The following is a 112,965-nucleotide window of genomic DNA, read 5'->3' on the forward strand; positions in this document are numbered from 1 at the left end:
AAAGTTGCACGCCGAAACACATGCGGAGGGCGTGGTCGCGCGCGAGCCTGAGGAAGTGGTTCACCGCCGCGATGACAGGCGTCATGCTATTTTGGGCCAGCCCTCGCTCGAAGCCGATCTCGCGAGCGTAATCGCCGAGGGTAGGCAGATCGGGCCAATCGGTGCGCGCCCCGTCGCGCAAGAACACGGGATAGGCGTCAATGGCTTCGGCGATGACTGAGGGTCTCGCCGGAACCCCGAACGCGCCGCATTCGATGAGGTAGTCCACGAAGCGGCCGGCGGCGGCGAGATAGCGGTCACGCGTCTCCGGGCCGTTGCCGCGGGTGTCCAAATGTCTGTCGAAGCGGACCAGGGCCTCGACCTCGTACCCATCGTCGCCGATGTAGACGACCGCCCCCTTGCCTTTGGGACGGGGCACCTTCAAACGGGTCAGGTGCTTCAACGCCATTGGCCGCGCCCCCTTTGAATATGCACCAACTTCGGATGCGCGCCTCCGCCTTCAAGAGCAGACTGCATCTCGTTGAGAAGACGTGTAGAATTACGGTTAACCGATGCGCTGCAGGGAGCCCATTGAATGCGCAGCGAAAAATGGTTGAGAGAAGCGGCCGGCGACGTCACGGACGACGTGTATCGTCAGGCGATCACGGCGGCGGGTATGGGCTGCATGGCTGCCCTAGAGGCCGAGAAGTTTCTGGCCAATCTGGAGATCGGCGAAAGCCCGGCCCGGGCAGCGGCCGAGTAACTACGCCGCCTACTTCTTCCGTTCCCCCGCTAATTATGCACCGGTCGTCGAGCCCCGAAGGCCCGCGCTCGGTGCATAGGTCTGTTCTCCACGCAGGAATGCGTATATCGCATGGCACTCAGGCGTCGATGTCGACCCTCCGACGTTGTCGGCGGAGGGTGCGCAGACAGCGGCCGTTCTGCCGGACACAATACGATCGTCCGACGGCACGGCCCGACCGGGAGTTCTCGCGTTGGACTGGGACAAGATTCGGATCTTCCTCAACGTTGCCGAGGCGGGAAGCTTCACGAAGGCCGGAGACGATATCGGCCTCAGCCAATCGGCGGTCAGCCGGCAGATCAGTGCCCTCGAGCGGGAGTTGAAGGCACCCCTGTTCCACCGCCATGCCCGCGGTCTCATCCTGACCGAGCAGGGAGACCTGCTGTTCCGGGCAGCAAAGGATATGAAGCTGCGCCTGGAGAACACCAAGGCGCGCCTCGTCGAGACATCCGAGCGGCCCACCGGCGACCTGAAGGTCACGACGACAGTCGGCCTCGGCGTGTCCTGGCTATCGCAACGGGTGGGCGAATTCCTCGACCTGTACCCCGACGTGCGCATCGAGATGATCCTCACCAACGAGGAACTCGATCTTGCCATGCGCGAGGCCGACGTGGCGATCCGCATGCGCCGCCCCGCCCAGCCGGACCTGATCCAGCGCCGCCTTTTCACGGTGCATTACCATGCCTTTGCCAGCAAGGATTACGTGAAGCGGTTCGGCGAACCCAAGACCGTCGAGGAACTGGACGAACACCGCATCGTCTCCTTCGGCGGCAATGAGCCGTCGTATCTCCTCGCCGCGCACTGGCTGGCCGATGCCGGCCGCGACGGCCGCGAACGGCGACCCGTTCATTTGACGGTCAACAATATCGGCGCGCTTCAGCGGGCGATGGAGGCCGGGGCGGGCATCGGCATCCTGCCGGATTACGCCGTCGATGGAGACGACAATCTCGTGCAGGTCCTGCGGGAGACCGACATGCCGACGCTGGAAAGCTACCTCGTCTACGCTGAGGAAATGCGCTCCGTCGCCCGCGTCCAGGCGTTCCGAGATTTCCTCGTCCAGAAGGCTCAGCGCTGGACCTACTAGAGCGTCACAAGGTCTGACGCGCCAAGAGTTTTGCGACCTCATAGTCGTATAGCAGTCACCCTACAATCTTCTGATTGTGGGGTGACTGCTATTGCGCGGACGGTTCCAAGTTAATTGCTCCAACGGTGGGGAATGTGGGGATGGGTGTATGAAGCCTCTATGCTTTCTCGAGCAAAGACAAGATCCTACCGGCGTAGCACGGGAAAAGGGATTGAATCTTAATGCAACTTATGGTTGTTTAACGAAGACCTAACAATCCTACGTTGTGCATTCCGGAAGCCATTCCCTTGACCTGCCTGAAACTCGCCTAAAACAACGCCACGTAGCATCAGCGCGAGGCACCCATGGGCATCATGTCGAAGGCGATCATCGTCGGCGCGGGCGGGGGTTTCGAGCGAGTGGGTATCACGGAGCGCCCTGTGCCCGATCCCGGCTTCGGAGAGATTACGGTTCGGTTGCGGGCGAGTTCACTGAACTACCACGATTACGCTGTCGTCAGCGGGATGTGGGGACCTTCCGAGGAACGCATTCCCATGTCGGACGGCGCGGGCGAGGTGACGGCTGTGGGACCGGGCGTCACGGAATTCGCCGTGGGCGATGCCGTGGTCAGCACCTTCTTCCCAACTTGGCTGGACGGGCAGCCGGAGGTTGTCGGCTTCGCGACCGTCCCTGGGGACGGCGTCGACGGCTACGCCCGCGAAGCGGTGACGAGACCGGCGACGGCGTTCACCCGCGCGCCGTCGGGGTGGGATCACGCCGAAGCAGCCACCCTGACTACCGCCGGCCTCACCGCATGGCGGGCCCTGTTTGACGACGGAAAGCTCAAATCCGGCGACACGGTGCTCGTTCAAGGATCGGGTGGTGTGTCAGTCTTCGCCCTGCAATTTGCCAAGATGGCGGGTGCGACGGTGATCGCGACCTCGTCGTCAGACGACAAGCTGGCGCGTCTCGAAGCGCTCGGCGCCGACCATCTCATCAATTACCGGCAAGACAAGGCATGGGGTGAGACCGCCCGGAAACTCAATGGTGGTCGCGGCGTCGATCACGTGATCGAGGTCGGCGGACCGGGGACGCTGGAGCAATCGATGGAAGCCACGAGGGTCGGCGGCCATATCTCCGTCATAGGAATATTGACTGGGGTCGCGGGGGCGCTGCAGGTGGTGCCTGCCCTTATCCGCCAACTACGCCTTCAGGGTGTCCTGGTCGGAAGCCGACGGCAGCAGATCGACATGATCCGCGCCATCGACGCCAACGGAATGAGGCCGGTCATCGATAATCGCTTCCCCTTGGATGCGATCGTCGATGCGTTCCGGCATCAGGAAAGCAACCGGCACTTCGGCAAGATCTGCCTCACGATGTGAGGCGCGGGCTGGCGGCGTTAGACGAAGAGCCTCTCGCCCTCCATGCCCTTGTAGAGCCCGGCGACCTGCTCGCTGTAGCCATTGTAGATCAGTGTGGGCACCCGTTGATCGCTACCAAGCACGCGCTCGCTCGCTTGACTCCAGCGCGGATGCGGCACGGCGGGGTTCACGTTCGCCCAGAAGCCGTATTCCGAGGATTGGAGACCCTCCCAGAACGTCTTTGGCCTGTCGGCGGTGAAGGAAACCTTCACGATCGATTTGGCCGACTTGAAGCCGTATTTCCACGGGACGGCGATGCGGATCGGCGCTCCGAACTGGTTCGGCAACGGCTTGCCGTAAACTCCTGTCACCACGAAGGCGAGATCGTTGCCCGCCTCGGGCATGGTGAGGCCTTCGACATAAGGCCAGGGGTAGTAGAAGACCCGTTGGCCAGGCGCAATCGCCTTATCCATGAAGGTCTCGAAGCGTATATATTTCGCGCCGGAGGCCGGCTTGGCCAAAGCCACCAGCTTCGACAGCGGAAAACCGGTCCACGGTACCGCCATCGACCATGCCTCCACGCAGCGATGGCGATAGAGCCGCTCCTCCAGGCCTACCTTTCGGATCAGATCGTCCACGCCGATCTCGAACGGCTTCTCAACCAGCCCGTCGATCTTGAGCGTCCAGGGTGACGTCTTGAGCGCGTTGGCGGCCGGCAGAACCGTCTTCGACATGCCGAATTCGTAGAAATTGTTGTAGTCGCCGCTGAAGCGCTCAGCCGTGACGGGACGGTCGAGCACGTAGCTGTCGTTGCGGGGCGCCGGATAAAGGGCGGCTTCGCTGGCCGCCCGGGCGCCGCCGCCGATCAGCGAGCCGGCTGCCAGGCCGGCAGCGCTTCCGATCAACGCACGCCGGTTAAGGAAAATCGTCTCAGGCGTGGCGTGGCTTTCGGGAATCTCCCATTCGCGGTGGCGCCTGATCAGCATGGTCGTCTCCCTGCCCTGCGGCTCTCGATCGAAAGAACAGATCGTTCCCGATCGTGGGCCGGGCAAGCCGGCCCCACTCACCATTCGGCGAGGGAACCCGCGAGGTTACGTCGCGGGATCGAGCCTTTTGGTTCAGGCCGGCGGCGTCTCGTCGCGCAGGACCCGGCGCAGCACCTTTCCGACATTGGTCTTGGGGAGCGCGTCGTGCAGCACCACCGCCCTGGGAACCTTGTAGCCGGTGAGCTGTGTGCGGGCGTAGGCCCGCAGGGCGTCGGCGCTGACGCCCAGGTCCTTCAGCACCACATGCGCGACGACCATCTCGCCGGTCTCGGCGCTCGGCGTACCAACCACGGCGCATTCCAAAACACCCGGATGGGACGCCATCACGTCCTCGACCTCGTTCGGATAGACGTTAAAACCCGACACGAGGATCATGTCCTTCAGGCGGTCGACGATGCGGACCTGTCCGTCCTCATCCATCACGGCGATGTCCCCCGTTCGGAAGTACCCGTCCGGCGTCATCACGCGCTCGGTCTCGTCAGGCCGGTTCCAGTAGCCCGGCATCACCTGAGGGCCCTTGGCGCACAGTTCCCCTCGCTCGCCGAACGGCACGGGGCGCCCGTCGGGGTCGCGGATCGAGACCAGGGTCGAAGGAAGCGGGTAACCGATCGTCCCGCTGAATGCCGGCAAGGTATGGGGGTTCGCGCAGAGGACGGGGGACGTCTCGGACAAGCCGTATCCTTCGATGATCGTACGGCCGGTCAGGGTTTTCCACTGCGCCGCGACGGTACTCTGTACGGCGGTGCCCCCGCCGATGACGAAGTCGAGGGCGGAAAAGTCCACCGTTCCGATCTTCGGATGGTTCACCAGCATGTTGAACAGGGTGTTGACCCCCGCGAGCCCGGTGAAGCGCGTGCGCGAGAGGATCTTCACGAAGCCGTCGCAGTCGCGCGGGTTCGGGATCAGCAGACAGCTTCCCCCGGTCCGCACGGAGAACAGGAAACAGGCCGTCAGGGCGAAGATGTGATAGAGCGGCAACGCCGTCACCGTCACGCGGCGCCGGCTCGTATCGAGCGACTCGAACCAGGTCGCGCATTGCTCGACATTCGCCGAGACGTTGCGGTGGGTGAGCATGGCGGCCTTGGCAACGCCCGTCGTGCCGCCGGTATATTGCAGGAAGGCGAGGTCGTCCGGGGAGACCGGTACGGAACGGGGCACCCCCCGCTTCTTCAGCACCGCGCCGAGGCGGACGGTCAAGCCGGCGGGTAGCCGATAGGGCGGCACGGCCTTGCGCACATGGCGGCTTGCGAGGTTGATTGCCCGGCCCTTCAGCCCCAGGCCATCGCCGGGTGCGGCGAGCACCACCCGGCGCAGGTCGATCTCGCCCAAGGCGCCCGCAACCGTATGGGCGAAATTCTCCAGAACGATCAGCACCCGGGCGCCGGAATCGGCGATCTGCGCCGCAACTTCTCGGCTCGTGTAGAGCGGGTTGATGTTGACCACGACTGCTCCGGCGAGGTGCACGCCGACGATCGCCACGGGATAGGAGGGTACGTTGGGCAGCATGATCGCCACCCGGTCACCCTTGCCGACCCCGTCCGCCTGCAGATGAGTCGCCAGGGCGCGGGCCTGCCGGCCGAGATCGGCGTAGGTCAGATCTGAGCCGAAGCAGGTAGCCGCCGGCCTGTCGGCGAAGGCGGCGATGCTGCGCGTGTAGAGGTCGTTGAGAGTTCCGAGCGCCTCCGTGTCGATGTCGGGACGCATGCCGGGCGGGTAGGCGGCTAGCCATGGCCGGGAGGCCGACACGTCTGACGCGACGGTCATGTCACGCTGCATCATTGCGCTGGCCTTCATGGCGTACCTCCCGCAGGTGCGGCTCTGACGGCCGCTCGTCCCGCTATCCCAGCCGGGATTTTGGGCGATGCGGGGAGACAGCACAAGGCGGCTTCAGGCGACAGACCGGCGTCCGCGTAACGCCGTGACGATCCCGTGGGGCGACGCAGCGAGGAGGAGGAGGCCGGCGGCAAGGGTGGCCTCGGCCAGGGTCATCGCCCGCGCCGGCCACGGGCCGACTCCGAACGCGTGGGCAAGGCCAAGCACAATGGCCCCGAACCAGAGGCACAGGAAGGAAAGGCCCGCCCATCTGGCCCGCCTGAGGGTCGGGCGCAGGGGTCGGTTGGCCGCGATACCCGCCCCGCCGACGATCGCGCCGAACATCGCAGCAGTGATCCCCGCCCCCAGGGCATAGGCGAGCCAGAGGGGCTGGCCCGTCAGGAAGGCCATGCTGCCGGTCGCATATCCGCCGCGCAGCATGAGCCCGCCAAAGGTCGGATAAAGTCCTGCTCCGGCAAGGAGAACGAGACCGGCACAGGCGATAATGAGGCGCCGGGACACCGTCGCCGCGCCGCCACTGGAGGCGACAGCGATGATCCTCGCCGCGCCGTAGACCAGGGCGAAGGCAAAGAGTGGGTAACGGTCGAGGAAGAAGCCGTAGGCGTAGGGCTCGACCGCCTCCGGGAGTGCCACCCGGCGGCTCAGCCCAGTGGCGGCCACCAGCAACAGCGCCGCCAGCATCGCCGCTATCGGAGCCAGAGCCTCAGTAAGGGCCGGGGCGGCCGGGGCCGTCGCCGGCCGGGGCCCGCCGGGCGATGCGCCCGCGCCGACAGTGTCGAGGAAAGCGTCGCCCGTCATAGGCCCGGCTCCTGCGCGGGTCAGCGCGCCTCGTAGTGATCGCGGATGAGCCGGTCGAGGAGACGGACGCCCCAACCCGCACCCCAGCTCTTGTTGATCTCGTTCGAGGTGGAGGACATGGCCACGCCTGCGATGTCGAGGTGAGCCCACGGCACGTCCTCGACGAAGCGCTTGATGAACGAAGCCGCCGTCGCCGCGCCGCCGTGGCGCCCGCCGGTGTTCTTCATGTCGGCGAACTTCGAGTCGATGGCCTTGTCGTAGGCGGGGATCAGCGGCATCCGCCACACGGCTTCGCCCGTCGCCTCGCCCGCCGCGCGGATCTTCTCGGCGAGCCCGTCGTCGTTGGAGAACATCCCGGCGATGTCCTGGCCCAGGGCGACGATGATGGCGCCGGTGAGGGTTGCGAGATCGACCATCGCCCGTGGCTTCGCCGAACGGACGACGTGGGTGATCACGTCCGCGAGGACGAGGCGCCCTTCGGCGTCCGTGTTGATCACCTCGATGGTCTGACCCGACATGGACGTCAGGATATCCGACGGCCTGTAGGCTCCGCCGTCGGGCATGTTTTCCACAAGGCCGATGGCGCCGATCACGTTGCAGCGGGCCTTGCGCGAAGCCAGGGCGTGCATCGCCCCCACCACGGCCGCCGCACCGCCCATGTCGCCCTTCATGTCCTCCATGCCGGCGCCGGGCTTGATGGACACGCCGCCGGAATCGAACACCACGCCCTTTCCGATGAGGGCGACGGGCGCCTCCCCGGCGGAACCGCCGTTCCACCGCATGACCACCACGCGGGGCTCCCGCACGGAGCCCTGCGCCACGGCCAAGAGCGCGCCCATGCCGAGGTCGCGCATCCGGGCCGGGTCGAGAGTCTCGACCTCCACGCCAAGTTTGGCCAACTCGCCGGCCCGGCGGGCGAACTCCTCGGGGAAGAGGACGTTCGGCGGCTCGTTGACGAGGTCGCGGGCGAGGATGACGCTCTCCGCGAGGGTGCGGGCGTTCTCGGCCTCGCGGCTCGCGGCCGCGTGGTCAGCCGTCAGGACCGTCAGGCTCGTGCCGGCCTTGTCCTCGCTGTCGGGCTTCTTCTTCGTCTTGTAGCGGTCGAAGGTGTAGGCCCGCAGCCGCGCCCCGAGGGCGAAGGCGGCGGCCTGCTCCGGTCCGGTCGCAACACCGGGAAGGTCGAGGACAATCCGCGCATTCCGTCCGGAGACCTTCGCCGCGGTGAAGCCGCCCAGCGCCGGCCAGTCGATTTTGGCCCGGTCCGCATCGCTGCCGAGACCGACGACGACGAGCCTGTCGACGGAGAGGCCGGCCGGGGCCGGCAGGACCATCGCCGAGAGGGAGCGGCCCTTGAACTTTTCGGACGCGGCGGCCTTCGCCACGAGGTCGGTCCCGGCGCCGCCGAGGGCGTCCTTCGCCGGGCCGCCGAGCGCCAGATCGTCGCCCAGGAACACCACGAGGTCGCCCTGGCCGCCCTGGCCGCCCTGGCCGAGGGGCCCGAAAGCGATATCGATCTTGTCCGTCATGCTTGAGCCGCCATCCCGCCGCCTCGGCCGTGGGAAACGTCGGCCGCGTTGCGCAATCCGACCTGTGTAGCCTTTGACACGAAGAACGCAACGCGGCGCGAAGGCCCTGGAATCGCCCTACTTGTCACGTCATGCGAGCTTGGGGGCGCCGTGACGGAGCAGGCCGCTGGGACGATGAGGCAGGTCGGACGCTACATCTTCCGGATCGCGGCAGGCGGCACGCTCGCCTGCCTCCTCGGTCTGACGGGGACGATCTGGGTCACCCAGGCGCTGCGCGAACTCGACCTCGTGACCGCCAAGGGTCAGACGCTGCTCGTCTTCCTGTTCGTCACCGCCCTGTCGCTCCCGACGCTGATCGTGGTGATCGCCCCCGTGGCCCTCTTCATCGGGTCGATCTACGCCCTCAACAAGCTCAACGGCGACTCCGAGCTGATCGTGATGTCGGCGGCGGGCATGCCGCCCCGGTCGCTTCTGCGACCCTTCGTGACGCTGGCCATCAGCGTCAGCTTCCTCGTGGGCGTGGTCGTCATCGTTGTGATGCCGGCGAGCTTTCAGGAACTCCGGGACGTGATCACCCGGGTCCGGGGCGACTTCATCGCCAACGTGGTCAAGGAAGGGCAATTCACCCAGCTCGACAACGGCATCACCTTCCATTTCCGCCAGCGCGGACCGGGGGGCGTCCTACTGGGTCTGTTCATCCAGGACCGGCGTGAGGCCGGGAAGACGAAGGTCTATCTCGCCGACCGCGGCAATGCCGTCGATATCGACGGGCAGAGCTACCTGATCCTTGAACACGGGACCGTGCTGCAGCAGCAGAAGGACAGCCGGGATTCCTCGATCCTGAAGTTCGACCGCTACACCATCGACCTCGCCGCCTTCGCGCCGCCGGACTCCGATACGATCTACAAGCCGCGCGAGCGCTCCACCTCGCAACTTCTCTTCCCCGACCGAAGCGAAGCCTACTACCAGCTTCAGAAGGGCCGGTTCCGGGCCGAACTGCACGACCGCCTCTCGGCTGCCCTCTATCCCCTCGCGTTGGTCTTCATCGCCTTCGCCGCTTTGGGCGACCCGCGCACCACCCGCCAGGGTCGCGGCTTGGCCATTGCCGGGGCGATCATCGCCGTGGTCGCACTGCGCATCGCAGGCTTCGCCGCCGTGAGCGCGGCCGCCCGCAGTGCCAGCGCGGTGACGGCGATCTACGGCGCCCCGCTCGTGGCGATCCTGTTGTCGAGCCTGCTCATTTTTCAGGGCAACCGCGTGCGGGCCTTCAACGCGGGTCTCGTCCGGTTCGTCCGGGGGCGGCTCCGCCCGACCCGCCTCGCCCCGGCGCAGTGACGGCACGCGATGCTGATCGGACCCACCCTCGGCCGGTATTTCGCCGCGCGGTTCGCGCGCACGGTGCTCGGCGTCTTCGTCACCGTCTTCGCCCTGGTCTACACCCTCGACTTCGTGGAGCTCCTGCGCCGGGCGGGCGAGTCGCAGGGGGCCTCGACGGGGCTGATGGCGCAGCTTTCGCTCTACCGCACGCCCACCGTCGCAGAAGGCGTGCTGCCCTTTGCCGTGCTGTTCGGCTCCATGGCCGCGATGCTCCAGCTGTCCCGCAAGCTGGAGCTCGTCGTCGCCCGCGCCGCCGGCATCTCGGCGTGGCAGTTCCTGCAGCCCGGCCTGTTCGTCGCCCTGGCCTTGGGCGCGGTCGCGGTCGGCGTCTACAACCCCGTTTCGGCGATGCTGAAGCAGCGATCCACGGAAATCGAGGCGAAGATTTTCGCCCGGTCGACCAAAGCTGCGTCGGGCAAGGACCTGTGGTTGCGCCAGAAAAGTGTGGATGGCGAGGCGATCATTCGGGCTGAAACGGCCATCGAAGGCACCACGACGCTGGCGGGGGTGGGGATCTTCACCTTCGATGACAGCGGGAATTTCACGGCGCAGATCGTCGCCGGTCGGGCCATCCTCCACGACGGTTTCTGGGAGCTGACCGACGCCCGCGTCATGCAGCCGGACGAGCCGCCGGAGAGCTACAACACCTACCTCATCGCCTCGAACCTGGAGCCGGAACGGGTCCGTCAGCGCTTCACCAGCCCTGAATCTGTGCCCTTCTGGCAACTGCCCGCCACCATTGCACAGACCGAACGGGCCGGACTGGATGCGACCCGGTACCGACTGCAATACGATGTGCTTTGGGCGAGGCCGATTCTGTTCGTGGCCATGGTGCTGGTGGCTGCAACCGTTTCGTTACGGTTCTTCCGCTTTGGTGGTGTTGGAAAACTCGTCCTTGGTGGCGTCGCGGCGGGCTTCACGCTCTACGTGGTCCGCCAGATCATGGAGGGGCTCGGCGCCTCGGGCATGCTTGCAACACCTGTGGCTGCATGGTTCCCGGCGATCGTAGGAAGTCTTCTCGGTACGCTCGCGCTTCTGTACCAAGAGGACGGCTGAAGCCTGCGGCCCGCGCGGGTCGGGAGACGAGTGTGAAGGTCGTGGCGGAAGTCGTCACCGGGGTTGGGACAGGCGTTGCGTAAGGTCGCCGACATCCTGCGGAATACCTGGCTTGCGGCTGCTCTGACGGTCGCCGTGCTGCCTGTGTCCATCGGGCACGCGCAGGGCATTCCCGCGCCCAAGGTGAAGGCGGACGCGAAGCTCCTCGTCGAGGCCGACGAGCTCATCTACGACAACGATCACAACACCGTCACCGCCAAGGGCAATGCGGAGCTGCATTACGGCCCGCGGACCCTTCAGGCGGACCGGGTGCGCTACGACCGGGGAACCGGCCGCGTCTTCGCCGAGGGCAACGTCCGCCTGACGGAGGCCGATGGCGGCGTCGTGACCGGCGAGAAGATGGAGCTGACGGACGACTTCAAGACCGGCTTCGTCGACTCGCTGCGTGTCCAGCAATCGGTCGAGCGCAAGAACGAGACAGTCCGGGTTCGCTTCTCCGCGCCCCGCGGCGAACGGGTGGACGGCGAGCAGACCTCGTTCGACTACGGCAGCTACACCGCCTGCGAGCCGTGCAAGGACGCCCCGGAGAAGCCGCCCCTGTGGCAGATCCGGGCGCAGAAGATCATCCACAACAACGAGACCCATACGATCTATTTCGAGGAGTCCACCCTCGAGCTCGCCGGCATTCCGGTGCTGTATCTGCCCTATTTCGAGGCGCCGGACCCGACCGAGAAACGCAAGACCGGCTTCCTGACGCCGCGGTTCATCTCGACCACGGCGCTCGGCAAGGGCGTGTCCCTGCCGTACTTCATCAACTTCGCGCCGAATTACGACCTGACCCTGACGCCGACCATCCTGAGCCGTCAGGGCGTCCTGGGGCAGGCCGAGTTCCGGCATCGGCTGGATAACGGCTTCTACAGTCTGCGGCTGTCGGGGATCTCTCAGACGACGCCGTCCGCCTTCCTGCCGAGCCCCCTGGGCGCCGGCGAGCGTGACTTCCGCGGGTCTGTGGAGAGCCAGGGGCGGTTCTACATCAACGAACGCTGGCGGACGGGCTGGGACGTGGTCGGTGTCACCGACAAGTGGTTCCTGGATAATTACCGGATCCGAAATCAATCGATCACCACCGACTTCTTCCGTGAAGCCGTCTCCACGGCCTATCTGACCGGCCAGGGCGACCGCTCGTGGTTCGATGCGCGGGCCTACTACTTCAAGGGCCTGTCGAGCTTCGACTGGCAGAAGCAGCAGCCGATCGTCGCCCCGGTGATCGACTACGACAAGCGCGTCAACGCCCCGCCGGAGATCGGCGGCGAGCTGCGCTTCCAGGCCAACATCACGAGCCTGAACCGCGAGGTGACCCAGTACCAGGGCCTGCCGCGGACGACGACGTACCTGTTCTCGCCGAGCGTGAACGGCGTGAGCTTCCCGCTCTACCAGACCTGCGCAGTCTTCGCCCGCGGCGCCTGTCTCATCCAGGGCCTCGCCGGGCAGGACACGCGCGCCTCGGCGCAGCTGACGTGGCGGCGGAGCTTCATCGACGATTACGGGCAGAAATTCACGCCCTTCGCGTCCCTGCGGGCGGACACGTTCTTCGTGAACCCCAACCTGTCCGGCTACCAGAACGACCTCGCCCCCTCGGTGGCGCGGATCGACGACGGCGTGTCCGGGCGGGTCATGCCGACGGTTGGCCTAGACTATCGCTATCCCTTCGTCGCGAATTTTGGCGGCCTCGGCGTCCACACGATCGAGCCGATCGGCCAGCTGCTCCTACGCCCGTCGGAGACGAAGATCGGCCGCCTGCCCAACGAAGATGCCCAAAGCCTCGTCTTCGACGACACGTCGCTGTTCGAATGGGACAAGTTTTCCGGTTACGACCGGGTCGAGGGTGGTGTGCGCACCAATCTCGGCGGGCAGTACTCCGTGGTCACTCCCTCGGGGTGGTACGCGAACGTGCTGTTCGGCGAGTCGATCCAGCTTGCCGGCGTGAACTCGTTCCGCCGGGGCGACCTTGCCAATACCGGCCTAGAATCCGGCCTGGACAAGACGTTGTCCGACTATGTCGGGCGATTCCAGGTGTCTCCGAACCAGAACATCACCTTCATCACGCGGGCGCGGTTCAATCAGGCCGACTTCCACGTCGCGCGGTTCGAGACCGGCGTGACCGCCCGCTTCGCGCCGTTCGTGCCCCTGACGACCTCGCTGTTCTACTCCTACTACGAGGCGCAGCCGCTCCTCGGTTACAGCCATTACCGCGAGGGCCTGACCGCCTCGGCGACCTACAACATCACGCCGAACTGGTTCGTCTCCGGATCCCTCCTCCTCGACCTCACGCACTACCTCGACGTGCGCAACACCTATTCGGATGCGCTAGCGAACTACTTCGTAAACCCCATCGGTGCCGCGCCGATCTATGAGAATCCGGGTCGGTTCTACGCTGCGGGCGCAAGCTTCGGCGGCGGTTACCAGGACGAGTGCACCACCGTCACGCTCAACTACATCAACTCGCCCATCGCGACGGCGACCGGTGTCCGCGAGCGCAACCAGACCGTGCTGCTGCGCGTCGAGCTCAAGACCCTCGGCGAAGCCGACCTTCGCCAGAACGTGGGCGTCGCCACCACGGCGGACGGCATCGCCTCGCCGCACTGACGACGTTCCCGATCGGACTGCGTGATGACGGGTGGGATGGGCCCCACTCGATCCATCCCACCCCCTCCCTCATCCTGAGGTGCCGCTAAGCGGCCTCGAAGGAGGGCTCCAGTAAGCGCGCGGGACCTAGAGTCCTCCTTCGAGGCCCTCGCTCCGCGACGGCACCTTAGGATGAGGTCGCGGGTGGGAATGACAGGCGGTCCGCCCAACGCAAATCGGTCGGGTGCCGCGGCGAACCCGGTATCTGCCAGAGCGAGAGCAGGGTATGAGAGGGCCATGCTGCCACTGGCCCTGACCCTCGGTGATCCGGCCGGCATCGGCCCGGAGCTGGCGCTTTCCGCCTGGCTCGAACGGGGCGGTCCCGATCCGCTGCCGCCGTTCTTCGTAATTGGCGACCCGGCTTTCCTCGAACGCCTCGCCCTTCGCCTCGACCGCCTCGTGCCGGTTGCCGAGGTCGATCCCGAGACGGCGTCCGATGTGTTCCCCCGGGCGCTCCCTGTGGTCGCCCTGCCGAGCGGCACGCCGGTCTCGGCCGAACCCGGCATGCCCGATCCGGCCTATGCCGGGGCGGTGATCGAATCGATCAGCGCCGCCGTCGGTCTGGTCAGGGCCGGACGCGCGGCTGCCGTCGTCACCAACCCGATCGCCAAGCACGTCCTGACCAGGGCCGGGTTCGCCCATCCGGGCCATACGGAGTTCCTGGCCGCCCTCGCCGTCCCGCCCGGTACGGAGCCGCCACGGCCCGTCATGATGATCTGGAGCCAGACCCTGGCGGTGGTGCCGGTGACCATCCACGTGCCCCTCAAGGACGTGCCGGGGCTGCTGACCCAGAGCCTCGTCGAGGAAACCGGACGCATCGTCGCCCGCGATCTGCGTGAACGGTTCGGCCTCCCCGAGCCGCGGCTCGTCCTGGCCGGTCTCAACCCCCATGCCGGGGAGTCGGGGACGATGGGGCACGAGGACCGGGACGTGCTCGCCCCCGCCGTGGCGCGCCTGCGGTCCGAGGGGATCGACATCCGGGGTCCCCTCCCCGCCGACACCCTGTTCCACGCCCGCGCCAGGGCGACCTACGACGTCGCCCTCGCCCCAACCCACGATCAGGCGCTGATCCCCATCAAGACCATCGCCTTCGACGATGGCGTGAACGTTACCCTCGGCCTGCCGTTCGTGAGGACGTCGCCGGACCACGGCACCGCCTTCGACATCGCCGGCAAGGGCATCGCCCGGCCAGACAGCCTGCTGGCGGCCCTTCGCCTCGCCAAGCGGCTCGCGGGCGCCACGCCGCGCCCGTGGGACGGGCAGCGGGAGCCGCCGAGCGTCTATGCCGGGCGGCCGCGATCGGCGGGCGCCCATCATTTCGACCCCGAGGATGAATTGTGAGCGCACTCGACGGGCTGCCGCCCCTGCGGGAGGTGGTGGCACGCCACGGCCTGGAACCGAAGAAGGCGCTTGGCCAGAACTTCCTCTACGACCTCAATCTCACGGGTCGGATCGCAAGGGCCGCCGGCCCCCTCGAGGGGGTGACCATCGTGGAAGTCGGGCCCGGTCCCGGCGGGCTCACGCGGGCGCTTCTGGCCGCGGGAGCGGCAAAGGTGGTGGCCATCGAGCGCGACCCGCGGGCGCTCCCGGCCCTGGCCGAGGTGGCGGCCCATTATCCCGGTCGCCTCCACGTCGTCGATGCCGACGCCCTGGAGTTCGACCCCCGGCCCCTCATCGGGGACGGAAGCGCGCGGATCGTGGCCAACCTTCCCTACAATGTCGGCACCGCCCTGCTTACCGGGTGGATCGCGGGGGAAACGTGGCCGCCCTGGTGGGACAGCGCCGTCCTGATGTTCCAGCGGGAGGTGGCCGAGCGGATCGTCGCCACCCCGGACGAGAGGGCCGATTACGGCCGGCTCGGGGTGCTGTGTGGCTGGCGGACGGACGCCTCGATCCTGTTCGACGTAGCGCCCTCGGCCTTCGTGCCGCCGCCGAAGGTGACGTCGAGCGTGGTGCGGCTGGTCCCCCGTGCCGTGCCGATGCCATGCCGGGCGGGAGCCCTGGAAGCGGTCACGCGGGCAGCGTTCGGCCAGCGGCGCAAGATGCTGCGCCAGAGCCTTAAGGCGCTCGTGCCGGACCCGGCCTCGCTGCTTGCGGCTACCGGCATCGCCGAGACGGCCCGCGCCGAGGAAATCCCGGTGGAGGGCTTCGTGGCCCTCGCCAACGCCTGGGATGCGGAACGAAAAAAGGCCGGCGCTGGGTAGCGCCGGCCTATTCAATCCAACGTCTGGTTTTACCGGGTCTGCTGGATGGCCGAGAGCACCCAGCCGCGGCCCGGCTGGCGCTGGAAGGTCCAGAGCTCGGTCGCCTCGGGATCGCCGTTGGCGACGACCCGGCCGCTGCCGCGTTCCATCGTGACGTCCCGCAGGGCGTACCGCATGGCGACGGTGGCGTAATCGGTCCGGTCCTCACCCCAGGCTTCCGCGAGGTCGCCCTGGAGAAGCTTGACGTCCGAGATCCGATTCACAACCCCCCGCGAGGCATTTCCTTGCAATTCCTCATCGAAGTAGCCGACCATTTCCGGCGTGGCGAGGTTCGACAGCGACACCCGATCCTCGCGGGAATAGGCATCCTGGATCTCGCCGAGCAGCTTCTCGAACGCCTGAAAGTCGTTCGGGCCGATCTGCACCTGTCGCATCTGCGGCGAGCGGGGCGCAGCCCCGGCCGCGCCGCCGCCGAAACCGCCCATCGGGCCGCCCATTCCGGGGGCGGGTCCGCCGGGCCCGGTGCGCGCATAGGAAGCCGCTCCCGGCTCGTTGCGGCGCCGGAAGAAGCGCAGCGCCAGCATGACGACGACGATGACGAGGCCGACCTGGAACAGCATGCCGATCATGGACGCCAATCCGCCGAGGCCGCCAAAGAAGCCGCTGCCGAAGAGGGCTCCGAGAAGCCCAGCGCCGAGTAGGCCCGCGAAGAAGCCGCCGCCGAACCGCCTGCCGGAGGGCTGCATTCCAGGGTTCGCCATCCCAGGATTGTTCATTCCCGGCGACGGGGCCGTCTGGCTGCGCTGCATCGTCATGCCGCCGCCCGGCGCCGTGGGTGTCGCCGAGGGGGCCGTGTAGGTGCGCGATCCGCGCGAACCCATGGATCCGCCGCCGCCGGGCCGGGCCTCGGCGATGGGGGCCGCGACGGTCAGCGCCGCGGCGAGCGCCAGGAGGGCCGCCCTGCGCCGGCCGCGCGTACGTAAAGTGGACATGAAACGCCTCAGAAGACGAACCGGCGACGACGCCGCCGGGGACGATATGGGAACGGCTGTGCGTCGGTTTTAGTCCGTGTGCCAGCGTATCGGCCTAAGCCGGCCTGCTTTTCAGTGCAGAACACGCTCGGATGCGGCTGGAAGGACGAGGCGCACGCGGGTGCCGCCGCCGGGCTCGCTGTCGAGGGAAATGGTGCCGTTCTGGCGCTTCATCAGGCCGTGGACGATGGCGAGGCCTGCGCCGCGTCCCGCCTCGCGGCTGGTCTGGAACGGCGCAAGGGCCCGCGCCAGCATCTCCGGCGACATGCCGTGGCCGGTATCCCCGACGATGATCCCCACCGCGCCGTGGCCGGGATTCTGAAGGGTGCGGTCGCCCGGTTCGATGTGAAAGGTCGCGAGCGTCAGCAGACCCCCGTCCGGCATCGCCTCGCAGGCGTTGGAGACTAGGTGCCGGAGGGCGAACTCGATTTGCGTCGGGTTTGTCATGGCGCGGGGCAGCCCCGGCGTCGATGCGACGGACAACCGGATGCCGGGTGGAAGGTCGGCGCGCAGGCGTTCGCTCAATTCGGCCAGGAGCGCATCGAGATCCACCGGCCTGACGTCGGGCGCGATGCGGCGGGAATAGGCCAGCAAATGCCGGGTCAGAATCGCGGCGCGCTCCGTGGCGTCGGCGGAGCGGGAGATCGCCCGCTGGATGAACGGCTCGGGCCGGTCGCCGAGGCGGCGCTTGAGCCCGTCGATGTAGCCGATCAGAATCTGCAGGAAGTTGTTGAACTCGTGGGCGACACTGTTGGTCAGCAGCCCTAGCGCCTCCCGCTGGCGGGAGAGGGCCAGTGCCGCCTCGGCCTCGTGCCGAACCGTCACGTCCAGGACCTGACCGATCCGGTATGGGCCGTCGCCGATGGGGGCGAGGGTCAGGTTCGCCCAGAACGTCGCACCATCGGCCTTTCTGGCGAGGAACTCCTTTGCGCCCGAGGCTGACGGATCGAAGTCGTGCTCCCCGGGAAATGCCAGGGCATCGAGGCCCCTCCCTTTGAGCGTGGCTTCGTCGAACCCGGTGAGGGCATGGAGCGCTGGATTGGCCCACAGGATCGCGCCGGTCGTATCAACGGCAAGGCTCGGCGTCGGCAGGGCGGCGAGCACCGCACGGACGGCAGGACCGAAGGGAGCCGCGTCGGAATCCGAATCAGGCTGCGCCATCCCCGCCTTCGCAAAAACCGTTTGCGGCCGGGCCTCCGGGGCCGGGCCATGACGTCGGGTAGCCTCGAAAGCTTGCGCCGATGCCGGAACCAAGATCGCGTCCGCGGCGCCGGTGTCCAGGCCCCGGCGCGCGATCTCTCCCTGGTCGCTATTGGCGAACCCACATGACGCGGGCCATCCAGGCGATCTCGCCGACGTTCAGGATACGGTCGGCGTGCTCCGGGTTCAGGGAGGCCAGTTCCACCGTGCGCGCCGTACGGCGGCGCAGTTCCTTCGCCAGCACCTCACCCCCATGAAGCCGGGCGACGACGCGGTCGCCCTTGCGCACGCTCGCCGTTGGCGAAACGATCAGCACGTCCCCATCACGGAAGAGGGGCATCATCGAATCGCCCTGCACTTCCAGGGCGAAGGCTCTCTCCTCACCGAGATCGGGAAACTCGATCTCTTCCCAGCCCGGTCCGCCGGTCGGCATGCCCTCGTCGGTAAAGACCCGGCCGGAACCCGCCTGCGTGAGGCCGATCAGCGGCACCATCGTCTGTGCGGGGACGGCCCGGGCTTCGATCAGGCGCAGGAACTCGTCGAGGCTGGACCCGGTCGCCGCCAGGACCTTCGAGATCGATTCTGTGGAGGGCCACCGCTTGCGCCCGTCGGCGCCGACGCGCTTGGACCGGTTGAAGCTCGTGGCGTCGAGGCCAGCCCGCCGGGCAAGGCCCGAGGCCGAATAGCCGTGGCGCTCGGCCAGGCGATCTATGGCGTTCCAGATCTGTTCGTGCGACAGCATGCGACCCGCCGAGTCTGGTCTGACTGGTCCGGCGACCCCGGCCCGCATGATGCCGGCGAAGGTCAGCCCTATGCGCCGGCCCGGCTGAGACGCTCAGCCTAGTGCTAGGAAACTAGAACTACAACCCGCGAATTGCAATCAAAACCAGAAGTGTTGGTTCCGGATCGGTGGCCAACCGGGCCGTGCCAGTTGCCGGAGGGCGCCGGCCCCTCTATCGCACCTGCCGCAGGAACATCGCCATGTCGCTCATCTACAAGATCTGCCCGCGGTCCCTCTGGCAGGAGGCGACCGCCCAGGGCCGTTTCACCGGGGCGCCGGTGGACCATGCGGATGGCTTCATCCATTTCTCCACGGCGGCCCAGGTCGCGGAGACCGCCGCCCGGCATTTCGCCGGACAAGGCGAACTCGTGCTGATCGTTGTCGAGGCCGATCGGCTGGGCCCCGCCCTCCGCTACGAGGCATCCCGGGGCGGAGACCTGTTTCCGCACCTGTACGGCGACCTCGCCCTCACGGCGGTGATCGACGTCGAGGATTTGCCCATCGGCCCCGATGGGCGCCACAGCTTCCCCGAGGGAATCGTTCCGCAATGATCGCCGCGGCCTTCCCGCTGGTTCGCCCGCTGCTGCACCGCCTCGACGCGGAACGCGCCCACGACCTGACGATCCGCGCCCTGGCGATGCTGCCGCGGCCTTCTCCGGCCGCCGACGATCCCTGCCTTGCGGTGGAGGTGCTGGGGCGGCGCTTTCCGAACCCGGTGGGCTTAGCCGCCGGTTTCGACAAGGGCGCCCGCGCTGCCGATGCCCTGCTCGGTCTCGGCTTTGGATTCGTGGAAGTAGGCGGGGTCGTCCCGCGACCGCAGCCCGGCAATCCGAAACCGCGGGTCTTCAGGCTGCCCGGCGACCGGGCCGTGATCAACCGCTTCGGCTTGAACAGCGAGGGGCTGGCGGTGGTGGTCGAGCGGCTGCGGGACCGGTCTGGCCGTCCGGGCATCGTCGGCGTCAACATCGGCGCCAACAAGGAGTCCACCGACCGGCTGGCCGACTACGTCGCCTGCACCGCCGCCCTCGTCCCGTACGTGTCCTTCGTGACCGTCAACGTGTCCTCCCCCAACACGCCCGGCCTGCGGGATCTGCAGGGCGAAGCCTTCCTCGATGAGCTTCTGGCCCGGGTCGTCGCGGCGAGGGACGAGGGCGGAAGCCGGGCGGCCATCCTGCTGAAGATAGCCCCGGACATGGCCCTCGATGCCCTCGACGCCATCTGCGAGACCGCCCGGCGCAGGGGGGTGGAAGCCCTCGTGGTCTCGAATACGACCGTCGACCGGCCGGCGAACCTGCGGGAGACGACCCTGGCCCGGGAGACAGGCGGCCTTTCCGGGCGACCGCTCTTCGCTCCGGCGACGCGGATGCTGGCTCAGACCTGGCTGAGGGTCGGTGATGCGATCCCCCTCGTCGGGGTCGGCGGCGTGGATTCGGCCGAAGCCGCCTGGACGAAGATCCGCGCGGGGGCGAGCCTCGTTCAGCTCTACTCCGCCCTCGTCTACGAGGGCCCTGGTCTCGTCGGCCGGATCAAGCGTGGCCTCGCCGAGCGCGTCCGCGCCGAGGGCGGCGCCGGCATCGGTGCCTTCATCGGCCACGATGCCCGGGCATTGGCGGAGGGATGAGTTTTCGGAAGGGCATCGCGCCCTCCTGACGGTTCGGGCCGGAATTCGGATCCCCCGATCAGAATCCCTTGGCCTGGATGGCTTCCGCCCAGGTGACGGCCCGGCGGTTCATGGCGAGGTGCTGGCGCTCGTAGAGACGGCCCTCCAGCTTGATCGCGCCGCGCTTGGCGTATTCTGGCCGCTCAAAGGCTTCGAGCACCATCTTGGCACGGCGAACCTCCTCCTCCGTCGGCGCGAAGGAGGTGTTGGCCGGCTCCAGCTGACTGGGGTGGATCAGCGTCTTGCCGTCGAAGCCGAGATCCCGGGCCTGGAGGCATTCGATCCGGCAGCCCTCCACGTCCGAAATGTCGTTGAACACGCCGTCGAGGATGTTGAGGCCCTCCGAACGGGCGGCGGCCAGGGCGGTCATCATCCAGGGCAGCATCGGCGCCCGGCCGGGCACGATCTTGGCCCAGGTGTCCTTGGCGAGGTCGTTGGTGCCGAGGACGAGGCAGGTCAGGCGGTTGCGCCGGTCCCGGCGGGCCTTGGCGATCTCGTGAATGTTGAGGATCGAAGCCGGCGTTTCGATCATCGCCCAGACACGGATCTCCTCCGGCGCATCGAGGGATTCGAGGCGGTCGGCGATGCTCTCTAGCACCGCCGGGGACGACACCTTCGGCATCAGGATCGCATCGGGCTTGGCTTCGATGGCGGCGTGGAGGTCGGCCTCGCCCCAGGGCGTTTGCGGTGCGTTGACGCGAATGATGAGTTCGCGCTCGCCGTATCCCCCGTTCTTCACGGCCGCGCAGACCTGCTCCCGCGCCGCTTCCTTCTCCTCCGGCCCGACGGCGTCCTCAAGGTCGAGGATGATGCAATCGCAGGGGAGCGTCTTGGCCTTCTCGAGGGCGCGCTGGTTCGAACCGGGCATGTAGAGGACGCTGCGGCGCAGGCGAAGATCGGTCAGCGTGGCCATGGCTTGGTCCTTCCCTCGCGGCGCTCCGGCCGCTCGTTGTGTCCGCCGCGATCTTGGCGGAGGCGGGCATGAGCCCCGGTGATCGCGTTGCGCTGCACACTAAACCAGGGAGCGACGCACGCCATCAGCGTTTCGCACCCTGGATTGAGGACGCGGGCCGTTTGACACCTGCCCATTTCAGCGTTGATGGGCCGTGGTTTCGTCACGGTCGCGGGATTCAAGGCCCGCTGAACACGCTGAGATTGTGGACTTTTCGATGAACCGGACTTTCGTGATCCTGGCCCTCGCCGGGTCTCTGGCCCTGCCGCAGGCGGCGCTGGCCCAGAGCCGGACGACGATCGGCGTGGGCTCGGGCGCCGTGGCGGGTGCGCTGGTGGGAGGGCCGATCGGCGCCGTGGCGGGCGCGGTGATCGGTGGAGTGATCGGCAATTCCAGCGAGCGGAGCGGGCGCCGCCATGTTCGCCGGAGACGCCGTGTCGCCGTCGCGCGACTTGTGCTGCAGCGCCGGGCCGAGGCGGCGCTTCCCCGTGCGACCCCCGTCGCCACGCCCGTCGCCTCGGCGACGACGTGGAAGGATCCGCACTGAGGTCTGGTTCAGACGGAGGGAAAGGTTCTGCGGGCAAGGCCGGGATAGGCGATGGCCTGCCCGGTTCCCCGGGCCGCGAGGAAGATCACGAAGGCGATCCAGAGGCCCGCGTTGCCGAGGCCCAGACCGTGCACCACAGCCAGGGCGATGCCGAAGGCGATGAGGGCAAGCAGCATGAGGTTGCGCATCGCCCGCGTCCACGTCGCGCCGATATATATGCCGTCGTAGGCGAAGGCCGTCGCCGCCGCGAGGGGTGCCAGGGCCGCCAGGGGGAGGAAAGCCCGCGCCGCGTCGCGCACGGAGCCGTTCGTCGTCACGAAGTCGATGAAGGATGTACCCCCCGCAAGCGCGAGCAGGCTCACCGCCAGCCCGAAGCCGAGGCACCAGCGAAGGCTCAGGGACGCTGCCGCACGAAAGCCCGCGGCGTCCCGGGCGCCCACCGACTGGCCGCACAGGGTCTCCGCCGCGGTGGCGAAACCATCGAGGAAGAAGCCGCCGATCAGGAAGAGATTCCAGAGCACCGCGTTGGCGGCCAGGATCACGTCGCCCTGCCTCGCACCGAGCGCAGAGAACACGACGATGGCCGCGATGATGGCCAGGGTCCGCAGGATGACGTCGATGTTGACGCTCAGGGTCCGCCGCAGAGCCGCCGCGTCGCGGATCTCCGCCAGCGGTATGCGGAACGGGTGGGAGCCGAGGCGCGTCACGACGAAGAGGCCAAGCGCCAAGCCTGCCGCTTCCGCCCCCAAGGCGGCGAGGGCTGCACCGGCGATCCCGAAATCGGCGCCGAGCACCAGGGCGAGCGTCAGGGCGATGTTGATGAGGTTGATGGCGACCTGCAGCATGAGCCCCAGATCCGTCCGCCCCCGGCCGAGGACGGAACCCAGCACCGCGTAGTTGGCCAGCGCGAAGGGGGCGGACAGGATCCGGATGTGGAAGTAGCTCGCGAGCGCCACGACCACCGCCGGGCTCGCTCCGCTCAAGGACATTGCCGCCTGGCCGATCGGCCACTGCAGCAGCACCATGATGAGGCCCGCCAGCCCCCCGGCGGCGAGAGCCCGGGCGAGGCTCCGGTCAACCTCGGACTTGTTTCCAGCCCCCACGGCCTGGGCCGTCAGCCCCGCCGTCGCCATTCGCAGGGACCCGAAGGACCAGAAGATCGCATCGAAGATGACGGCGCCCAGCGAGATTGCGCCCAGCAGGGCCGCATCGCCGAGACGGCCGATCACCGCGGCACCGACGAAGCCGAGGAGCGGCGTCGTTACGTTGGCCAACGTCATCGGCAACGCGAGCGTCAGGACGCGCCGATGGCTGGTGGGGATCGGCGTCGAGAGTGTCACGGCGGAGCCTCGCAGCCTATGCGCGGCTTAAGCCCGTCCGGCCTCCGACCATGCAGCGTCCGTGCGCCCGCGCACAAGACGCCGCGTCATCCTCAGCGGGAAACGGCGAAGAGCCGGGCGATCAGCCAGAGTGGCACCACCACGATGGCGCCGGCGACGATCCACCCGGTCAGATCGTGAAGCTGCGTCGCGGCGAGATGGACGAGGTCCTGCACCGAATCGACCACACGCCAGAACAACAGCCCCGGCGTGACCCCGAGCATCGACATGAAGGCGCCGACGAGGACGGAGAGGAACAGGAGGCGCAGGAAGACGCCCGCGGGCGAGCCGCCGAGGAACCGGCGCAGGGCCGAGGGCTGTCCGGCGGGGTATGCCCCGTGGGGCGGCGCATCGGCGGGGTGTCTGTCGTGATCGAGCAGCATGGATTCTCTCACTCGGGCACGTTCCCATCGTCCCGGAAGCGGGCATAACCGTGGCCGGTTCACCACACCGTCCCGAAAGTCGATGTGATCCGCGATGGTGGCGGATTTCGCCGCCGACCCCCAGATGGCAAGCATGGCGAGGCGCGCCAAGATGTCGGACATGCTACCCGCATCCTGCCGGCCGATAGAGACGAGAGAATGATCGACCACGCCCTCTTCGACCCGGCGACGATCGATCCCGAGACGAAGCGGCTCAACGCCGAGATCGTCGCCGCCCACGCTGCCCTGGACGATCCCTGGTCGCTCCCGCTCGCGGAAGTGCGCGCCCGTCGCCGGGCCGGAACCCAGGCCTCCCCGGCCATGCCCCGCAGTGCCAGGGCCGAATGGCTGACCATCGAGGGGCCGGACGGCCCTCTGCGCCTGCGGTGCATCCGCCCGAAACCCGGCATCAAGCTCCGGGGTGCCTATCTGCACATCCATCGGGGTGGCTGGATCTGGGGCTCGGCCGACGAGCAGGATCCCTGGCTGGAGCGGGTCGCGGATACTTGCGGCTTCATCACCCTCTCGGTGGAATATCGCCTCGCCCCCGAGCATCCCTACCCGGCCGCCCTCCTCGATTGCGAAGCCGCCGCCCTGTGGCTCGCCGGTCCCGGCCGGGCGGAGCTGGGCGTCCACGCCCTGACCATCGGCGGCGAATCGGTGGGTGCCCACCTTGCCGTGATGGTGATGCTGCGCCTGCGCGACAAGGAGGGGCTCGGCCGGGCCTTCCGGGGGGCCAACCTGAATGCCGGCTTCTTCGATCTCGGTCTCACCCCGTCCGTTCGCAACTGGGGCGCGGAACGCCTCGTCGTGAACACCGAGGACCTGACCCGCTTCGCCGACGGCTATGTCCGGGAGGGCATCGACCGGCGCCGGCCGGACGTGTCGCCGATCTATGCCGACCTGAAGGGCCTACCACCGGCCTTGTTCACGGTGGGCACCTGTGATCCGCTGTTGGATGACACGCTCTACATGTCCGCCCGCTGGGCGGCGGCCGGCAACGGCGGGCATACGGCGATCTATCCCGGAGGATGCCACGTCTTCGTGCGGTATCCCGGCACGATGAGCGAGCGCGCCCTCGAACTGATCGACCGTTTCCTCATGGCCCTCGCCTGAACGGGCCGGCGGACGGCCTTCCCCCCGCCTTCCAGGCGTGGTTCGCATCGCGGGGCTGGACGCCCCGCAGCCACCAGCTCGACCTCGTGCGTCTCGTCCGCGGCGAACGGTCGGCGCTCCTCGTGGCGCCGACCGGGGCCGGCAAGACGCTGGCGGGCTTCCTGCCGAGCCTCGTCTTCCTCGCGGAGCGCAACGGCCCCCGGTCCAAGAAGCCGGTTCTCCATACCCTCTACATCTCGCCCCTGAAGGCGCTGGCCGTCGACATCGCCCGAAACCTCGAGGCGCCCATCGCCGGGATCGGCCTCGACGTCCGCGTCGAGACCCGGACCGGTGACACCCCGTCCCACAAGCGGACCCGGCAAGTCAGCCGTCCGCCGGACATCCTGCTGACGACGCCGGAGCAGCTCTCCCTGCTCATCGCCCACCGGGAGGCGGCTGATCTGTTTGCGGGCCTGCGCTGCGTCATCCTCGACGAACTGCACGCCCTCGTCACGTCGAAGCGGGGCGATCTGCTGTCCCTGGCGATGGCGCGTCTGCACAAGCTCAGCCCCGGCCTGACCGCGATCGGGCTCTCGGCGACGGTGCGCGAGCCGGACGAGTTGCGGCGGTATCTCGTGCCGCAGACGCCGTCCCCCCTCCCTCCCCTCGCCGACCTCGTGGTCGTGGCCGGGGGCGCCAGGGCGGACCTGCGGATGCTCGATCTCGGGCGGCCCCTGCCGATCTCCGGCCACACGGCCTGGCACTCGATGGAGGCCATCTACGACCTCATCAAGCAGCACCGGACGACACTCGTCTTCGTCAACACGCGGCTTCAGGCGGAGTACACCTTCCAGGAACTGTGGCGCCTCAACGAGGACACCCTGCCCATCGCCATCCATCACGGCTCCCTCGATGCGGGTCAGCGGCGGCGGGTGGAGGCGGCGATGGCGGCGGGGGCGCTGAGGGCCATCGTCTGCACGGCGACGCTCGACCTCGGCATCGATTGGGGCGACGTCGATCTCGTGGTCAATGTCGGTGCTCCGAAGGGGGCGAGCCGGATCATGCAGCGGATCGGCAGGGCCAACCACCGGATGGACGAGCCTTCGAAGGCCTATCTCGTCCCCGGCAACCGGTTTGAGATGCTGGAATGCCAAGCGGCCCTCGACGCCGTCGAGGAGGCCGCCCAGGACACCCCCGATGCCCGTGAGGGCGCCCTCGACGTGCTGGCACAGCACGTCCTCGGCATGGCCTGCGCCGACGCCTTCGACGCGAGCGACCTCTACGACGAGATAGTCTCGGCCGCGCCTTATGCCGGCCTGACCTGGGAGCGGTTCGAGCAGGTCGTGGACTACGTGGCCACCGGCGGCTACGCCCTGCGGGCCTATGAGCGCTTCGCCAAGATCCTGCGGGGGCCGGATGGGCTGTGGCGGGTTCGCGACGCCCGCACCGCGCAAGCCTACCGGATGAATGTCGGCACCATCGTCGAGGCGGCCCGGGTCAAGGTGAGGCTCGGCCGGAGCCTGCGTGGCAAGCCCGGCGCGGTGCTGCCGAAGACCGGGCGAGTGCTCGGGGAGATCGAGGACGAGTTCGCCGAGACCCTGACCCCGGGCGATACCTTCCTCTTCGCGGGGGAAACCCTGAAATTCGAGGGGCTCGCCGAGGACGAAGCCCTCGTCACCCGTGCCCCACCGGGGACGGACCCTGCCATCCCCTCCTATGCCGGCTCGAAGTTCCCCCTCTCGACCTTACTCGCGGCCCGGGTGCGGGCGATCATCGCCGATCCGTTCGCGTGGGACCGGCTGCCGCGGCCCATCGGCGAGTATTTGCTGCAGCAACGCCGCCGCTCCGTCCTACCAGGAGAGCGAGATCTCCTTGTCGAGACCTTCCCCCGGGGCAAGCGCCACTACCTCACGGCTTTTCCGTTCGAGGGGCGCCTCGCGCACCAGACGCTGGGCATGCTGCTCACCCGGCGCCTGGAGCGGGCGGGGCTGCGGCCCCTCGGTTTCGCTGCCAACGATTACGGCATCGCCATCTGGATGACCCGGGACGTGTCCGAGCGTGCCGCCATCGACCCAGGTTTCATGGGCGAGCTGTTCGGCGAGGACATGCTCGGTGACGACCTCGAAGCGTGGCTCGACGAGTCGGCGATGATGAAGCGGACCTTCCGGCAATGTGCGGTGATCGCGGGGCTGATCGAGCGCCACCATCCCGGCCAGAAGAAGACGGGGCGTCAGGTCACGATCTCCACCGACCTGATCTTCGACGTGCTGCGCAAGCACGAGCCCGGACACCTCCTCCTCGCCGCCGCGCGGCAGGATGCGGCAACCGGACTCCTCGACGTGCGGCGTCTCGGTGTGATGCTAGAGCGCATCCAGGGGCGAATCATCCATCGCTCCCTCGACCGGGTATCGCCGCTGTCCGTCTCCGTGATGCTGGAGATCGGCCGCGAGCGGGTCTACGGCGAGGGGGCGGACGAGATTCTGGCCGAGGCGGAGGCGGAGCTTCTTCAAGAGGCCCTGGCTTGAGCCGCGGCCCGCACGACGGTTCGCCCTCCCCCGACACGTTAGAGGATGCCCTGGTGGCGGCCGGACTCCGACTCGAGAAGACTCAGAAGCACCCGACGATCACCCTGGCGGGCGAGGTGCTGACCCTCGACCTCTGCGGTGGGTTATGGCTCGAAGCCCACCGCACCCTGATCGTCTCCGATCTGCATCTTGAGAAGGGGTCGTCCTTCGCCGTCCGGTCGGGCCAGTTCCTGCCCCCCTACGACACCAGGGAGACGCTGGCCTGCCTGCACGAGGCGATCGTCCGCCACGATCCGGCCCGGGTGATCGCCCTGGGCGACTCCTTCCATGATGCCCGCGGCCCCGAGCGGATGGAGCCCGGTGACCGGGCCATGATCGCCGCGCTTCAAGAGGGCCGCGACTGGGTCTGGATCGCCGGCAACCACGATGCCGAGGTGGAGGAGGGCGTCGGCGGGCGCTACGCCGAGGCAATGACCCTCGGCGGGCTCGTACTGCGTCACGAGCCCGGCCCGGCTCCGGCTGTGGGCGAGATCGCCGGCCACCTCCATCCCTGTGGGAAGGTGGCGGCCCGCGGCCGGGCCGTGCGCCGCCGCTGCTTCGTCACCGACTGCCAGCGGCTGATCATGCCGGCGCTCGGCGCTTATGCCGGCGGCCTCAACGTCCGCGACAAGGCGTTCGACGCGGCCTTCCCGAAGGGCTTCACCGCCCACCTTCTCGGCGACGGACGGGTGTTCGCGATCGGCCGGGCCCAACTCGCCCGTGATTGATCGGTGCAGTGTGAGGGTCGGACCGTCGCGGCATCCGCGGCACCCTCACCGTTTCTGCCGACCCTCGCCGGGGTTCATTGCGACACCCGTCCCCTCCACACACCTCATCCTGAGGTGCGGCGATAGCCGCCTCGAAGGAGGGCTCCAGCCTGCCGCGCGATCCCCGGAAGGCTCCTTCGAGGCCCGCTGACGCGGGCACCACAGGATAGGAAGGAGGGTGGGACAGCCTCGACATGCGCGGCAGCCCCGCTAGAACCAGCCGCGGATCCGGAAATACACGATCGGAATGATTGCGCTCAGGAAGATCAACGTCAGGGCGTAGGGATAGCCGTAGGCCCAGTCCAGTTCCGGCATGTGCTTGAAGTTCATGCCGTACATCGATGCGATCAACGTCGGTGGAACTCCGACCACCGACACGACGGTGAGAACTCGAAAAACGTTGTTCTGCTCGATGTTGATGAGGCCGAGGGCCGCGTCGAGGAGGAACTGCACGTTCTCGGCAAGGCGGGTCTCGAACTCATCGAGGGATTCGATATCCCGGCGGATCGTCTCGAAACGCCCGTCGTCGGTCAATTCCAATCCTTCGCAGGCGCTGGACACGAAGGGCATGATCCGCTCCAAACCGAGCAGGCTGGCGCGGATCTTCCCAAGGACTTTCCCCCTCCGGCTGATCGCCCGCAGGATCCGGCGCAGGGCCAAGTCCCGGCGGCGGGGCGGCGGCTCTTCCAGGCGCTTGGCCGATGGTCCCCGGACGTCAAAATCGAAGATGCGGCTCGATAACGAATCCAGATCGACCGCCATCTCTTCCAAAGAGTCCGCGAGGCTGTCGACCAGTTCCTCGAGCAGGATGGTGAAGATCACGGCCGGATCGCCGCCTTCGTCCTCGGTGAGCCGCTTCGCGGCGGACCCGAAGGCACGCAGGTCGTGGAACCGGACGGTGACGAGGTGATCCTTCGTCAGCAGGAACCCCAAGGGCTTCAGCTGGGAATCGGCCTGTTCGAAGGTGATCATTGGCGTCGAGAGTGACAGCCCACCCTTCAGCCGACGGAGGCGGCTGGACGTTTCGACTTCCGAGAGGGCGGCCCGGGTCGGGATCCGCAGACCCGTCTCGGCTTCCACCTGGGCGACCTCTTCGGGCGACGGGTCGTACAAGTCGATCCACACGGTGCCACCGGGCACGCCATCTCCTCCGCCGGACGAGCCTGACCCAGCCCCGTGCCCGGCCCCATGAAAGTTCAGCATGTCCGGCAGCAATCCTGATGAAGGCGGCACGGCGCGGCCCGGCGGGGTGCGACCATCTTGACTCGGAACCGAGCGATGACTATCTCGCCAACGCGTTAGCACTCGTCATCTGAGAGTGCTAACAAGGGTGCTAATCGTGGGGTCGATGCGACCCGTCCGGGCCGCATCAACGCCATCTCCAGACCTGAAGCAAGAGGGCAGCTCATGAAGTTCCGTCCGCTGCACGACCGAGTGGTCGTCCGCCGCATCGAGAGCGAAGAGAGGACGAAGGGCGGGATCATCATCCCGGATTCCGCCAAGGAGAAGCCGCAAGAGGGCGAGATCATCGCCGTCGGGCCGGGCGCCCGCGACGAAAACGGCCGGGTGAATCCCCTCGACGTCAAGGCCGGCGACCGCGTGCTGTTCGGCAAGTGGTCCGGCACCGAGGTGAAGATCGACGGCGAAGACCTCCTCATCATGAAGGAGTCGGACATCATGGGCGTGGTCAACCTCTGACCTCCCTTCCGACCCTGACAGGCTTGAAGCCCCTTCTGAGGCCGCACCGGCCTCGGGGCGTATCCTCGAACCGAAAGAGCTAGGACATGGCAGCGAAAGACGTTCGTTTCTCCGCCGACGCCCGCGACAAGATGCTTCGCGGCGTCGACATCCTCGCGGACGCCGTCAAGGTGACCCTCGGCCCGAAGGGCCGTAACGTCGTGATCGAGAAGAGCTTCGGCGCCCCGCGCATCACCAAGGACGGTGTGACGGTCGCCAAGGAGATCGAGCTCGCCGACCGCTTCGAGAACATGGGCGCCCAGATGGTGCGCGAAGTGGCCTCGAAGACCAACGACATCGCCGGTGACGGCACCACCACCGCGACTGTGCTGGCCCAGGCCATCGTTCGCGAGGGCGCCAAGTACGTGGCCGCCGGCATCAACCCGATGGACCTGAAGCGCGGCATCGACCTCGCCACGGCCGCCGCGGTGAAGGACATCATCGCCCGCGCCAAGAAGGTCTCGACCTCCGACGAGGTCGCCCAGGTCGGCACGATCTCCGCCAACGGCGACAAGGAGATCGGCGAGATGATCGCCCACGCCATGCAGAAGGTGGGCAACGAGGGCGTCATCACCGTCGAGGAGGCCAAGACCGCCGAGACCGAGCTCGACGTCGTCGAGGGCATGCAGTTCGACCGCGGCTACCTCTCCCCGTACTTCATCACGAACGCGGAGAAGATGGTCGCCGAGCTCGAGGATCCCTACATCCTCATCCACGAGAAGAAGCTCTCGTCGCTCCAGGCCATGCTGCCGGTGCTCGAGGCGGTCGTTCAGACGGGCAAGCCCCTGCTGATCATCGCCGAGGACATCGAGGGCGAGGCGCTCGCCACCCTGGTGGTCAACAAGCTGCGCGGCGGCCTGAAGGTCGCGGCCGTCAAGGCTCCGGGCTTCGGTGATCGCCGCAAGGCGATGCTCGAGGACATCGCGATCCTGACCAAGGGCCAGATGATCGCCGAGGACCTCGGCATCAAGCTCGAGAACGTCTCCCTGCCGATGCTCGGCCGTGCCAAGCGCGTCCGCATCGAGAAGGAGAACACCACGATCATCGACGGCGTCGGCGAGAAGGCCGACATCGAGGGCCGTATCTCGCAGATCAAGGCGCAGATCGAGGAGACCACCTCGGACTACGACCGTGAGAAGCTGCAGGAGCGTCTGGCCAAGCTCGCGGGCGGCGTCGCGGTGATCCGCGTCGGCGGCGCGACCGAGGTCGAGGTGAAGGAGAAGAAGGACCGCGTCGACGACGCCCTGAACGCCACCCGCGCTGCGGTGGAAGAGGGTATCGTTCCCGGCGGCGGCACTGCCCTGCTCCGTGCCAAGAAGGCGGTTGCCGAGCTGAAGTCCGACATCCCGGACGTCCAGGCCGGCATCAAGATCGTCCTCAAGGCCCTTGAGGCCCCGATCCGCCAGATCGCTCAGAACGCGGGCGTCGAGGGCTCGATCGTGGTCGGCAAGATCACCGACAAGACCGACTCCGAGACCTGGGGCTTCAACGCCCAGACCGAAGAGTACGTCGACATGATCCAGGCCGGCATCGTCGACCCGGCCAAGGTCGTCCGCACCGCCCTTCAGGACGCGGCCTCGGTCGCCGGCCTGCTGGTTACGACGGAGGCGATGGTCGCCGACGCGCCGAAGAAGGACAGCGGCGCCCCCGCGATGCCGGGCGGCGGCGGCATGGGCGGCATGGACTTCTAAGTCCACGCCACCTGCTGAACCGGGAAGGGGGTCGCCGAAAGGCGGCCCCTTTTCTTTTGCGTGAGGTCCACTCCACCATCGTCATTGCGAACGCAGTGAAGCAACCCAGGGACGCGCAACTTTCTGAGATGTCCCGCTGCCCTGGGTCGCTTCGCGATGCTTGCGATGACGCAGCGGGGCGTCCGACTTATTGTCATCGTCGCGTACGCTGTGAAGAAATCCCGGGACGCGTCACTGCTTCGATCGTCCGGGCGCACTCGGTCGCTTCGCGTTGCTGGCGATATCGGAGTGGGTCGGCTCAGGCCGTGTCCCGCTGCTCGCTCGGCACCGGTAGCGGCACCGATGTCGCCGACAGCGGCGTGATCTTCAGCGTCGTGATCCGGTTCTTGGCCTTGCGCAGGACCTGGAACCGGAAGCCGTGGAAGTTGAAGGCGGTGCCCTGGTCGGGGATGGTCCTCGCCTCGTGGATCACGAGGCCTGCGATGGTCGTGGCCTCGTCGTCAGGCAGATTCCAGTCCATGGCGCGGTTGAGGTCGCGGATTGGCACGCCGCCATCGACATTGACCGACCCATCGCCCTGCAGGCGCACGCCGGACACCGTCACGTCGTGCTCGTCGGCGATGTCGCCGACGATTTCCTCCAGAATATCCTCAAGGGTCACGAGGCCCATCACCTCGCCGTACTCGTCGACGACGAGGGCGAAGTGGGTCTTCTTGGACAGGAACGCCTTGAGCTGAGCCCGCAGGCTCGTGGTACCGGGGACGAACCACGTCTCCAGGGCCAACTCCTCGACCTTCAGGCCGGACGCGTCGCCGCCCGCGGCATCGAGGGCGCGGAGCAGATCCTTGGCATGAAGCACGCCGACGATGTTCTCGGGCGTCCCCCGCCAGAGTGGCATGCGTGTGTAGGGCGAGGCCAGGACAGCCCGGACGATGTCCTGCGAGGTCATGTCGGCGTCGATCGCCCGCATCTTCGTGCGGTGGACCATCACGTCCGAGACGCTGAGATTCGACAGGTCGAGGAGCCCGCCGAGCATGTCGCGCTCCGCCCGTTCCACGCCGCCCTCGCGGTGGAGGAGCGCCACCTGTCCGCGGATTTCTTCGGCGGCGGTCAAGATCGACTGATGCTCGCCGATGGTGACGCCGAACGGCTTGAGCATCAGCCGCACGACCTGCTCGATGGCCAGGGCAGGCGGGCCCATCATGGCCACGGCGAAGGCGACCGGCCGGGCGATGAGCAGGGCGATCTTGTCCGGGTTGGAGATCGCAAGGGTCTTCGGCAGCACTTCGGCGAAGACGATCACGAGGACCGACATGCCGATGGTGGCGTAGATGACGCCGCTCTTGCCGAAGATGGCCGTCAGGACGCTCGTGGTGAAAGCTGACGCGCCGATGGCCACGATATTGTAGCCGATCAGCATCGCGCCGATGAACCGCTCACGGATCGCCAGGATGCGGTTGACGATGCTGGCCCTGGGGTCGCCACCCTGCTCCAGGGCGTGCATCCGCGCCCGGGAGGCCGCGGTGAAGGCGGTCTCTGCACCTGCGAAAAACGCGGAGAGCACGAGCGAGATCAACACGATGCTCGCGGCGAACAGGAGGTCGGATTCGGTGTCCATCGTGCCGGTCTGACGCGCCATCACGGGGCGCTCCGTCTGCCATATAACGCCCCAGCGGGCGGGACGCATGGCGCCTGAACGCGAACCGGAAATTTATCAGGGAAACCGCGCGCCCTCAGGGCGATCCGGTCCTCCGCGTGGTCCATGTCGCCCAATTGACAGGCCGCCCGTAGACGCGGGATCCCTCATAGCCCCCGGCACCGGGGGCGAGGCGGTCGACCCAGGTCAGAAGGCCTGATTTGCCGGCATAGACGGTCGGCACGTCGAGGTTGCCGTAGGCGTTCGTCATCCAGAAATGAGCGCTGCGGTCGAACCGTCCGGCGCCATTGCCGCCGGAGCGGAGGCCCAGATAGGCCGGTGATCGGCCGGCCTCGACCGGGTCGGCATAGAGCGTCAGGGCCGCGATGTCCGCGGGATCGAGGCCGGTCGTGTATTGCAGACAGATATCCGCCACGGGACCGCCCGGTGCGTTGGCGGGGCGGCTGCAGGTGTAGGAAACGGCCCAGCGCGTGGCGTCCTTACCGCGGGCGACGCGCACGAGGCTGTTGGCCGGAAGAGCTCCGCCCAGTCGGCGTGGCATAGACCAGACCTTGTCCGCGGCGAGGTCGGTCGCGGTACGCAAGAACAGGCCCATGCGCCGCTTTTCCGGCGGCAGCCCGCAATCCTCGGGCAGCACGTCGGTGTAGAAGTAGTGATAGGTCTTCTCGACGATGCTGATGGAGCCCGAAAGCCCACGCGTCTCGAACGGCGAGGCCGGGCAGGCCGAGGCGATGGGTTTTCCCGCCTCGTCGAGGATTGCCGCCGGCACGGGGGCCGTGCGCTTCCGCCCGTCCTCGGAATAAGGCACCCAGGCGAGGCCGCCGTCTTCGTTGCGGGTGCGGATCTCATAGTGCACGAAATCCAGGGTCCGGGCCTCGATCTGGATGCGGCGGAGCAAAGTCTGCTGGGGTGCATCGGCCGCCTCGCGTCGGCTTCGACCCCGGTGACGGGGGCGTGCATCCTCCGAAGGCTCCGCCCCGGTGCCGTCGGCTTCCTGCCCGAGCATGAAGACGTACGAATATTCCTCCCCGGCCCAGTCTCGGCCGGATATGGCGATGGGGTCGCGGGGGCCGATCCCTTCCTGGGGCGTTTCCGTCCGCTCCTGCCTACGCCGACGCCTGTCCCGGCGTTCCGGGAGGGCGACCCCGAAGCGGGCCTGGGCCGGGGGCAGGATGGTCGCCAACTGCTCCGGGCTGATGCCCGTATGGAGGGCGCCCCCGTCGCGATCGTCGAAGGCTTGGCGTTCGGGACAATCCTCGCCCCGGCGCTTGCCCGGCAGGGGGCTTTCGCCCTGGAAGATGGCCTGGATCGGGCCCGGCGGCGTGGTCTTGGCCATTCGGAAGAGCTGGACGCCCCGGGCGAAGCGGCAGGCCGGCGGTGCAGCCAGGACACCTTCCGCTTCGCTGCCGTCGCGGCAGATCTCAAGGGCGCCGCCTGCGGTCAGGAAACATGTCGGGGCGCTGCCGTCGTAGCTCGGGCGCGCCTGCGCCGGTATCGTCAGTGACCACAGAAGGCCGGTGCCTGTGAGGAACACCGTCCACGCAGCCTTCGCGGGCGGGCGGCGGGAGGGGAAGGCGGGTCGGGCGGCTACGGTAGTGGTCATCGGCGATCTGCAAGCCGCAAGGGCGCCGCTTCGTTCCGCCCCTTCAGCGGGACCCCGCAGTCTGACGTCCGGCGCTTTGTCAAAGACGGGGCGAACCCCTTGGCGCCTCGCCCGTTGTCGCGGCTTGAGGGGCCAGAAGCCCCGTGAGTCATGCGTCCTGATGGAGACGAGAATGGACATCGCCCCCGACACCGTCGCTGACATCGTCATCCGTCTCCGGGCGATCGATGTGAAAGAGGGGCCGACCGATCCCGATTCCGGCTCGAACCCGATCGATGACGGGTCCACGGACGTCCTCACCTCCGGCACAGACGACGCGACGGAGTCGGAGGTGCGCAGCATGATCGCCGGCCTGGACGACGACTCCCGCGCCGAACTCCTCGCCCTCCTCTATGTCGGCCGCGGCGACATGGAACCCGAGGAATGGGATGCGGCCGTGGACTTCGCCCGCGAGCGCGAGGCGGCCGGCGAGGGTGCGGTGAAGGAACTGCTCCGGACGCCCGATGCCGGTGATCTGCTCGAAGAGGGCCTCGATGCCCTCGGCCTCACCCCGGACCTGCCGCAAGCCTGACGGCGGGGCCATGCCCATTCGTGCCGTCACGGCTGCACGCAAGGCGCTCAGGGTCGTCGCACGCCCTGTCCGCCGCGCTCAGGGGCGCGGCGGCCGGGGCCCCGGCGGCTTGGTCGTCGAACCCTATCGCGGCTACGGTTCGCCGGACGAGATCTTCCTCATCGGCCGCGTCTTCCGGCAATCCGCTGGCATCCCGGGGGAGGATCCGGAATCCCTGCGCGCCCAGTGGCGGGATGTGCGCCGCCGTATCGCCCGGCGGAAGGTGGCGGGCGCGGCGATTCTCGCCCGGTTCGGGGGCGCTGAGACACGCGTCCTGACCGATCGCGACGGTTATTTCCGGGTCCACCTGCATCCGCAGTCCCTGCCGGAGGGCGATGGCCCCTGGCACGTGGTCGATCTCCTCCTCGAAGCCGACCCGGTGATTCCGGCCCAGGGATCTGTCTATATCCCGCCCCGCGAGAGTGGCTTCGTCGTCGTCAGCGATATCGACGACACGGTCATGCGCACAGGCGTGGCCAACAAGTTGAAGATGCTGTGGCGTCTGTTCGTGGAGGACGCCGCAAGCCGTGTGGCCTTCCCGGGGGCCGCCGCCCTCTACCGCGCCCTCCATGTCGGCGCGAGCGGACACGCGGGCAATCCGATGCTCTACGTCTCCAGGGCCCCTTGGGGGCTCTACGAGATGCTGACGGAGTTCTTCCGCCGCCACGGGATCCCCGCCGGGCCGGTCTTGTTCCTGCGGGAATGGGGCCTGTCCTGGACCCACCCCCTCCCAAGGCGGGCCAAGGACCACAAGCGGGCGCTCATCGACCACATGCTGGCGCTTTATCCCGCCCTCCCCTTCGTCCTGATCGGCGACAGCGGCCAGCACGACCCGGAGGTCTACGCACAACTGGTGGCGGAGAATCCCGGCCGGGTGAAGGCCGTGTACATCAGGAATGTCTCGCGGAACGCGGCTCGGTCGGAGGAGATTGTGAAGCTCGCCGAGGCCGTCGCAGCGACGGGCTCGAGCCTCGTCCTGGCGGCCGACAGCGTCGCGATCGCGCGGCATGCCGCCGGGCTCGGCCTGATCCGCGACGAGGCCGTCGCGGCCGTTGCCGATGAGCATGCGGGCAGCGATGCCCCTGCGCCCTTCGCCGACACGGTCCACCTCTCGCCGCCGCCAGGGCCGATCGGGGAAGCGGCCGAGACGGTGCTCGCCCCCGACGTGATCGCCGCCATCTCCGCGGAGGGCCCTGTTCCTCCAACGGTGGTGGTAACACCCCGGGTCGAAGCCGATCAGGCCTCGGTCACGCGAGTGTGACGGCACCGATCCGGTGCATCAGACGTCATGCCGCCCAAGCCAGACCATCGAACCACCCTGTAGCGAGCGTCCATCGGTGAAGCAGACCCTCCACGCCCTCGCCCTCCTGAGTCTGACCGCCGCGCCCGCCTGGGCGCAGCCGGCGCCCGCCGCCGTCGATCCGGGAATGCCGTCATTGGAACGGGAGATGGAGGCCGCCAACGCCAAGCCCGGCCCACGGACTGTGCCGGGCCGGGAGATCCCCGTCCCCAGCACCGTGAGCGAGGCGTTCCGGTCGCAGGTGGCCGGCCCCTATCGCGCCCCGGCCTGGAACGCCCATCCCAAGGATGCCGCCGCCTGGAAGGACCTCATCGACAGGCTCGCGAAGGCAACGGCGGCGCCTATCCCGGCCCTGCGGGAAAAACTCGGCGTCACGAGCGAATCCGCCATCATCGGCGGAGTGAAGGTCTTCATCGTGCAGCCGAAGACCCTGCCGGAGCGGAACCGCAACCGCCTGCTCTTGCACATCCACGGAGGCGGTTACGTCTACAACCCCGGCGAGGCGGGCACCCTCGAAGCGGTGCTCATGGCCGGGCTCGGCGGGTACAAGGTCATCTCCGTCGATTACCGGATGCCGCCCGACGCCCCCTACCCCGCCGCCATGGACGATGCGGCGGCGGTCTGGAAGGCGATGCTCGCCATGCAGAAGCCCGAGAACATGGCGGTCTTCGGCACCTCGACCGGTGGCGGCATGACCCTGGCGCTGATGCTGCGCGCCAAGGCCGAGGGCCTGCCCCTTCCGGCGGCGATGGGCCTCGGCACGCCCTGGGCCGACATGACAGAGACCGGCGACACCTACCGGACGAACGAATGGCTGGACAACGTCCTCGTCAGCTATTCCGGCTACCTGACACCTGCGGCCAAGCTCTACGCCGCCGGGCGGGACTTGAAGGATACGCAACTGTCACCGATCTACGGTGACTTCACCGGCTTGCCCCCTGCCCTCCTCGTCTCCGGCACCCGCGACCTTTTCCTGTCCAACACGGTGCGTACGCACCGCAAGCTCAGGGACGCCGGAATCGAAGCCGATCTCCATGTCTTCGAGGGCATGAGCCACGCACAATACCTGTTCGCTACGGATTCGCCGGAGACGAAACAGGTATTCGGGGAGATGGCGCATTTCTTCGATGCGCATCTCGCGCATTGATTGCGGAGGAAATGTGCCCTCCGTCGTCACATCGCTGCAATGCAGCAATACGAAGAACGCGCTTCCTTCGCCGCCCTTCGTTCCTAGGTTCGCACCCTCCCGAACCGGTCACCCTCCGCGGAGCTTCCGCATGCAGACATATACCCTGGCCATCGCAGACGGCGTGCTGTTCGCCTGCCTTCCCGATGGGGGCGACGTCGCCGCCGCCATCACGGATGCGACCGCCATGAGCTATGGGGCCGGCCTCAGCCTCGACATCGTCCGCGGCACGGTCCTCACCGACGCTACCGGGCCGGGGGACGAGATCGTGTGGTGTGAGAGTTCCGACAGTGAGTTGCTCGATGAGCGCGGGCGGCGCTACCGCTATGCCGTGAGACGACACTCCTGAGCCGCCGGATCCAACACGCGGCGGCGGACGGGGACAGGAGCGTTTTCCCGTCGGGTATGGTACAAAGCTAGAACATGCTGCCGTTGCCGACCCGATGCCGACCGTCGCCGAAATCCTGATCCCCCTCGCGATCGATACCCCCTACAGCTACGTGGTCCCGCACGGGCTCGCGGTCACCGCGGGGGATGTGGTGCAGATCCCCCTCGGTCCGCGGGAGACCGTCGGCGTGGTCTGGGCCGTGGCCGAGATTGTGGGCGGCTCGAATTTGCGTCCGGTCACGGGGCTCGTGGACGTTCCGCGCCTCGGTGGGACGCTGCGCGGCCTTGTCGACTGGATCGCCCGTTACACCCTGGCGCCCAAGGGCTCGGCCCTCGCGATGGTGCTGCGCCTGCCGGACGAGGCGGCGGGGACGGAGATCGCCCGGGTGGCCGTCAAGGCATCCGGTAAATTGCCCTCCCGTCCCACTCCCGCCCGCACCAAGGTGCTGGCCATCGCCGCGGATGGGGAGTTGCGCGGCAAGAGCGCCCTGGCCAAGGAGGCCGGCGTGTCGCTCTCCGTCGTGGACGGGCTGGTCGATGACGGGGCGCTCGACGCGGTCGCCATCGCCCCCGAACCCATCGCCCCGATCCCCGACCCGGACCATCCCAGGGTGCCCCTGTCGGACGCGCAGGCCGAGGCGGCGGCTGTCCTCTCCGCATCCCTCGAGCAGGGGATCGAGGCCGGCAGCGCGAAGCCTGTTCTGCTCGAAGGTGTCACCGGGTCGGGCAAGACGGAGGTGTATTTCGAGGCCGTGGCGGCCTGCGTCCGGGCCGGGCGTCAGGCCCTGATCCTGATGCCCGAGATCGCTCTGACGGCCCAGTTCCTCGACAGGTTCGCCGACCGTTTCGGCGTCCGGCCGGCGGCTTGGCACTCAGGCATTGGTGGACGCCGCCGGGAGCGGCTGCGGGTCGCGGTGGCGGCCGGCGAGGCCAAGGTGGTGGTGGGGGCCCGGTCGGCCCTGTTCCTTCCCTTCGCGAAGCTTGGTCTCATCGTCGTCGATGAGGAGCACGAGACCGCCTACAAGCAGGAGGACGGGGTCCATTACCACGCCCGGGACATGGCCGTGGTGCGGGGCCGGCTCGAAGGCTGTCAGGTTGTGCTCGCCTCTGCGACGCCGTCGATCGAGAGCCGGGTGAACGCCGCCCGGGGCCGCTACGATCACCTCATGCTGCCGGAGCGGTTCGGCGGCAGGCGTATGCCGGATATCGCGGCGATCGACATGCGCCGCGATCCCCCGGAGCGGGGGAGCTTCATCAGCCCGCCCCTCGTCAACGCGGTGAAGCATACGCTGGAGCGGGGCGAGCAGGCGCTGCTCTTCCTCAACCGGCGGGGCTATGCGCCCCTCACTCTTTGCCGGGCCTGCGGGCACCGCTACCAATGCCGCAACTGTTCGACATGGCTCGTCGAGCACCGGTTCCGGCGGGCGCTGGTGTGCCACCAGTGCGGCTACACCGAGCGGCGGCCCGAGGCCTGCACGAATTGCGGCGCCTTCGACCACCTCACACCCTGTGGCCCCGGCGTGGAGCGGATCGCCGAGGAAGCCGCCGGGCTGTTTCCGGGCAAGCGCATCATCGTTCTATCGAGTGATTTTCCCGGCGGCGCCGAGCGCCTGCGTCAGGAACTCGATGCGGTGGCCGCCGGTGAGTGCGATCTGGTGATCGGTACGCAGCTGGTGGCCAAGGGGCACAACTTCCCGGGGTTGACCCTCGTCGGCGTCCTCGATGCGGATATCGGCCTGACCTCCGGCGATCCCCGGGCGGCGGAGCGGACCTTCCAGCTTCTCCAGCAGGTCACCGGCCGGGCCGGACGCGGCGACAAACCGGGGCGCGCCCTGGTCCAGACCTACCAGCCAGAGCATCCGGTGATCGCCGCCCTCCTGTCGGGCGACGCGGAGCGTTTCTACGCGGAGGAGATCGCCGCCCGGGAGATTGCTGGGCTTCCCCCCTTCGGTCGCCTCGCCGCCTTGATCGTGTCGGGCACCGACAAGGCCGCCGCCGAGGCGCACGGTCAAGCCCTCGCCCGCGAGGCCGATCCGCCGGCCGGCGTGATGGTGCTGGGGCCGGCCGAGGCACCCCTCGCCCTGATCCGCGGGCGCCACCGGTTCCGGCTCCTCGTGAAGACCGAGCGCAACGTCGATCTCCAGAGCTATCTGCGCGAATGGCTGGCGCGGGCACCGAAGCCGCGGGGCAGCGTCAAGCTGACGATCGATGTCGACCCGCAGAGCTTTTTGTAGGAGAAGGCCGCTCGGCCGCGAACGCAGCTCCCCGAGGAGCTGGCGGCGGGGGCACGAGGAGCGACCAGTGCTGAGCTACACCAAGACGCCGGACTCGAACGTGGCCGAGATCGTGGTGGACGGGAAGATCTCCGACGAGGAGATGAACGCCGCCATCACCGCCATGAAGGCCGACCTCGACAAGGGCGAGCGGATCAAGCTCCTGGAGGATATCCGCAGCTTCCAGGGCATGGAGCCCGCCGCGTTCTTCAAGGATCCGCGCTTCGGCATCTCCATGATGAAGGGCGTGAGCCATGTGGCCCTGGTCACCGATGCTCCCTGGCTCAAGATGATGGCGGAAACCTTCGCCTTCGTCTCGCCCTACAAGATCAAGGTCTTCGAACGGGAGCGCCTGGCGGAGGCCCGGTTCTGGCTCGCCTCGGCGGCCTGATCGCGCGTCCTACTCGGCCTGAGCGGTGCGGTTGTCGCCCCGCCGGGCCGTCCAGCGACCGGTGCAGATCGGCGATACCGCCCAGGTACCCGCACCGCGCCCGCCCGTGAGCCGTCCGGTGCCGGTTCCCGAGCCGCCAGCCCCCGCGACGGTGATACCCACCGTCCCGTCGGCCGACACACGTCCGCTCACTTTCGCTCCGTCCGCCGCAGAAATGGGCCGTACCTCACCGTCATGGATCGCGACGGCGTAGTTGTAGCGCGCGCTGCACAGACCGCTCTCCGTCACCAGCTCCACCGCCCACGTACCGTTATGCCCGTCGCCATTGGCGTTGCCGGGCGCCGCCGCCGCGACGGAGAAGGCACCGGCGGTCAGGGCGGCTGCTGCGATCAGGGTCGGGACGGTGATGGTCATCTAGAAATCGGCGCTCGACAAATATAGCGACGCCCTTGCGCATTTCTGCGCACGGTCGACAGCTTGGTTGCGGGATGAGACGTTCTAGACCATGTCGAGCCTCGAGGCCATGCCGACCTGCCAAAGACTTTGTATTATTTCGTAACCACGAGAAGCTCGGCAATACGCCAGGTGCCACTTCGGAGTCTATGGTTCATAACAGGCGGAGGGGGGAGGAACCTCGATCCGACCGTGGTCCGCACGACCAAGATTTTGAAACTCGCTACGATATCTCTGCAGCGACCGGAGGCGCAAATCACGCAGTCGCGGCGCTGATGGCCCGCTGCAGCAAATCCTTGCGGGAGGCTTCGTCCTCCGGGCAGCCCCGGGCGAGCCACTCCGCTTTCGCAGCGGCCAGCCCCTTTCCGATGGCGCGGCCTGCGGGAATGCCAGCGGCGACGAGATCGCTGCCGGCCAAGGGGAAGACCGGTTCGCCCGACGCCGCCAATTTTGCCGCTTCCGCCAGGGCGCCGGCATCCGGTTGCGGGCGTGGCTCGTTCGCCAGGATCGCCAACGTATCGGCGATCATCCGCGCCCCGTGGGTCGCGGCGAGCGCGCGGATATCCCCTACTCCTAGCATCGTTCGACCGTGCAGGGCAGCGAGGGCGTCAGCATACGCGGCAAGCTGCGTCGCCTCGGCCTTCGACAGGCGCAGTCCCTCGCGCAGGCGAGGCTCGTCATGGGCCGCGTGGACGCAAAGCGCGGCGAGGCGCATCGGGGCCGGGTGATCGACCGCCACGCTCCGGGCGAGGCGCCCCAGTTCCCCGACGCCGCCGGTGATCCGTTGGAGAAGGCCCGTTCCGGACAGAATCGAGGTCACCGGCACGCATCCGGGCGCGAGCAGAAGTTTCAGGAATTCTGTGCGAACCCGCTCCCGGGACAGGCCGTCAAGGGCGTCCCGGGCGGCGATGCAGGCTGCCAGGGCCGGCGGGTCCGGGTCCGCCCCGCCGAAGCGGGCATGGAACCGGAAGAAGCGCAGGATGCGCAAGGCATCTTCCCGGATGCGCGTTGCGGGGACGCCGATGAACCGCACGATCCCGGCGCGGAGATCCTCCAGCCCGCCAACCGTGTCGTGCAGTTGTCCGTCCGCGCTGAGCGACAGGGCATTGATCGTGAAATCCCGCCGGGCGGCATCCTGGGCGAAGTCGCCGCCGAAGCGGACGACGGCGTGGCGGCCATCCGTCTCGACATCCTCCCGCAGGGTGGTCACCTCCAGGGGTTCCTTCGCCGCCACGAGGGTGACGGTCCCGTGCTCGATGCCGGTCGGGATTGCCTTGAGTCCGGCGGTCCTCGCCCGCTCCATCACCGCCTCCGGCCGGAGGGTCGTGGCCAGGTCGATATCGGAGGCGGATACGCCGAGCAGGGCGTCGCGGACGCAGCCGCCGACAAGGCGTGTCTCCTCGCCGGGGGCGTCGAGGGCGGCCAGCGCGGCCTTGACGCCCGGGCGGGCGAGGAGCGCGGTGAGACCGTCGGCGGTGAAGTCGGTCACCGGAACCGTCCGGGGACGAGTTGGCCGTTCTCCATATGCGGCGGGATGTAACCGCGGGCGCTGCGCTCGGAAAAGAGGCCTTCGTAGAGCAGCGAGGCAATCACCACGCACAGCCCCGCGAGCACGAGGCGTGACGCCTGTCGGCCCCAATGGTGGAGCCGGAGTGGGTTTCGCCCTGTCACAACGAGCAGCAGCAGGAAGAGGCCGAAGGGGATCAGGAAGAGGCCGAACTCTTCGATGGCGCGGCGGAGCATGGGCTGGGCTGTCAGGACGTGTCATGCCGGCGCCGATGGCGCGCGGCCGGCATCAGTCTAGCGCGGCGGTCGTCCGCTGTCGCCAGCCACCGGCTTCTCCTCCGGATAGAGCCTTTCGCGCAGATTGTTGAGGATTCCGGCCGTCACGCCCCAGATCAGCCTGTCGCCGAAATGCATGGCGTAGAACCAGCGCAGCCGCCCCTGCCATTCGCGGGAGCGCAGGAAGTAGCGCTCCCGGTCCATGAGGAAGGCGAGCGGAACCTCGAACACCTCCGCGACCTCGGTCGGGTTGGGCCTGAAGGGCGTAGCCGGTTCTGCGAGGCCGATGACCGGCGTAACCAGGAAGCCGGTCCCGGACAAGTAGGGGTCGAGATAGCCGAGCACCCGCACGTCTTGCGGCGCAAGCGCAATCTCTTCGTGTGCTTCGCGCAGGGCCGCCTCGGCAGGGCCGGGATCGGATGGGTCGATCTTGCCTCCGGGCAAGGCAACCTGTCCCGAATGGTCCCGCAGGCCGGTGGCCCGCTGGGTCAGGACGAGGGTCGGTCCCTCCGGGCGGCTGACGACGGGGACAAGGACGGCCGCCCGGCGATGGGGCGGCGGGGGGAGCACGGCAGAGCCGTCGGGATCGATGCTATGGTCGCCCCGTGGGTTGGAGGTCGGGTCGTCCGGCCCCGGAGGATGGGGGGACAGGGCCGCTCCGGCGCGGGCGAGAAAATCGACGAGCGATTCGTTCACGCCTCGTCAGCCGGAGCAATCGTGTGGAACAGGCCCCCTGCCCTCACCCCGAGCCATGTTCGACCATCGATCTCGCTCTCCTCAGCGAGGTCCACGAGGTCGTAGGTCAGCGCCCGGCTGACGAGGGCCCAAAGACCGCGGCGGACGTGAAGGTAGGGCTTCAGACCGCCGTCCGGCTCCTGCTCGAAGCGCAGCTGGTGCTCTCCATCGACCTTCACGAGATCGTCCACATTGGTGCGGAAGGCGATGCTGCGGTGCTCGCCCTCACCCTCCACCGCCATCTCGACGGCGATGAACGGGGCATCCTCCACGGTGATGCCGACGCTTTCCACGGGTGTCACGAGGACGGTCCGCCCGTCCTCCTCCCGGCGGAGGATCGACGCGAAGAGCTTGACGAGCTTCTGCCGGAGGATCGGCGTGCCGTTATGATGCCATGTCCCATCCGACGCGATGCGGATGTCGATCTCGCCGCAATAGGGTGGGTTCCACCGCTCGACCGGCGGCAGCCCGCGGCTGGGCAGGTCGCCCAGGGCCGCGCTCAGGCGCGACAGGGCGGGGTCGGAGACGGCATCCTCGCTCATCGGCCCATCCTTAGCGCCCCCCGGGGCTGGCTGTCACTCGGCCCGGCGGCGCAGAATCTTCCAAACGCCGTCGGCCGTCGCCACGAGGCGCTCACCGTCGCGGACTTCCCCGCGCATGAACACCATCGAGCCGGTGCGCTTCACCACGAACGACTGGGCCGAGATCCAGTTGCCCATGCGGCCGGCTTCGAGGAACTTCATCTCGAGCTGGATCGTCACGCAATTCGCGCCGTCCGCAGCACCCATGGCCGTCACGCCCATCGCCCGGTCGGCGAAGCTCATGAGCATGCCTCCATGCACGACGCCGATGAGGTTGGCGTGCTTGCGGTCCGCGCGGAAGGCGTAGATGCCGTCCCTCACGTAGAGCGGTCCCACGGTGGCGATGAAACCGTCATCCTCCACGAGGGTCCAGCCCGCGGCGGTGGGATCGTCGGTGCCTTTGTCGTCCGTCATGGATGGGCGGGATCCTCTCGGTGTCGCGAAGCGGGGTCTTATCAGGGCCGGGACGGTCACGTCCCCCGCGGCTTCGCCCGGCGGGTCGGCGCTTCGGCCAGGGGATCCTCCGGCCAGGGATGGCGGGGATAGCGGCCGCGCATGTCAGAGCGGACGGCGCCCCATGAGCCGCGCCAGAAGCCCGGCAGGTCGCGGGTGATCTGGATCGGCCGATGGGCCGGGGACAGCAGGTGCAGCACCAGGGGGCGGCCCCCGGCCTGGGGATGGCGGTCGAGGCCGAACAACTCCTGCACCCGAACCGCCAGGATCGGTTCCTCCGCGGCGTAATCCACAGGAATGCGCGATCCCGTCGGTACCTCGACATGGGTCGGCGCCGCAGCGTCGAGGCGTCCGCGCAGATCCCAGGGCAGGAGGGCATGCAGGCCGTTGGCGAGGTCGTCCCCGGTGATGGCGGCCAAGCTGGCGCGTCCGACGATGGCCGGGGCGAGCCACGCTGCCACCGTGCCGGCCAGCGCCGCGTCGGAGAGGTTCGGCCACGGCTCGCCCTCGGCCCCGTGCAGGAAGTTCACCCGGGCCCGCCACTGGGCCAGGGCGGATGTCCAGGGCAGCCGGTCGAGGCCCAACCTTGCGATACCCTCGGCCAGGATGACGGCGGTGGCCTCGTCCGCCGGCACAGGTAGCGGCGTCTCGCCGAGGTTGACGGCGCCGAGGCGGCGCACCGACCGGCCGCGCAGGGCGGTCGATTGGGGATCGAACGTCACCTGTGTGGCCGCCTCGATCCGGTCGGCGAACAGCGCCTCGATCGCCTCCGGGCCGATGGCGGCGGCGGCGAGGATGCGGGCATTGCCGGCGCTGCCGGCGAGGTCGGCGACGACCACGAAGGGTTCCCGGGCCAAGGGGCTCGCGGGATCGAGGCGCCCGGCCCGGCCGCTCACCATGAGAAATTCGCCATCGCGACCCCGGCCCCGGGCCACGCGGTCGGGAAAGGCCAGCGCCAGGAGCGGTCCCGCGGGCGACGGATCCGCGCTGCCCTTTCCTCCGGCGATCCGCGCCCAATTCTCGGCCAGCCGACGCATGTCGGAAGCCCGGCCGCCCCTGTCGCGGGCGAAGCGATCGACCCGTTCATCGAGATCGACCCCATCGCCACCGAGTCCGCGCTCGACGAGCACGGCGGCGAGGTTCGCGGCGGCGCGGCCACACCCATCCTGGGCAGCGGTCGCGACCATGCGCGCGAGACGCGGTGGGAGCGGCAGGGCGCGCAGGCGTGCGCCGGTGTCCGTCAGCCGGCCCCCGGCATCGAGGGCGCCAAGCCCTTCGAGCATCTCCCGCGCCTCGGCCAAAGCCGGAGCCGGCGGCGGATCGAGGAAGCGGAGCGTGCGCGGATCCGACACGCCCCAGGCCGCGCAGTCCAGGAGCAGCCCGGCGAGGTCGCTTGAGAGGATCTCCGGCCGGCCGAAGGCATCCAAAGACCCCATTGCGGCTTCGGACCACAGGCGCCAGCACAGGCCGGGTTCCGTGCGCCCGGCCCGGCCCCGGCGCTGGTCCACCGCCGCCCGGGAGGCCCGCGCCGTGACGAGCCGCGTGAGGCCGATACCGGGCTCGTAGACGGGCACCCGCGCGAGGCCGGAATCGACCACGATGCGCACGCCCTCGATGGTGAGGGAGGTTTCGGCGATGGAGGTCGCGAGGACGACCTTACGCCGGCCCGCTGGGGCGGGGGCCACCGCCCGGTCCTGCTCCGCCGGGGTCAAGGCGCCGTAGAGGGGGGCGAGGATCACATCCGGCCCGACCTTGTCGGCAAGGGCTTCGGCCGTCCGCCGGATTTCCGCCTGCCCCGGCAGGAACACCAGCACCGAGCCGGGATCGGCCCGCAGCGCCCGCAGCACCGCCTCCGCGACGCTGTCCTCGATCCTCCGGTTCGGATCGCGCTCGAGGTAGCGGTCCTCCACCGGGAAGGCGCGGCCCTCCGAGGCGATCACGGGCGCATCGTCGAGGAGCCCCGCCACCCTCGCCCCATCGAGGGTCGCCGACATGACGAGGATGCGCAGGTCCTCCCGCAGGCCACCCTGTGCGTCGAGGGCGAGGGCGAGGCCGAGATCGGCATCGAGGGAGCGTTCGTGGAACTCGTCGAACAACACCGCGCCGACCCCGGACAGTTCGGGATCGTCGAGGATCATGCGGTTGAACACGCCCTCCGTGACGACCTCGATCCGGGTGCGGGCGGAGATCTTCGAGCCCAGGCGAACCCGCAATCCGACAGTCCCGCCGACGTCCTCGCCCAGGGTTTGGGCCATCCGCGCCGCGGCGGCCCGGGCGGCGAGGCGGCGGGGTTCGAGCAGGATCACCTTGCCGCCACGGAGCCAGGGCGCGTCGAGGAGGTCGAGGGGCACCCGCGTGGTCTTGCCCGCGCCGGGGGGCGCCACGAGCACGGCGGCATTGCGGGCGTCGAGCGCCCGGCGCAGGTCGGGGAGCGCCGCCTCGATCGGCAGCGCGGGAAACAGGTCGGCCATCGCCGCCGCTGATGGCGCGGCCGGGCCGCCCGCGCAACAGGGCTCGTTCCACTCTGTGGCGGCAAGCGGCGCGAGCCGTTGGGGCATGCCCGAGTGAGGCGCACCCCCGGCGTGCTTCGCTCTGCTCGCCAGGGCGGCGGTAGGCCCGCCCCTCCTGCCCGCGGTGTTCGGCCTATGCCGTGGTAAGCGCCACCGAGAGGGCCGGCTTGTGGTTCAGCGTCTGGAAGACGACGCAGTAGCGCTCCGTGAGCTTTAGGAGCTGCGCCAGCTTCTCTTCAGAGGCGTCCGTGTCGAGCTGGAACGACAGGCGAATGTCGCGGAAGCCCACGGGAGCCTCCTTGTCGACGCCGAGCGTGCCGCGGAAATCGAGGTCGCCTTCGGCAGAGACGGTGCCGGCGCGCAGCGGAATTTCCAGGGCGGTCGCCACGGCCTTCACGGTGACGCCGGCGCAGGCCACGAGGGCTTCGAGCAACATGTCGCCGGAGCAGAGTTCGGCGCCCGAGCCGCCGGTCGCCGGATGCAGCCCGGCGACGGCCAGCGCCCGGCCGGTCTCGACCTTGCACGCGATGCTGCTGTCGTCGAGGGAACCCTTGGCCTTCAGGGTGATCACCGCCGAATCCGGGGCGTTCCGGTACTTGTCCTTGAGGGGAGCCTGAAGGCTTCGCAGGGTGGTGGCGTCCATCGTGACCGTCTCCTCCGGTTCGTTGCCGCTCCGCGTAGCGCCAAGCGCGGGCCGGCTCAACCGGCGTGAAGCCGCGCGATGGCGTCGGCCAGGGCATCGACCTGCGATTCGCTGTGTGCCGCCGAGAAGGCGACCCGGAGCCGCGCGGTGCCGGGGGGCACCGTCGGCGGACGGATCGCGACCACGAGGAACCCTTCGGCCTCCAGCCGGGCGGAGAGATCGAGGGCCCGCTGCGCTTCCCCGACGAGGACCGGCACCACGGCGCTCTCGGCCTCGGGCAGGCCGAGCCGTGTCGTGAAGCGCCGGGCCAGAACGAGGGGCCGGGCGCAGCGGTCTGGCTCCTCCTCAAGGATCGCCAGGGATTCCAAAGCGGCGGCGGCCGAGGCCGGTGGAAGGCCCGTCGTGTAGATGAAGCTGCGGGCCCGGCTAGTCAGAAGGTCGATCACGGCCCGGGACGCGCAGAGATAGCCGCCGTAGGAGCCGAGCGACTTCGACAGGGTGCCCATCTCCAGCGGCGCGCGGGGACCTCCCTCCACGATGCCGAGGCCGTGGGCGTCGTCCACCACGGTCCAGGCGTCGAAATCCCGGGCGACGGCCAGGATGTCGGCCATCGGCGCGCGGTCGCCATCCATGGAGAAGACCCGCTCGGTCAGGACCAGGGCCCGGCCATGCCCGGCCCGCTCGGACGACAGCGTCGCGGCAAGGTCACCCGCGTCGTTGTGCCGAAAGGTCAGGATACGCGCGCCCGAGAGCTTGGCCCCCGCCCACATGCAGGAGTGGGACAGTTCGTCCAGCACCACGAGATCTCCCGCTCCGGCGAGGGCCGGGGTGATGCCGAGGTTGGCGAGATAGCCGCTGCCAAAGACCAGCGCAGCGTCCTTGCCCTTGTGGGCCGCCAATCGCGCTTCGAGGGCCGAAAGGACCGGGTAGTTCCCGGTTACAAGCCGTGAGCCGCCCGCTCCGGCACCGTAGGTTTCCACGGCATATTTCGCCGCCGCGACGACCCGCGGATGGTGGGAAAGGCCGAGATAGTCGTTGCACGAGAACGAGACGAGGGCCCGGCCCGCCCGCGTCGCGGCGGCGTCTGGGCCCCGTCCCGTGACCGTCAGGCGTCTGCGCAGGGCGCCGGTCTCGAGGGCGGCGAGCTTCTGTCCGGCGAAGGCGTCGAGGCTATCCATGGCGGGGAGTGGCCAAAGCTGTCCTGGGAAGTCAAGGCAACTCAGGCCGGTTGACCCGAACGGCGCTCCTGTCCATCCCCGGGCGATGACACGCGGATCTCCCACGTCCCTCTGGCGTCCCTACACACAGATGAAGCTTGCGGCTCCGCCCCTGGAGGCGGTGGCGACGCATGGGACGCGGATCCGCCTCGCGGATGGCCGGGAACTGGTGGACGGCGTCGCGTCGTGGTGGACAGCCGTCCACGGATACAACCATCCCCACATTGCCGAGGCCGTATCCCGGCAGCTTTCGGCCATGCCCCACGTCATGTTCGGCGGGCTGAGTCATGCGCCGGCGGAGAGTTTGGCGAAGCGCCTCGCCGCCCTCCTGCCCGGCGACCTCGACCACGTCTTCTTCAGCGATTCCGGCTCCGTGGCCGTGGAGGTTGCCCTGAAGATGGCCGCCCAATACTGGCTCAACCGGGGTATCGCCGGACGGACGAAGGTCCTGGCCTTCCGGGGCGGCTATCATGGCGACACGATGGGGGCGATGTCAGTCTGCGATCCCGAGGAAGGGATGCACCGACGCTTCGGCGCTTGGCTGCCCGAGCAGATCTTCTGCGATCTGTCCCGCACGGAAGCGGAGATCCGTTCACTCGACGCGACCCTCGCCCATCACCGGGATGTCCTCGCGGCGGTGATCGTCGAGCCCCTGGTCCAGGGCGCGGGCGGGATGCGGATGCATCCGCCCGAAGTGCTCGCCACCATCGACAGACTGGCGAAGCGGCATGGCATCCCCCTCATCGCCGACGAGATCTTCACGGGGTTCGGCCGGACGGGCAGCCTCTTCGCCTGCGAGCAGGCGGGCATCGTGCCGGACATCGTCTGCCTGTCGAAGGCGCTCACGGGCGGCACCATGACCCTGGCGGCCACCGTCGCGAGGACGGAGATCTTCTCCGCCTTCTGGTCCGACGATCCTGCCGCGGCGCTGATGCACGGGCCCACCTTCATGGCCAATCCCCTCGCCTGCGCGGCGGCGAATGCCAGCCTCGACCTGTTCGAGCGGGAGCCCCGGCTCGCTCAGGCTCAAGCGATCGGCGAGCGCCTCGCCGACGGCCTCGCCGACCTGCACGGCCGACCCGGCATCGCCGACATCCGGGTGCTGGGCGCCATCGGGTGCGTACAGTTCGACCACGCCCCCGACCTCGCCACCCTCAAGGAGCGGCTCCTGGCGCGGGGAGTCTGGGTACGCCCGTTCGGTGACATCCTCTACCTGACGCCGGCGCTCACCATCGATGCCGCCGACCTCGACCGGCTCATCGAGGCTGTGGTGCAGGCGGCTTGCGATGAATTGGCCCCCGGCGACGGATGACACGGTGAGGATGATGCCACCGCGCTGCCTGCAACTCGAAGGCGTTTCTCCCGTTGGGCCTACGGCAGGATACGCCGCGACACGGCTTGGCTGACAGAGAGCGCGGCGGGAGGAGCGTGACGTGACGAGCGAGCAGACGACTGCGAACGATCGGCCTGTAATCCTCCTCGTCGAGGACGAGGCGCTGACGATCATGGATCTCGGCGATGTCCTTGAAGAAGGTGGCTACGATACCATTCAGTGCGCCTCGGCCGAGCGCGCCCTGAGCATCCTGCAGACGCGCCCCGACATCTGCGGCCTCGTCACTGACGTGCAGCTCTCGGGCAAAACAGACGGGTTCGACCTCGCGGGCTCCGTCGCCGAGGCCCGTCCGCAATTGCCGATTCTCATCGTCTCCGGCCGTGCTGCGCCCGACCCTGCGCGGATGCCGGCGGGCGCGGAGTTCATTGCCCGGCCCTGCAGCGGAGACGACATCCTTCAGCGTCTACGCCACCTTATGCATTGCTGACTCAGGAACGGGGCGCGTCTTGTCATCCCACCGTCACCGGTCTTCCCCAAGAGCCTCAGGCCGGAAGAAGGACGGGAATCGAAGGGTGCAGGTCTACGATCTTCCGGTGGTTGCCGCCGGACCCGATGCAGGCTCGCCCATGGGCGACAAGACGAAGCTCGATCGCTCGGCGGATATCGAAATGTCCGTCTTCGATCCCGACTCGAAGAAGCTGCGGCCTCCGGGCTCCCGCAGCGTGGGCTGGGCGCTGATCCAAGCGGCCCGCCTCCACAGGGCACGGACGGGGGACCGGCTGGCCAAAATCGGCCTGTTCGCCGGCCAGGAGCAGGTCGTGCAGGTTCTCGCCGCGGCGGGAACCATGACGATGGGCGACCTCGCCGCGCTCCTGCGGGTCCGCCCTCCCACCGCGTCCAAGACAGTGACGCGCCTCGCCGCCCTCGGCATCGTCGAGCGCCGGGCCGAAGCGGGTGACGGCCGGGTGGTCCGGGTCCGCCTGACCGAATCCGGCCTCGCCAAGGCGCAGGCCATCGAACAGATTCAGGAGGAGGTCGAGGCGGAGCTCCTCGATCACCTCGACAAGGGCGACCGTCGCCGCCTCCGCAAACTCCTGCGCAAGGCCGCCAAGGGCCTCGCCGAAGCCGCCGGGGCCGCGGGCCACTCGACGGAGATCGACGCCGAGATCGAGGGCGACGACGAGGCGGACGCCCTCGCGCCGTAACCGCTGTCGCGCAGGCAACAGCACCCGCCCGGATCGCTCACGGAACCTCTCCGTCATTGCGAGTGAGGCGAAGTAATCCAGGGATCCGCGACGGTCGGAAACGGCTTGGCGCCCTGGAACGCTTCCTTGCGGTCGCAACGAGGGGGCGGGTGGGCAACGGTGCTGACAGGCCCGGCTAGAACGGTTTCGGAAATCGTTGGATTGCGTGTCTTCCGTCATTGCGAGCGGAGCGAAGCAATCCAAGGCAGCGGGACATCTCAGACCTGAGCGGATCGCTGGATTGCTTCGCTGCGCTCGCAGTTTCCGTGATGTTGACGTGATCCAAGTTTCCCGGGAACGCTCTAGAATCAGCGAGCCACCGCTGCATCGACGTTCCCCGCGTCCTCAACCCGCCCACATCCGAATCGTTGTTGCAACTTTGTAACGTTTCACCAGCTGAGCGTCTTACGGCTCAGTTTGGCCTTGCGAGCCCGCCCGACGCCGCTGCAATGAAACGTTATAACAAGTTGCGAGTTGCAATGTCGTCCCTGCGTCTGCCCTCCCTGCCCCTCCTCGCCTGCACCGCGGTGATGGCGATAGGGCCCGCCTCCGGCCAGAGCGCCGTCACCCTCGACCAGATCAGCGTAACCAGCCCGACGCCGGTCCAGCCGAGCCGGCAGGCGGTCTCGGCGGACGCCACCTTCCCCGTCGGCGTGCTGCCGGTGGCGACCGACACCTTTTCGCCGGTCACGGTGGTCACCCGTGAGCAGATTGCCCGTGACCAGCCGCGGACCCTCGGCGACGCCCTGTTCGACCGGCCGGGGATCTCGGGCACGACCTATGCGCCCGGCGCCGCCTCACGGCCGATCATCCGGGGCCTCGATAATGCGCGGGTCCGTATCCAGGAGAACGGCATCGCCAATGGCGGCGTCTCGGATCTCGGCGAAGACCATGCCGTTCCGGTGAACCCGCTCGTGGCCGACAGGATTGAGGTGATCCGCGGGCCCGCGACGCTGCGCTACGGCTCGGGGGCGATCGGTGGCGTCGTCTCGGCCGACGACAACCGGGTGCCGACCTTCATCCCGGCGAACGGCGTCCAGGGGCAGGTGACGAGCGGCGTGTCGAGCGTCGACAACGGTCGCCTCGGCGCCGCGACGGTCGATGCGGGGGGCGATGGGATCGCCGTCCACGCCGACGGCTTCAAGACTGCGGCGGACAGCTATGCCATCCCAGGAGGCATCCAGCGCAATTCCTACAACGAGTCACAGGGAGGCGCCTTCGGCATCTCGGCCATCGGCGACCGCGGCTTCGCCGGAGTGTCCTTCAGCCACTACGATGCCATCTACGCCATCCCCGGGGGCGTCGCGGAGCAGGATCGCACCCGCCTGACCCCGAACCAGGATCGGTTCCTCAGCCGGGGCGAGTACCGCTCGGTCGATGGTCCCATTGAGGTAATCCGCTATTGGGCGGGCTATTCCGTCTACAAGCACAACGAGGTGGGGATCGGCGGCGATGGCATCGAGGGCATCCAGGCCACCTTCAAGAACCGCGAGGCCGAGGCGCGGGTCGAACTGCAGCATGTCCCTGTGTTCACGGATCTCGGTAAGCTGACCGGTGCGCTTGGCTTCCAGTCCGACCGGCGGGTGATCAACACCGAACTTGAGTCGTTCCTGCCGAAGACCGAATCCAGGGCTAACGCGGTCTACCTGTTCGAAGAACTGGAATTGCGGCCGGGCACGAGGCTCCAAGCGGCGGGGCGCTACGAGGTCGACCGGGTGTCGGGCACGGCGGCGCAGTTTCCCGCCGACTTCACCCCTGTGGATGGGCAGGAGCCCTTCCAGTACGCCCGCACCCGTCGCTTCGCGCCGAAGAGCGTGAGCCTCGGGGCGCTGCAAGATCTCCCCTTCGACTTTGTCGCGAGCCTCAACGGCTCCTATGTCGAACGCGGGCCCAGTGGATACGAGTTGTTTTCGCAGGGGCCGCACGACGCAACGGCGACGTTCGAGATCGGCAATCCCGACCTCAAGCGCGAGCGGGCCCGAACCATCGAAGCAAGCATCCGCCGGGCGGTAGGGCCGCTGCGCCTCGATGTGACTGGATATTACACCCGTTACACCGGCTTCATCTATCGCAATTACACGGGCCTCTACTGCGACGACGACTTCGCCTCGTGCGGGACGGGGACTGACAACCGACAGATCGTCTACCAGCAGCAGAATGCGACCTTCTACGGCGCTGAAATTATCGGCCAATATGACGTTTTGCCGGTCGGCGACGGGTTCGCCGGCGTCGAAGCGCAGTTCGATTTCGTCCGCGCCCAGTTCGACGACGGCACCAATGTGCCGCGCATCCCGCCCTACCGGGTGGGCGGAGGCGTCTATGTGCGTGCAGATGGCTGGTTCGCCCGGGTGAACCTGCTCCACGCCTTCGACCACACCGCCATCGCGCCCTTCGAGACGCCCACCGCGGGCTACGACGACCTGCGGGCCGAGGTGAGCTACACCAAGCCCCTCGACCCGGCGATCTACGGAGCCAGTTCGGTCACCCTCGGCCTGCAGGGGCGCAACCTGCTGGATGCGGATATCCGCAACTCGGCGTCGTTCAAGAAAGACGAGGTGCTGCTTCCGGGCCGGAACGTGCGGCTCTTCCTAACCGCACGATTCTAGATCCATACCCGGCGAGGTGGGGCCGGGATGGAATGAGCCACGTCCACGGCGTCGCCAGCGGGCCAGGCCGTAGCGGACCAGTCGACGATCACGTCAGTCGTGCAGGGGGCGCGCCTCTTCCGGCAGCATGATCGGGATGCCGTCGCGGATTGGGTAGGCGAGCTTGGCCGAGCGGCTGATCAGCTCCTGCTTCGCAAAATCGTATTCCAGGGTGCCCTTGGTCAGCGGGCAGACGAGGATCTCCAGGAGTTTGGGATCCACGCGGGTCGCCTCCACAGGGGCGGTAAGATCGTTGGCCATCAACCGCTTCGTCCTATTGCATCGTCGGCTCGGGGCCGGAGCCCCGCATCAGTTCCATCTGCGTGACCGCGATAAGGATCTCGGCGCGCGTCTTGAGATCGGCCGCTTCGAGCATCGCCTGTTTCTCGCGGACGCCGAACGGGCTCATCATGCACAGCGCATTCACGAGGGCCTCGTTGGGGGCCTCGTCGATCCCCGCCCAGTCGACCTTCAGGTCGTTCGCCTCGACGAAGTCGCGCAGGGCCTTGAGGACGCCCGCCCGGTCGACCTGTTCCTCGCCCGCGCGGGCCTGGAAGTCCACCGCGAACTCATCGTAGCTGACTTGGCAGAGGCGATAGGCGTCCGCTGTACTCACCTCGCCCTCGACCCGAAACCGGGCGAGCCCGGTGAGGGAGATGAGGTAACGCCCGTCGCCTGCCTCGGCATATTGCGTGATGCGGCCTGCGCAGCCGACCCGGAAAAGCCTGGGATGAGACGACGTCGAACCATCCGGGTCCGGCTGAATCATGCCGATGATCCGATCGCCGCGCAGGGCATCGTCCACCATCTTCAGATAGCGGGGCTCGAAGATGTTGAGCGGCATCTGCCCCCGCGGCAGCAATAGCGCGCCGGGCAGGGGGAACACCGGAATCACGGCGGGGCAATCCGCCGGATGCTGGAAGCCGGTAAGCGTGCTCATCGCACCTCCTCTGGCGCGATCCCCTCGGCCGGGCTCCCGGACGCGCCGTGACCGTCCGGGATCTCGCTGCGCTCTACGAGAATAACAGGGTCGATAGCTTGCGCCGGCCACGGATCGTGTCGGCGTCCATCACGCCCCAGGCTTCGAAGAACTGAAGCAGCTGCTTGCGCGCCGCGTCGTCGTTCCACGTCTTGTCCCTGCGGCGGATCTCGATGAGGTGATCCACCGCCTGTTCGCGCTGGTTCCGGGCCGCGAGGCCGAGGGCCAGATCGTACCGGGCCTGATGGTCGTCGGGGTTCCCCTCGACGGATTTCTGGAGGCCAGCGAGGTCCCCGAGGGACGCCGCCTGCTCGGTAAGTTCGAGGGCAGCACGGACCCCGGCGAGGGCCGGATCACCGGCCTTTTCCTCCGGCACCATCGCCAACACGCGCTTGGCATTCTCGACCTCGCCCGCATCGAGCTGGAGCTTTGCGAAACCAGCGAGGGCGGCCACGTTGTCGGGCTCCTGCTCGAGCACCGCCGCATAGAGTTCCGAAGCCCCGGCGAGGTCACCCTCTTCGATCAAAGCCACAGCCTCACCGAGGGCGGCCTCGATCGGCGACGGGCCGGAGGGACCGGCGAGGCGATCGATCAGTTCCTTGATCTGACCTTCCGGCACGGCGCCCATGAAGCCGTCTACGGGGCGGCCCTTGTCGAAGGCGATGACGGCCGGGATCGACTGGATGCCAAGCTGGCCCGCGATGGACGGGTGTTCGTCGATATTCATCTTGGCCAGGACGACCTTGCCCGCCGCCGCCTGTACGACCTTCTCCAGCACCGGCGTGAGCTGCTTGCACGGCCCGCACCACGGCGCCCAGAAATCCACCAGAACGGGACGGTTCATGGATTCCGCGACGACATCCTGCCGGAAGGAGGCCGTCGTGACGTCCTTGATGAGGTCGTGGGACTGGCCGGCAGAAGCGCCACCAGCGCTGAGTTCGTTGAGCATTGATCCAGACTTCGGAACTTTTCCCGGTATCCCCGCTAGATGGGGCTCGTAAGCGGCCGTGACTAGCCCGGCGGGGGCTTCGACTGCGGTTGTCCACGTCGGGATGCCGCCGCCGGGGGCCGGTCAGCGCGCGGGAGCCCCTGGGGCTGCCTTGGCGGCCGTGACGAAGGTGCCCGCATAGACGCGTCCGTCCGCCGTTTTTGCTTCGCAGGCGATGGAGGTCCGGCCCGGCTCCGGCGTCGAGAAGCGGCATGCGCCGATGGCCAGCACCGGGGCGCCTACCTCGCTCCCGGATTTGCTCTCTGACACGACGTTGATTGGCTGCAGGGGGTCGGTCTCCTCCGTCGCCTCCTGCTGCGCGCCGTTGCCGGAGAAACTGACGATCTGTCCGTCCTTCGTCGCGAAGTCGAAGGCCGTCCGGTTGCGGCTGACAGCGTTGTTGAGCTTATCGCCGCATTGCGCGGTCACGTCGCGGCCCGCCACGACGAGCTTCTCGCACGTCCCCGACAGGGTGAAGGCGGTCTGGGCGCCGGCGCCCTGCGAGACGAGGGGAAGCAGGGCGCCGAGGACGAGGGCGTAGCAGAGTTTGGCCTTCATGGCGTTGCGTCATCCTCCCGCAAACGTTGTGTGTTTTTCTTGATCTAGGCGGAGAAGCGCAGCCGTCGAGCCGGCGCCCCGCCCCGTCCCGAGAATGCAGACCTGACTTGCGGCAAAGCCTCTGTTGCAGTGCAGCAAGTTTCGGCAATTTCTCTCGCAGATCGTAGCCCCCTCCCGAGTTCGGGTTGGGCGTCCGATCGGATCACTAGGAGAGTTTCGATGATCCCCGCGCTGGCGGTGCCCGTCACGGAGGCGGCCCTCTTCACCCTCGGCTGCATCGCGATCCACGCACTGCGTCGGCACGCGGACGTCGTGACGGCCACTCTCGCTTGCTTCGCGACGATCCTCATCCTGATGATCGGCATTGCGTGTGCGCCGGAGCCCTTGTCCCGCTACACGTCGGCGAGCGCTGGCGATTTCATCATCGCCGATCCGGCGATCTACTGAGCCGCCGTCGGGAGCGCCCGGCCCGGCGTTCCGCGCCGGGCGGCGATGCGCACGTCGTACCGGTCATCGGGCAGTCGCGCGATGAAGCGTTCGGCCAGTTCGAACAGGAGGATGTCGGGCCTGACGGTCTCGATGTAATTCCAGTCCAGGCTCGACGACCAGACGAAGTGCACCTCGCGAAAGCTCTCGGCCAGCAGCCCGGTGAGCATGAACGGCGCGAAGTGAGCGCAGGAATCGCCAAATAGCACGAGCTTACGCGGATCTGCGGTGGCAGCGTCGTTCCGATAGACGGCGTGCGCACCGGAATGCAGCTCCGCCGCCCGTCCCAACGTCTCGTAGGCCGCGAGCAGGGGGCCCGTTTCGGCCCGATAGGCGTCCCTGGGGATCGCCATCCGCTCCAGGGCCTCGACGGGCGGATGGGGCAGCTTGCTGCCGAGATCCATCACTTCCCCGCTGACGATCCGCGGCCGTGCCGCGATGTCCGCGGGCGGTGTCGCCCCGAGGGCCCGCATGATCTCGCGGTAAGCCAGGAGGCAGCCTTGCAACGTCCAATGCGTGTCCGTGCGGAGGAAGAGCGGCGTATCCCCGTCCCGGGCCGCACGCAGGGGGGCGAGCAGGTCGAGATAGGCCGGCTGCCGGGCGAGACGCCGGGAGAGCTGGCGCGTCGACGCGTGCTCCGGCCTGTAGCGAAGGCCGTCCGTCTTGTGATCGTAGACCGAGAGCTTCTCGGGCACGAAGACGTGCAGGGGCCGGATTCCCAGGCGTTCGGCGCGGGTGGCCCGTGCGGCGATCAGCCGGGACCAGCCGCGCAGCAGCCACCATTGCGCCAGCGGGCCGCGATAGCGGTCCATGACGCGGTTGCTGCCGCCGGTGAGAAAGAGCCAGCCGTCGCGGCCGACATGCACATGGGTCCCGTCCGTCTCGGCCATCGCGGGGAGCTTTAGCCGCACTCACCGGAGCCGCCTAGGCCGGAGCCTGCGGAGCGCATGCAGCGTTCGCCGATCATGGATCAAGGTCTCGCCCCAGCCGAGGATGCGCGCCGCGCGCCTCGCCCGCCGCGACTGTGGCGACCGCGCCGGGTCGTGGTGACGCCGGCCGCCCTCGATCACGCCCACGGGCGGGCGATGGTGGCGCGGCTGGAGGCGGAGGGGCTGAGCGTGGAGCGTCTTGCCGCGAACCGCCTTTCCCTGCCGCGGCAGGCCGACCCGCGCCGCGCCTATGCGGACGCCAAGGCGACCCTTGCCCTCACAGTCGCGCCGCCGACAAAGCTGAGGCTGCAGCCGATCCCACCCTCGGCCGATTGGCGCTTCGACCTGGCCGAGGGATGCCCGGCGCATTGCCAATATTGCTACCTCGCGGGTTCGCTCTCGGGGCCTCCGGTGACCCGGGCCTATGCCAACCTCGGCGAGATCCTCGACAACCTCGGCGGTTACGCCGGTCGCGGCGGGGTGACATCGGCTTCGGCGGCCCGGGCCGCCGAGGGCACGACTTTCGAGGCGTCCTGTTACACCGACCCCCTCGGCATCGAGCATCACACGGGATCGCTGTCGGCGGCGATCGCTCACTTCGGTGCCTGGGAGGCGCCGGTCCAACTCCGCTTCACGACGAAGTTCGCGGCCGTTTCGCCCCTGCTCGGCCTGCGCCACGAGCGGCGGACCCGCATCCGCTTCTCGGTCAACGCCCGCAGTGCCGCCCGTTATGAGGGCGGGACGGATCCCCTGGATGCCCGCCTCGACGCACTGCGGCAAGTCGCCATGGCGGGCTACCCGGTCGGGCTGACGGTGGCGCCGATCCTGCCGATTCCCGACTGGGAGAGAGCGTATGCCGCCTTGATCGAGGATGCGGCCGATGCCCTCGCGGGCGTTCCCGATCTCGACCTGACGGCGGAGCTGATCACCCACCGGTTCACCCCCGGCTCGAAAGAGGTGCTCCAGGGCTGGTACCCCGGATCCGATCTGCCCCTCGACGAGGCCGAACGGTCCCGCAAGCTCACCAAGTTCGGATCGGTGAAGTACGTCCTGCCGAAGCCTCAGATGGATGCCATGCGCTCGGCCATCACGGGACAGATCGCCCGCATCCTGCCCGCCGCGCGGGTGCTGTACTGGACCTGAGCGGCGGGAACGCCATCTCGCCGCGGATGCATGACCCGGCTCCCCTCATCCTCACCCTCGCCTTCGACGAGGATACCTTCGCCCGCTTCGACGGTGAGCGACGGCGCCATTTTCCGGAAGCGCTTAACCACATTCCGGCCCATGCCACCCTGTTCCACCACCTGCCCGGGGATCGGGAGCGGGGGGTGATCGAGGCGATCGCCACGCTGGCCCGGCCGGTGGTGCCGCCGGACGTGGCGGTGACAGGCGTGCGTTTCACCGGCCGGGGCGTCGCCTACGTCCTGGACTCGGAGCCGCTCGCGGCCTTCCGCGCCCGCCTCGCGAAGGAGTTCGAGGCTCATCTGACCGCGCAGGACCGCCAGGGTTGGCGTCCCCACGTCACCGTCCAGAACAAGGTCTCCCCCGAGACTGCCCGGGCCCTCCACGTGGCCCTGGAGGCAGGCTTCGCACCCTTCCGCTTCACGGCACCGGCCGTGATGTTATGGCGCTACCTCGGCGGCCCTTGGGAACGGGTCGCGCGTATCCCGTTCGGCGAAAACGCCTGATCGACGGGACGCGGGGGCGGATGCAATGAGAGTACCCAGGACGCTGATCCACAATCCGATTGCCGGGCGGGCGACGGCCGTCTGGCTGCGGTTTCGCCTCAACGAGGTCGGCCCCCTAGTCGCCCTGCTCTGCCTCAGTACCCTCGGCTACGGCTTCTTCGCCCTCGCGCACGAGGTCGGCGAAGGCTCCACGGAAGTCCTCGACCGGCGGATCCTCCTCGCCCTGCGCAATCCCGCCGACCTCTCGGACCCGATCGGTCCGCGGTGGCTCGAGGAGACGATGCGGGACATCACCGGCCTCGGCAGCGTGTTCACGGTGGTGTTCGTCACCTGCGCCGTAGCCGCCTATCTCGCCCTGACGGAGCGCCGCCGGATCGGGCTCTACGTCCTCGGCGCCGTGGGCAGCGGAGAGCTGGTCTCCACGGTGCTGAAACTCTTCTACCACCGTCCGAGGCCGGACCTCGTCCCACACGGAATGGAGGTCTTCACCGCGAGCTTTCCAAGCGGCCACGCGATGATGTCGGCCATCGCCTATCTGACGTTGGCGATCCTCCTTGCCCGGGTGGATCGCAACCGGCGCGTGAAGGGCTTCGTCTTGGTGCTCGGCGTGAGCGTGACGCTGCTCGTCGGAATCAGCCGGATCTATCTCGGCGTCCACTGGCCGAGCGACGTCTTGGCAGGGTGGTGCGTCGGTGCGGCCTGGGCGTCTCTGTGCTGGTTCGTTGCTCTGCAGTTGCAGCAGCGCGGCGAAGTAGAAGCGTCCGACCCGCCACAGCGTTAAGTATAACGTAGGGTTCAGATCAAACTACCGAAGCCGAAAGGTCAATAAAGCGTTACCCAGGCTCACGGCCGCGTGAGGAGCGACGCTTTGATCGAACAACGAGAAGACGCCCGCCGCCGGGTTTGCCTCGGCGGCATGATCGAGACGGCGGCCTTCCTGCCGGAGATTCCCTGTACCGTCCGGGACGTCTCGTTGGCCGGTGTGCGGATCAGGGTGGCGTCCGGCGCGATCTTGCCCGAGCGGGTCGTGCTGCGGGTGCCGATCCGCGGGGAGTGCCGGTTAGGCCGGGTCGTATGGCGGATGGAGGAAATGGTCGGCCTCCACTTCGAGCCGGATGCCCCGGGCGACGTTGCCGACATCCACAGGCAGCTTCGTGCGGAGCGGGAGGAGACCGTCCGGTTGCGGACAGCCCTCGTGGCGCAGGCCGGAAGCGTCGCCCACTGAGGACATCCGTCGCGGGCCGGAACCCCACCTCGTCCGGTGGGGTTCCCGGAGCTCACCTCGACGAGCAGGTTTCATGGCGGACAACGATCGCTTCTCCAGACGCAACCTCCTGGCGGCAGGCGGTGTCCTGGCCGGAGCGGCCCTCGGTGGAACGCGGGCCGTGGCGGCGACGCCGGGTCCGGCGGTCCCGGCAGATACCGGCGCGGTGCAGGGCAGCCGGGTGCAGTTCCCCAACTGGCGTGGCCCCGGCGATCCGCCCCCGGCGCCGAGTCCGGCTCCGCAACCGCCCTCGCAGCGCGTCGGGTATTGCATCGTCGGGCTCGGCCGCCTGAGTCTCGACGAGATCATCCCCGCTTTCGGCGAGGCCAAGCGCTCCCGGCTGGTGGCACTGATGTCGGGCAGCCCGGACAAGGCCAAGCTCGTCGCCCGCCAACACGGCGTGCCGGACGAGGCGGTCTACGGCTACGGCGATTGGGACAAGCTCAAGCAGAACCCCGCGATCCAGGCGGTGTACGTGGTGACGCCCAACGCGGTGCACCGGGACAATGTCGTGGCCGCCGCCGGCGCCGGAAAGCATGTCCTCTGCGAGAAGCCGATGGCGGTCTCATCCCCGGAATGCCGGGAGATGATCGACGCCTGCGCCAAGGCGAACGTGAAGCTGATGATCGCCTATCGCTGCCAGTACGAGCCCTTCAATCGGGCGCTGACCCGGGCCGTGCGCGGGGGCAGCCTCGGCAAGGCGCGCTTCATCCAGGCCTTCAACGGGCAGACGACAGGCCTGCCGGAACAGTGGCGCCTTAAGAAGGCCCTATCGGGCGGCGGTTCTCTCCCCGACATCGGGCTCTATTGCCTGAATGGCACGAGGGCGCTTTTAGGCGAGGAGCCGGAGTCGGTGCAGGCAGTGACCTACTCCCCACCGGACGATCCAAAATTCAAGGAAGTGGAAGAGAGCATCGTCTTCACCCTGCGCTTCCCGTCCGGTGTCGTGGCGCAGTGCACGGCGAGCTACGGCGTCCACGAATCGCGCGGCCTCGCGGTGCATACGGCGGCAGGCGCCTTCGACCTGCAGAACGCGTTCGCCTATCGCGGCCAGCGGCTCTTCGTCGGGCATGCCGAGGGCAAGGCCGAGGCCCGGGACGAGAAGCTCCTGACGCCGAAGAATCAGTTCGCCCTGGAAATGGACCACTTCTCCCGGTGCATCCAAGAGAACATCCGGCCCCACACGCCGGGCGAGGAGGGCCTTCAGGACCAGATCCTCATGGAAGCGATCTATGAATCGGCCCGTACCGGCATGCCGGTGAAGACCGGCCCCCTCCCCGGCGCATCGAGCGGCCTCGATGCGACTCGCGGACCGGAGCCGGAGGAGGTGGCCTAGACCGCCTCCGCCGTTCTCGCGAGCGAAGCGACGCCATCCAGGGATCTGCCGCCACAACCGGGCACATACCGCTGCCCTGGATTGCTTCGCTGTCGCTCGCAGGGACGACCGTGTCGGCAGCGATCCAGGACCGTCATCAGAACGGCAGCAGAATATCCACCAGCTGCTGGCCGTAACGCGGCTGCTGAACGTCGGTGATCTGGCCCCGGCCGCCATAGGCGATGCGGGCTTGGGCGATCTTGGTGGAGTCGATCGTGTTGTCGGCCGCGATATCCTCGGGCCGCACCACGCCGGCTACGACGAGTTCACGAACCTCGAAGTTGATCCGGATCTCCTGCTTGCCCTCGACCACGAGGTTGCCGTTGGGCAACACCTGCGTGACCACCGCCGCGATGTTGGTCGTCACCGTTTCGGCGCGCTGGACTGAGCCGAGGCCGTCGTTCGAGGTCGCGGAGGTGGCATTCAGCAGAGCAGTGCCGCCGACGCCGAAGGCCTTGCCGGCGGTGCTGTTCTCGAGCCCCGCAGCGTTCGGCAGGCCGAAGCTTTCGGTGTTGGCCCGGGTGCGCTTCGTCTCGTTACTGATGTTCGCCTGATCCGTGACGGCGACGTTGACGGTCAGGAGGTCGCCGACCTTGGCCGCGCGCTGGTCCTTGAAGAAGGCCCGCGAGCCGGTCCGCCAGAGGGAGTTCGGGGCATAGGACACCGGCTGCACGTCCGGCATCGGCATCCGTACCGGCTTGTAGCCAGGCTGCGCCGTCGGGTCCTGGATCTCCGAGAGGGCCGGCGTCGCGCCGATATTGGCCAGGCGGTCGGCCGTGTTGCAGGCGCCGAGCGCGAGGGGTAGGGCGGCCACGGTAAGGCGGGCGATCAGGCGCATCGGCTCGGATCCTCGACGCAAGACAATCACGGGGGTCAGCGCAGGGCCGACGTGTCGGCGTTGGCCTGAAGCTGCGGTCCGCCCGTCGGGCCGACAGAGACGCGGCCGGGGCCGACGACGGTGGCCTGCAGGACCTTCTTCGACGCCACGTTGACGACGTTAACGACGGCCCCCATCCGGCCGCTGTCGTTGGCGAGGCCCCGCATGGACAGGCTGATGCCGGGGATCGTGTAGACGATGGTCACGGTCTCGCCGCGGGCGACGAGATCCGGCGGGGCCGTGTCGCCTTCGCGCAGCACCGATCCCGCCGTCAGGTTGTGCTGAGCGACCTCACCCAACACCGCGGTGATGCTGGCCTGCGCATCGGTGGCGAGGCTCTCGCGGGGGCGGCGTTCAAGGGTGATGTCACCCTCGCGGACCGGTTCGCCGCGGTTGAGGCTGCGCGAGAGCACGGCCACTTCCCGCATCTCTACTACGACGCCCGAGACTCGCAGGGAGGCCTGCCGGTCGCCGAGGCTGATCAGCGCCGACACCCGGTGGGAACGCGGATCGTAGACCATGTCGATGGCACTGGCCTGACCAGCGAGATCGACCGGCGCCAGCATCATCGGTGCTTCGCCGTCGAGGCGGATCATCGACAGATTCGTATCGAGGCCGAAGCCGGTCTCGAGGCCGCGCTTGAGCGCCGCCTCGATCTCGTTGGTCCCGACCCGCCGGGCGGCGCGCTGGACGGCGACCTGGATCCGCCCGCCGGTCTCGATGGAGGCGAGCCCCAGGGCGGCGGCGGCCTCGGCAATCCGGCGAGACTGGATCGTCCCGGTGGCGCCGAGGGCCGGTGCCCGGAACAGCGGACGGTCCGCCAGGGAAGAGGGGACGTTTTCCACGAGATCGCCGAGGGTGAGCACATCGTGGCGCGCGGTGACATCACCCCGCAGCCGCGGCGGGGCGGTCTCGGCCATCGCGGGCACGGCGACGGCGCCGAGGATCACGAAGGCGAACAGGGCGAGCGCCGCGCGTAGGAGCATCCCATGCGACGGCAGGGGAGCCCGCCGATGGCGCGGTTGCACGATGGGGCTGAGGGCCATCTCGGCGGCCTGCCCCCGGTCGGAGAAGAAATCGAAGACGGTGCGATCGGTCATGTCTGAGAATCCCGTGCCGGCCATCAGCCGCGGAACATCTGGGACGTGGTGGAGAGCATCTGATCGGCAGCGGTCACGACCTTCGAGTTCATCTCGTAGGCGCGCTGGGCCGCGATCAGGGAAGAGATCTCTGTGACGGCGTTGACGTTGGCTTCTTCCAGATAGCTCTGCTGGAGGTTGCCCATGCCGTCGGTGCCGGGGAGCGTGGTGATCGCCGGGCCGGAGGCTGCGGTCTCGACGAACAGGTTGTCGCCGATGGATTCCAGGCCGACCTTATTGACGAAACGCGAGAGCTGGAACTGCCCGAGGTTCTGCGGCGCGGTCTGCCCTGGGATCGTCGCCTGCACGGCGCCCGTGGCGCTGATCGTCACCGACGTCGCCGTGTTGGGCACGGTAACCGCCGGCTCCACGAGGTAGCCGTCCCGGGTCACGAGCTGGCCCGACGCCGAGAGGTCGAAGGACCCGTCACGGGTGTAGGCGGTGCGGCCGTCCGGCAGATTGATGCGGAAGAAGCCCTCGCCGCGGATGGCGACGTCGTAGTCCTTTTCCGTCGAGGTCAATGTGCCCTGCGACATGACGCGGGCCGTCGACGTGGTCTTCACGCCCGAGCCGAGGGCGAGGCCGGCGGGAAGCTGGGTGTTCTGCTCAGAGGTGGAGGAGCCCGCCCGGCGCAGGTTCTGATAAAGCAGATCCTGGAAGTGCACCTGCTGGCGCTTGTAGCCGGTGGTGCGAAGGTTCGCGATGTTGTTGGAGATGACCTGGACGTTCAGTTCCTGGGCCGCCATTCCCGTGGCGGCAGAGTAAAGCGCACGCATCGGACGCCTCCTCAGGCCACGTTGGCGAGTTTGGAGATGGCCGTGCCGCGAAGCTCGTCCATCCGTGAGATCATGCTGGTGACCATGGCGTAGGACCGGTTCACGTCCATCAGCCGGGTCATCTCAAGGACGGGGCTGACATTGGAACGCTCGAGGGCGCCGGCTTCGAGGCGGCCGTCCAGACCCGCCGGCCGTGCCGGGGCCGTGGACGAGTAGAGGTTGCCGCCGTCGTTCACGAGCGCCCCGGGATTGGCGAAGGTCACGAGCTTGATCCGCCCGCGGATGCCCAGATTCGTGGAGACGGTGCCGTCCGGCCCGATGGAGAGGCCGGTCTCCTGCGGGTTGACGGTGATCGGCCCGCCGTCCCCCGCCACGGGGTAGCCGTCGCTGGTCACGAGCTGGCCCTGAGCATTGAGGGAGAAGGCGCCGTTGCGGGTGTAGCGCTCGCCCGCCGGGCCCTGCACCGCGATGAAGGCGGGCCCCTTCACGGCGACGTCGAGGGGGTTGCCGGTCTGCTCGATCGGCCCCTGGCCCAGATCGAGGGTGGTACCCTGGTCGATGACATAGGAGAGGCGGCGGTCCGGCCGCGAGAAGCTGTCGGCGCTCGCCACCGGCATCAGGTATTCCTGAAAGCGGCTGGCCCGGCCCTTGAAGCCGTTGGTCGAGATGTTCGCCATGTTGTTGGCGATCACGTCGAGCTCGCGCTGGAGGGCGACTTGGCTCGACACGCCGACGAAGAGGGCATTCTGCATCGTGAACTCTGGTGCCCACGACCGTTCGGGGCAGGTTCTGTTCAGCATCCGCCGTGCCAGAGGGCGAAAATTCGTTTTTACCAAGCGCAACAAGCATTTGTTCAGCATACGAGCATGCCGGGGCGGTGGCTGGACCGACCCTGCGGCAAACCCGGCCCGGCAGAAATTGCCGCCTTAACGGCGCGTTAACCGTCCCTGCCGATAGCTGGGCGGAGCAATCCGCAACCCAGCTTCGCGAGTGACGGCCCCATGGCCAAGAAGCCCAAGAAGGCGACCGCCGAACAGGGCGAGGGGGGCGCCGAGGCCCCGAAGAGCAAAAAGAAGCTCATCATGATCGCCGCCGCCGCGGTGATCCTCGTGGTCGGCGGCGGCGCGGGCTTCTTTCTGATGAAGGGCGGCCACGGCGACGACAGCAAGGCCGAGGGCGGCGAAGTCGCGGCGGAAGGCTCGGCCCATGGCGGGGGCGGTCATGGCGGGGGCAAGGGCGGTGCCGAGGGCAAGAAGCAGGTCGCCTTCGTCGAACTCCGCGAGATGATCATCACCCTCAGCCCCGACCCCGGGCAGGACAAGGGCAAGTTCGCCAAGATCCGCGTCGCCCTGGAGTTGAAGGATCCGAAAGCGGAGGAGGAAGTGAAGCCCCTCGCCCCGCGGATCGAGGACGCGTTCCAGGTCTACCTGCGGGAGGTGCGCTCCAGCGACCTGTCCGGTTCCGCCGGGATCTACCGCCTGCGCGAGGAGCTGCTGAAGCGCGTCAACGTGGCGGTGTACCCGGCCAAGGTCGATGCGGTGCTGTTCAAGGATCTGATCATCCAGTGAGGCGGTGATGGAACCGGAAGATCAGGTCTCGGATGACGACTGGTCGGCCGCCCTGATGGAGCAGGGCGGTGAGGGGGGAGATTCGACCCTCGCCGAGGAATGGGGCGCGGCCCTCGCCGAACAGGGCACCACCCGCAACGCCAGCGACGTCGCCGCCGAATGGGCGACGATGATCGAGGACGGGGAGAGCGACAACCTCCCCGAACTCGCGGGCAACGACCGCATCCTCAACCAGGACGAAATCGACAGCGTCCTGGGCTTTTCCATGCGCGAGCTTTCGGCCTCGGGGGCCGGAGGCGTGCGCGCCATCGTCGATTCGGGCGTCGTCCAGTACGAACGCCTGCCGATGCTGGAGATCGTCTTCGACCGGATGATCCGGTTGCTGTCGACCTCCCTGCGCAACCTCTTCCAGGACAACGTCGAGGTTACCCTCGACAACATCACGTCCGTCCGCTTCGGCGATTACGTCAATGCGATCCCGCTGCCGACCCTGCTCGGGGTATTCAAGGCGGACCCCTGGGAGAATTCCGGCCTCGTCACGGTCGATACCAACCTCGCCTACGCGACCTTCGATCTCCTGCTCGGCGGCAAGCGCGGTGGCCAATCGAGCCGCCTCGACGGGAGGCCGTTCACCGGCATCGAGATGACCCTGGTGCGCCGGCTGGTGGAGATCATTCTCGCGGACCTCCAGCTCTCGTTCCAGCCGCTCTCCCCGGTGAATTTCTTCATCGACCGAATCGAGACCAATCCGCGCTTCGCGACCATCACCCGGCCGGGCAACGCCGCCATCCTGATCGGCCTGCGCCTCGACGTCGACGGACGCGGCGGCGGGATGCAGATCCTCTTTCCGTACGCGACCCTGGAGCCGATCCGCGAGCTGCTCACCCAGAGCTTCATGGGCGAGAAGCTCGGCCGCGATCAGGTTTGGGAAGGGCACCTCGCCACCGAGATCTGGCAGGCCGACGTCACCATGCAGGCGGTGCTGCACGAGATGATGCTGCCCCTCAAGCGCGTCATGCGGCTGAAGGTCGGCGACACCCTGATGTTCGATGCCAAGCCGTCCGACCTCGTCACCGTGCGCTGCGGCGACTGGGCCCTGACCCAGGGGCGTATCGGCCGTGTCGATGGCAGTATCGCGGTGCAGGTGACGCGCCCCCTCCGGCGCTCCCGCACCACGCTCCAGGCCTACGAGGCCTCCATGAACAACCGCACGGACGGGTAGGCCGGCATGAGTCTCTTCGTCACCGTCGCCACCGACCTCCTCGTTGCCGTCCTGCTGGCGGCGACCATCGTCACGTCCCTGCGCCTGTCCAAGCGGATCGGCCAGCTCAAGGGCGACGAAGCCGCCCTGCGCTCCACCATCGGCGACCTGATGGTGGCCACCAACAATGCCGAGCGGGCGATCATCGGCCTGCGCAACGCCCTCGACGAATGCGACCGAAACCTCGCGGACAGGATCCAGTCTGCCCAGGCCTGTACCACCACCCTCGCCGGGGGCGTCGAGGCCGGGGAGGCCGTGCTGACGCGCATCGCCGCCATCGTCTCGGGCGCACGCAGCGCGGCGGTGGCCCCCCGCCCCGTGGAGGTGCGCTCCGAACCCCAGGCGGAAGCGCCTGAACGGCCTGCCCCGGTGGCGGCCAGTGAAGGGCCAAACGGCGAGAGGCTTGGCGCCGCCGCCGCCGCCGCCCTCGCCATGACCGAGCGCGCCCTCGCCCGCGTCCGGGCCCGTGCCGCGTGATGCGCCCGGATCAGCCCCCGGCGAAGAGCCCTACAGCCACACGCGTCGCCGCCCCTGGCGCGAAGGCGGCGCCGGCTTCGAAACAGGAGAAAGGCCCGGACAAGGCGCAAACCGCCCTGCGCCGCGCCCGTCTCAAGGCGGTGCGACCGTGGAAGCTGCGCCTGATCGATGCGGTCGCCCTGTCGGCGGCGGCGTTGCTGCTGCTCAAGGTACTGAGCCTTTCGCAAACGGGAGTGCCGTCCTCCGACCTGCCCTCATTCGCACGGGCGCTCGCCAAGGCGCGCACCGGTTACGAGTTTCCCGATCCCGAGACGACGGGTTCCATCGAACCGAAGGAGAACGGGGAGCCGAAGCCGGCGACCCCTCCGGACTCGATGCCGCAAACGGCAGCCGCTCCGGACGCGCCCTCCCCGAGCGAGAAGGCCTTGCTCGAGAAACTCGGTGCCCGGCGCAACGACCTGAAGAAGCGGAACGACGAACTCGACCTGCGCGAGAAGATGCTCGATGAGGCCGAGAAGAAGATCGAGACCGGGATTGGCGACCTGAAGAAGGCCGAAGACAAGGTCGACGCGGCGGCGAAGGCCAAGGACGAGGCCGAGAAGCAAGGCCTCAAGAGCATCGTCACCATGTACGAGACGATGAAGCCGAAAGACGCGGCCCGAGTCTTCGACCGCCTCGGCCATGACGTGCTCGTCCCCCTGGTCGTCGCCATGAACCCCCGCAAGATGGCCGAGATCCTGGCGGTGATGCAGCCGGAGGCGGCCGAGCGCCTGACTGTGGCCCTCGCCAACCGCGCCCGCGGCGGCCAAGCGCAGGCTCAGGCCGGCGCCCCATCACTTCCGCCGGGAGAACTGCCCGCCATCGATCCGGGGCCGCCGAAATAAAGGAGCGTCCCTCCCGATCCGTCAGTGCGTCGCGGAACTCGGGAACACGGTTGATAGTCAGGCGAGGGTGTCGAGGATGTCGGCGACCTCGGCCATCCCCGGGCGAGCGGCTGGATCGGGGCCGGTACAGGCACTCTGCAAGTCGCGCAGCGCCTGTTGCCGGTGATCGCAACGGTCCAGCACTTCTCCGAGGAGAATCCCGAAGGCCCGGGTCTCGATCCGAGCGAGCGCCCTCCCCGCCTGTCCCCCCGGCAGGGACGAGGCGGCGCCGAAATCGCCCAGGACCGCTGCTCCGTCGCCGCCGTCCCAGAGGATGTTGTGGCCGTAGAGGTCGCCGTGCATCAAACCCCGCCGGTGCAAATGGGTGACGGCCGACGCGATGCCGGTGGCGAGGCGCAGGGCAGCGCCGGGCGCGAACCGCAAGGCCGGATCGTAGACGTCCCGGCTGCAACTCGCGAGGTTCGGCGGAGCGGCAAGGACCGGCCAGCCCGCGGGAAAAAGGCGCAACAGCAGGCCGGGCGTGCCCTCCGGGTGCCCGTCCAGGCAACCGAGGGCGCCGATCAGCGAGGGGTGGTCCCCCGCAGCGAGACAGGCCTCGATCTCCCTCTCGGGCAATCCATCGCTGCCGACAGCACCCTTGAAGAGCTTCAAGGCGACCTCGGTGTCCCCCGTTCCCCCGCGCCACAGGGTTCGGTGGACCCGGCCGGAACTGCCCTCCCCGAGGAGCGGCCCCACGGTCAGGGCGGACCAAGGCACCCGTGCAGGATCGGATACGGCTCCTCGTGGTTCGGCGGGGTTGCCCGAATAGGACAGCCAAGCGAGCGCCGGCATCTCGGCCAGCCAGGGCGGTAGTTGTTCGAAGCGGTTGCTGGCGATGCGGATCAGTTCGAGGCAGGCGGCGCCGGCGAGACCGTCTGGCAGGCGGCTCAGGCGGTTGCCGGAGAGCATCAGCTTCTGCAGGCGCGGACGCTCGCCTAATGCGTCGGGCAATACGGCGATGCGGTTGTCCGTCAGCGTCAGCCAGCGCAGGGCCGGCGGAAGGGCCTCGCCCGGGACTTCGGCGATGCCACAACCCCGGAAACCCACTTGGCTGAGGGCCTCGCAGGCGCCGAGGGCGGGAGGAAGCCGCGTGAAGGGCGTGCCGGAGCAGAAAAGCACCTTCAGCACGCGCAACCGGCCGAGGTCGTCGGGCAGGCTATAGGTGCCCCGACCGAGGTCGAGGAGTTTGAGGGTGTCAGCAAGGCCGAAGAGTTCCTGCGGAAACTCGCTGAGCCCGTCCGGCAGACGGATCTCCCGCGCTCCGGCAAGGTCGCCCCGGCGGAGGGCTGCCAGGGTGAGATCCCTGTCCATGTCAGCCACGCTTGAAGAAGGCGTCGGCGGAGGATTGGGCGGCTTCCTTCGCAGAGCGAGCCGCTTCGATCCGGGCAATCTCGGCGCGAAGCAGGGCGATCCGCTCGTCGAGATCCGACAGGGACAACGTATCGAGGGGCTGGCCGATCTGGTGGACCGTCACTTTGCGCGGCTTGTCGTCATCGTCCCACATGGCATGTCTCCCGAAAGGCACCCTCGACGCTCGCCACCACGGTGGAAGAGAGCGCTACAGGAACGGTTTGCCAGTGCCGACCGGCGGCAGGCCGAGATGGCGCGCGAGGGATGCGGCAATGTCCGAGAAGCTGTCCCGGCGACCGATGGGTCCGGGGACGAGACCGGGGCCGAAGGCCAGGACCGGCACCTGCTCGCGGGTGTGGTCGGTGCCCGCCCAGGTCGGATCGTTGCCGTGATCGGCGGTGATGATCGCGACGTCGCCGGGTTGCAGCGCGGCCCGGATGGCCGGCACCCGTGCGTCGAAGGCTTCCAGCTCCGCGGCGTAGCCCGGCACATCTCGGCGGTGGCCGTGCTCGGTGTCGAAGTCCACGAGGTTCACGAAGATGAGGCCGCCATCCGGTAGCACCCGGAGGGCGTCGAGCCCCGCGTCCAGGCAGGCGCCGTTGTTCCCCGGCTTCACCTCCCGCCCCGTGGCGCGGTGGGCGAAGATGTCGCCGATCTTGCCGACGCTCACCACCGCGCGGCCGGCCGTCTCGGCACGATCGAGGAGCGTCGGCCCAGGGGGCGTCACGGCGAAGTCCTTGCGGTGAGCCGTCCGCCGGAAGCCTCCTTCGGCCGAGCCGACGAAGGGACGGGCGATCACCCGGCAGACCCGATAGGGATCGCACAAGGTCCGCGCCGTGCGGCACACGTCATAGAGGCGCTCCAGGCCGAAGCTCTCCTCGTGGGCGGCGATCTGGAATACGCTGTCGGCCGAGGTGTAGCAGATCGGCTTGCCCGTCCGCACATGCTCGTCGCCAAAGGCGTCGATGATGCTGATCCCGGAGGCGTGGCAATCGCCGAGGATACCGGGGAGGCCGCCCTGCGTGATGAGGGCGTCCGACAGGGCCGGCGGGAAAGCCGGGTGGGTGTCTGGGAAGGTGCCCCAGGGATCGGGCAGGGCCAACCCGGCGATTTCCCAATGGCCGGATGGCGTGTCCTTGCCCGCGGCGGTCTCGATGGCGCTACCGTAGAGCGCATCGGGTTGTCCTGAGAAAGCCAGTCCCGGCGGGACCGCCCCCGTGGCACCCGCCGCCGCGAGACCGAGGCCCAGGGCCGTGAGATGCGGCAGGCGCAGCGGCCCCGACCGCAACCCCGCCCGGTCGCCCCAGCCGTCGGTGCAGGCGGCGGCGATGTGGCCGAGTGTGTCTGATCCGGCATCGCCGTAGGCGGCGGCATCGGGTGCACCGCCGATCCCGACGGAATCGAGCACGATGAGCAGGGCGCGCGCCACGGGTCAGGCGGGCTCCAGCTCGGTCGGCGTGTCGCTGTCGAGGGCGAAGGCGGCCTTGAAAAGGGTCTGCGTGTAGGCCGTGCGCGGGTTGGCGAAGATCGCCTCCGCCGGGCCTTCCTCCACGACCTGACCGTTCTGCATGACGACCACGTGGTTGGCGAGGGCCCGCACCACCTTCAGGTCATGGCTGATGAAGAGGTAGGCGAGGCCGCGCTCCCGCTGGAGGTCCCGCAGCAGGGTGACGATCTGAGCCTGTACTGACCGGTCGAGGGCCGAGGTCGGCTCGTCGAGCACCACGAATTTCGGGCCGAGAACGATGGCGCGGGCGATGGCGATGCGCTGCCGCTGGCCGCCGGAAAATTCGTGCGGGTAACGATCCATCGTCGCCGGATCGAGGCCGACATCGTGCAGTGCCTTGGCGACGACGGCCCTGCGCTCCGCCCGCCCCTTCACCGCACCCTGGACCACCAACCCCTCGGCAACGATGTCGGCCACCGACATCCGCGGCGACAGGGAGCCGTAGGGATCCTGGAAGACGACCTGCATGTCCCGGCGGAACGGTCTCATCTGCTTGACCGTGTAGGCATCGATGCGCCGGCCGAGGAAAACGATCGGCCCCTCCGACGCGGTCAGGCGCAGGATCGCGAGCCCCAGCGTCGTCTTGCCGGAACCCGATTCACCCACGATCCCAACCGTCTCGCCCGCCCGCACCCTCAGGGCGACGCCATCGACCGCCTTCACATAGCCGCCCGTCCGGCGGAGGAGACCGGTCTTGATGGGGAACCAGACCTTGAGCGGGCCGGCCTCGACGAGGTTCTCGGCGCCGGGGGGAACCGGGTTTCCCCGCCCCTCCGGTTCGGACGCGATGAGACGCCGGGTGTAGGCGTGCTGCGGGTCGGCAAAGACGCGCTGCGTCGGCCCGGTCTCGACGATCTTGCCCTTCAGCATGACGCAGACGCGGTCCGCGATGCGCTCGACGATGCCGAGATCGTGGGTGATGAACAGCATCGCCATGCCGAGCCGCTTCTGCAACTCGGCCAGGAGGGCGAGGATCTGCGCCTGCACCGTGACGTCGAGGGCCGTGGTCGGCTCGTCGGCGACGAGCAGATCCGGCTCGCAGGCGAGCGCCATGGCGATCATCACGCGCTGGCGCTGGCCGCCTGAGAGTTCGTGCGGGTAGGCGCCCATCCGCGAGCGGGCATCACGCAGGCCGACGAGTTCGAGCAGTTCGAGGATACGCGCCCGTGCCGCCTTGCCCGTGAGCCGGCGGTGCAGCGCCAGGACTTCGCCGATCTGCCGCTCGATCGTGTGCAGCGGGTTCAGCGAGGTCATCGGCTCCTGGAAGACCATGGTGATGTCGGCGCCGCGCACGGCGCGCATGTCCCGTTCGGGCAGGGCCGTGAGGTCGCGCCCCTTGAACATGATCCGCCCGGTCTGTGCGGCGGCGGGATCCAACAGGCGCAGGATCGCCAGCGCCGAGACCGACTTGCCGGAGCCCGACTCGCCCACGAGGGCCAACGTCTCCCCGCGGGAGATGGCGAAATCGACGCCGTCCAAGGCCACGGTGTCGCCGTCCCGGGAGCGGAAGGCGACGGACAAATTCTCGACCGACAGGAGCGGCGTCTGCGGATCCGGCATGAGTGCCTTATAGCGCGGACGCGGCTACGCCATAGTACCGGGCGACATGGTGTCGTCGCGCCGCGCTGACGGGACTGCGGCCAGGCCGATGCGGCGTGCATTGATCCGGCAGGCGTCACGCCTACCTTCCGACCCTTATCGGAAGCGTCACGGTCCTTGGATCGGACTTCGACAGAGATGCGCCAAAATCCGATGATGCCGCCCCGCTCCGCATCCTAGAAGTCCTGCGTGCCTGCTCCTTCCTTCACGCGTTTCCCCCTGGCTGCCCTGGTCGTGGTCGGCCTCGCCCGGACCGCCGTCGCCCTGCCGTCGGAGGGGCAGACGGAGACCGTGGAGCAGGCCCTCTGCCGCCTCATCGACGACTCCGCCAAGACCCGCGGCCTGCCCGTGGCGTTCCTGACTCGCCTGATCTGGCGGGAATCGAGCTTCCGTGTCGGCGTCGTCAGCCCGGCGGGGGCGCAGGGGGTCGCGCAGTTCATGCCCGGCACCGCCAAGGAGCGGGGCCTGCTTGACCCGTTCGATCCCGAGCAGGCGATCCCCCATGCCGCCAGCCTGCTCTCTGACCTGAAGCGCCAGTTCGGCAACCTCGGCTTGGCCGCCGCGGCCTATAACGGGGGACCGACACGGGTGGCGAACTGGGTCGCAGGCAACGGCGGCCTTCCGGCCGAGACCCGTTCCTACGTCCTGGCGATCACCGGCCGGCCGGCGGAAGACTGGCGTACGCCCAACGGCGGCGCAGTCGAGTATCCGGAGGGCGGCGCCCCCGCGGCGAAATCGGAACCCGAGAAACCGCAGACCTGTCTTCAGGTGACCGCCGCCTTGCGCGTGCCGAACCGCGGCGACCGCTTCGCTCTGGGTGGAGGCGAAGGCCCTGCCGCCCCGTGGGGCATCCAGCTCGCGGGTAACTTCTCGAAGGCCCTCGCCCTGCAGAGCTTCTCACGGGCGCGGTCATCCTATGCCGGCGTGATCGGCGAGGTCCGGCCGATGATCATCGGAACGCGCCTGCGCAACCGCGGGACCCGCGCCTTCTATCGCATCCGGATCCCAGCCGAGACCCGCAAGGCAGCCGACGATCTCTGTGGCCGGATCCGCCATGTCGGAGGGGCCTGTATCGTGCTGCGAACGTAAAATTTTCTCATCCGGCCATGCCGGCGTCATCAATCCGCCCCGAGGCGGTTGCTTGATGCAGGCGTCGGCGCAACCGGACGGGATATGACACGGCTCATCACCGCATTCGCCAGCCTGATTTGCCTGGGCCTCGCGGCCCTTGGCTTCTCCAAGGCGTCGCCCCTCTCGCTGTTCGACGCGATCGGACCACGGGATGCCGGCGGCCGCTTGGCGGCGCGGGATGTGGTCTTCGGGACGAACGCGCGGAACCGACTGGACGTCTACGTGCCGAAGGTGGCCGCGGATGCCGCCCCGGTTCTCGTCTTCTTTTACGGCGGCTCCTGGGACAGCGGCTCGAAGGACGATTATGCCTTCGTCGGCCATGCCTTGGCGGCTCAGGGTTTCGTGACGGTGCTGCCGGATTACCGGCTGTACCCGCAGGTACGTTTTCCCGAATTCCTGAACGACGGCGCGGCAGCCATCGCATGGGTCCGGGACAACATCGCCAGCTATGGCGGCGACCCGCGGCGGATCGTGTTGGCCGGTCATTCCGCCGGGGCCTACAACGCGGTGATGCTCGGCCTCGACCCGCGCTATCTGGAGAATGTGGGCGTCGATCCCAAGGTGATCCGCGCGGTCGCCGGCCTGTCCGGGCCCTACGACTTCCTGCCCCTCGATACCGATACGACCGTCAAGGTCTTCGGACAGACGGCGGAACTCGCCGAGACTCAGCCGATGAATTTCGTCGGCCCCCTCTCGCACCCCGCCTTCCTCGCCACCGGCGACGGCGATACCACCGTGAAGCCCCGCCACACCGCGCGCCTCGCAGAGCGCCTGCGCGCGGCGAACGTGCCGGTGCAGGAGCGGGTCTACACCGGCCTCGACCACAAGGACACGCTGCTCGCCCTGTCGGTCACCTTCCGCTCCAAGGCCCCCGAACTGGCCGAGATGTCGTCGTTCCTGATGCGTCAGGCGGCGGGGCGGACGCAGTTCACCATGCGTGCGCCCAACGCCCATAGCGCGAAGTTTCAACCCTAACGAAAGATTGTCGGGGTTGGCGGTCCGCCGTTAGCTTTTGCCTTGGCGGAGTTGCGCTAGGATTTGCTGGTCCCAGCCCTGGATAGAGGGCCGGCCTGCGCGAGTCTGACCAGTGAATACGGTGGGCGATACCGTCTCTTCCGTGCGTGAGCGGTCCGTCGCTCGCCCAACTCGCGACCTGCCGGACGTCGTCCGCCTCGCGTACCTCGTCTTCGTGTTGGTCGCCCTCCTGAACCACGCGTGGTTCGTGGATCTCAGCGACCCCACGCCCCTCGACTCGCTCGAGGGTGGCAGTCTCGCCACGCAAATCCTGTTCGGATCGATGATCCTCGTCGGGCTGCCGATGGTCTGGCATCTCGGGCTGAACCGCCTTCGCCCCGTGGCGAGCCCATCCATCGTGCTGTTCGGCGCGTGGCTGCTCGCGACGACGCTCCTCTCAACGGACCCGCTGCTCTCGCTCCGGCGCCTCGCCCTCTACGTCATCGCCGCGTTCCTGTCGGCGAGCCTGCTCATCGTGGCCCGCTCCGCGCGACAGCTCGCCGATGCCTTCGCCATGGCGGGATTCACGGTGCTGGCGGCCAGCTATCTCGGCCTTCTCCTCGTCCCGGCCCTGACCATCCATTCCCACTACGACTTGACCGGCGAGATCGGTCATGACGGCCTGTGGCGCGGCATCTTCTCGCACAAGAACGAGGCCGGCATGGCGATGGTGCTCCTCGTCATCTTCGGCCTGTTCATTGCCGCGGTCCGCCATCGCTGGCTCGGCTGGACGATGGTGGCCGGCGCCGGCATCTTCCTCGTAGGCAGCGGATCGAAGACGCCGCTCATCACCGTCTTGATGGTGCTGGGCATTTCCTGGCTCTGCGGCGTCATTCAATCCCGCGTCGTGCGGGCGATCCTGCTCGTCGGGCCCGTGGCCCTGTTGATGACCATCACGATCGGCTCCATCGTGCTGCCGCCGGTACGCAGCCTCCTCGACACCGTTCTGCCCGATGCGACCTTCACCGCACGCAACGAGATCTGGTCCTTCGCCATCGACAACATCGTGCAGAAGCCCATCACGGGCTTCGGTTTCGGCGCGTTCTGGCTGACCGAACACACGGTTTTCGGGTCGGTGGTCAACCCGGATTCGAGCTGGGTCCAGATGGCGACCCAGGCCCACAACTCGTTCCTCGACGCCGCGTTGGCGATGGGCCTGCCGGGCTTCGTGCTGACGCTGCTCGTCTTCATCATCGTGCCGACGCGAGACGTCCTCTCCCGGCCATCCATGAACCCGGCCGATCCCTCGGCCAACCTCTTCCTGCGGTTGTGGCAGCTGGTCCTGCTCTCGGCGTCGTTCGAGACAATCCTGTTCAACCCGAACACGCCGGCCTTCGGCATGATCGTGATGGCGATCTGCGGTTTGCGCCTCATGAAAGTTCGGCCGGTGATCTCGTGATCCGGAAGCTTGGTAGGGCTAACGGCCGATAACTGTGACGTCGCCGGATTTCGGCGTGTTTTTCGATAAAAGCACGACAATTGCAGGTTAGCATCGCGTATCGCCGGATCGGTAGGACGCAGTCGTCCGCCCGTCGGCGCTTCCGGACGACTCCGTCATGTTCGACCCGCGCTCCACACCGGCCGTGAATGCCCACCCCAAGGTCGAGGCACTTCCCGCGCTAACGTCCCTGCGTTTTTTCGCTGCCGCCTACGTGGTCGCGTTCCACTATACGCCGTACTACTTCCCGAACGTCGAGGGGCCGTCCGTCATCGCCCTCGGTTATTCGGGCGTGACGTTCTTCTTCCTGCTGTCCGGCTTTATCCTCGCCTACAACTATAAAGATGCGGATTTCAGGGAGCCGCGCCTGCGGACGTTATTCTATCGGGCGCGTCTTGCCCGGGTCTACCCAGTGTATCTCCTGGCATTGGCGGTCCACGTGCCGTGGTTCCTAGCCTGGGTGCTCAAGCAACCGATGCCCTTAAAGGCCTTGATGGGTTCCGGCGCGGTTTTGGCGCCGCTGGGGCTGCACGCGTGGGTGCCGGGGGCGGCCTGCTCCCTGGATTGCCCGAGTTGGTCCGTTTCGATCGAGTTGTTCTTCTACGCCCTGTTCCCAATCCTGCTTCCCCTCGTGCTGCGCAGCCCCGCCCGGGTCGCGGTGGCGACCCTTGCGTTCTGGGTTGCAGGCTCGGCTTTGGCGACCTCGTTCTGGCAGGTCTATGGCGCGGGAGCCTCTTTGATCGCGCCGGAGTCCGGCGGAATGGGTCCGATGCTGCTCGCGGAATTCGTGAAGTATTTCCCGCTGCTGCATCTCCCGGAATTCGTGGCGGGCCTGCTCCTGTTCGTGGCGTGGCGGGATAACCGGCCCCCAGTCCTGTTTCTGCTCGCCCTGGCCATAGCCTTCGGGGCACTGATCGTGACCGGCGCGTCATCCGTGCCCGAGCCGATCCTGCACAACGGCCTGACCATGCTCACCTGGGCGCCTCTCATTCTGGCCTGTGCCGCCATGAGGCGGGGGCCGCTCTGCAGCCGGCCTCTGGTATTCTTGGGCAAGATCTCCTTCGCCCTCTACCTCCTGCATATTCCGGTCTACGCCGCGCTCAACACCCTGGACCGCTTGGCTCTGCATGGCTGGCTTGGCACCCACCCGTGGGTCGGGGTCACCGTAGCCTGCCTCGCCAGCCTCGTGGCGGCGGCAGTCGTGCATCTGGCAGTCGAGGAGCCGGCCCGGCGCAGGATCCTTCGCAGCGCCCGTCAGCCGACGATCCCCGCTCTGCCGGCGACGCGGGTCAGAGCCTGAAACCGCCGCATCGCCCATTGGTCTGACGCATCAGTGTCCCCTTGTGCAGTTTCGGATTGATCCGGATCGCGCCCTCAATCGTCTATGAGAGCGACAGCGAAGCAATCCGGGGCAGCGAAACCTGACCGGATCTGGCGGATCCAGGGATTGCTTCGCTGCGCTCGCAAAGATGGGAAGCGCGGCATCATCCGTGTTTCCCCAAAACCGCCCCAGCCCCCGACGCCCCCTTACTCAGGCAGGGCAAAGACCACGAGGGAATCCCCCGTGCCGAACCCGGAAGCCTGCGTGTAGGACGAGCCTCCGGAGGCCACCGCCAAATATTGGCGGCCGTCGATGGCGTAGGTCATCGCCGGGCCGCTGATCCCGGCGCCGCACTGGAAACGCCACAAGGTTTCGCCGGTGGCCGCATCGTGGGCGTCGAGGTGCCCGTCCTCCTCCCCGGAGAAGACGAGGCCGCCGGCCGTGGCCAGGGTCCCGCCGGACAGCCGGCTCCCCGACTTGACCGACCATGCGATCTTACCGCCGGACGTCAGATCGACGGCGGTGAGCGTGCTGAATGACGGCTCACCCTTGGCCCCCCCCGTTTCGGTGAAGCGGATCTCCGGGCGGCCGGGTCCGGCCGGCACTGAATTGACCGTGTAGGTCGTCGCCCCGTGGCGGACCTGCACATAGGCAAGGTGCCCATCGTAGGCGGTCGGTGGCCAGGATACCGCGCCGAGCGGCCCCGGCGCCACGACCGTGCCTTCCGCACTCGGCGGGACGAACAGGTTCTTCTGCGCGAGAAGAGGCTCGGACCGCTCAATGAGCCGCCCGTCCGTCCGGTCGTGGACGTAGATCCAGCCGGTCTTGCTCGCGGAGGCGACAGCCTTGGTGCCGTTCGGCCCGTCGAAGAGGAAGGGCGGTGCGGCGACATCGTAACCCCATTCATCGTGGGGCACCTGCTGGAAGTACCAGCGCAGCTTGCCGGTGTGGATGTCCAGGGCGACGAGGCACATCGTGTAGAGGTTGTCCCCCGGCCGGGTGAGGCCGAAATTCTGCGGCGCCGGGTTGCCTGTGCCGAGATACAGCAGGCCCAGCGACGGGTCGTAGGCCGGCGTCATCCAGAGCGATCCGCCCCCCACCCGCCACGCGTCGCGGTTGGCCTCCGCGGCGGCTTTCTCCGCAGCGGTGTCCCGGTGGAGCGGCATCCCGTCGGCGGTCTTGTCGACGAAGCCACCCTCCCAGCCTTCGGAAGGGGTGACATACCAGCGCCAACGCTCTTCGCCGGTCCTGGCATCGTAGGCCGCCAGCCAGCCCCGGCGGCCATAGCCGCCCTCGATGCCGACCACCGCGCCGCCATCGAGGCCACCCTTTGCGTCCTCCACATGCAAGCCATAACCGGCGCCGGTCACCCCGACGATGACGAGACCGTCCACCACCAGCGGCGGCATCTTGAAGCCGAGGCGGCTCGAGCCCTGGACCGGCTTGCCGCCGAGCTTATCGGCGAGCCCGGACGCCGTTTCCGTCTCGCCCTCCTCCGGTCGCACGGCTTCCTTGTCGAACACGACTTTGCCGGTCTTGCTGTCGAGGGCGATGAGCCGGCCGTCCATGGTCGCCTCGTAGACGAGGCCGTTCGCGACGGCGACGCCCCGGTTCGAGGGCGGCCCGAAGATCTTGTCGGTCCGCGGCTTATGGACATAGGTCCAAAGCACCTTGCCGGTTTTGGCATCAAGGGCGGCGACGTTGTTCTGTGTGGTCGATAGGTAGAGCGCGCCGTCCACCATGATGGGCTGCGCCTGGAAGTAACCGGTCACCCCTGTCTGGAAGATCCAAGCTGGTCTCAGTCTGGCGACGGTGCTTCGGTCGATCTGGGTCAATCCCGAGAAATTGCGGTTGCTGTGATCGTGGCCGAAGGCGGGCCAGTCGGTTTCCGCCGCGAGGGCGGGCGTGGCCAGGGCAAGCAACACGCCCGGCAGTCCAATCAGCTTCGTCACGGCGTTTCCCCGGTCGACCTTGCGCGCTCAACTCGGGCGCAGGGCGCGGGACGGCAAGGGAAGGGCACCGATACGCCTTCCGTCATTGCGTGCGCAGCGAAGCCATCCAGGGCGGCGGGACGCTTTCGGACGTGACGCTTCCCTGGATGGCTTCGGTGCGCTCGCAAGGACGACAGAGCGAGGGCTTCCGCCTTACTTCCGCGGCGCCCGGTCGAGCTGGTCCGGCGTCGCCTGGGCGCCCATGGCCCGGGCCATGTCCGCAGCGGTTTGACCGGAGGCGTCCCGAACGTCCAGGTCGGCGCCGTGGGCCAGGAGGAGATCGACCATTTCGGTGCGGTCGAACATCGCCGCGGTCATCAGCGCGGTCCGAGTGCCGTCGCCGGTGCCATTCACCTGCGCCCCGTGGGCGAGGAGGAGCTTGGCGATCGTTAGATCGCCCTTGAACGCCGCGCCAGCCAGGGGCGTCTGGCCCCGGTCGTTGGCCAGTTCGGGATCGCCCCCGGCGTCGAGGATAATCCGCGTCGCCTCGGCCTGCCCGTTATAGGCCGCGAGCATCAGCAGACTGTCGCCCTTGTCGTTGCGGAGGTTTGCCGGCAAACCCTGCGCGAACAGTCCGGCAAGCTCCTCCGCATGGCCCATCCGCGCATACTGGAAGACTCGGCCGGCGAAGGCGAGGGTGTCGGCATCGAGTTCGGGCTTGGGCTCGGTCATCGTCGAGGTCTGCTCTCCAGAACGGGGGCGGAGGATCGCTTAGCCACGTTTGCGACCCCCACCGCCCTTGTATTTCGGCCGCTGTCCCCCGAGACCCTGGGTCGAGCGGGGTTTCGGCCGCTCCTGCCAGCCGGCGGATGCCACCGGGAGTTCCCTGTCGGTGCCGGGCCCCATATTGTCGAGGTCCGGCTTGCTGATCCGGCTGCTGCCCCGGGAGCCCTTTGCCCCGTAGCGACCGGCCTCTCGCTCCACGTCGCCCTGCCGGGCCATCGGGTCGTCGGCCACGAGAAGTTCCGTGGCCTGGAGCCGCTTGAGTTCGTCGCGGAGCCGGGCGGCCTCCTCGAAGTCGAGATCGGCCGCGGCGGCCCGCATCCGCTTCTCCAAGTCGGCGAGCACTGCCTTCAGGTTATGCCCGACGGTGATCGCGTCCTTCGCGAGGCCGGTATCGACCTGAACGTGATCGCGCTCGAACACGCTGTTGAGGATGTCGGAGATGCCGCGCTTCACGCTCTGCGGGGTGATCCCGTGCTCCTCGTTGTAGGCGAGTTGCTTCATCCGGCGGCGCTCGGTCTCGGCCATCGCCCGCTCCATCGAGCCGGTGATGTGGTCGGCGTAGAGGATGCAACGGGCATCCGCGTTACGGGCGGCGCGGCCGATGGTCTGCACCAGGGAGGTCTCTGAGCGCAGGAAGCCCTCCTTGTCCGCGTCGAGGATGGCGACCAGGGCGCATTCGGGGATGTCGAGGCCCTCGCGCAGCAGGTTGATGCCGATCAGCACGTCGAAGGCCCCAAGCCGCAGATCGCGGATGATCTCGATCCGCTCCAGGGTGTCGATGTCCGAGTGCATGTAGCGCACCCGGACGCCGTTCTCGTGCAGGTACTCGGTCAGGTCCTCGGCCATGCGCTTGGTGAGGGTCGTCACCAGGGTGCGGTAGCCGGCCTGGGACACCTCCTTCACCTCGCCCAGGAGGTCGTCGACCTGGCTGCGCGCGGGGCGCACCTCGATCACCGGATCCACGAGGCCGGTGGGGCGGATCACCTGCTCGGCGAAGATGCCGCCGGTCTGCTCCATCTCCCACTTGCCCGGCGTCGCCGAGACGTGGATCGATTGGGGGCGCATCGCGTCCCATTCCTCGAAGCGAAGGGGGCGGTTGTCGAGGCAGGAGGGAAGGCGGAAGCCGTATTCCGCCAGCGTCGCCTTGCGGCGGAAGTCGCCCCGGTACATGCCGCCGATCTGCGGAACGGTGACATGGCTCTCGTCGGTGAAGACGAGGGCGTTGTCGGGCATGTACTCGAACAGGGTCGGCGGCGGCTCGCCGGGTTTCCGGCCGGTGAGGTAGCGGGAATAGTTCTCGATGCCGTTGCAGGAGCCGGTGGCCTCGATCATCTCGATGTCGAAGGTGCAGCGCTGATCGATGCGCTGGGCCTCGATCAGCCGGCCCATCTTGGTCAGTTCCTCGATGCGGCCGTTCAGCTCGTTCTTGATCCCCTTGATCGCCTGCTGCAGCGTCGGGCGCGGCGTGACGTAGTGCGAGTTCGCGTAGACCTTCACGAACTTCAGGTCGCTGATCTTCTTGCCCGTCAGCGGATCAAACTCGACAATGGATTCGACCTCGTCGCCGAACAGGCCGATCCGCCAGCCGCGATCCTCCAAGTGGGCGGGCCAGAGCTCGATCACGTCGCCGCGCACCCGGAAGGTGCCACGGGCGAAATCCGACTGGATGCGCTTGTATTGAAGGGCCACGAGGTCGGCGACGAGCTGGCGCTGCTCGATCCGCTCGCCGAGGCTCACCGTGAACGACATGGCGGTGTAGGTCTCGACGGACCCGATACCGTAGATGCACGACACCGAGGCGACGATGATCACGTCGTCGCGCTCCAGCAAAGCGCGGGTGGCGGAGTGGCGCATCCGGTCGATCTGCTCGTTGATCGACGATTCCTTTTCAATGAACGTATCCGAGCGCGGCACGTAAGCCTCCGGCTGATAGTAATCGTAGTACGAGACGAAGTACTCGACCGCGTTGTCCGGAAAGAACGCCTTGAACTCGCCGTAGAGCTGCGCGGCGAGCGTCTTGTTTGGGGCAAGGATCAGCGCCGGGCGCTGCGTCTCCTCGATGATCTTCGCCATCGTGAAGGTCTTGCCCGAGCCGGTGACGCCGAGCAGCACCTGATCGCGCTCATGCTGCTTCACGCCGTTCACGAGTTCCGCGATTGCGGTGGGCTGGTCGCCCGCGGGGGAGAACTCCGACTTCAGGACGAACTTGACGCCGCCCTCAGATTTCTGGGGGCGCTCCGGCCGGTGCGGGGTCCAGGTCTCACCGTTCTTGAAGAGCGGGTTGCCCTCGGTCAGGAGCCGCTCGAGCGCCGTCACCGTGGCCGAGGCCCCTCCATCCGCCACGGGTTCCCCATCCGGTGCTCCGGCGGGGACGGGGCCGTCCTCCGGCCCGGCGAGGCCGAGGGCCTGGGCCAGCTTCGGATCGATCTCCGCCGCGGCGCCGACCGTATATCCGGCCTGGGGCGCCTCCGCGAAGCCGCCCGTCGCCTTTTTCCTACCCGCGGGCTTGCCGGGCCGCGCGCCGCCCTGGTCGGGGGATTTCGGCCGCTCACGGTTGAGCGCCGGGCTCAACAGCGCAGCCAGGTGGCTGTCGAGGGGCTGCAAGACCGGCTTGTCGGCCTTCGCAGAGGAGACGCGGGGCTTTCGGGGAGTCGCCATGGGAGTGATATGGGCCTACGGCGCCGCGGGACAAAGACCCTCGTCCGGCCGCTTTGGAAGAGTGTCGGCGTCCGGGCAAGCCTGGACCGGAGGCATTTCGCGCCGCATCCGGCCGTGCGAAAACCGATTTGCGGTTTTCCGTTTGGCCGCTTGCGACTGAACTGGCCCCGCGATACTTCGTTTCCGCAGGGTTGCGAAGCGCGGGGATGAGGCAGGTGCACGACCTCGACAAGGCGCTGGCCGATATCGTGGCGATCCGCACCCAGATCGCCCGTGATACGGCGTTCCGGGGCCTGGGCTCCGCCACCGTGGCGGCCACGGGCGGAATCGCCCTGGCCACGGCCTGCGGACAGGCCTACTGGCTTGGCGAGCCGAATGCCCGCCCCGGCCTGTTCTTCGCCATCTGGATCGCTGCCGCGCTCGTGGCCTTCACCCTGATCGGCGTGGAGGCCCTTCGGCGGACACGGCGGCTCCATTCAGGCCTCGCCGACGCGATGGTCCTCAGTGCCATCGAACTGTTCCTTCCGGCTGCGGGCGCGGGTGCCTGCCTTGGGCTGGTCATCGCCCGTTTCGCCCCCGACGAGGTCTGGATGCTTCCGGGCCTGTGGCAGATCCTCGTGGGCCTCGGGCTGTTCTCCTCGTCCCGGATCCTGCCCCGGGCCGTCCAGGGTGTCGGCGCGTGGTACCTGCTGGCCGGCCTCGCGGTCATCGCCGTATCCGCGAGCACGCAATCCCTTTCCGCCTGGACGATGGGCCTGCCCTTCGTCGCTGGGCAGGCGGCGCTGGCGGCCATCGTCCAGCGGGCCGCGGGAGGCACCGATGCCGATCTCTGACGGCGTGAAGGGGCGCTTCTCCTACGAGGGTCTCGACCGCGTCATCCACGAGAAGGCGCGGCTCAGCGTGCTGACGTCCCTGGCCGCCCACCCGAAGGGTCTTCCGTTCCCGGACCTCAAGCGTCTTTGCGGGCTGACCGACGGCAACCTCAGCCGGCACTTGTCCGTTCTGAACGAGGCCGACCTCGTGAGCCTCGAAAAGGGCGTCAGTCAGAACAGGCCTCAGACTGTTTGCCGATTGACGAACAGTGGCCGTGAACGTTTCGTGGGTTACCTCGCCGTGTTGGAACAAGTCGTCCGCGATGCGGCGGAGGCCGCTGAGCGTTCCTCCGAGGCGGGGCGGCCGAATGCAGGGCGGCCAAGCCTCGGTCCGCTCACAAAACCGGCCTGACGCCGCCACTTCCCGAAGGCAGTCCGCACGCCACCGATGCTCCAAGCCACCGCAGCCACGTCCGGAGACTTTACGATGCAAAGCGAAGCGGCGCCCCGGGCCCTGCACGCCGCCATCATCATGGACGGCAACGGCCGCTGGGCGACGGGTCGGGGGCTGCCTCGGATCGCGGGGCACCGCCGCGGCGTCGAGGCCATTCGCAAGACAGCCGAGGCCTGCCCGGACCTGGGGATTGGGACCCTGACCCTTTACGCGTTCTCCGCCGACAACTGGCAGCGGCCGGCCGATGAGGTCGGCGGGTTGATGCGACTCCTGCGCAGCTATTTGCGCAACGAGACGCAGCGCCTCGCCCGGACAGGAACCCGCCTCAGCGTCGTCGGCCGCCGGGACCGTCTTCCCGCCGGCATCCCCGAGGCCATCGCGGCGGCGGAGGAGGCGACGGCGGCGGGCGGCCGCCTTCATCTGCGGATCTGCGTCGATTACTCGGCCAGGGACGCGATCATCGCGGCGGCCCGACGGCTCGAAGGGGCCGAGGCGACCCGCGAAAGTTTCGGCGCCATGGTGGCCGGCGAGATGCACGGGTCCCCCGTGGAGGTCGATCTGCTGATCCGCACCGGAGGCGAGAAGCGCCTGTCCGATTTCCTCCTGTGGGAGGCGGCCTATGCCGAACTGCACTTCACCGACCGCATGTGGCCCGATTTCGGCGAAGAGGATCTCGCAGCGGCCGTGGCGGATTATGCCTCGCGCGACCGGCGCTTCGGGGGTTTGAAGTCGTCACGGGTGATGGTCGCGGCCTGAGGCCGTTCCCCGGCCCGATGGCGGCTTGACGCTGCCACCGGGAGGCGCAGAGGCTAGACGCATGAGCCTTCCCCTCGCCCGCCGCCGGATTCTCCTCGTCATCGGTGGGGGAATTGCCGCCTACAAAGCCCTCGACCTGATCCGCCGTCTGCGGGAGCGGGGCGCGAGCGTGTGTCCGGTGCTCACGGCCGGTGCCCAGGAATTCGTGACGCCCCTGGCCGCCGCCGCCCTGGCGGGGGAGCGGGCTCATACGGACCTGTTCGACCGGGCGTCGGAGGCCGAGATCGGCCACATCAAACTTGCACGGCAGGCGGACGCGGTCGTCGTCGCCCCCGCCACCGCTGACCTGATGGCGCGCATGGCCGGGGGGCATGCGCCCGACCTTGCCTGCACGATCCTCCTCGCGACCACCCTGCCGATCCTCATTGCCCCGGCGATGAACGTGAAGATGTGGGCGCATCCCGCTACGAAGAGGAACCTCGCCACGCTTCAAGGGGATGGCGTGCGTGTCGTCGGCCCCAATGCCGGGGCCATGGCGGAGCCCGAATCGGGACCCGGCCGGATGGCCGAACCCGTCGAGATCGCCGACGCTCTCGTGGAAATGCTGGATGAGGCCGCGAACAGGGCGCAGGGCCTCGGTTTTCTGTCGGGCCGGTCGGCGCCGACTCGCCCGCGGCCGCTCGAGGGGCGCCGCGTCCTCGTGACCTCCGGCCCGACCCACGAACCCATCGATCCCGTGCGTTACCTCGCCAACCGCTCGTCGGGCCGGCAGGGCCACGCCATCGCCGAGGCGGCGGCGCAGGCCGGGGCCGCGGTGACGCTCATCTCTGGGCCGGTTGCCCTGCCCGATCCGCCCGGGGTCGCGGTTGTCCGCGTTGAGACGGCGCGGGAGATGATGGCGGCGGTCGAGGCGGCGCTCCCGGCCGAGATCGCGGTCTTCGCCGCGGCCGTGGCCGACTGGCGCCCCGAGACGGAGGCGACGGACAAGAAGATCAAGAAGGACGGCTCCGGTCCCGCCCCCCTCGCGCTGGCGGAAAATCCCGACATCCTGTCGACCATCGCCCACCGGAGCGAGGGGCGCCCCGGCCTCGTCGTCGGCTTCGCCGCGGAGACCGACTCGGTCCTCGAACACGCCCGCGCGAAGATCGCCCGGAAGGGCTGTGATCTCATCGTCGCCAACGACGTTTCCGCCGAGGGGGCGGTAATGGGTGGGGCGGAAAACGCCGTCCACCTGATCGGGCGGGACGGATCCGTGGAATCCTGGCCGCGGGCGGCGAAGGAAGAGGTCGCGCGCCGGCTGGTGGCCCGCATCGCCGAACTGCATCCGGCCGTCGGGCCCGACTGAATTCGGTGCCCCTGCGCGACTCAGGCGGCCTGCAGAAAATCGAACTCCGACAGGGCGGGCTCTTGCGCAGGAGCGTCGAGCGCGGCCGTCAGGGCTTCGACCAGCAGCGCGATCCGTTCCGGGAACAGCACGGGCGGTTCGAGGCCGAAGGCCGTATCGAGGGCCGGGAGGATGCTCGCGAGGATCGGATGCCGCGACCGCTCCGGGGCCGGGCCGGACGGGACGACGACGGGGAGTGCCCGATAGGCGAGCATGATGGGGGATCGTCCGCAAGGAACGCCCTTCATCCGGGGCGCACGGTCAAGCTGCGCTCCGGCGGTTGAACGGCGGCTGAAGGAATTCCTTACCGGAGGGTTATCCCCAGCTGACGCAGCCCCGCGTCGGGACGGGGAATGTCACCCCCCGCATTGCGTGATGCGGGTCCACGGCACTAGAAGCGCCCGACGGCCGGTGCCTCGATGCCGGCCCAGGGAGAATCCATGCCCCGCCTGTCCCTCGTCGCCGGAGCCGCTTTGATCGCCATGACTGCATCCGCCAACGCCGCCGAGACCGTCACCACGCCCTCCGGGCTGAAGTACAAGGACGAGGTCGTCGGGACCGGCCCCGAACCCAAGGCCGGCCAGCAGGTCACCGTCCAGTACACCGGCTGGCTCGACGAGGGCGGCAAGAAGGGCAAGAAGTTCGACTCGTCCCGCGACCGCAACCAGCCCTTCTCGTTCACCATCGGCGCCGGCCAGGTGATCCAGGGATGGGACCAGGGCGTCATGACGATGAAGCAGGGCGGCAAGCGCACCCTCATCATCCCGCCGGAGCTGGGCTACGGCGCCCGCGGTGCCGGCGGCGTGATTCCCCCGAACGCCACTCTGATCTTCGACGTCGAACTCCTCGGCGCGAAGTAAGTCAGTCGGCTGCGCGGGCGTAGGACTCCGTTTCCATGCTGTTCGCGCAGCTGTCCGACGACCTCTTCCGGCCCCTGGCATCGCCGAGCCGCGCCTTCAATGCGGCTCTGCTGCTGCACCTGCACCGGCGGGTGCTCGGCGCCGAGCCCGTGCGCAAGGCCGAGCTCCTCGCCGAGATCGGTGACTTCGCCGCCGGCTGGAGCGAACCCGACGTCCACGGCGACGAGCCCGTTCCCCCGGACCCTACAGAGCGCCGGGCCGTGCCCTACCGCCGTTTGGTGGAGTGCGGATGGCTGATCGAGCGCCGGGAACGGTACGTACCGGTGGTCGAATTCGACCCCGAGGCACGCCTACTCCTTGAGGAATTGTCTCGGCTCGAACGGGGCGAGACGCGCTCCTACGGCGGCGCCGTGCTCGATGTCCTCGGCGGTCTCGAATCGGCCCTTGCGGATCCGGCAAACCGATCGGAAGCCCTAGCCAACGCGGCCCGCGCCGCAGACGGCTTCCTTGCCCACGTCAGGGGCCTCGCGGCCGGCATGCGCAAGGTCGAGGAGCGCATCCTGCGCGAGCCCGACCGGGCGGCCTCGTTCCGCCTGTTCTTCGAGGAATTCGTCGAACGCCACCTCATCCGCGACTACCGGACGTTGCATACGCGGTTCAACCCGTTCCGATTCCGGGCGAGCGTCGTGCGGCTCGCCCACCGGGCGCTCGGCGATGCCCTGGGCGTGCGCGCCCTGGCCGAGGGAGCGGTGCGCGAGGGGCGGGCGGCCGATCTTGTGGCGGGTGAGAGGACGGTGCGGGCCGACCTCGCGCAGATCCTCACGGTGTTCGAGGGGCTCGACAGCCACCTCGACGCCGTGGACGCCGTGGTCGTCCGCCTGGAGCGCCGGATCGGCGCCACCTTGCGCTACGCGGAGGCGCCCGATCACGGCACCGTCGAGCGGATCGCCGCCCTCCTCCAGGCCGTCGGCGACGAGGACGAGGCGCCCGACGTGCCGGCCGATCTCTCGCTGCTCCGCCCGCCCCTCGGCGAGGCGCATCTGCAGTCGCCGCGGGCGCGGCGAGCGGAAATCTTCATCGAAGCCCTGCCGGATCTCGACATCGACCCGGCCGTCGATGCCTTCGCCGCCGCCAAGGCGGATTTCCGCCGCAGGGTGACGGTGACGCCCGAGCGCGTCCGAGACTTCCTTGAGGCGAAGCTCGCCCGCGGTGCACCCTTGCGCGGTTCGGCCATCGCCATCGCCGACGTGGACGACTTCGTGGTGTTCCAGCGCCTGCGGGAGATCGATCTGCTGTTCGAGGGAGAACTCGCGGGCGCCTACGACGTCACCCATCTCACGGAGCGGCTGATCAACGGCTGGCTCGACTGCCCGGATTTCGTCGTGGCGCGCCGCCGGACGGAGTTAGCCCGTGCTTGAGCCATTCCGCGCCATCATCGACGGCGACGAGCCCCCTCCCCCGGGGTCCCGCGGACCGGATGCCGAGGAACTGATCCGCGCCCTTCAGGTGATGCTGAAGGCACAGGTGATCTATGCCGATACGCCGGGCGTCGGCCGGGCCTACGAACTGGCCCGGCATTATGCCCCGTTCTTCAACGACTACTTCGCCTGTCTGGGCTACGCCCTGACGGTCGCGCACCGGGACCAGATGGTCTCCCTGAGCCCGGCGGCGGATGCCCCCCGCTACGACATCGTCGGCGAGCGCCTGCGCAAGGATGAGACGCTGGTGCTCCTCGCCCTGCGCCTGCTCTACGAGGAGGGGCTTCGCGACGCCCGCGTCGGCACGGACGGCATTGTCGAGTGCACCACGGATGAGATCGTCGAGAAGATCCGCACCGCCGCACGCAACGATCCCCCCGACGAGGGCCGCCTCGGCGAGATCCTGCGCCTGTTCGCCCGCCGCGGCGGCCTGAAGCTTGGCGAGCGCGACCGCATCGAACGCGTCACGCCGCTGGCCCTCCTCCCCGGCCTGACGGTCATCGCCTCCGAGGGTTGGATGGAGCGCCTGCGGGCCTGGGCCGATGCGCGGGGTTGATGCCGCCCGGGAACTCCTCCCTCGCCCTTATCCGGAGGTGCCGTAAAAGTCCGGCGAGGGAAATCTTTCGCTCGCTCGCTCAAGCCGCCGCCGCCGTCTTCGCTGCGCTCGCAAAGACGGTGAGCAGAAACGGTGAGGATTTCGTTGATGGGGATCGCGGGAGTTCCCGTCTTCCTACCCGGCACGATCCGGCCTGATTAGGCTTCGCAAGCCGGCGCTTGACCCCTCCGGGGCGGCACTGCCGCCATTCCGAACGATCCGCGATCGCAGCCGCGCGGCACCCCAGCATCACCCCAACGTCGAGCAGATCCCACGAATGCTATCCCTTGCGTCGCAGCGCGACTCCGGCCAACTGGTCCTGCTCCCCAAGCCGGTGGGCGGATGGCATCCTTTGTACCTGCTGACCGATATCGCGATCTCGAACTGGTATCTGATCCGCCGTGAGCAGATCAGGATCCGTGGGGCTGCGGCCCTCGTCGGACCCACCGGGGCGGGGAAATCTACGATCTTCGACGCCGTGGGCACGGTCTTGGCGGGAAACAACGCGAGCCGCCTCGCCCTGAACGCGTCGGCCTCCGGCCGCAGCGCTCGGACGGTGCGGGACTATTGCCTCGGATGGATCAGCGACCCGGCGGAGGGTGGCCGTCCCACGCGGGAGGCCTGCGAGACCATCCTCTCCCTTACCTTCGAGAACCCCTCCTCCGGCCGGGTCGTGACCGCCGGCCTCGCCCTGGCCGCCCGGGCCGACGAGGCGAAGGAAACCGTGCTGTCGCGCTATATCGCCGTCGGCCACCGGTTCGCGATCAGCGACTACGCGCGCTCCAACGCGTCCGGCACCTACACCGCGCCGTGGTCCGAGATCGCCGCCGACCTCAAGGCCAAGGCTGAGAGCTTTACCGAGTACCGGACATCCGGCGAGCGTTTCACTGCAGACCTTCTTTCCGCCCTGCGCGAGGGGGCTCCGGCGCCGGAACCCCGGCACTTCCTGCGCAGCTTCGCCAACGCTGTGGCGTTCAAGCCGATCTTCGACACGAGCGCCTTCGTCCGGGCCTTCGTCCTCGATCCCGAACCCCTGAACGTCGACCGGGTGCGCCAGTCCATCGCCACGTGGAAGTCGCTCCTCGATACCCTGGGTGAGTTGGAAACGCGGCTGGTACGGCTGCGCCGCCTGCGCGACCGTTACGAGGCCTGGGGCGAGGCCGTGATCGCCTCGGCCGAACACGAACTGCGCGCCTCCGCGGCCGAACTGCGCCGCCGCAGCCTCGATCTCATCGCCGTCCGGCAGAAGCTGCGGGAGGGCGCGGACGCCCTTCGTGTAGCCCGGGAGCGGGTGACGGACAGCCGCGGCTTCGTGCGCGACATCGATCGGGAGATCGCCGAGAAAAAGGCCCTCAAGGCGGGGCAGGCGGCCGGAGACAGGCTCAACGCGGCCGATCTCGGCCTCTCCATGCTGGACCGCGACAGGAAAGAGTTCGCCGCCCGCGTGGCGGACCTCGTGTCGCTCGTGGGGCAGATGGCACGCATGCAGTCGGTGGCGCCTGTCCTGCGGCCGGTGGCACCTCAGGCGGCCCGCCTCGCCGAGGCCTGCGCCCGGGCCAGCCTGCGGAAGGACACGCCCCCCGACGAGATCCTTCGCGCCGATGGCCTGCTGGCGGAACTGATCGACGGGCTCGCCCGGCTCGCTCCCTTCGACGAAGCCCTGGAACGGGCGGCGGAGGACGCGGCGCTGAAGGCCCGCAGCGCCGAGGCCGAGGCCGAGCGGACCGCGCCGCGCCCCGGGGCCGGCGCGGGGGCGCGGCTGTCCTCGGACACCCTCGCCTTCCGGGTCGAATTGGAGCGGAAGGGTATCGAGGCCGTCGCGATCTGCGAGCGGGCCGAGATCGTGGACCCGACCTGGGGTCCGGCCATCGAAGCTCTCCTCGGGCGTGCCCGCGAGGCTCTGATCGTCGAGCCGGATCGCCTCGAGGAGGCCTTCGGCGTGCTCCAGGCGGGGCGGGACCGGTTCCACCGCTGCATTCTGGTCAAGACCACCGATACCGCCCGGCAGCGCGCCCGCTACGACGACGATGGCGCCATGTCCGTCATCCAGACGGGCGATCCCCATGCCCGCGCCTTCCTCGGCGTGCGCATCGGCGGCTACGACCTCGCCCGTAACGACGCCGAGCTCGCCTGCCTGTCCCGGGCCGTGGCACCGAGCGGACGCACCACCGCCGGCATGGCCTACTCGGTCACGCGCAGCGTCGATCTGATGATGACCCGCGGCCATCGCGGCCCGACGCCGGAGAGTCGTCGCGTGCACGAGGCGGCGGCGGCCGAGGCACGGCGTCTGCGCGGCGAGGCGGCAGTGCTCCGGGAGGCCGCGCGCTCGGCTGCGGCGATTCGGGCCCGGATCGAACGCGGCCTCGACGATGTGGATACCCTGCGGAGTGAACTCGACGGGCTGGAAGGCCGCCGCCGCACCCTGCAGACGGAGCGCGCCGAGATCGTCAAGCGCGATACCGGCGGCCTCGATGCGGAGATTGCCGCGCTCAATGCCGAGCGCGTGGCCTATCTCCGGGAGCTATCGGAAGACCTGGAGCCTAAGCTCGACCGCCTGCTCGCCGAAGACGCGGCCCTGAACGCCCGCGTCGGCACGATGCGGGAGGCCGCCCGCGCCGCCGGGGCCGCCCGGCGGGCCGCCCTCCGTCACTACGTCGGCGGCGATGCGGCACGGGTTCGCGTAGCGCGGATGGAGGTGTTCGATCCCGCCGTCGTCGCTGCGGCGCGGAAGGCTCTGGCGGGGCTCGATCCGAAGGGGGCCGGCGCCCTTGCCGCGGCGGAACGCAGCCGTGCCCGGGAGGCAGCCGAGGCGGCCCGATCCCACGGCCGCGTCGCCGAGCGCGAACTCGCGGAGGCCTGCGCCACGTGGCGAATCGAGAACCCGCTCCGGCCCGGGGACGTGCCGGCCATCGAGGGCTTCGCCTGGGTCCGGCGCGAATATGAAGCGGTTGAGGGGCACGAATTGCGTCGCTACCGGGACCAGGCAGCCCGGGCCGAGGCTGAGATGCGCCGGCTGATGACCGAGGACCTCCTGGCCCGCCTCGCCGACCGGTTCGAGCGGGTGCATACCCGCCTCGCCGCCCTTAACGAACGGCTCTCCGCCCGCTCCTTCACGGGGCAGACCTACGCCTTCGAGGCGGCGGTGGACCGGCGCTACGCCGCGGTCCACGCCCTGGCCGTCGAGGCGGCCCGCTCACCGGAGGCGGCGCAGGCCCTGCTGACCGGCGAGGTGGAAGGCCCGATGGCCTCCGCCCTCGCGGAGATCACCGCGCTGATCGCCGGGGAGGAGGACGCGAACCGGCTCGCCGACTACCGGAACTACTTCGTCTACGAGATCGGGATGAAGGACCGGGCGGGCAACCGCACCACCATGTCGGCCAGGGCCCTGCGCGGATCGGGCGGAGAGGCGCAGGCTCCGTTCTACGTCGCCATCGCGGCGTCCCTCGCCAGCGCCTACTATCCCGGCGACCGGCCTGGGGCTGAGCACCCGGGCCTGGGGCTATGCCTCTTGGACGAGGCGTTTTCGAAGCTCGACGTACGCAACAGCCAAGCGTTGGTGGATCTCTACCGGGCCTGGGGACTGCAATTGTTGATTGCCGCCCCTGAGGACAAGCGCACGACCTTGACCGAAGTGATGGACACCATCGTAACGGTCTACAAGAGCCCGGACCTCAGCGCCGTGCGGATCGAGTCCGAGCATCCGCTGGAGGCGGCCCGGCGCGCCCTGCACGCCATCAACCCCGATCACCGGGGGATCGACGGCTTCCGGCAGCAGGATGCCGCCGAGTAGGCGGAGGGTGCGGGGCGGGATCGCCGTCCCCGCAATCCCCATCGTTCAGTTCAGGTAGGTGCGGATCCAATTCGGAGAGAGGATCTCGCCCTCCTCCGTGATGATCCAGGGCTGCTTGGCCGGATCGGTGAGGGCACCCGCTGCGGCGGCGATGGCTTCGCGCAGGGTGCCGTACCGCTCCGGCTGAGCCGCGGGGGCGCTGGCCGGGGCCGTGCGCCAGATCGTCAGGTCGGCAGGCCGTTCGAGGGCTTCGGTTTCCATGATCGTATACTCTTCCTTCCGAGAACGCAGACGACGTCAGGAACGCCGTCCCGCCGCACATCCGGTCGGGACCGCGGCAGTAATTACGCTGCAAATACAAGCTTCCGTGAGGCAGCTTTGAGTTCAATCCGCGCCACATTTCCGGCTGCCTCCACCATCACGGCAGAGGTGTGGCAGCGCTATAATGCCACGACAGGATTTGGGGGCTCGATCACTCGACTGCACTTGCGATGATTGTCACACCCGAAACATGACCATTCCGTTAGCTACCCTGATTGCGTTGCATCGCCTGTAGCTGCCGCGCATCAGCGTACTGGACCTTGTTGACGCTTCGAACCTGAACGCGCACTTAAGGCTTCGCCATTCCCCTTCGCCTAGCCCATCTCCCCGGAGTATCCCGTGCCGGACCGCACCAGACGCCTCGTGCTCGCGCTGGTCCTGCTGTTCCTCGGACTGGCGGTCGCGCAACCCTACGTCGTGCCCCTGCTCTATTCGGCGAGGACGCCACGGGTGGTGGCGGCCCGGGGCGACCTGGCGGATTCGGAGAAATCGACAATCGCGCTGTTCGAGCGGGCGAGCCCTTCGGTCGTTCACGTCTTCGCCCAGTCTGCAGCCCAGGATCGCGGGCTCCTCGATATCGAGAACGAGGGTGAGGAAGGCGGCACACAGACCGGCACAGGGTTCGTGTGGGATGCCGCCGGACATATCGTCACCAATACCCATGTGGTGCAGGCCGCCGCGCAGTCCGGAGGGTCGGTCTCGGTGCGGTTGAGTTCGGGCGAGGTGGTGTCCGCGACGCTCGTGGGCATGGCGCCGTCCTATGACCTCGCGGTGCTGCAACTCGGGCGCGTCTCGCACCTGCCGCCTCCCCTGGCGATCGGCACCTCGGCGGATCTGAAGGTCGGCCAAGCCACTTTCGCCATCGGCAATCCGTTCGGCCTCGACCACACCCTCACGACGGGGGTGATCAGCGCCGTTCGCCGCCGCATGCCCACCAGCGAGGGGCGGGAACTGTCCGGCGTCATTCAGACCGACGCGGCGATTAATCCCGGCAATAGCGGCGGCCCGCTCCTCGATTCTGCCGGTCGGCTGATCGGCGTCAACACGGCCATCGTCTCGCCTTCCGGGGCGAGCGCCGGCATCGGTTTCGCGATCCCGGTGGACGTCGTGAACCGGGTTGTTCCCGAACTGATCCGCGCGGGGCGGGTGCGCAATCCGGGCATCGGCATCATCGCCGGCCAGGAGGCCACGGCGGCCCGGCTCGGGATCGACGGCGTGGTGGTCCTCCGGGTCCTGAGGGGCTCGCCGGCGGCGCAGGCTGGCCTGCGGGGCGTCGATGCGCAATCAGGGACCATCGGCGACGTCATCGTCTCGGCAGACGGCAACGACGTTCATCGTCTCGCCGACCTCACGGCCGCCATCGCTCAAGCCGGCATCGGGGCGACGGTGGAACTCGGTGTCCTGCGGGACGGCCGGCTGCGGAAGGTCCGCGTCGGAACTACGGATGTCGCGGAGAACCGGCAATGAGACGCCTTGTGCCGATTGCCCTCGTCTTACTGCTGCCGGGCGTGGCCACTGCCACGGAGCGGGAGGCTCAACGGCAAATCTGCGCGAAGGATCTGCCGGAGGGCGCCCACCTGTCCGCCCTTCCCGCCTGCGCCGAGACACCACCGCGCAAAGCCGACGGCCATGGTTTTCGCGATCTCGGAAACGGCGTCTCCGTGCGGATCGGCGGCAGGGTCGGTGCCGAATATGGCGTGAGCCGCTGATGGTCCTCGCTTTGGGACTGATCGGTTGCGCCGTGGCGTGGTGGCTCTCGAAGAAGCACGGGGGGTTCGGTGCCGCCGTCGCCGCGTTTCCCCGGCACCTCATCGCGGGGTGGGCCGCCCTCGCCGGGGCGGGGATGCTCCTGCTCCACGGGAACCTGCTCCTTGCCGCGTTGCTCGGGATCGGCGGCCTGTGGAGCCTCGAAGGGCCCGCGGGCCTGGGGCGGCGCCTGCGAAGCGTGATGCCCACGCGAGCGACCTCCGAGAAGCGGATCCGCACCCGGTTGATCAGCATCGTGATCCTGCCGGACGGGAGCTTTGCCGGGGGGCGTGTTCGCTCGGGCCCCCTGGGCGGCGCGCGGCTCGACGCGCTCAACCTGTCCGCCCTCGTGGCCCTTCTCGGCCTTTGCCGGGGCGAGGATCGCGAAGGGGCTACGATCCTAGAGACTTATCTCGACCGCCGGGCGCCCGGATGGCGTGTAGACGCTGAGCGCGATGGAGACCCGTGGGCGGGCGCTCCGGCGAAGCCAGGGGCGATGCCGCAAGAGCAGGCGTACCAGATCTTGGGGCTTGAGCGCGGGGCGTCCACTGAGGAGGTCCGGTCGGCCCACCGCACGCTCATGAAGCGCGCCCACCCCGACCAGGGGGGGAGTGCCGAGTGGGCGGCGCGTGTCAACGCGGCCCGGGATCGATTGCTGAACCGACATCGCTGAACTCCACGCGCGTTGCCAGGTTGCGTCCATAGCGCCGGCTGGTCCCTGAAGGAGCCGGATCTCACTTACTCGCGGCGCACTGCCTGTCGGCACCGGTTCGCCTGCGAGCTTCACCATGATGCTGAACGAAATGTCTTGAAGGCCCGTTTCCAGCGGGCCCGTCAGCTGCGGGTGGCGAAGCAGCTGAAGCCGCTGCGCTTGAGCGCGAGGCAGGCATCCTGCGCCGAATCCTGCTCGGAGAAGCCCGAGAAGCGGGCGCGGTAGAGGGTGGCGCCGCCGTGCTCGACCTTCACCGTGTAGGGGGCGGCCTTGGCGAGGCTGCCGCCGACCTTGGCGCGGGCCTGGGACAGCATCGAGCGAGCCTTGTCCTCGTCGTCCATGGCGCCGAGTTGGATTACCCAGGCCGAGGGCGTCACCTTCGACCCGGCGAGGGGCTTGGGCGGATCGTCCCGCTCGTTGGAGCCGACCCGGGCGATGATCTTGCCGCTGCCGGGGAAGGACGGCGACGACGCCTGCGGAGCATAGGCCTGGGCGGCCTTCGGGAGGGTCGGGGCGGCGGAGACACGGCCGGCGCCGGGGGTCGTCGTGCGCGAAGGCGAGATATCGAGGGGCTCGCCCGTCGAACTCGTGGTCTCGACGTCCTCGTCGTCGGCGGAAGCGACCTGCGTCTGCGTCCGGGACACCGCGTCAGCCACGACGGCGGGGCGGGCGCGCTCGGCCACCTCGACCACCGGCGCGGCGGTGCGGGCTCCGGCATAGGCGCGCGGCAGGTTGCTGCGCACGAGTTCGGCCATGATGTGGTCACGGCTGGCACCAGACCGGCCGCCGAGGACGATCGCCACGATCTGGTGCCCGTCGGACTTCGCCGCAGTCATCAGGTTGAAGCCCGAGTCGCGGGTGTAGCCGGTCTTGATACCGTCCACGCCCTCGACGTTGCCGAGGAGGTGGTTGTGGTTGCCGATGACCCGGCCGCGGAAGGCAAAGGACCGGGTCTGGAAGTAGCGGTAGTAGCGCGGGAAGCGGTCCTGGATCGCCCGGGCGAGGATCGTGAGATCGTGGGCGGTGGTGAGCTGCTCAGGGTCGGGCAGGCCGGAGGCGTTGGCGTAATGGGTCCGGCTCATGCCCAGGGCATGGGCCTTGGCGGTCATCATCTGGGCGAAACGCTCCTCGGAGCCGCCGATGTTCTCCCCGATGGCGCAGGCCACGTCGTTGGCCGACTTCGTCACGATCGCCTTGATCGCGTCCTCGACGGTGATCGTCTGGCCGGGACGGAGGCCGAGCTTCGACGGGGCCTGCGCGGCGGCGTGGGCGGAAATCGAGAGTTCGGAATCGAGGGCGAACTTACCGCGCTCCATCTGCTCGAAGAGCATGTAGAGCGTCATCACCTTCGTGATCGACGCGGGATGCCGCAGGGCATCCTCGTTCACGGCGTGGAGGGTCTTGCCCGTCTTGGCGTCGACGACCATCGCCGCGTACGGGGGATTGTAGCCGCCCCCCGTCGCGTGGCGGGCATGGGCCGCATGCCGATGATGGCGCCCGCGCCGGGCATCGGCCGGAGACGTCAGTGCCGTGAAAACCGCTACCGCAGCGAGCGCAGCCGGGACCGCGCGAGCCGTCCGACCGGGTACTACAACCATACGCATGCGCCCGAACGCCCTTGCCGTGCCGGTTCCGCACCGGCCCCCGCCCCCTTGAGGACGCCCGCCGTCGTGGTGCGCCCGCATCCCCAGAACCATGCGGCGGTGCGGTTACGGGCCGGTTAATCGGATCGGTCTCCGATGCATTTCGCTCAACTCTCAGGAGTGCTTGACGCTGGCCGACGCGGCGCGGAAACTCACAACTCGCCGGATGCCCACGAACACCGGCGGGTCCGCAAAGACCCTTTGAAGGAGGCGCACGATGCAGCAGCCCCTTGCTTCTCCGCTGGCCGGCGTCTCCTGGATGCATGCCCCTCCGGCCCGGCATCCCGCGCGCCGTCACACCCCGTGAGAGCGGGTTTGCCGCCGATCGTGCGGGATCGTCGCACCGGCGTGCTTCGCCGCACGGAAACGGGCTGCCTCACCGGGTTCGGCGCCCTATCTGCGGACACGAGCGCGCAGGCGTCTGGCGAAGTCGGCTCACGGTCTGTAGATTGCCTACAGAGCGACGAAGGTTCGGTGGGACATCGCCGATTCCACCGATCGCCGGCGAGCGTCGGGGGATGGCCTGCCCTGCCACAAGGGATCGGTTCGACGGATATGACACGGGTCCCGATGATGGGAACGGAGCACTTGCTGACGAAGTTCAGGGAAACCGCCTCGGGTTCGAGGGAGCCCGGCGGCGATGACCGCTCGAACACGGCGATCATCACACGCACGAAGCCGCGCACGAAGCGGCCGAGTCTTTACCGCGTCCTGCTTCTGAACGACGATTACACGCCGATGGAATTCGTCGTGCTCGTCGTGGAGCGGTTCTTTAACAAGAGCCACGAGGACGCGTACCGGATCATGATGCACGTTCATCAGAACGGCGTCGGTGAATGCGGGGTGTTTACCTATGAGGTCGCGGAGACCAAGGTGACGCAGGTCATGGACTTTGCCCGCAAGCACCAACATCCTCTGCAGTGCGTTATGGAAAAGAAATAGGCGCCGCTCGCGGTAGGCACCAAGACAGAGGCCCGCTTTGCCCAGCTTCTCACGTAGCCTAGAACAAGCCCTCCACCGGGCGCTCGCCCTGGCCGGCGAACGCCGCCATGAATATGCGACGCTGGAGCATCTCCTTCTGGCCCTCGTCGACGATCAGGACGCCGCCGCAGTCATGCGCGCCTGCAACGTCGAGATCGATACGCTGCGCCGCAGCCTCGTGGAATATGTCGATACCGAACTCTCGAACCTGACCGGCGACGGCCGGCAGGATGCCAAGCCCACCGCAGGCTTCCAGCGGGTGATCCAGAGGGCGGTCATCCATGTCCAGTCTTCCGGCCGCGAGGAGGTGACCGGCGCCAACGTGCTCGTGGCGATCTTCGCCGAGCGCGAGAGCCATGCCGCCTACTTCCTGCAAGAGCAGGACATGACCCGCTACGACGCGGTGAACTACATCAGCCACGGCATCGCCAAGCGGCCCGGCGCGAGCGACGCGAAGCCCGTGCGCGGTGCCGAGGACGAGGGTCCCGCCGAGCGCCCGAGCGAGGATGGCGATCCGCGCGGCACCAAGAAGAAGGGCGATGCCCTCGACGCCTACTGCGTCAACCTCAACAAGAAGGCCCGGGACGGAAAGATCGACCCGCTGATCGGCCGGTCCGCCGAGGTCGAGCGGACGATCCAGGTTCTCTGCCGCCGCCAGAAGAACAACCCGCTGCTCGTCGGCGACCCCGGTGTCGGTAAGACCGCCATCGCCGAAGGTCTGGCGCGCAAGATCATCCAGCACGAGGTGCCGGAGGTTTTGGCCGAGGCCACAGTGTTCTCCCTCGACATGGGCACCCTGCTCGCCGGAACCCGCTACCGGGGCGATTTTGAAGAGCGCCTCAAGCAGGTGATGAAGGAGATCGAGGCGCATCCGAACGCCATCATGTTCATCGACGAGATCCATACGGTGATCGGCGCCGGTGCGACGTCGGGCGGCGCGATGGACGCCTCGAACCTCCTGAAGCCCGCCCTTGCCTCGGGGACCCTGCGGTGCATCGGCTCGACAACCTACAAGGAGTACCGCCAGTACTTCGAGAAGGATCGCGCCCTGGTGCGCCGCTTCCAGAAGATCGACGTGAACGAGCCGTCCATCCCGGATGCGATCGAGATCGTGAAGGGTTTGCGGCCTTACTTTGAAGAGTTCCACAAGCTCAAGTACACGACCGATGCCGTGAAGGCTGCGGTTGAGCTGTCCGCCCGCTACATCAACGACCGCAAGCTGCCGGATAAGGCGATCGACGTGATCGACGAGACCGGCGCCTCGCAGATGCTGGTGCCGGAGGCCCGCCGGAAGCGGACCATCGGCGTCAAGGAGATCGAGGCGACCATCGCCACGATGGCGCGCATTCCTCCGAAGACAGTGTCGAAGGACGATGCGGTCGTTCTTCAGAACCTGACGGAGAACCTGAAGCGGGTCGTCTATGGTCAAACCGGTGCCATCGAGGCGCTCACCTCGGCGATCAAGCTCGCCCGGGCCGGCCTGCGGGATCCGGACAAGCCCATCGGCTCGTACCTGTTCGCGGGTCCGACCGGTGTGGGTAAGACCGAGGCGGCCAAGCAGCTTGCGGCGTCCCTCGGGGTCGAGATGCTGCGCTTCGATATGTCGGAGTACATGGAGCGGCACACCGTTTCGCGGCTGATCGGCGCCCCGCCCGGCTATGTCGGCTTCGATCAGGGAGGCCTGCTGACCGATGGCATCGATCAGCATCCGCACTGCGTGCTCCTGCTCGACGAGATCGAGAAGGCACATCCGGATCTGTTCAACATCCTGCTGCAGGTGATGGACCACGGGAAGCTGACCGACCACAACGGCAAGCAAGTCGATTTCCGCAACGTCATCATCATCATGACCTCGAACGCGGGCGCGTCGGATCTGGCGAAGTCGGCCTATGGCTTTACGCAGAGCAAGCGTTCGGGCGACGACGTGGAAGCGATCAACCGGCTGTTCGCACCGGAATTCCGCAACCGTCTCGATGCGATCATCTCCTTCGGTCATCTGCCGAAGGAAGTTGTGGCCAAGGTGGTGGACAAGTTCGTCCTCCAGCTTGAGGCCCAGCTGGCCGACCGGAACGTTACCATCGAGCTGACCGACGAGGCCCGCGACTGGCTCGTGGAGCATGGATACGACGACGCGATGGGCGCCCGGCCCATGGCTCGCCTGATCCAGTCGACGATCAAGACGCCCCTGGCGGACGAGGTGTTGTTCGGACGGCTGAAGGACGGCGGTGCGGTGCGGGTGATCGTGCGCAAGCCGGAAGATGCCGAGGCCAAGGCCGGCGAGAAGGACACGTTAGCCTTCGAGTTCCCGGCCGGCCCCGCGACGCCGAAGCCTGAGAAGGACGTGGCCAACGCCGCCAAGCGCAAGCGCACGAAGCCGCGCTCCGTCGGGCGGAAGAAGACGCCGAAGGACGACAAGGGTGGCGGCGGTTCGGGCGGCGGCGTCAAGACCGTGCCCAAAGTGCCTCTCGTCCGGGCTTGATGACATGCCGGCCGGGGCACGGGCTTCCGGTCGGCGGTCACCCGGTCTATGACCGCCGCGACGCGAATGCGCCGCGGCGTGGAGGCGCCCGATGACGGAAGACCTGCGGGAAGGCCCCCTCACCCCTGTGACTCAGGCGGCTCCTGCGCAAAGGCAGAAGCCGTCGAGCAAGGAATTACGCCGGCAACGCCGCCGCCGCCGTCGCCGGGGCGAGGAGATCCTTGCCTGGGTCCTCGTGCCGCTGATCTGCTTCGGCCTCTACTGGAGTGTCACCGCCGGCTTCGAATTCATGGGGACGTCGCCCGGTCAGGTCTGGGACCAGCTGATGCAGGTCAAAGCGATGATGGAGAAACGGCGCGCCTGACGCGGCTCGGCCGCGCCCGCGTCGAACGAGGCGGGAGCCGCACCCCATGATCACGCGTCGCACCGCCCTCGCCACCGGCTTGTTCGTGGCCATGCCTGCCCTTCTGCGGGCGCAGCCGGGCCCGGTGGCTATCGTCGGCGCGGGGGCAGCGGGGCTTGCGGCGGCAGAGATCCTGCGGCAGGCGCACCATCCCTTCGTGCTTCTGGAAGCGCGCGACCGGATCGGCGGACGCGCTCACACCGACCGGTCCCTCGGCCAGGGAATTCCGTTCGACGCGGGCGCCCAGTACATCCACTGGGCTGAGCGAAATCCCTGGTCCGCCATTGCCCGGGAAACCGGTGCCACCTACACCGATCAGGACGGTTGGGCCCGTACGCTCTTCATCGATGGTCGCCCCGCGACCGAGGCCGAGCGAGCCCATCGCCGCGCGGGTTTCACGGGGCTCGATGCCATCCTCGCCCCGAAAGGCGCCGACGCGTCCCTTGCGGCAGAGGCGAAGGTCGCGGGATCGGACGCCGAAACGGCGACGTCGGGTCTTAGCCGCCTATCCCTGGGTGAGGATCCCGACCGGGTGTCCGCCGCCGATTACGATAGGCTCTGGTCCGGCACCGATCTCTGGGTCGATGGCTATGGCGACCTCGTTGCCCGGCACTTTGCCCATCTGCCAGTCAAGTTGAACTGCCCAGTCTTATCCATCGACTGGTCGGGTCCCGGCATCCGCCTGCAGACGGAACAAGGCACCGTCGAGGCATCGGCCGCCATCGTCACCGTGCCCGTCGGACTCCTCAAGGACGGTTCCCTGGCCTTTCGGCCGAACCTGCCGGACGCATCGCGGACGGCGTTGGCAGGCCTGTCGATGGGAGCCTACACGAAGATCGCCCTGCGCCTGGATCCGGCAAAGGTGGATGCCCGGGCCTTCGGGGACGCGGTGTCCGTGGTCCGCGACGGACCGACGATCTACTTTGAGATGGGCCCCTTCGGCCATCCCATAGCCGTCGCCAATCTTGGCGGCGACCTCGCCCGGGATGTGTGCCGGACCGGGGAAGCGGCGGCCGTGGCTCTGGCGACGGAACGGTTGGGCGCCATCCTGGGCAACCATGCCGCGGGCGCGGTGACCGGCGGCCGTCTCGCCGCATGGTGGACGGATCCCCACGCCCGCGGCTCCTATTCCATCGCGGCTCCGGGGCATGCGGATGCCCGGATCGCGCTGCGCCAGCCGGTGGGCGACCGGCTTTTCTTCGCAGGCGAGGCGCTGGCTGGCGGCGGCGCGATGACGGTGGGAGGTGCGACGCTCGACGGCGAGCGGGCGGCACGCGAAGTGCTGAAGCGGTTCCCCGCCTGACGGCGGCCCCCCAGGTCGATCATGGAGCGAGCGCCGAGAGGGTGTGACGCATGGCTCCGACCGGACGGATCAGCAATTAGTCCTGTCTCGAACGCTCCCGTCTTTGCGAGCGCAGCGAAGCATTTCAGGGCAGTGGAACCTGACCGGATGTGGCGGATCCCTGGATTGCTTCGCTGCGCTCGCGACGACGGAGTGGTCGGGGCGGCGGCCGGTCATGCCATCCGAACCTACCATACCGCCTCCCTCCACCTTGCCGAGGTGCGTCAGTCCCGCCGCAGAATGTGCACGCTGAACAGCGCGTCCGCGTCGGTCCACACTGTCTCGGAACGCCACCCCGCCGTAGCGGCAAGGGCGCGGAAACTGTCGAGCGTGTACTTGTAGCTGCTCTCCGTATGGATCGTCTCGCCTTCGCGGAATGGGAAGCTGTCTCCGCCAATCCGGACGCTCTGATCCTTGCACGAGACAAGATGCATCTCGATCCGCGATGCGTCGGCATTGAAGACGGCGCGATGTCGGAAGGCCTCGAGGTCGAAGTCGCCCCCCAATTCGTGGTTGATCCTCTTCAGGAGGTTCATGTTGAAAGCCGCGGTCACCCCGGCGGCGTCGTCGTAGGCGGCTTCGAGGCGGGGCGTGTCCTTCACGAGATCGACACCGAGGACCAGAAGTGAATCGGGTCCCAGGATCTCACCAAAGCGATCGAGAAGGGTGGCGGCCTCGGCAGGCTCGAAATTACCGACCGTGGAACCGGGAAAGAAGCCGGCCCGGGGCGCCATTCCAACGGTATCCGGCAGGGCGAAGGGTCGGGTGAAGTCGGCCACCACGGGCTCGACGGCAAGGTTAGGAAAGTCCGCCCGTAGGGTCTGCGCCTGAGCGGCGAGAAAATCCCCCGACACATCGACCGGGACGTAGGCCGAAAGCTCCGGCAGGTGCCGAAGCAAACACCGCAACTTCGCCGTCGAACCGCTTCCGAACTCCACGAGGGCCACCGCCTTCGGCAGCAACGCCGCGATCTCCGGTCCTCGCTCATCGAGGATGCCGATCTCCGTACGAGTCGGGTAGTATTCCGGCAACGCCGTGATCGCCTCGAACAGCTCCGAGCCGGCTTCGTCGTAGAAGTACTTCGGCGACAAAGTCTTTTGGGATTTCGACAATCCGGCGCGCACATCCGCCAGGAAGATCGGGTCGGCCGTGACGGCCTCGGGGAAAGTCGGCTTGACGGTCACGGTCGCCTCCGGTTGGCGGACGAGAACGGCTATCGATGGATGGAGTTGCAGCCCGTTCGTCAGGACAGCGGCTCGGCGAGGCGCAGCCCGGTGAATTGCCAGCGCTGATGCGGGTAGAAGAAGTTGCGGTAGGTCGGCCGCGCATGTCCGTCCGGCGTCGCCACTGACGAACCGCGCAGGACGAATTGGTTCGACATGAACTTGCCGTTGTATTCGCCCAACGCCCCGGGCAGCGGCCTGTAGCCCGGATAGGCGAGGTAGGCGCTCCGGGTCCATTGCCAGACGAGGCCATAGGCATCGGGGAGATCCCCGTTTAGGGCGGCCACCTCCCACTCGAACTCCGTCGGAAGGACGCGCCCTGCCCAACGGGCATAGGCATCCGCTTCGTAGTAGCTGATATGGGTGACGGGGGCGTCCGGATCGACGGGGCGCGCGCCGGCGAGACTGGACTGGTGCCAGCCGCCCTCCCCCTGCCGCCGCCAGTAGCCCGGAGCCTCCCAGCCCTGGGCCTGGGCCGCGTACCACCCGTCGGACAGCCACAGGTCCTGCCGCGCGTAGCCGCCGTCTTCCATGAAGGCGAGCCAGTCCCGGTTGCGCACCAGTGCGCGGTCGAGACGGACGGGCAGGATCAGGCAATCGTGGCGGGGCGACTCGTTATCGTAGGAGAAGCCCTCGCCGTCGTAGCCGACGGCGGCGATGCCGCGCTGCAGCGTGACCGTCCCCTTGGCATTGGACGCCGCGGGCATGCGCCACCCGGCATCGTAGACGGGATCGAGGGGGTTCTGCGCGAAGGCGTGCAGGATATCGGTCCAGAGCAACTCCTGGTGCTGTTGCTCATGGAACAGGCCGATCTCAAGGATGGGCAAAATCCGGCCGAGGGCCGCCTCCGACGCCTCGGCGATCAGAGCCTCCACCGCCCGGTCGACATGGGCCCGGTACGCGGCGACCTCGGCGCAGGTCGGCCGGGTGATCAGGCCCCGTTGCGTGCGCGGCTGCCGCGGCCCCGCCGCGACGTAATAGGAATTGAAGAGGTAGTGCAGGCGCTGATCGTGGATCGCGTAGCCCGGGAGATGCTCCGCCAAAAGGAACTGCTCGAAGAACCACGTGACATGCGCCCGGTGCCACTTGGTCGGGCTCGCATCCTCCATGGACTGGATCTGCTGGTCTTCCGGCGACAGGGGTGCTGCCCTGCGCTCGGTCTCGGCGCGGACGGTACGATAGGCTTCGATCCAGGCACTGCGGTCGATGGGCCTGGCGCCAATCGACGGTGGCGGGAAGGACGGCTCGGACCTGTCGGCCCTTCGGCCTGCAGGGAATGCGGCAGTGGCAGCCATGTCGATCCTCCCCCTCACGGCGGATCCCGGAGGTAAAAATTCTCGGCGGACAACTCGACGTGGCAGATAGGTGCGATTGCAACCGTAGCAACGGGGACGCGGCGATTGTGTTGTGCACTATCGGCCAGAGTTCGCTCAGCCATTGCGCCGTCGCCGGTGGATGAATGGGATCGTGAGCCTTTCTCTCGCCGCAGTGAGACGACTTTAACCAGCGCTCCCGATGCTCGCCGTCCGTCCGGTGGGGAAATGAGCGTTTCGATGCGGATCGACCTGATGGCAGGCGCCGGTGTTTCCTTCGCCCCCATGCGGGCTGCGCCGGATCCCACGATCCTGCTGTTCGATTCCGGGCTCGGCGGACTTACCGTGCTCGATGCCGTGAGGCGGGCCCGACCGGATGCCCGCTACGTGTACGCGGCCGACGACGCTGCCTTCCCCTACGGCCGCCTCTCGGAAGCCGACCTTGTGGCGCGGGTCCTGGAGGTGATGGGGCAGCTCATCGCGACGCATCGGCCGGATCTGGTGGTGATCGCCTGCAATACGGCGTCGACCCTGGTGCTCCCCGCCCTGCGCCAGCGCTTCGCGACGCCTTTCGTCGGAGTCGTGCCCCCGATCAAGCCCGCGGCGGAGACGACCCGGTCCGGTCTGGTGACGCTCCTCGCCACCCCCGGTACCGTGGCCCGCTCCTACACCCACGACCTCATTGCGACCTATGCCGGATCGTGCCGGGTCACCCTGGTCGGCTCCCAGAAGCTCGCCACCTTCGCCGAGGCGGAGATGGCCGGAACACCCGTGGACGACGCCGCCCTGGCGGAGGAGATCGCCCCCTGTTTCGTCGAGGCGGAAGACGGCAGGCGTACCGATGTCGTCTGTTTGTCCTGCACCCATTATCCCCTGCTTCTTCCGCGGATGAGCCGACTGGCTCCATGGCCGGTGAGTTGGATCGATCCAGCTCCGGCGATCGCCCGGCGGGTGGTGCAGCTCGTCGGGCCGGGGCAGCATCGCAACGTCGCCGGGGAAGGCGCCGTCCTGGCGATCTTCACGGCGGGCCACGCCCTTGCGGGTCCCTTGCGCCAGAGCCTTGCCCTCCACGGGATCGGCGAAGTGAGCGTGGATGCTATGCCACCGCGCATGCAGTGACGGTGCACGGGTCATAATCTTAACCGTGTTTTAGGATGGCCTCAGTCACCCTTCGCCAGTGGAGGGGCGTCAGATGCTCGATCATGGCGGTGGATCAGCCGGGCAGCGTCGGTTGCCGGGTGCCGCCGAGCGCTTCCTGTCCAAGGCGGTGGCGCATCGCGAGGCCGGGCGTCTCGACAAGGCGCGGCGGAACATCGACCGCGCTCTGGAAATCGCCCCCGATCACGCCAACGCCCGCTACGAGCTCGGCGTATTGCTGTCCCGGGACGAAGGGCCTGCGGCGGCGGTTCCACATTTCGCCGCGGCCCTGAAGGGCGCGCAGAGCAAGGCCAGCTACTGGATCGCCCTTCTCGGTGCCCTGCTGGAATCGCAACGGATCGACGAGGCGAAGCTCATCGCCGAGCGGTTCCGGGCGACCGGTCTCGCAGAGACGGCGACCGCCGCCCTCGGCGTCCTCGTCAAGCGCGCCGTGGATCTGGGAAAGGGCCTTTACGAAGTCCAGGACTTCGCGCGGGCCGAGGCCTACCTGGAATTCGCCATCGCGATGGACGAGACCCACCCGGACGCGACGTTCCTGGCAGGGGCGATCGCAGCCCGGACGAACCGGCTGCAGATGGCCTTCGACCTCATGAGCATCGCCATCTACAGGACGCCCGACAGGGCCCTGTACTTCGCCGGGCTCGGCGCCGTGCTCAACATGATGGATGACGAGGGGGGCGCGCTTTCGGCCCTGGAAAAGTCCCTCGAACTGGATCCGGACCTCGCCGTCACCCACACGAACCTCGCCGGGTTTCTCCACAAACGCTCCCGCTACGCTGACGCGATGCGCCATGCCGACCGGGCTTTGGAGATCGATCCGGATTGCGCCGGCGCCCACGTCAACCGCGGGCAGATCCTGAAGAGCATCGGCAGGCTGCACGAGGCGATCGCGGCCCTTGACCGTGCCACCACCCTCACGCCCCTCAACATCGACGCCCATTCCAACCGGCTGTTCACGAAGCTCTACGCGGGCGATATCCCGCACGAGGATTATGTCGCCGATGCCAGGGCCTTCGGGCGCCGCTTCGCCGACCCCCTGAGGCGCAAACGACCGTTCCGGAACGACCGCGACCCGAACCGGCGGTTGCGGATCGGTTTCGTCTCCGGCGACTTGTGCGGCCACGCCGTCGCGCGCTTCCTCGAACCCTGCATCGAGCGCTTCGACCGCGGCGCCTTCGAGATCTTCGCCTACATGACCCGGGCGACCGAGGACGGCGTATCTGCCCGCCTCCGTCCGCTCTTCGACCACTGGCTGAACATCGCCGCGATCGGCGACGAAGAGGCGGCCGACCGGATCGAGGCGGACGGGATCGATATCCTCGTGGATCTGTCCGGCCACAGCTCCTACCACCGGCTGATGCTGTTCGCCCGCAAGCCGGCGCCGATCCAGGTGACGTGGATGGGGCACCCGGCGACGACGGGCCTGAGCGCGCTCGATTACCGCCTCACCGACGACGTGCAGGATGGCGACGCCTCCGACGCCTTCCACACCGAGACCCTGTGGCGTCTTCCCCGCGTGTCCGCGACCTACCGGCTCGCGGACGAACTGCCTCCGGTGCGCGACCGCGCCCCGTTCGAGGACAACGGTACCATCACCTTCGGCGTATTGAACCGGTTCGAGAAGGTGAGCGACGCGGCCCTTCAGTGCTGGGGCCGCATCCTCGCCGCCGTGCCGGATGCGCGGCTCTTCATGGTGGTAGGTGACGCCGAGACTCCCGAGATGCGCGCTCAGGTCGATGAACGCCTCAGCCGCGCCGGGATCGACCTCGACCGCCTCATCCTCCAGGGTCGAGTGAGCGAGGGCTACTTCGAGTTGTACCATCGGGTCGACATCGCCCTCGACCCGTTCCCCTACAATGGCGGCACGACGAGCTGTGACACGCTCAGCATGGGCGTGCCGTTCGTGACCCTGTGCGGCACCGTCGCCACCGAGCGCACCGGCGCAACCGTGCTCGGCGCCCTGGATCTCGACGAACTGGTCACGCACACGCAGGACGATTATGTCGCCCTCTGCGTCGCCCTGGCGACGGACCGTGACCGCTTGCTCAGACTTCGCGACGGGCTGCGGGAGCGGATGCTCGCCAGCCCCCTGACCGATCACGCCCGCCTCGCGGGCGAGGTCGAGAAGGCCTTCCGCGCCATGTGGCTCCGCTGGGCGACAGGTGTACCATGCGCACGCGGATGACCCGTTCCGAGGACCCCGCCGATGTCCGCCCGCGCCGGCGGAACGGCCCCGTCGGTTCCATGGCACCTTCCACGCTGATCGAAGATGCCCTGGCCGAAAAGCTCGCCGCCGCCGCCCGCGACCCGGCGCTGCTGAACCGGCCGGAGGTCGACCCGTCGCCGCTGCGGAGCGGCGGCGGCCCAGTCTACGTCACCAAGCCATTCCTCCCGCCGTTCGCCGAGTTCGAACCGCTGCTGCGGGAGATCTGGGAGCGGAGGGTGCTGACCAATGGCGGCCCCTACCACCAGGAATTCGAGCGTCGGCTGGCCGAGCATCTCGGCGTCGCCCACGTCGCCCTGTTCAACAACGCCACGACAGCGCTCATCATGGCCCTGCGGGCACTCGGGCTGTCCGGCGAAGTCATCACGACCCCCTATTCCTTCGTGGCGACCTCGCACGCGCTGCTGTGGAGCGGCCTGACCCCGGTCTTCGCCGACGTCGATCCGGTGACGTTGAACCTCGATCCGGTCTCGGTCGAAGCCGCCATCGGCCCGCGCACCCAGGCGATCCTCCCGGTCCACTGCTACGGTCACCCCTGCGATGTGGAGAGCCTCGCCGCTATCGCCCGCCGGCACGACCTGAAGATCGTCTACGATGCCGCGCACGCCTTCGGCGTCCGGGACCCGGGGGGCTCGATCCTGCGGCACGGCGACCTCTCCGTGCTCAGCTTTCACGCCACGAAAGTCTTCAACACCTTCGAGGGTGGCGCGATCGTCTGTGCGGACCCACGGCAGAAAGAACACCTCGACAAACTCAAAAACTTCGGCATCGAGGACGAGACCCTGGTGACCGAATGCGGTCTCAACGGCAAGATGAGCGAGTTCAACGCCGCCCTCGGCCTGCTCCAGCTCCGCTACATCGACGCGGCGATCGGCCGGCGCGGCGCCATTGATCGCATCTACCGGGAAGGCCTTGCCGGCATCGCGGGTGTCACCTGCCTCGACCGCGCCGGGGAGGTCGAGGCGAACTATGCCTATTTCCCCATCCTTGTCGGGCCGGACTACCCGGTGGCCCGGGACACCCTGTGGGAGATCCTGAAGGCGGACGGTATCAACACGCGGCGTTACTTCCACCCACTGATCTCCGATCACCCGATGTATGTCGGGTTGTCGAGCGCGGACCGCTCCCGCCTGCCCGTGGCGGCGCGGGCCGCCGACCAGATCCTCTGCCTTCCGATCTATCCCGATCTCGAGGCGGAGGTGATGTCACGGGTGATCCACCGCATCGCCGACCCCCTCCGGAGATGAAGCGGGCATGCGCGTCGCGATCATGCAGCCTTATCTTCTTCCGTATATCGGTTACTTCCAACTGATCGCTGCGGTGGACCGTTTCGTCATCTACGATACGGTCAAATACACCAAGAAGGGCTGGATCAATCGCAACCGCTTCCTGCGCGACGGGGAGGCGGTGACGTTGACCCTGCCCCTCGCCCGCGGTGCCGACGAACTCGACATCCGCGACCGGCACGTCTCGGCCGAATTCGCGCCGGCCAAGCTGTGCGCCCAGATCGCGGGGGCCTATCGCAAGTCGCCGTTCTTCGCGGAAACGATGCCCCTCATCGAAGGCATCCTGCATCATGGGTCGGACAATCTGTTCACCCACCTCCATGCTGGTCTGACGCTGACCTGCGCGCATCTCGGAATCATCACGCCGATCCTCGTCGCCTCGGAGATCGAGGGCGCGACCCCGTTGCGCCGGCAGGACCGGGTGCTCGACATCTGTTCCCGGCTGTCGGCCACGGTCTACATCAATCCGATCGGCGGGACCGAACTCTACGATCCGGCGGACTTCGCCGCACGCGGGATCACCCTGCGCTTCCTGAAGGCGCGCGCCCATGCCTATCCGCAATTCGGTGCGCCGTTCGTGCCCTGGCTCTCGATCCTCGATCCGTTGATGTTCCTTGGCCGCGATGGCGTCCGCGAGACCCTGCTCGACGCCTTCGACCTCGTCGGCGGCCTCGATGCGGCGGTGGGCGAACTGCCGCCCTGCATCGATGCAGCGTGACGCCGTGCCGATCCAGTTCGGGCACAACTTGTCCGGTGCGGCGGAGATCGAGACTCACCTGACGGCCTGCTCGGATCGTTTCATCCCACCGCTCGCCGGCCGGGTCATCATTCCCGACTATGCCGCGAAACTAGCTCAGCGAGCCGAACGTTTCGAGGCGTGGAGCGCTGACACCCTCGTGGGATTGGTCGCTGTCTACTGCCCGGCGGCGACACCAGCTCGAGGCCCGGACGCGGAGGCTCGACGGCCACCCGGAGACGCTTTCGTGAGCAATGTCAGTGTTTTACCCAGCTATTCCAACCGCGGGATTGCGCGGGAACTGCTGGCGAAGGCCACCGCATATTCGCGGACTCGCGCCGTGCGCATCGTCCTGGAAGTCGACCGGCGGGCCCCTGCCCTCCGCTTGTATGAGGCCAGCGGTTTCGCGGTCGAGGCGGTAGACGGCGATACCCTCACCCTCGCGCGGCTTCTGGCTTGAGATCCACGGTCGATAAGGTTCCGTCACCGTGCCGCGACGGACAGTCACGGAAACAGAATCGTTCGAGTAGAGATTGAGCGTTCCAACGGATACCGACACATTTTCACTGTGTCTCCAATACATCACGCGCGGACTGTCCGCTTCGAGCGACGATCGACGTCATATCGGCGCCCCGAGAATTGCGGCATAGGCCGCAGCCCACGCGATCGAGGGAGAATCGATGTCCG

Annotated in this window: 103 protein-coding genes and 1 pseudogene; 60 read left to right on the forward strand and 44 right to left on the reverse strand. The window is 68.1% G+C overall.

Going from position 1 to position 112,965, the window contains the following annotated elements; genetic code table 11:
* On the reverse strand, positions 1-448 hold a 448-nt coding region (locus MFF22_RS13905; RefSeq protein WP_238249569.1), incomplete at its 3' end, for a hypothetical protein.
* Between the two features lie 153 nt (positions 449-601).
* Between MFF22_RS13905 and MFF22_RS13910 the strand changes: the two are divergent.
* From MFF22_RS13910 to MFF22_RS13920, 3 genes and pseudogenes are all read left to right on the forward strand, one after another.
* Positions 602-742: pseudogene (locus tag MFF22_RS13910) on the forward strand (thioredoxin-disulfide reductase); the annotation flags it as partial.
* Positions 743-974: 232 nt separating this feature from the next.
* Positions 975-1,865, forward strand: coding sequence for a LysR family transcriptional regulator (locus MFF22_RS13915; protein ID WP_238249570.1), 891 nt, complete (start codon positions 975-977; stop codon positions 1,863-1,865).
* A gap of 353 nt (positions 1,866-2,218) precedes the next feature.
* Complete coding sequence (locus tag MFF22_RS13920; protein ID WP_238249789.1) at positions 2,219-3,226, forward strand: zinc-dependent alcohol dehydrogenase family protein; 1,008 nt, start codon at positions 2,219-2,221, stop codon at positions 3,224-3,226.
* A gap of 17 nt (positions 3,227-3,243) precedes the next feature.
* Here MFF22_RS13920 and msrP read toward each other — a convergent pair whose 3' ends face one another.
* The 4 genes from msrP to MFF22_RS13940 form a co-directional block, all read right to left on the reverse strand.
* Positions 3,244-4,191 carry a protein-methionine-sulfoxide reductase catalytic subunit MsrP gene (gene msrP, locus MFF22_RS13925; RefSeq protein ID WP_238249571.1) on the reverse strand — a complete coding sequence of 316 codons (948 nt, stop codon included), beginning with the start codon at positions 4,189-4,191 and terminating at the stop codon, positions 3,244-3,246.
* Positions 4,192-4,323: 132 nt separating this feature from the next.
* Positions 4,324-6,045, reverse strand: coding sequence for an AMP-binding protein (locus MFF22_RS13930; protein WP_238249572.1), 1,722 nt, complete (start codon positions 6,043-6,045; stop codon positions 4,324-4,326).
* A 93-nt stretch (positions 6,046-6,138) separates the two neighbouring features.
* The gene (locus tag MFF22_RS13935) at positions 6,139-6,882 is read right to left on the reverse strand and encodes a hypothetical protein (RefSeq protein WP_238249573.1); all 744 of its coding nucleotides are present in this window, start codon (positions 6,880-6,882) and stop codon (positions 6,139-6,141) included.
* 20 nt (positions 6,883-6,902) lie between these two features.
* A complete protein-coding gene (locus MFF22_RS13940; protein ID WP_238249574.1) occupies positions 6,903-8,408 on the reverse strand; it encodes a leucyl aminopeptidase in 1,506 nt (501 codons plus the stop codon).
* A gap of 174 nt (positions 8,409-8,582) precedes the next feature.
* On the opposite strand from MFF22_RS13940, the gene lptF reads away from it, so the two are divergent.
* From lptF to rsmA, 5 genes are all read left to right on the forward strand, one after another.
* Positions 8,583-9,743 carry an LPS export ABC transporter permease LptF gene (gene lptF / locus MFF22_RS13945; protein ID WP_238249790.1) on the forward strand — a complete coding sequence of 387 codons (1,161 nt, stop codon included), beginning with the start codon at positions 8,583-8,585 and terminating at the stop codon, positions 9,741-9,743.
* A 9-nt stretch (positions 9,744-9,752) separates the two neighbouring features.
* Positions 9,753-10,841 carry an LPS export ABC transporter permease LptG gene (gene lptG, locus MFF22_RS13950; RefSeq protein ID WP_238249575.1) on the forward strand — a complete coding sequence of 363 codons (1,089 nt, stop codon included), beginning with the start codon at positions 9,753-9,755 and terminating at the stop codon, positions 10,839-10,841.
* A gap of 75 nt (positions 10,842-10,916) precedes the next feature.
* The gene (locus MFF22_RS13955; RefSeq protein ID WP_238249576.1) at positions 10,917-13,487 is read left to right on the forward strand and encodes an LPS-assembly protein LptD; all 2,571 of its coding nucleotides are present in this window, start codon (positions 10,917-10,919) and stop codon (positions 13,485-13,487) included.
* A 276-nt stretch (positions 13,488-13,763) separates the two neighbouring features.
* Entirely contained in the window at positions 13,764-14,867 is a 1,104-nt protein-coding gene (pdxA, locus tag MFF22_RS13960) for a 4-hydroxythreonine-4-phosphate dehydrogenase PdxA (protein WP_238249577.1), read from the forward strand.
* Complete coding sequence (gene rsmA / locus MFF22_RS13965) at positions 14,864-15,730, forward strand: 16S rRNA (adenine(1518)-N(6)/adenine(1519)-N(6))-dimethyltransferase RsmA (RefSeq protein ID WP_238249578.1); 867 nt, start codon at positions 14,864-14,866, stop codon at positions 15,728-15,730. The genes pdxA and rsmA overlap by 4 nt, the downstream gene beginning before the upstream one ends.
* 29 nt (positions 15,731-15,759) lie before the next feature.
* Here the strand turns inward: rsmA and MFF22_RS13970 are convergent, their stop codons facing one another.
* The 3 genes from MFF22_RS13970 to MFF22_RS13980 all read right to left on the reverse strand — a co-directional run bounded on the left by MFF22_RS13970 (position 15,760) and on the right by MFF22_RS13980 (position 18,703).
* The gene (locus tag MFF22_RS13970) at positions 15,760-16,722 is read right to left on the reverse strand and encodes a TIM44-like domain-containing protein (RefSeq protein ID WP_238249579.1); all 963 of its coding nucleotides are present in this window, start codon (positions 16,720-16,722) and stop codon (positions 15,760-15,762) included.
* Between the two features lie 111 nt (positions 16,723-16,833).
* Positions 16,834-17,922, reverse strand: coding sequence for a two-component system sensor histidine kinase NtrB (locus tag MFF22_RS13975; RefSeq protein WP_238249580.1), 1,089 nt, complete (start codon positions 17,920-17,922; stop codon positions 16,834-16,836).
* A 148-nt stretch (positions 17,923-18,070) separates the two neighbouring features.
* Positions 18,071-18,703: a S24 family peptidase gene (locus MFF22_RS13980; RefSeq protein WP_238249581.1), complete on the reverse strand. Its 633-nt coding sequence runs from the start codon at positions 18,701-18,703 to the stop codon at positions 18,071-18,073.
* Positions 18,704-18,942: 239 nt separating this feature from the next.
* Between MFF22_RS13980 and MFF22_RS13985 the strand changes: the two genes are divergently transcribed.
* Together MFF22_RS13985 and MFF22_RS13990 are read left to right on the forward strand one after the other, a co-directional pair.
* Complete coding sequence (locus MFF22_RS13985) at positions 18,943-19,293, forward strand: DUF952 domain-containing protein (RefSeq protein WP_238249582.1); 351 nt, start codon at positions 18,943-18,945, stop codon at positions 19,291-19,293.
* Positions 19,290-20,363, forward strand: coding sequence for a quinone-dependent dihydroorotate dehydrogenase (locus MFF22_RS13990; protein WP_238249583.1), 1,074 nt, complete (start codon positions 19,290-19,292; stop codon positions 20,361-20,363). Before MFF22_RS13985 ends, MFF22_RS13990 begins: the two co-directional genes overlap by 4 nt.
* 58 nt (positions 20,364-20,421) lie before the next feature.
* Here MFF22_RS13990 and MFF22_RS13995 read toward each other — a convergent pair whose 3' ends face one another.
* Complete coding sequence (locus tag MFF22_RS13995; protein WP_238249584.1) at positions 20,422-21,315, reverse strand: HpcH/HpaI aldolase/citrate lyase family protein; 894 nt, start codon at positions 21,313-21,315, stop codon at positions 20,422-20,424.
* A 256-nt stretch (positions 21,316-21,571) separates the two neighbouring features.
* Between MFF22_RS13995 and MFF22_RS14000 the strand changes: the two genes are divergently transcribed.
* Entirely contained in the window at positions 21,572-21,901 is a 330-nt protein-coding gene (locus MFF22_RS14000; RefSeq protein WP_238249585.1) for a hypothetical protein, read from the forward strand.
* 8 nt (positions 21,902-21,909) lie between these two features.
* Here the strand turns inward: MFF22_RS14000 and MFF22_RS14005 are convergent, their stop codons facing one another.
* On the reverse strand, positions 21,910-23,181 hold the full coding sequence (locus MFF22_RS14005; RefSeq protein ID WP_238249791.1) for an MATE family efflux transporter: 1,272 nt from the start codon (positions 23,179-23,181) through the stop codon (positions 21,910-21,912).
* A 152-nt stretch (positions 23,182-23,333) separates the two neighbouring features.
* A complete protein-coding gene (locus MFF22_RS14010) occupies positions 23,334-23,663 on the reverse strand; it encodes a DUF6460 domain-containing protein (protein WP_238249586.1) in 330 nt (109 codons plus the stop codon).
* 198 nt (positions 23,664-23,861) lie between these two features.
* On the opposite strand from MFF22_RS14010, the gene MFF22_RS14015 reads away from it, so the two are divergent.
* The 3 genes from MFF22_RS14015 to pdeM are packed head-to-tail and all read left to right on the forward strand — an operon-like array spanning position 23,862 to position 28,089.
* The gene (locus MFF22_RS14015) at positions 23,862-24,818 is read left to right on the forward strand and encodes an alpha/beta hydrolase (RefSeq protein ID WP_238249587.1); all 957 of its coding nucleotides are present in this window, start codon (positions 23,862-23,864) and stop codon (positions 24,816-24,818) included.
* Positions 24,734-27,322: a ligase-associated DNA damage response DEXH box helicase gene (locus MFF22_RS14020; RefSeq protein WP_370877524.1), complete on the forward strand. Its 2,589-nt coding sequence runs from the start codon at positions 24,734-24,736 to the stop codon at positions 27,320-27,322. The genes MFF22_RS14015 and MFF22_RS14020 overlap by 85 nt, the downstream gene beginning before the upstream one ends.
* A gap of 53 nt (positions 27,323-27,375) precedes the next feature.
* The gene (gene pdeM / locus MFF22_RS14025; RefSeq protein WP_238249588.1) at positions 27,376-28,089 is read left to right on the forward strand and encodes a ligase-associated DNA damage response endonuclease PdeM; all 714 of its coding nucleotides are present in this window, start codon (positions 27,376-27,378) and stop codon (positions 28,087-28,089) included.
* Positions 28,090-28,338: 249 nt separating this feature from the next.
* Here the strand turns inward: pdeM and MFF22_RS14030 are convergent, their stop codons facing one another.
* Complete coding sequence (locus MFF22_RS14030) at positions 28,339-29,331, reverse strand: magnesium transporter CorA family protein (protein WP_238249589.1); 993 nt, start codon at positions 29,329-29,331, stop codon at positions 28,339-28,341.
* A 204-nt stretch (positions 29,332-29,535) separates the two neighbouring features.
* Between MFF22_RS14030 and groES the strand changes: the two genes are divergently transcribed.
* Positions 29,536-29,826, forward strand: coding sequence for a co-chaperone GroES (gene groES / locus MFF22_RS14035; RefSeq protein WP_238249590.1), 291 nt, complete (start codon positions 29,536-29,538; stop codon positions 29,824-29,826).
* An 86-nt stretch (positions 29,827-29,912) separates the two neighbouring features.
* Positions 29,913-31,556, forward strand: coding sequence for a chaperonin GroEL (gene groL / locus MFF22_RS14040; protein ID WP_238249591.1), 1,644 nt, complete (start codon positions 29,913-29,915; stop codon positions 31,554-31,556).
* Positions 31,557-31,854: 298 nt separating this feature from the next.
* Here the strand turns inward: groL and MFF22_RS14045 are convergent, their stop codons facing one another.
* A complete protein-coding gene (locus MFF22_RS14045) occupies positions 31,855-33,174 on the reverse strand; it encodes an HlyC/CorC family transporter (RefSeq protein WP_238249793.1) in 1,320 nt (439 codons plus the stop codon).
* A 115-nt stretch (positions 33,175-33,289) separates the two neighbouring features.
* Positions 33,290-34,816 (reverse strand): hypothetical protein, encoded by a 1,527-nt coding sequence (locus tag MFF22_RS14050; RefSeq protein WP_238249592.1) that lies wholly within the window; start codon positions 34,814-34,816, stop codon positions 33,290-33,292.
* A gap of 172 nt (positions 34,817-34,988) precedes the next feature.
* Between MFF22_RS14050 and MFF22_RS14055 the strand changes: the two genes are divergently transcribed.
* The 6 genes from MFF22_RS14055 (at position 34,989) to MFF22_RS14080 (ending at position 40,963) form a co-directional block, all read left to right on the forward strand.
* Complete coding sequence (locus MFF22_RS14055) at positions 34,989-35,387, forward strand: DUF3775 domain-containing protein (RefSeq protein WP_238249593.1); 399 nt, start codon at positions 34,989-34,991, stop codon at positions 35,385-35,387.
* A 10-nt stretch (positions 35,388-35,397) separates the two neighbouring features.
* Complete coding sequence (locus MFF22_RS14060) at positions 35,398-36,687, forward strand: App1 family protein phosphatidate phosphatase (RefSeq protein ID WP_238249594.1); 1,290 nt, start codon at positions 35,398-35,400, stop codon at positions 36,685-36,687.
* A 76-nt stretch (positions 36,688-36,763) separates the two neighbouring features.
* On the forward strand, positions 36,764-37,873 hold the full coding sequence (locus tag MFF22_RS14065) for an alpha/beta hydrolase (RefSeq protein ID WP_238249595.1): 1,110 nt from the start codon (positions 36,764-36,766) through the stop codon (positions 37,871-37,873).
* Between the two features lie 130 nt (positions 37,874-38,003).
* Positions 38,004-38,261 carry a hypothetical protein gene (locus MFF22_RS14070; RefSeq protein ID WP_238249596.1) on the forward strand — a complete coding sequence of 86 codons (258 nt, stop codon included), beginning with the start codon at positions 38,004-38,006 and terminating at the stop codon, positions 38,259-38,261.
* Positions 38,262-38,355: 94 nt separating this feature from the next.
* Positions 38,356-40,533, forward strand: a complete 2,178-nt coding sequence (locus MFF22_RS14075; protein WP_238249597.1) for a primosomal protein N' — start codon at positions 38,356-38,358, stop codon at positions 40,531-40,533.
* Positions 40,534-40,600: 67 nt separating this feature from the next.
* Positions 40,601-40,963, forward strand: a complete 363-nt coding sequence (locus MFF22_RS14080) for a SpoIIAA family protein (RefSeq protein ID WP_238249598.1) — start codon at positions 40,601-40,603, stop codon at positions 40,961-40,963.
* Between the two features lie 9 nt (positions 40,964-40,972).
* Here the strand turns inward: MFF22_RS14080 and MFF22_RS14085 are convergent, their stop codons facing one another.
* The 9 genes from MFF22_RS14085 to MFF22_RS14125 all read right to left on the reverse strand — a co-directional run bounded on the left by MFF22_RS14085 (position 40,973) and on the right by MFF22_RS14125 (position 49,298).
* On the reverse strand, positions 40,973-41,377 hold the full coding sequence (locus MFF22_RS14085; protein WP_238249599.1) for a hypothetical protein: 405 nt from the start codon (positions 41,375-41,377) through the stop codon (positions 40,973-40,975).
* A gap of 295 nt (positions 41,378-41,672) precedes the next feature.
* Positions 41,673-42,905, reverse strand: a complete 1,233-nt coding sequence (locus tag MFF22_RS14090; RefSeq protein WP_238249600.1) for a CCA tRNA nucleotidyltransferase — start codon at positions 42,903-42,905, stop codon at positions 41,673-41,675.
* Positions 42,902-43,159, reverse strand: coding sequence for a DUF6111 family protein (locus MFF22_RS14095; protein ID WP_238249601.1), 258 nt, complete (start codon positions 43,157-43,159; stop codon positions 42,902-42,904). The genes MFF22_RS14090 and MFF22_RS14095 overlap by 4 nt, the downstream gene beginning before the upstream one ends.
* A gap of 57 nt (positions 43,160-43,216) precedes the next feature.
* Positions 43,217-43,894, reverse strand: a complete 678-nt coding sequence (locus tag MFF22_RS14100; protein WP_238249602.1) for a CoA pyrophosphatase — start codon at positions 43,892-43,894, stop codon at positions 43,217-43,219.
* A complete protein-coding gene (locus MFF22_RS14105) occupies positions 43,891-44,475 on the reverse strand; it encodes a DUF1285 domain-containing protein (RefSeq protein WP_238249603.1) in 585 nt (194 codons plus the stop codon). The genes MFF22_RS14100 and MFF22_RS14105 overlap by 4 nt, the downstream gene beginning before the upstream one ends.
* A gap of 33 nt (positions 44,476-44,508) precedes the next feature.
* The gene (locus tag MFF22_RS14110; RefSeq protein ID WP_238249604.1) at positions 44,509-44,928 is read right to left on the reverse strand and encodes a PaaI family thioesterase; all 420 of its coding nucleotides are present in this window, start codon (positions 44,926-44,928) and stop codon (positions 44,509-44,511) included.
* Between the two features lie 56 nt (positions 44,929-44,984).
* A complete protein-coding gene (gene hrpB / locus MFF22_RS14115; RefSeq protein WP_238249605.1) occupies positions 44,985-47,438 on the reverse strand; it encodes an ATP-dependent helicase HrpB in 2,454 nt (817 codons plus the stop codon).
* A 172-nt stretch (positions 47,439-47,610) separates the two neighbouring features.
* Positions 47,611-48,120 (reverse strand): OsmC family protein, encoded by a 510-nt coding sequence (locus tag MFF22_RS14120; RefSeq protein WP_238249606.1) that lies wholly within the window; start codon positions 48,118-48,120, stop codon positions 47,611-47,613.
* A gap of 56 nt (positions 48,121-48,176) precedes the next feature.
* Positions 48,177-49,298 (reverse strand): aminotransferase class I/II-fold pyridoxal phosphate-dependent enzyme, encoded by a 1,122-nt coding sequence (locus MFF22_RS14125; RefSeq protein ID WP_238249607.1) that lies wholly within the window; start codon positions 49,296-49,298, stop codon positions 48,177-48,179.
* An 85-nt stretch (positions 49,299-49,383) separates the two neighbouring features.
* Here MFF22_RS14125 and MFF22_RS14130 point away from each other — a divergent pair, with 85 nt between their 5' ends.
* The 4 genes from MFF22_RS14130 to MFF22_RS14145 all read left to right on the forward strand — a co-directional run bounded on the left by MFF22_RS14130 (position 49,384) and on the right by MFF22_RS14145 (position 54,520).
* Complete coding sequence (locus MFF22_RS14130; RefSeq protein WP_238249608.1) at positions 49,384-50,649, forward strand: adenosylmethionine--8-amino-7-oxononanoate transaminase; 1,266 nt, start codon at positions 49,384-49,386, stop codon at positions 50,647-50,649.
* Between the two features lie 121 nt (positions 50,650-50,770).
* On the forward strand, positions 50,771-51,157 hold the full coding sequence (locus MFF22_RS14135) for a response regulator (RefSeq protein WP_238249609.1): 387 nt from the start codon (positions 50,771-50,773) through the stop codon (positions 51,155-51,157).
* A 139-nt stretch (positions 51,158-51,296) separates the two neighbouring features.
* A complete protein-coding gene (locus tag MFF22_RS14140) occupies positions 51,297-51,875 on the forward strand; it encodes a MarR family winged helix-turn-helix transcriptional regulator (protein WP_370877530.1) in 579 nt (192 codons plus the stop codon).
* 569 nt (positions 51,876-52,444) lie between these two features.
* On the forward strand, positions 52,445-54,520 hold the full coding sequence (locus MFF22_RS14145; protein WP_238249794.1) for a TonB-dependent receptor: 2,076 nt from the start codon (positions 52,445-52,447) through the stop codon (positions 54,518-54,520).
* 93 nt (positions 54,521-54,613) lie between these two features.
* Here MFF22_RS14145 and MFF22_RS14150 read toward each other — a convergent pair whose 3' ends face one another.
* The 4 genes from MFF22_RS14150 to MFF22_RS14165 form a co-directional block, all read right to left on the reverse strand.
* Positions 54,614-54,820: a Trm112 family protein gene (locus tag MFF22_RS14150; protein ID WP_238249611.1), complete on the reverse strand. Its 207-nt coding sequence runs from the start codon at positions 54,818-54,820 to the stop codon at positions 54,614-54,616.
* 13 nt (positions 54,821-54,833) lie between these two features.
* Positions 54,834-55,499 carry an LON peptidase substrate-binding domain-containing protein gene (locus MFF22_RS14155; RefSeq protein ID WP_238249612.1) on the reverse strand — a complete coding sequence of 222 codons (666 nt, stop codon included), beginning with the start codon at positions 55,497-55,499 and terminating at the stop codon, positions 54,834-54,836.
* A gap of 73 nt (positions 55,500-55,572) precedes the next feature.
* Entirely contained in the window at positions 55,573-56,487 is a 915-nt protein-coding gene (trxA, locus tag MFF22_RS14160; protein ID WP_238249613.1) for a thioredoxin, read from the reverse strand.
* A 123-nt stretch (positions 56,488-56,610) separates the two neighbouring features.
* Positions 56,611-57,084 (reverse strand): hypothetical protein, encoded by a 474-nt coding sequence (locus MFF22_RS14165; protein WP_238249614.1) that lies wholly within the window; start codon positions 57,082-57,084, stop codon positions 56,611-56,613.
* A gap of 219 nt (positions 57,085-57,303) precedes the next feature.
* Here MFF22_RS14165 and MFF22_RS14170 point away from each other — a divergent pair, with 219 nt between their 5' ends.
* Positions 57,304-57,531, forward strand: a complete 228-nt coding sequence (locus MFF22_RS14170; protein WP_238249615.1) for a hypothetical protein — start codon at positions 57,304-57,306, stop codon at positions 57,529-57,531.
* On the opposite strand, the gene MFF22_RS14175 is transcribed toward MFF22_RS14170, so the two are convergent.
* Positions 57,525-58,460, reverse strand: a complete 936-nt coding sequence (locus MFF22_RS14175; protein WP_238249616.1) for an alginate O-acetyltransferase AlgX-related protein — start codon at positions 58,458-58,460, stop codon at positions 57,525-57,527. The two genes, MFF22_RS14170 and MFF22_RS14175, sit on opposite strands and share 7 nt — an antisense overlap.
* A gap of 75 nt (positions 58,461-58,535) precedes the next feature.
* On the opposite strand from MFF22_RS14175, the gene MFF22_RS14180 reads away from it, so the two are divergent.
* The 5 genes from MFF22_RS14180 (at position 58,536) to MFF22_RS14200 (ending at position 62,787) form a co-directional block, all read left to right on the forward strand.
* Positions 58,536-59,642: an SPL family radical SAM protein gene (locus MFF22_RS14180; protein ID WP_238249795.1), complete on the forward strand. Its 1,107-nt coding sequence runs from the start codon at positions 58,536-58,538 to the stop codon at positions 59,640-59,642.
* Between the two features lie 26 nt (positions 59,643-59,668).
* On the forward strand, positions 59,669-60,187 hold the full coding sequence (locus tag MFF22_RS14185) for a 2'-5' RNA ligase family protein (protein ID WP_238249617.1): 519 nt from the start codon (positions 59,669-59,671) through the stop codon (positions 60,185-60,187).
* A gap of 25 nt (positions 60,188-60,212) precedes the next feature.
* Complete coding sequence (locus tag MFF22_RS14190) at positions 60,213-60,968, forward strand: phosphatase PAP2 family protein (RefSeq protein ID WP_238249618.1); 756 nt, start codon at positions 60,213-60,215, stop codon at positions 60,966-60,968.
* A gap of 87 nt (positions 60,969-61,055) precedes the next feature.
* Positions 61,056-61,412 (forward strand): PilZ domain-containing protein, encoded by a 357-nt coding sequence (locus MFF22_RS14195; RefSeq protein WP_238249619.1) that lies wholly within the window; start codon positions 61,056-61,058, stop codon positions 61,410-61,412.
* 73 nt (positions 61,413-61,485) lie between these two features.
* The gene (locus tag MFF22_RS14200) at positions 61,486-62,787 is read left to right on the forward strand and encodes a Gfo/Idh/MocA family protein (protein WP_238249620.1); all 1,302 of its coding nucleotides are present in this window, start codon (positions 61,486-61,488) and stop codon (positions 62,785-62,787) included.
* A 136-nt stretch (positions 62,788-62,923) separates the two neighbouring features.
* Here MFF22_RS14200 and flgH read toward each other — a convergent pair whose 3' ends face one another.
* The 4 genes from flgH to flgF are packed head-to-tail and all read right to left on the reverse strand — an operon-like array spanning position 62,924 to position 66,370.
* A complete protein-coding gene (gene flgH / locus MFF22_RS14205) occupies positions 62,924-63,664 on the reverse strand; it encodes a flagellar basal body L-ring protein FlgH (RefSeq protein WP_238249621.1) in 741 nt (246 codons plus the stop codon).
* 35 nt (positions 63,665-63,699) lie between these two features.
* Positions 63,700-64,803, reverse strand: coding sequence for a flagellar basal body P-ring formation chaperone FlgA (flgA, locus tag MFF22_RS14210; RefSeq protein ID WP_370877523.1), 1,104 nt, complete (start codon positions 64,801-64,803; stop codon positions 63,700-63,702).
* Positions 64,804-64,826: 23 nt separating this feature from the next.
* Positions 64,827-65,618: a flagellar basal-body rod protein FlgG gene (gene flgG, locus MFF22_RS14215; RefSeq protein ID WP_238249622.1), complete on the reverse strand. Its 792-nt coding sequence runs from the start codon at positions 65,616-65,618 to the stop codon at positions 64,827-64,829.
* A gap of 11 nt (positions 65,619-65,629) precedes the next feature.
* Positions 65,630-66,370, reverse strand: a complete 741-nt coding sequence (gene flgF / locus MFF22_RS14220; protein WP_238249623.1) for a flagellar basal-body rod protein FlgF — start codon at positions 66,368-66,370, stop codon at positions 65,630-65,632.
* Positions 66,371-66,619: 249 nt separating this feature from the next.
* On the opposite strand from flgF, the gene fliL reads away from it, so the two are divergent.
* Genes fliL through MFF22_RS14240 form a run of 4 tightly spaced genes read left to right on the forward strand, consistent with a single transcriptional unit; the run spans position 66,620 to position 69,808 of the window.
* Positions 66,620-67,186, forward strand: coding sequence for a flagellar basal body-associated protein FliL (gene fliL, locus MFF22_RS14225; protein ID WP_238249624.1), 567 nt, complete (start codon positions 66,620-66,622; stop codon positions 67,184-67,186).
* A gap of 7 nt (positions 67,187-67,193) precedes the next feature.
* Complete coding sequence (fliM, locus tag MFF22_RS14230; RefSeq protein ID WP_370877522.1) at positions 67,194-68,408, forward strand: flagellar motor switch protein FliM; 1,215 nt, start codon at positions 67,194-67,196, stop codon at positions 68,406-68,408.
* Between the two features lie 6 nt (positions 68,409-68,414).
* Complete coding sequence (locus MFF22_RS14235; RefSeq protein WP_238249626.1) at positions 68,415-68,924, forward strand: DUF6468 domain-containing protein; 510 nt, start codon at positions 68,415-68,417, stop codon at positions 68,922-68,924.
* Positions 68,924-69,808, forward strand: coding sequence for a MotE family protein (locus MFF22_RS14240; RefSeq protein ID WP_238249627.1), 885 nt, complete (start codon positions 68,924-68,926; stop codon positions 69,806-69,808). The genes MFF22_RS14235 and MFF22_RS14240 overlap by 1 nt, the downstream gene beginning before the upstream one ends.
* 57 nt (positions 69,809-69,865) lie before the next feature.
* On the opposite strand, the gene MFF22_RS14245 is transcribed toward MFF22_RS14240, so the two are convergent.
* From MFF22_RS14245 to MFF22_RS14260, 4 genes are read right to left on the reverse strand one after another with little or no spacing between them, the layout of a single operon-like run.
* Positions 69,866-71,158, reverse strand: coding sequence for a leucine-rich repeat-containing protein kinase family protein (locus MFF22_RS14245; protein WP_238249628.1), 1,293 nt, complete (start codon positions 71,156-71,158; stop codon positions 69,866-69,868).
* Position 71,159: 1 nt separating this feature from the next.
* On the reverse strand, positions 71,160-71,351 hold the full coding sequence (locus MFF22_RS14250) for a DUF1192 domain-containing protein (RefSeq protein WP_238249629.1): 192 nt from the start codon (positions 71,349-71,351) through the stop codon (positions 71,160-71,162).
* Positions 71,352-71,405: 54 nt separating this feature from the next.
* Positions 71,406-72,626 (reverse strand): phosphopentomutase, encoded by a 1,221-nt coding sequence (locus MFF22_RS14255; RefSeq protein WP_238249630.1) that lies wholly within the window; start codon positions 72,624-72,626, stop codon positions 71,406-71,408.
* 3 nt (positions 72,627-72,629) lie between these two features.
* Complete coding sequence (locus tag MFF22_RS14260; RefSeq protein ID WP_238249631.1) at positions 72,630-74,264, reverse strand: ABC transporter ATP-binding protein; 1,635 nt, start codon at positions 74,262-74,264, stop codon at positions 72,630-72,632.
* Between the two features lie 228 nt (positions 74,265-74,492).
* Between MFF22_RS14260 and MFF22_RS14265 the strand changes: the two genes are divergently transcribed.
* The 4 genes from MFF22_RS14265 to MFF22_RS14280 all read left to right on the forward strand — a co-directional run bounded on the left by MFF22_RS14265 (position 74,493) and on the right by MFF22_RS14280 (position 79,186).
* Positions 74,493-75,392 (forward strand): lytic transglycosylase domain-containing protein, encoded by a 900-nt coding sequence (locus MFF22_RS14265; RefSeq protein ID WP_370877521.1) that lies wholly within the window; start codon positions 74,493-74,495, stop codon positions 75,390-75,392.
* An 84-nt stretch (positions 75,393-75,476) separates the two neighbouring features.
* On the forward strand, positions 75,477-76,409 hold the full coding sequence (locus MFF22_RS14270; protein WP_238249632.1) for an alpha/beta hydrolase: 933 nt from the start codon (positions 75,477-75,479) through the stop codon (positions 76,407-76,409).
* 142 nt (positions 76,410-76,551) lie between these two features.
* Complete coding sequence (locus tag MFF22_RS14275; RefSeq protein WP_238249633.1) at positions 76,552-77,847, forward strand: O-antigen ligase family protein; 1,296 nt, start codon at positions 76,552-76,554, stop codon at positions 77,845-77,847.
* 157 nt (positions 77,848-78,004) lie between these two features.
* Positions 78,005-79,186, forward strand: coding sequence for an acyltransferase family protein (locus MFF22_RS14280; RefSeq protein ID WP_238249634.1), 1,182 nt, complete (start codon positions 78,005-78,007; stop codon positions 79,184-79,186).
* A 227-nt stretch (positions 79,187-79,413) separates the two neighbouring features.
* Here MFF22_RS14280 and MFF22_RS14285 read toward each other — a convergent pair whose 3' ends face one another.
* From MFF22_RS14285 to uvrB, 3 genes are all read right to left on the reverse strand, one after another.
* Positions 79,414-81,159 carry a pyrroloquinoline quinone-dependent dehydrogenase gene (locus MFF22_RS14285; protein ID WP_370877520.1) on the reverse strand — a complete coding sequence of 582 codons (1,746 nt, stop codon included), beginning with the start codon at positions 81,157-81,159 and terminating at the stop codon, positions 79,414-79,416.
* A gap of 192 nt (positions 81,160-81,351) precedes the next feature.
* On the reverse strand, positions 81,352-81,870 hold the full coding sequence (locus MFF22_RS14290) for an ankyrin repeat domain-containing protein (RefSeq protein WP_238249635.1): 519 nt from the start codon (positions 81,868-81,870) through the stop codon (positions 81,352-81,354).
* Positions 81,871-81,909: 39 nt separating this feature from the next.
* The gene (gene uvrB, locus MFF22_RS14295; protein ID WP_238249636.1) at positions 81,910-84,582 is read right to left on the reverse strand and encodes an excinuclease ABC subunit UvrB; all 2,673 of its coding nucleotides are present in this window, start codon (positions 84,580-84,582) and stop codon (positions 81,910-81,912) included.
* Positions 84,583-84,788: 206 nt separating this feature from the next.
* On the opposite strand from uvrB, the gene MFF22_RS14300 reads away from it, so the two are divergent.
* From MFF22_RS14300 to coaBC, 4 genes are all read left to right on the forward strand, one after another.
* Positions 84,789-85,415: a hypothetical protein gene (locus MFF22_RS14300; RefSeq protein WP_238249637.1), complete on the forward strand. Its 627-nt coding sequence runs from the start codon at positions 84,789-84,791 to the stop codon at positions 85,413-85,415.
* On the forward strand, positions 85,402-85,806 hold the full coding sequence (locus tag MFF22_RS14305; protein ID WP_238249638.1) for a transcriptional regulator: 405 nt from the start codon (positions 85,402-85,404) through the stop codon (positions 85,804-85,806). The genes MFF22_RS14300 and MFF22_RS14305 overlap by 14 nt, the downstream gene beginning before the upstream one ends.
* 75 nt (positions 85,807-85,881) lie before the next feature.
* Positions 85,882-86,604, forward strand: a complete 723-nt coding sequence (locus MFF22_RS14310) for a di-trans,poly-cis-decaprenylcistransferase (protein WP_238249639.1) — start codon at positions 85,882-85,884, stop codon at positions 86,602-86,604.
* Positions 86,605-86,665: 61 nt separating this feature from the next.
* Positions 86,666-87,949, forward strand: a complete 1,284-nt coding sequence (gene coaBC / locus MFF22_RS14315; RefSeq protein ID WP_238249640.1) for a bifunctional phosphopantothenoylcysteine decarboxylase/phosphopantothenate--cysteine ligase CoaBC — start codon at positions 86,666-86,668, stop codon at positions 87,947-87,949.
* Positions 87,950-87,969: 20 nt separating this feature from the next.
* Here the strand turns inward: coaBC and MFF22_RS14320 are convergent, their stop codons facing one another.
* Positions 87,970-88,203 carry a hypothetical protein gene (locus MFF22_RS14320; protein WP_238249641.1) on the reverse strand — a complete coding sequence of 78 codons (234 nt, stop codon included), beginning with the start codon at positions 88,201-88,203 and terminating at the stop codon, positions 87,970-87,972.
* Between the two features lie 225 nt (positions 88,204-88,428).
* Here MFF22_RS14320 and MFF22_RS14325 point away from each other — a divergent pair, with 225 nt between their 5' ends.
* The 4 genes from MFF22_RS14325 (at position 88,429) to MFF22_RS14340 (ending at position 94,711) form a co-directional block, all read left to right on the forward strand.
* Entirely contained in the window at positions 88,429-88,848 is a 420-nt protein-coding gene (locus MFF22_RS14325; protein WP_238249642.1) for an FKBP-type peptidyl-prolyl cis-trans isomerase, read from the forward strand.
* Positions 88,849-88,883: 35 nt separating this feature from the next.
* Positions 88,884-90,266 carry a Wadjet anti-phage system protein JetA family protein gene (locus MFF22_RS14330; protein WP_238249643.1) on the forward strand — a complete coding sequence of 461 codons (1,383 nt, stop codon included), beginning with the start codon at positions 88,884-88,886 and terminating at the stop codon, positions 90,264-90,266.
* A complete protein-coding gene (locus MFF22_RS14335; protein ID WP_238249644.1) occupies positions 90,259-90,882 on the forward strand; it encodes a DUF4194 domain-containing protein in 624 nt (207 codons plus the stop codon). The genes MFF22_RS14330 and MFF22_RS14335 overlap by 8 nt, the downstream gene beginning before the upstream one ends.
* 391 nt (positions 90,883-91,273) lie before the next feature.
* Entirely contained in the window at positions 91,274-94,711 is a 3,438-nt protein-coding gene (locus tag MFF22_RS14340) for an SbcC/MukB-like Walker B domain-containing protein (protein WP_238249799.1), read from the forward strand.
* A 45-nt stretch (positions 94,712-94,756) separates the two neighbouring features.
* On the opposite strand, the gene MFF22_RS14345 is transcribed toward MFF22_RS14340, so the two are convergent.
* A complete protein-coding gene (locus MFF22_RS14345) occupies positions 94,757-94,972 on the reverse strand; it encodes a hypothetical protein (RefSeq protein ID WP_238249645.1) in 216 nt (71 codons plus the stop codon).
* Between the two features lie 399 nt (positions 94,973-95,371).
* Between MFF22_RS14345 and MFF22_RS14350 the strand changes: the two genes are divergently transcribed.
* The 3 genes from MFF22_RS14350 to MFF22_RS14360 are packed head-to-tail and all read left to right on the forward strand — an operon-like array spanning position 95,372 to position 97,451.
* Positions 95,372-96,499 carry a S1C family serine protease gene (locus tag MFF22_RS14350; protein ID WP_238249646.1) on the forward strand — a complete coding sequence of 376 codons (1,128 nt, stop codon included), beginning with the start codon at positions 95,372-95,374 and terminating at the stop codon, positions 96,497-96,499.
* Entirely contained in the window at positions 96,496-96,741 is a 246-nt protein-coding gene (locus tag MFF22_RS14355; RefSeq protein ID WP_238249647.1) for a hypothetical protein, read from the forward strand. The genes MFF22_RS14350 and MFF22_RS14355 overlap by 4 nt, the downstream gene beginning before the upstream one ends.
* Complete coding sequence (locus MFF22_RS14360; protein WP_238249648.1) at positions 96,741-97,451, forward strand: J domain-containing protein; 711 nt, start codon at positions 96,741-96,743, stop codon at positions 97,449-97,451. Before MFF22_RS14355 ends, MFF22_RS14360 begins: the two co-directional genes overlap by 1 nt.
* A 161-nt stretch (positions 97,452-97,612) precedes the next feature.
* Here MFF22_RS14360 and MFF22_RS14365 read toward each other — a convergent pair whose 3' ends face one another.
* Complete coding sequence (locus tag MFF22_RS14365) at positions 97,613-99,094, reverse strand: D-alanyl-D-alanine carboxypeptidase (protein ID WP_238249649.1); 1,482 nt, start codon at positions 99,092-99,094, stop codon at positions 97,613-97,615.
* 612 nt (positions 99,095-99,706) lie between these two features.
* Between MFF22_RS14365 and clpS the strand changes: the two genes are divergently transcribed.
* The 4 genes from clpS (at position 99,707) to MFF22_RS14385 (ending at position 104,299) form a co-directional block, all read left to right on the forward strand.
* Positions 99,707-100,075: an ATP-dependent Clp protease adapter ClpS gene (gene clpS, locus MFF22_RS14370; RefSeq protein ID WP_238249800.1), complete on the forward strand. Its 369-nt coding sequence runs from the start codon at positions 99,707-99,709 to the stop codon at positions 100,073-100,075.
* A gap of 37 nt (positions 100,076-100,112) precedes the next feature.
* On the forward strand, positions 100,113-102,593 hold the full coding sequence (gene clpA, locus MFF22_RS14375) for an ATP-dependent Clp protease ATP-binding subunit ClpA (protein WP_238249650.1): 2,481 nt from the start codon (positions 100,113-100,115) through the stop codon (positions 102,591-102,593).
* Positions 102,594-102,684: 91 nt separating this feature from the next.
* Positions 102,685-102,957 (forward strand): hypothetical protein, encoded by a 273-nt coding sequence (locus tag MFF22_RS14380; RefSeq protein ID WP_238249651.1) that lies wholly within the window; start codon positions 102,685-102,687, stop codon positions 102,955-102,957.
* A gap of 46 nt (positions 102,958-103,003) precedes the next feature.
* The gene (locus tag MFF22_RS14385; protein ID WP_238249652.1) at positions 103,004-104,299 is read left to right on the forward strand and encodes a flavin monoamine oxidase family protein; all 1,296 of its coding nucleotides are present in this window, start codon (positions 103,004-103,006) and stop codon (positions 104,297-104,299) included.
* A gap of 263 nt (positions 104,300-104,562) precedes the next feature.
* Here the strand turns inward: MFF22_RS14385 and egtD are convergent, their stop codons facing one another.
* Together egtD and egtB are read right to left on the reverse strand one after the other, a co-directional pair.
* The gene (gene egtD / locus MFF22_RS14390) at positions 104,563-105,522 is read right to left on the reverse strand and encodes an L-histidine N(alpha)-methyltransferase (protein WP_238249653.1); all 960 of its coding nucleotides are present in this window, start codon (positions 105,520-105,522) and stop codon (positions 104,563-104,565) included.
* A gap of 59 nt (positions 105,523-105,581) precedes the next feature.
* Positions 105,582-106,856: an ergothioneine biosynthesis protein EgtB gene (gene egtB, locus MFF22_RS14395; RefSeq protein ID WP_238249654.1), complete on the reverse strand. Its 1,275-nt coding sequence runs from the start codon at positions 106,854-106,856 to the stop codon at positions 105,582-105,584.
* 258 nt (positions 106,857-107,114) lie between these two features.
* Here egtB and murI point away from each other — a divergent pair, with 258 nt between their 5' ends.
* From murI to MFF22_RS14420, 5 genes are all read left to right on the forward strand, one after another.
* On the forward strand, positions 107,115-107,993 hold the full coding sequence (gene murI / locus MFF22_RS14400) for a glutamate racemase (RefSeq protein WP_238249655.1): 879 nt from the start codon (positions 107,115-107,117) through the stop codon (positions 107,991-107,993).
* A gap of 73 nt (positions 107,994-108,066) precedes the next feature.
* Positions 108,067-110,217: an O-linked N-acetylglucosamine transferase family protein gene (locus MFF22_RS14405; RefSeq protein WP_238249656.1), complete on the forward strand. Its 2,151-nt coding sequence runs from the start codon at positions 108,067-108,069 to the stop codon at positions 110,215-110,217.
* A gap of 59 nt (positions 110,218-110,276) precedes the next feature.
* Entirely contained in the window at positions 110,277-111,503 is a 1,227-nt protein-coding gene (locus tag MFF22_RS14410) for a DegT/DnrJ/EryC1/StrS family aminotransferase (protein ID WP_238249657.1), read from the forward strand.
* Positions 111,504-111,510: 7 nt separating this feature from the next.
* Complete coding sequence (locus tag MFF22_RS14415; protein WP_238249658.1) at positions 111,511-112,260, forward strand: WbqC family protein; 750 nt, start codon at positions 111,511-111,513, stop codon at positions 112,258-112,260.
* The gene (locus MFF22_RS14420) at positions 112,250-112,738 is read left to right on the forward strand and encodes a GNAT family N-acetyltransferase (protein ID WP_238249659.1); all 489 of its coding nucleotides are present in this window, start codon (positions 112,250-112,252) and stop codon (positions 112,736-112,738) included. Before MFF22_RS14415 ends, MFF22_RS14420 begins: the two co-directional genes overlap by 11 nt.
* The last annotated feature ends 227 nt before the right edge of the window (positions 112,739-112,965 follow it).

The sequence above is a fragment of the Methylobacterium persicinum genome (assembly GCF_022179525.1).
Taxonomy (GTDB): Bacteria; Pseudomonadota; Alphaproteobacteria; order Rhizobiales; family Beijerinckiaceae; genus Methylobacterium; species Methylobacterium persicinum.

What these genes read in the sequence shown, in the direction of transcription:
- MFF22_RS14290 (WP_238249635.1), bottom strand. Translation starts at nt 81,870, where the DNA reads ATGACCGAGCCCAAGCCCGAACTCGATGCCGACACCCTCGCCTTCGCC.
- MFF22_RS14245 (WP_238249628.1), bottom strand. Translation starts at nt 71,158, where the DNA reads ATGGACAGGGATCTCACCCTGGCAGCCCTCCGCCGGGGCGACCTTGCC.
- flgA (WP_370877523.1), bottom strand. Translation starts at nt 64,803, where the DNA reads ATGACCGATCGCACCGTCTTCGATTTCTTCTCCGACCGGGGGCAGGCC.
- MFF22_RS14095 (WP_238249601.1), bottom strand. Translation starts at nt 43,159, where the DNA reads ATGCTCCGCCGCGCCATCGAAGAGTTCGGCCTCTTCCTGATCCCCTTC.
- flgG (WP_238249622.1), bottom strand. Translation starts at nt 65,618, where the DNA reads ATGCGTGCGCTTTACTCTGCCGCCACGGGAATGGCGGCCCAGGAACTG.
- MFF22_RS14320 (WP_238249641.1), bottom strand. Translation starts at nt 88,203, where the DNA reads ATGCTCGCCTATCGGGCACTCCCCGTCGTCGTCCCGTCCGGCCCGGCC.
- MFF22_RS14075 (WP_238249597.1), top strand. Translation starts at nt 38,356, where the DNA reads ATGCCGACCGTCGCCGAAATCCTGATCCCCCTCGCGATCGATACCCCC.
- MFF22_RS14250 (WP_238249629.1), bottom strand. Translation starts at nt 71,351, where the DNA reads ATGTGGGACGATGACGACAAGCCGCGCAAAGTGACGGTCCACCAGATC.
- MFF22_RS14305 (WP_238249638.1), top strand. Translation starts at nt 85,402, where the DNA reads ATGCCGATCTCTGACGGCGTGAAGGGGCGCTTCTCCTACGAGGGTCTC.
- murI (WP_238249655.1), top strand. Translation starts at nt 107,115, where the DNA reads ATGCGGATCGACCTGATGGCAGGCGCCGGTGTTTCCTTCGCCCCCATG.
- flgF (WP_238249623.1), bottom strand. Translation starts at nt 66,370, where the DNA reads ATGCAGAATGCCCTCTTCGTCGGCGTGTCGAGCCAAGTCGCCCTCCAG.
- MFF22_RS14005 (WP_238249791.1), bottom strand. Translation starts at nt 23,181, where the DNA reads ATGACGTTGGCCAACGTAACGACGCCGCTCCTCGGCTTCGTCGGTGCC.
- MFF22_RS14180 (WP_238249795.1), top strand. Translation starts at nt 58,536, where the DNA reads ATGGATCAAGGTCTCGCCCCAGCCGAGGATGCGCGCCGCGCGCCTCGC.
- MFF22_RS14085 (WP_238249599.1), bottom strand. Translation starts at nt 41,377, where the DNA reads ATGACCATCACCGTCCCGACCCTGATCGCAGCAGCCGCCCTGACCGCC.
- MFF22_RS14155 (WP_238249612.1), bottom strand. Translation starts at nt 55,499, where the DNA reads ATGAGCACGCTTACCGGCTTCCAGCATCCGGCGGATTGCCCCGCCGTG.
- MFF22_RS14310 (WP_238249639.1), top strand. Translation starts at nt 85,882, where the DNA reads ATGCAAAGCGAAGCGGCGCCCCGGGCCCTGCACGCCGCCATCATCATG.
- MFF22_RS14050 (WP_238249592.1), bottom strand. Translation starts at nt 34,816, where the DNA reads ATGACCACTACCGTAGCCGCCCGACCCGCCTTCCCCTCCCGCCGCCCG.
- MFF22_RS14300 (WP_238249637.1), top strand. Translation starts at nt 84,789, where the DNA reads ATGAGGCAGGTGCACGACCTCGACAAGGCGCTGGCCGATATCGTGGCG.
- MFF22_RS14120 (WP_238249606.1), bottom strand. Translation starts at nt 48,120, where the DNA reads ATGGACGCCACCACCCTGCGAAGCCTTCAGGCTCCCCTCAAGGACAAG.
- MFF22_RS14380 (WP_238249651.1), top strand. Translation starts at nt 102,685, where the DNA reads ATGACGGAAGACCTGCGGGAAGGCCCCCTCACCCCTGTGACTCAGGCG.
- MFF22_RS13980 (WP_238249581.1), bottom strand. Translation starts at nt 18,703, where the DNA reads ATGCTGTCGCACGAACAGATCTGGAACGCCATAGATCGCCTGGCCGAG.
- flgH (WP_238249621.1), bottom strand. Translation starts at nt 63,664, where the DNA reads ATGCGCCTGATCGCCCGCCTTACCGTGGCCGCCCTACCCCTCGCGCTC.
- MFF22_RS14170 (WP_238249615.1), top strand. Translation starts at nt 57,304, where the DNA reads ATGATCCCCGCGCTGGCGGTGCCCGTCACGGAGGCGGCCCTCTTCACC.
- MFF22_RS14200 (WP_238249620.1), top strand. Translation starts at nt 61,486, where the DNA reads ATGGCGGACAACGATCGCTTCTCCAGACGCAACCTCCTGGCGGCAGGC.
- MFF22_RS14125 (WP_238249607.1), bottom strand. Translation starts at nt 49,298, where the DNA reads ATGGATAGCCTCGACGCCTTCGCCGGACAGAAGCTCGCCGCCCTCGAG.
- MFF22_RS14420 (WP_238249659.1), top strand. Translation starts at nt 112,250, where the DNA reads ATGCAGCGTGACGCCGTGCCGATCCAGTTCGGGCACAACTTGTCCGGT.
- MFF22_RS14055 (WP_238249593.1), top strand. Translation starts at nt 34,989, where the DNA reads ATGGACATCGCCCCCGACACCGTCGCTGACATCGTCATCCGTCTCCGG.
- MFF22_RS14130 (WP_238249608.1), top strand. Translation starts at nt 49,384, where the DNA reads ATGACACGCGGATCTCCCACGTCCCTCTGGCGTCCCTACACACAGATG.
- MFF22_RS14280 (WP_238249634.1), top strand. Translation starts at nt 78,005, where the DNA reads ATGTTCGACCCGCGCTCCACACCGGCCGTGAATGCCCACCCCAAGGTC.
- MFF22_RS14345 (WP_238249645.1), bottom strand. Translation starts at nt 94,972, where the DNA reads ATGGAAACCGAAGCCCTCGAACGGCCTGCCGACCTGACGATCTGGCGC.
- MFF22_RS14260 (WP_238249631.1), bottom strand. Translation starts at nt 74,264, where the DNA reads ATGCCGGATCCGCAGACGCCGCTCCTGTCGGTCGAGAATTTGTCCGTC.
- MFF22_RS14270 (WP_238249632.1), top strand. Translation starts at nt 75,477, where the DNA reads ATGACACGGCTCATCACCGCATTCGCCAGCCTGATTTGCCTGGGCCTC.
- MFF22_RS14145 (WP_238249794.1), top strand. Translation starts at nt 52,445, where the DNA reads ATGGCGATAGGGCCCGCCTCCGGCCAGAGCGCCGTCACCCTCGACCAG.
- MFF22_RS14365 (WP_238249649.1), bottom strand. Translation starts at nt 99,094, where the DNA reads ATGCGTATGGTTGTAGTACCCGGTCGGACGGCTCGCGCGGTCCCGGCT.
- trxA (WP_238249613.1), bottom strand. Translation starts at nt 56,487, where the DNA reads ATGCTCAACGAACTCAGCGCTGGTGGCGCTTCTGCCGGCCAGTCCCAC.
- MFF22_RS13985 (WP_238249582.1), top strand. Translation starts at nt 18,943, where the DNA reads ATGTCGCTCATCTACAAGATCTGCCCGCGGTCCCTCTGGCAGGAGGCG.
- MFF22_RS13995 (WP_238249584.1), bottom strand. Translation starts at nt 21,315, where the DNA reads ATGGCCACGCTGACCGATCTTCGCCTGCGCCGCAGCGTCCTCTACATG.
- coaBC (WP_238249640.1), top strand. Translation starts at nt 86,666, where the DNA reads ATGAGCCTTCCCCTCGCCCGCCGCCGGATTCTCCTCGTCATCGGTGGG.
- MFF22_RS14045 (WP_238249793.1), bottom strand. Translation starts at nt 33,174, where the DNA reads ATGGACACCGAATCCGACCTCCTGTTCGCCGCGAGCATCGTGTTGATC.
- pdxA (WP_238249577.1), top strand. Translation starts at nt 13,764, where the DNA reads ATGCTGCCACTGGCCCTGACCCTCGGTGATCCGGCCGGCATCGGCCCG.
- MFF22_RS14070 (WP_238249596.1), top strand. Translation starts at nt 38,004, where the DNA reads ATGCAGACATATACCCTGGCCATCGCAGACGGCGTGCTGTTCGCCTGC.
- MFF22_RS14110 (WP_238249604.1), bottom strand. Translation starts at nt 44,928, where the DNA reads ATGACGGACGACAAAGGCACCGACGATCCCACCGCCGCGGGCTGGACC.
- MFF22_RS14355 (WP_238249647.1), top strand. Translation starts at nt 96,496, where the DNA reads ATGAGACGCCTTGTGCCGATTGCCCTCGTCTTACTGCTGCCGGGCGTG.
- lptF (WP_238249790.1), top strand. Translation starts at nt 8,583, where the DNA reads ATGAGGCAGGTCGGACGCTACATCTTCCGGATCGCGGCAGGCGGCACG.
- MFF22_RS14010 (WP_238249586.1), bottom strand. Translation starts at nt 23,663, where the DNA reads ATGCTGCTCGATCACGACAGACACCCCGCCGATGCGCCGCCCCACGGG.
- MFF22_RS14175 (WP_238249616.1), bottom strand. Translation starts at nt 58,460, where the DNA reads ATGGCCGAGACGGACGGGACCCATGTGCATGTCGGCCGCGACGGCTGG.
- MFF22_RS14030 (WP_238249589.1), bottom strand. Translation starts at nt 29,331, where the DNA reads ATGCTGAACTTTCATGGGGCCGGGCACGGGGCTGGGTCAGGCTCGTCC.
- MFF22_RS14165 (WP_238249614.1), bottom strand. Translation starts at nt 57,084, where the DNA reads ATGAAGGCCAAACTCTGCTACGCCCTCGTCCTCGGCGCCCTGCTTCCC.
- groL (WP_238249591.1), top strand. Translation starts at nt 29,913, where the DNA reads ATGGCAGCGAAAGACGTTCGTTTCTCCGCCGACGCCCGCGACAAGATG.
- clpS (WP_238249800.1), top strand. Translation starts at nt 99,707, where the DNA reads ATGGGAACGGAGCACTTGCTGACGAAGTTCAGGGAAACCGCCTCGGGT.
- MFF22_RS14060 (WP_238249594.1), top strand. Translation starts at nt 35,398, where the DNA reads ATGCCCATTCGTGCCGTCACGGCTGCACGCAAGGCGCTCAGGGTCGTC.
- MFF22_RS13920 (WP_238249789.1), top strand. Translation starts at nt 2,219, where the DNA reads ATGTCGAAGGCGATCATCGTCGGCGCGGGCGGGGGTTTCGAGCGAGTG.
- MFF22_RS13975 (WP_238249580.1), bottom strand. Translation starts at nt 17,922, where the DNA reads ATGGCGCAGCCTGATTCGGATTCCGACGCGGCTCCCTTCGGTCCTGCC.
- MFF22_RS14105 (WP_238249603.1), bottom strand. Translation starts at nt 44,475, where the DNA reads ATGAGCGAGGATGCCGTCTCCGACCCCGCCCTGTCGCGCCTGAGCGCG.
- hrpB (WP_238249605.1), bottom strand. Translation starts at nt 47,438, where the DNA reads ATGGCCGACCTGTTTCCCGCGCTGCCGATCGAGGCGGCGCTCCCCGAC.
- MFF22_RS14020 (WP_370877524.1), top strand. Translation starts at nt 24,734, where the DNA reads ATGCCACGTCTTCGTGCGGTATCCCGGCACGATGAGCGAGCGCGCCCT.
- MFF22_RS14240 (WP_238249627.1), top strand. Translation starts at nt 68,924, where the DNA reads ATGCGCCCGGATCAGCCCCCGGCGAAGAGCCCTACAGCCACACGCGTC.
- groES (WP_238249590.1), top strand. Translation starts at nt 29,536, where the DNA reads ATGAAGTTCCGTCCGCTGCACGACCGAGTGGTCGTCCGCCGCATCGAG.
- MFF22_RS14325 (WP_238249642.1), top strand. Translation starts at nt 88,429, where the DNA reads ATGCCCCGCCTGTCCCTCGTCGCCGGAGCCGCTTTGATCGCCATGACT.
- egtB (WP_238249654.1), bottom strand. Translation starts at nt 106,856, where the DNA reads ATGGCTGCCACTGCCGCATTCCCTGCAGGCCGAAGGGCCGACAGGTCC.
- MFF22_RS14330 (WP_238249643.1), top strand. Translation starts at nt 88,884, where the DNA reads ATGCTGTTCGCGCAGCTGTCCGACGACCTCTTCCGGCCCCTGGCATCG.
- MFF22_RS14360 (WP_238249648.1), top strand. Translation starts at nt 96,741, where the DNA reads ATGGTCCTCGCTTTGGGACTGATCGGTTGCGCCGTGGCGTGGTGGCTC.
- MFF22_RS14410 (WP_238249657.1), top strand. Translation starts at nt 110,277, where the DNA reads ATGGCACCTTCCACGCTGATCGAAGATGCCCTGGCCGAAAAGCTCGCC.
- MFF22_RS13930 (WP_238249572.1), bottom strand. Translation starts at nt 6,045, where the DNA reads ATGAAGGCCAGCGCAATGATGCAGCGTGACATGACCGTCGCGTCAGAC.
- MFF22_RS14140 (WP_370877530.1), top strand. Translation starts at nt 51,297, where the DNA reads ATGGGCGACAAGACGAAGCTCGATCGCTCGGCGGATATCGAAATGTCC.
- MFF22_RS14000 (WP_238249585.1), top strand. Translation starts at nt 21,572, where the DNA reads ATGAACCGGACTTTCGTGATCCTGGCCCTCGCCGGGTCTCTGGCCCTG.
- MFF22_RS14150 (WP_238249611.1), bottom strand. Translation starts at nt 54,820, where the DNA reads ATGGCCAACGATCTTACCGCCCCTGTGGAGGCGACCCGCGTGGATCCC.
- fliL (WP_238249624.1), top strand. Translation starts at nt 66,620, where the DNA reads ATGGCCAAGAAGCCCAAGAAGGCGACCGCCGAACAGGGCGAGGGGGGC.
- lptG (WP_238249575.1), top strand. Translation starts at nt 9,753, where the DNA reads ATGCTGATCGGACCCACCCTCGGCCGGTATTTCGCCGCGCGGTTCGCG.
- MFF22_RS14385 (WP_238249652.1), top strand. Translation starts at nt 103,004, where the DNA reads ATGATCACGCGTCGCACCGCCCTCGCCACCGGCTTGTTCGTGGCCATG.
- fliM (WP_370877522.1), top strand. Translation starts at nt 67,194, where the DNA reads ATGGAACCGGAAGATCAGGTCTCGGATGACGACTGGTCGGCCGCCCTG.
- MFF22_RS14015 (WP_238249587.1), top strand. Translation starts at nt 23,862, where the DNA reads ATGATCGACCACGCCCTCTTCGACCCGGCGACGATCGATCCCGAGACG.
- MFF22_RS13935 (WP_238249573.1), bottom strand. Translation starts at nt 6,882, where the DNA reads ATGACGGGCGACGCTTTCCTCGACACTGTCGGCGCGGGCGCATCGCCC.
- MFF22_RS13990 (WP_238249583.1), top strand. Translation starts at nt 19,290, where the DNA reads ATGATCGCCGCGGCCTTCCCGCTGGTTCGCCCGCTGCTGCACCGCCTC.
- MFF22_RS13940 (WP_238249574.1), bottom strand. Translation starts at nt 8,408, where the DNA reads ATGACGGACAAGATCGATATCGCTTTCGGGCCCCTCGGCCAGGGCGGC.
- MFF22_RS14235 (WP_238249626.1), top strand. Translation starts at nt 68,415, where the DNA reads ATGAGTCTCTTCGTCACCGTCGCCACCGACCTCCTCGTTGCCGTCCTG.
- MFF22_RS14190 (WP_238249618.1), top strand. Translation starts at nt 60,213, where the DNA reads ATGAGAGTACCCAGGACGCTGATCCACAATCCGATTGCCGGGCGGGCG.
- msrP (WP_238249571.1), bottom strand. Translation starts at nt 4,191, where the DNA reads ATGCTGATCAGGCGCCACCGCGAATGGGAGATTCCCGAAAGCCACGCC.
- uvrB (WP_238249636.1), bottom strand. Translation starts at nt 84,582, where the DNA reads ATGGCGACTCCCCGAAAGCCCCGCGTCTCCTCTGCGAAGGCCGACAAG.
- MFF22_RS14185 (WP_238249617.1), top strand. Translation starts at nt 59,669, where the DNA reads ATGCATGACCCGGCTCCCCTCATCCTCACCCTCGCCTTCGACGAGGAT.
- MFF22_RS14405 (WP_238249656.1), top strand. Translation starts at nt 108,067, where the DNA reads ATGCTCGATCATGGCGGTGGATCAGCCGGGCAGCGTCGGTTGCCGGGT.
- MFF22_RS13970 (WP_238249579.1), bottom strand. Translation starts at nt 16,722, where the DNA reads ATGTCCACTTTACGTACGCGCGGCCGGCGCAGGGCGGCCCTCCTGGCG.
- MFF22_RS14415 (WP_238249658.1), top strand. Translation starts at nt 111,511, where the DNA reads ATGCGCGTCGCGATCATGCAGCCTTATCTTCTTCCGTATATCGGTTAC.